This window comes from Kitasatospora sp. NPDC089913 (assembly GCF_044748625.1).
In the GTDB taxonomy this organism is placed as follows: domain Bacteria; phylum Actinomycetota; class Actinomycetes; order Streptomycetales; family Streptomycetaceae; genus Kitasatospora.
Genome location: NZ_JBIVGI010000001.1, coordinates 797954 through 909109, shown reverse-complemented (window position 1 = coordinate 909109; position 111156 = coordinate 797954). Strand labels below are relative to the sequence as shown.

Sequence of the window (111156 nt, the reverse complement as noted above, 5' to 3'; positions counted from 1 at the left end):
GGGATCTCGATCGGGCGCGGCGCGGCCCGCTCGGCGTCCAGTCCGTGCCGCCGACAGAACGCGTCGTCGTACACCGTGCCGAGGTAGCGGTGCGGGCCGTCGGGGAAGACGGTGGCGACGGCGGCGCCCGGATGGACCCGGGCGGCCCAGGCCGCGACCAGGGCGACCGCGCCGGTGGACCAGCCCCCGCTGACGAAGGCGCCCCGGGCCAGCCGCCGACAGGTGTCCACCGCTTCCGCCGGGCCGACCCAGTGCACCTCGTCGAAGGCCTGGTGGGCGACGTTCCGGGGGTGGATCGAACTGCCGAGGCCGCGCATCAGCCGGGGCCGGGCGGGCTGGCCGAAGATGGTGGAGCCGACCGAGTCGACCCCGATGATCCGCAGCCGGGGCCAGCGGCGGCGCAGGGCCTCCGCCAGCCCCGCACTGTGCCCGCCGGTGCCGACACTGCACACCAGCACGTCGAGGTGGTCGAGCTCGGCCGTGATCTCCTGGGCCATCGCCCGGTAACCGGCCGCGTTGTCGGGGTTGTTGTACTGGTCGGGCCAGTAGGCGTCGGGCACCCGGTCGAGCACCGCGCGCAGCCGGGCGAGCCGGGCCGCCTGCCAGCCTCCGTGCCGGGCCGGCTGCTCGACCAGCTCCAGCCGGGCACCGTACGCACGGAGCAACTGCCGCATGGACGGTTCGAGTTCGCTGTCGCCGACCAGGACGACCGGGTGGCCGAGGGCCTGCCCGGCGAACGCCAGGCCGACCCCCATGGTGCCCGAGGTGGACTCCACCACCGTGGCGCCGGGGCGGAGTTCACCGCGCGCGTGGGCGCCGCGCAGCATCGCGACGGCCGACCGGGCCTTCATGCCGCCCGCGCCCAGCCCCTCCAGCTTGGCCCAGAAACCGGGGTGCGGGTGCGGCAGCGGGGTGGTGATCCGGGCCAGCGGGGTGCCGCCGAGCAGCGGCAACAGGGCCGGATTGCCCAGCGCCGCACCGGAGTCGAGCAGGGCCGTCACCGCGCCGCACCCCCTCGGCCCGCCCGGCCGCCGTAGAGGTGGAGCACGGAGGGACCGCCGTCGAGCCAGAAGAAGGGGTAGGGCTCGGCACTGACGGCGCTCACCCCGTCCCCCAGCAGTCGGGGCAGCACCGCGCTGCCGGTCTGGGCGAACAGCACCAGCGGCTTGCCGGTGGCGCGGGCGTGTGCGAGCAGCGGATCGAGCGAGCCGTTACCCAGGGTCATGCCGGAGGCGAGCACGGCGTCGCAGTCGTCGAGGTGGGCGAGGGCGTCGGTGCGCACCGGCTCGTCCCACTCGGTGGTACCACCCTTGAGGTCGCACGGGACGTACTCGATCCCGCGCGAACGGAGCTGCTCCAGGAGCGAGTTGACGACACCGACGACCAGCACCCGACGGACGTCGGCGAGTGGCAGCAGCCCCGCCACGGCGGCGGCCCGGGCTCGGGACTTCGCCAGCGAGGAGCCCGCGGGCAACGGGACCGGGCGGGCACCCTCGGCCGGTCCGTGCGGGCGGCAGTGGCCGAGGTAGGCGTCCAGTGCAGCAACCCGGACGGCGGCGCGGGGGTGGTCGAGCAGTTCGTCGACGGTGGCGCCGACGCAGCCGGTGAGGGCGTCGGCGGGGAGTTCGCCAGGTTCGACGGCGCAGGAACCGACGGCGGCGCCGAGCCGCAGGCTGAGCACCTCGTTGCGGTAGCCGCGGGCGCGGCCGGCGTGCCGGACGGCCTGGGCGGTGGTGAAGGCGAGCGCGATCCGCAGGGAGGCCGGGTCGGGCCCGTACGCCCCCGTACGGGCCCGCCCGGTGATCAGGTCGAGCACGGGGGTGCCGGTGCTCGGGGGAAGACCGACACCGGTGGTGGCGGTGGTGGCAGTACTGGTACTGGCGGTGCCCGCAGGACAGGTGGTGGCGACGGGGGTACTCATGCGGGCACCCCGGCGGATGCGGGCGCGGAGGACACCGTCCCGGCGGATGCGGGCGCGGAGGACACCGTCCCGGCGGCGTCGCCGAAGGCGTGCTCGACGGCCGCCTCGGCACCGGCGGCCGCCGTGAGGCGCGGGGTGAGCCCGGCCAGCAGCCGCTCGGCGGCGCCGCGCGCGCCGGCGCCCACGCTGTCGGCGGTCATGACGTGCCCGAGGTACTCGTTGTTGCTGGTCGCCGGCCGGACCTCGCGGCCCGCCCCGGCGAGCGCGAGCTCCACCACCGCCGGATCGCGCCGCACCGCCTCCTCGCCGTCGAAGCCGTCCAGCAACCCGGCCTGCCCGCCCTCGGGGACGAGGAAGGCGATCGCCGCGCTGGTCACCCCGGTCGGGTGGACGGCGAGGTCCGGCCGGCGGCCGAGGGCCACGTCGACGGCGGCGGCCGCCAGGTCGACCCCGGTGACCCGCCGGACCAGCTCGGTGATCCGGTTCCCGGCCGGACGCGGATTGACCTCGACCACGCGGGGGCCGGTCGGGGTCAGCTTGATCTCGGTGTGCGCGACGACCTGGTCGAGCCCGAGCGCGGCCAGCGCGGCGAGCGCCGTGTCGGCGGCGGCCCCGGCCTCGGCCGGCTCGAGGGCGGCCGGGAACATGTGCCCGGTCTCGACGAACGCCGGCGCCCCGCCGACGCTCTTGTCGGTGATCCCGACGACGTGCGCGACACCGCCCGCCGAGACCGTCTCGACGCTGACCTCGGGCCCGGTGAGCAGCTCCTCCAGCAGCACGGCCGGCTCCCGGCGCTGGCCGCGCGCGTTGACCGGGAAGCCGTCCAGGGCCCGGATCGCGACCAGGAGCTCGGTCTCGTCGACGACCTCCCGGACGAACATCCCGGCACACAGGTCGACCGGCTTGACCACCAGCGGGTAGCCGATCGCCCGGGCGGCGGCCCGGGCCTGCTCGCGGTCGGCACAGAGCGCGTACGCGGGCCCGGGGACGCCCGCCTCGGCGAGCTTCCGGCGGGTGAGGTCCTTGCGGCAGGCGGCCGTGACCGCCTCGGGCGCGGCCCCGGGCAGCCCGAGCCGGTGGGCCACCCGGGCAACCTGGGGGAGGTAGTAGTCGCAGGAGGAGAGCACCCCGTCGAAGCCGAGCAGTCCGTGCAGCCGTTCCGCGAACGGGAGCAGCACCGCGGCGTCATTGGTGTCGACGGTGAGGATGTTCTCCGCCGCGAGCAGCGGGTGCGGGCCGTCGACGGGGGCGGCGCGCAGGTAGTGGTGCAGGTCGCGGGTAAGGAAGGTGAAGCGGTGGCCGCCCTCCCCCAGCGCCCTCGGCAGCAACCTGCTCATGGAGCCGACCCAGCTCTCGATCACCAGCAGATGCGCCACGGTTCTCCCCTTCGACGGACTCCACGATCGGCGGACAGGCAGGACGGTAACGGGATTCGTTTTCATTTTCAACACGCCGGACCGCACGGCCGTCAACGTGTCAGATGAAAGTGGTTTTCATGTACGCTGACCATCACCCTCCCGCCCAACCTCCGGTCGGAGAATCTGATGCAGCGTCAATTTCCTTATGCGATCCGCCATGCCCTGGCACAGGACGTCCCCGGGGCGCGCCGGCTGATCCTCGACACCTTCTACCGCGAGTTCGGCTACGGCTACGTGCCCGACTGGCACGCCGACGTGGTCGACCTCCAGGGGCACTACCTGGATCACCCCCGGCACGCCCTGCTCGTCGCCGTCCACGGCGAGGAGGTGGTCGCCACCACCGCACTGCACTCCACCGGGCCGGCCCATCCGCCGCACCCGCGCGTGGTCGCCGAGCGCTACCCGTCGGGGACCACCGCCCAGCTGGTCCGGGTGTACGTCCGGGCGGAGCACCGGCGGCACGGCCTGGCCCGCGAACTCGTCCGGCGCGCCGTCGCGTTCGCCGCCGCAGAGGGCGGCTACCGGCGGCTCTACCTGCACACCAACACGGCGATCCCGGGCGCCGAGGCGTTCTGGCGCAGCCTCGCCGAGGAGGTCCACGACGCCCGGCCGACCGGTGAGCACGGCCCCGGCGTGGCCACCGTCCACTTCGAGATCCCGCTGCACCGGCCCGCCCGCACCGAGCCGGGCGCCGGGTCGCGGGTCGCGGTGGGGTGACCCTGCGACCGTCGGGCCGTCGAGACGTCGAGACGTCGGGCCATTCAGCCACCGGGCCGTCGGTGCATCGGTGCGTCGGTACGTGGGGCGAGGATGCGGAAGGCGATCACCGTGACGGAATGAGTCGAGCACGGACCGTGATGTGACCCAGGTCACACGGAAGCGTGAAATTTCCGGGGAGCGATTCCCCGTTTAGCCCTTCGTAGGACTAAGCGGGGAGTTTCTCCCCGGAACTTGTATGCTTCGGGAGGAGCAGAGCCGTGAGCACCGCCGCCGTCCGGCCGACCCCGACCACGGAACCGGCCCGCACGCCCCGACTGCGTGCGGACGCCAGCCGCAACCGTGAGCGGATCGTGCTGGCGGCCCGGGACGCGTTCGTCCAGCACGGCGCCGAGGCGCCGCTGGACGAAATTGCGAAGCGGGCGGGCGTCGGAAACGCTACGCTCTACCGGAACTTCCCCACCAGGGCGGCACTGATCCGCGAGGTGGCACTGCTCGTCAAGAACCGCATTGTGGCGATCGCCGAGCGGGCCGCCGCCGAGGCCGCCGGCCCGTTCGACGCCCTGGAGCGGTTCGCCCACGAGACGGTCGACGAGAAGGTCGGCGCGCTCTGCCCGATGCTCACCAACCAGGTCGACCTGAACGATCCGGACCTGGCGGAGGCACGCGAGCGCCTGATGCTGGTCGTCGGCGATCTGCTGGACCGGGCGAAGGCGGCGGGCGAGATCCGTCCGGACGTCGCCCACGGTGACCTGTTCATCGCGCTCAGCCAGCTGACCCGCCCGCTGCCGGGCACGTCGTGCCACATCCTGGAGGGATTCGTCCACCGGCACCTGCAACTGTTCCTGGACGGCATGCGGGCTCCCGCCCGCTCGACACTGCCCGGCCGGGCCGCGACCTTCGAGGACTTCCACGGCGACCACTGACGCGACCACCGGTCCGGAACGTCCGCCGCTGTTCTCCTCCCCTTAACCCGTTGTCCCTTGCACCGCACCGCACGTCTTCCGCACACCTCGCACCGTGAAGTGAGTACCGCCATGTCAAAAACCGACGCCCTGCCCGCCCTTCAGCCTGATCCGAGGCGCTGGAAGGCCCTGATATTCATCGGCCTCGCGCAGCTGATGGTCGTCCTGGACGCCACCATCGTGAACATCGCGCTGCCGTCCGCCCAGAAGGACCTCGGCATCACCGACGGCAACCGCCAGTGGGTGATCACCGCGTACGCGCTGGCCTTCGGCGGGCTGCTGCTGTTCGGCGGCCGCGTGGCCGACCTGTGGGGGCGCAAGCGCACCTTCATCGTCGGTCTGACCGGCTTCGCGCTGGCCTCCGCGCTCGGTGGCGCCGCCGCCAACACCGCGATGCTGCTCGGCGCCCGCGCCCTCCAGGGTGTCTTCGGCGCCCTGCTCGCCCCGGCCGCGCTCTCGCTGCTGGCGGTCATGTTCACCGAGGCCAAGGAGCGCGCCAAGGCGTTCGGCATCTACGGCGCGATCGCCGGTGGCGGTGGCGCGATCGGTCTGATCCTCGGCGGCCTGCTCACCGAGTACATGAACTGGCGCTGGACCTTCTTCGTCAACATCCCGTTCGCCGTGGTCGCCGCCGTCGGCGCCGTCATGGTGATCCGCGAGCCCGCCGAGGGCCGCAACCGCAACAAGCTCGACGTGCCCGGCGTGCTGCTGGTCACCACCGGTCTGGTCGCGCTGGTCTACGGCTTCACCCGCGCCGAGTCGGACGGCTGGAGCTCGGGCGTGACGATCGGCCTGTTCGTCGGCGCCGCCGTGCTGCTGGCCGCGTTCGTCCTGGTCGAGAGCAAGGTCAAGGCGCCGCTGCTGCCGCTGCGCGTCGTGCTGGACCGCAACCGCGGCGGGGTCTACCTGTCGCTGGGCCTGGCCGTGATCGGCATGTTCGGTCTCTTCCTCTTCCTGACCTACTACCTGCAGATCGTGCTCGACTACAGCCCGGTGCTGACCGGCGTGGCCTTCCTGCCGATGGTGGCGGGCATGATCACCGGCTCCACCCAGATCGGCGCCCGCCTGATGACCCGCGTCCCGGCGCGGTACCTGATGGCGCCCGGCTTCCTGCTGGCCTCGGTCGGCATGCTGATCCTGACCCAGATCGACCTGGACACCTCCTACCCGGCGCTGATCCTGCCCGGTCTGGTCCTGATGGGCCTCGGCATGGGCACCGCGTTCATGCCGGCGATGAGCCTCGCCACGCACGGCGTCCAGCCGCGCGACGCGGGCGTGGCCTCCGCCATGGTCAACACCTCGCAGCAGGTCGGCGGCGCCATCGGCACCGCGCTGCTGAACACCATCGCGGCCAGCGCCACCACCACCTGGCTGGCGGCCCACGCGGGCGAGGCCACCAGCCCGGCCGCCGCGAAGGCGGTGCAGTTCGGGGGCATGGTGCACGGCTTCTCGACCGCGATCTGGTGGTCCTTCGGGATCCTGGCCCTCGCGGCCGTGCTGGCCTTCGTCCTGGTGAACGCCGGTCGCCCCGAGGCCGGCGGCGCCGGCCAGGGTTCGGGCGCGGGTGCGGCGGACGCCAACGAGGTGCCGGTGCTGGTGCACTGACCCTCGCGGAGTAACGCGACGGTGCGAAGCGGCCCGTCCGGTGTCTTCAGGACGCCGGGCGGGCCGCTCGCCGTTTCCGGGGGCGTGCCCTGTGCCCTGTGCCCTGTGCCCTGTGCCCTGTGCCCTGTGCCCTGCGTCTGTACGCGGGCCTGGGCCTGGGCCTGGGCCTGGGTCTGGGCCCAGGCCTGGGTCTGGGTCTGGGTCTGGGCCGTCCGGGTGGGATTCGTCGTCGTCAGCGAGCGGCACCGCTTCCGGTCCCCGGCTGCGGGAGCGGCCGCGGGACCGGCGGTTCCGTGGCGGCGCGCGCCCGGCGCGCGCCCGCGGCAGCGCACCCGTGCACCGCTTTCGGGCGACCCCGAGCCCTCGAAAGGGCGGCCGCCCTGGACGACAATGGAGTGGCCCGACCGGCCGGGGTCCTTGACCGGACCCGTGCCAGGCTGTCCCGTGGGTCGTACGCGGGCGGCCGGACCGCCGGGCCCACCGCGGAGCACCGCACCGCCTGCGAGCAGCACGCCCCCGTGGAGCGCCACGGGAGCACCGGTCGCCACGACCGCGACCGCCCGCCGGACCGGAGAGGGAGGACACCGTGCACGACCGTACCGACCAGCTCGCCGACAGCAGATACCTCCTGCTCACCTCCTACGGCGAGGACGGCCGCCAGGTCCACTCGCAGAGCTGGGTCGTGGCCGACGGCACGGCGCTCGGCATCTGGACCCCCGCCCACTCCGGCGAGGCCGAACGGATCCGCCGCCACCCCAAGGTGCTGGTCGGCCCCTGCGACTCGCACGGCCGCCCGACCGGCGCCCAGCTCCCGGCCCGCGCGGCGGTCTGCGACGAGGACGCCACCGCCCGCTACCGGGCGTCGCTGATCAACAAGTACGGCCTGTCGGCCTTCGTGGCCCTGGCCCGCAGCCGGATGCGGCTCGGGCTGTCCGGCACGATCGGGATCCGGATCACGCTCAACGAGCTGGAGCAGCGGTTGATCGGGCCCGAGTGGCAGGCGCCGACGACGTACTGCCCGAACTGACCTGCCCGCCCGGGCGGTGCCGTTCGCCGCTCGGGCCGTGCCGGTCGCCGCCCGGGCGGTGCCGTTCTCCGGGGTGCGCCGCTCTCCGTTCAGGCGGTGCCGTTCTCCGGGGCGCGGGCGAGGTCTCCCGGCTCGCACGCCTCCTGGCCGGTCCCGGCGTGCACCACCTTGACCGCGCGGCCCGGCCCGCCGGGCACCACCCGCTGCTCCTTCCCGCACCTCGGGCAGATCAGCGGGATGCGCGACCGGTGGGCGGCCGGGCCCGCGGCACCTTCCGACGGCGTCACGACAGCGGGTGGGTCGGGATCGGGCTGACCTGCTGGATCTCACCGTGGGCCTTGGTGAGCAACTGCGAGGCGAGGTCGTTGAGCGCCCGTGCGGCGGCGATCTCCTCGCCGACCCTGAGCTGTTCCGGGTCCGACGGGTGGCGGCTGGTGTAGCCGTGCGCGCGCAGCTCCGATCCGTCGCCCAGTCGCAGCAGGGCGGCGGCGGCCGTCCGCGGCCCCTGCTCGTGGAACTCCATCTCGATGTGCCAACCGACAAGAGTCTGCATGGCGGATCACCTCCGGCGGTCGCTCCTCGTCCGGTCCCCCGCCTACTCCTCCAGGGTGCTCCGTGCCCCTCGTGAACACCAGGGCAGGTGGCGGCGACTACCTGCGGGCTGAAACTTGAACGCGTTCAATCCCCCGCGTAGAGTCGGCGCGCAAGGGAAGTTTGAACGCGTTCAAGGAGGTCTGGGCCACCATGGGCAGAGGAACCGCCGAACTGGTCGACCTGCTGGTCCTGCTCGGCATGGGCGCGGTCGTCCCGCTCGGCCTCGCACTCGTCGACGAACCGGGACTCGTCCGGCTGCGCCGCCTCTGGCCGCTGGCCGCCGTCCCCGGTGCCCTGTCACTGTGGCTGCCACGGGGCCCGCTCGCCACCGGCACCGCCGCCTGCTACGCCCTCGGCACCCTCGCCGTCGCCGCCCACGCCCCGATCCGGCTGGCCCGTACCCGCTCCCTCGCCCCGCCCGAGATCGCCGTGCTCACCGCGCTGGCCATGCCCTCGGTCGCCGGACTGGCCCTGGTCGCGGAGCGCGCCGGGTACCGGCTGTTCGGCTTCGACCTCGACATCCTGGCCCTGACCGTCCCGCACTTCCACTACGCCGGGTTCACCGCCGCCCTCGTCGCCGGACTCGTCTGCCGCGCCGTCCCCGACCACCCCGCCGCCCGGTGGGCCGCGCTCAGCGTCCCGACCGGGACCCTGCTGGTGCTCGGCGGCTACTTCGTCGGGGACTGGGCCGAACTCGTCGGCGCCGCCGTCCTCACCGCGGGCATGTGGCTGGTCGGCCTGCTCACCTGGCGCGACCTGCGACCCCGGGCCGGGGACCGGGGCCGCGTCCCCCGGCGCACCGGCACGCCCGTCCTGCTCGGTGTCTCGGCGACCGTCCTCGCCGTCACCATGCTGCTCGCCCTCTGGTGGGCCCTCGGCGAGGCCTCCGGCATCCCCCATCCCACCCTCGGCTGGATGGCAGCCACCCACGGCGTCGGCAACGCCCTCGGCTTCGCCCTCTGCTCGCTGCTCGCCTGGCGGCGCCTCGCCCTCGCCCCGCTGCCGCCGGTCCGGCCGGTCCCGCCGATGCCGCTGGCGCCGCCGATGCCGCCAATGCCGCCGATCCCGCAGGAGACCCTTCGATGAACGCCCACGCACCGCTCAGCGACCTCAACTACCCCGAGGTCGGCGCCAGCACCCGCCTCGACACCCCGCTCCCGGCCGGCTACAACCACCTCCGCCACCGCGCCCTGATCGGCCACGGCCGCGCCGCCCTCGACGCCGCCGGGACGGCCGTGCTGGGCTGGCGGATGCACCGGGCCGCCGGTGTCCGGATCACCGCCGACGCCGGGCGGGCCGCGCGCGGGGTCGCGGTGCAGTGCGCCATCGGCATCGGCCCGCTGCGGGCCGGCGCCCCGTGCCGGGTCGTCTGGAGCACCGCCGAGGGCGAACCCGACCGCTACGGCTTCACGTACGGCACCCGCCGGGGGCACCTCGCGGTGGGCGAGGAGACCTTCGTGGTGGAACTGGCACCGGACGGGGCGGTCTGGTTCACCGTGAACGCCTTCAGCCGCCCCCAGCGCTGGTACGCCCGCCTCGCGGGCCCCCTCCTCCCCCTCGCCCAACACCTCTTCGCCCGCCGCTGCGCCCGCGCCCTCACCCACCTCGCCACCCGGGCAACCCGTTAGCCCGCGGAGTGGGAAGTCGGCCGGATCGACTTCCCACTCCGCTTCCCACTCCGCCCCGGACGGCGGAACCACGCCCGGTGGGAGTCGGCCGGGTCGACTTCCCGCGCGTCCCGCCAACCACCATCCCGAGCCGCGCCGGGCAGAGCAACGGGCGTAGGACGTCGACACGCTCGACTTCCCGCGCCGTACCAACCGCCACCTCGAGTCACGCCGAACGAAGCCGTATGCCACCGGCGAAAGCGGGCGTAGGAAGTCGTCATCGTCGACTTCCTACGCCGAAACAGGAGCCCTGGGTCAAGGGCCGGGATGCGCAGGAAGCCGGGAAGAATCGACTGCCCACAACGAGCAGGCCGAAGCGCCGAGCGGGAGCCGAGAGCAGCGCAGGAAGTCGGCCCCGTTGACTTCCTGCGCCACGTCAGCCACCACCTCGACTCACGCCAGCAGAGCGCGGAATCACGCGGGGCCGATCGGGAGGCCGAGCGGGAAGTCGGCCCAGTCGGCTTCCCACGACGAGCCGGCCAGAGCGCGCTCAGCGGGAACCGCGAGCAGCGCAAGAAGTCGGCCCCGTTGACTTCGCGCGCGCCGCCAACCATCACCCCGAGCCACGTCAGCAGAGCAGCGAAACACACCGTCGGCGGAGAACGAGCGCAGGAAGTCGGCCCGACCGACTTCCTGCGCCCACCGACCACGACCTCGGCGCACGCCGGACAAGGCGGCGAACTCAGGCGCCGCCGACGAAGAGTGGGCCGAGAAGGCAGCCTCGTCGACTTCTCACGGGCAGCGGGCCGAAGCGCTGAGGCCGACGGGAAGCATCGGGCGCGCGTAGGAAGTCGACACCGCCGACTTCCTGCGCGCCCTGCCAACGACCGCCCCGCCCGACGCCGAGCAGGGCGGCGGCAGCAGCTTCGGAGGATCGGTCGTCCGCCGTCGGACGACCGGGGCTGCTTGCAGGGGATCCTGTTCGTGCTGCACACGGGGATCCAGTGGGAGTGGTTGCCGCAGGAGCTCGGCTTCGGCTCGGGTATGACCTGCTGGCGCCGCCTGCGGGACCGGCACGAGGCCGGGGTGTGGGACCGGCTTCACCAGGTGCTGCTGACCGAGCTGCACCGTGCCGGCGGGCTGGACCGGTCGCGGGCGGTGATCGACGGCTCGCACCACCAGGCCCGTCTCGGTGGCCCAGAACGGGACCGAGCCCGGTCGACCGCGCGAGGCCGGGCTCGAAGCACCACGTGATCACGGATGGCCGGGGCACGCCACTGGCCATCACACTGACCGGCGGCAACCGTCATGACGTCACCCAGCTGCTGCCGCTCCTGGACGCGATCCCTCGCATCCGCGGGAAGACCGGTCGGCCGCGCCATCGGACGAAGCGGCTGTTCGCCGATCGCGGCTACGACTTCGACAAGTACCGCCGTCTGCTCTGGAAGCGGGGCATCAAACCGGTCATCGCCCGCCGCGGTGTGCCGCACGGCTCCGGGCTCGGAGCCCTGGGTCCACGGCTTTCGGCGCCTGCGGATCCGCTGGGACATCCGCGACGACATCCACGAGGCCTTCCTCAAGCCGGCCTGCTGCGTGATCACCTATCGGCGCGTTCGAGCCTTGTGTTGGCTCCTCCAAGTGGGGGCTGCGAGGGGCACAGGAAGTCGGCAGCGTCGACTTCCCACAACAGGCGGGCCGAGACACCCAGCGGGAGCCGTGAGCAGTGCGGGAAGTCGACTCGATCGACTTCCCGCGCGCCGCGCCAACCGTCGCACCGAGTCACGCCGGGCAGAGCGGCGGGTTTGGGAAGTCGGTCGGGCTCGTCGGTTCCCTGCGGGCAGCGGGCCGGAGGCCTGGGGCGGCCAGGAAGAGCCGGCCCGCGCAGGGAGTCGGCCTTGTCGACTTTCCGTGCCCCTGGTCACGTCGGGCGGGGGCGGTGCGGGCGGGGCTTCGGGTGGTGGTGGGGGTCAGGGGGTGTGGGTGGGGACGGTGAGGAGGAGGGTGTCGGTGTCGAGGGTGCGGATCTCGAAGTGGTCGATGGTGGTGGGCTGGAGGGCGGTGCCGCCGGTGGTGTGGAGGGCGGCGGTGGTGTAGCCGGTGGCGGGGACGCTCCAGGTGGTCACTGTCTGCCGGTCGCCCGCGTGGGAGACGGCGACCAGGTCGCAGGTGAGCGGGCCGGGGACGCCGGAGAGTTCGAGGGTGACCCGGCTGCCCCAGGGTGCGGCGTCGACGCCGACGACGGCCCGGGCCCCGGTCGCGGGGTCCGTCCCGGTGAAGCGGTGGGCCGCGGCCGTGGCGACCACCGCGGGCGGGGAGTCGGCGGTGATGACGGCGGCGGTCACGGCCGGTCCGGCCAGTGCCACGGCGGCGGCCGCGACGACCAGCGCCAGCCGCCGGACCCGGCCCCGGCGGCGGACCGCCCCGGCCTCGGCGACCAGCCGGTCGAGCAGCGCCGGGTCCGGACTCGGCAGGGGGTCGGCCGGGTCCCCGTCGGCCGCGTACTCGGCCAGCAGGGTTCCGACGGGGGTCAGTTCGGCCAGTTCCCGGGCGCACCGGGGGCAGCCGGCGGCCAGATGGGCGTCGAAGGCGGCACGTTCGGCCGGGTCCAGTACGCCGAGGACGTAGCCGGCGACGTCGAGGTGCACGGACGGGTCGGGGCCGGGCTCGTGCGGTGTCACGGTGTCACGCCCCGTTCCTCCAGGGCGAGCCTGAGCGCCCGCAGCGCGTAGTACAGCCGCGAGCGCACGGTGCCTGCGGGGATGCCGAGTTCGGCGGCGGCCTCGCCCGCGGTCAGGCCCTTGAAGTAGGTTTCCACGACGACCTCCCGGTGCGCGGGCGAGAGGTCGCCGAGGGCATCGGCCACCGTCATCATCCGTAGTGCGCGGTCGAGTTCGTCCGCGGCGGGCAGCAACTCCAGCGGTGCCGGGTCCACTTCGCGCGGCCGGGCGAGCGCGGCGCGGTGTCCGTCGATGACGATCCGGCGGGCGACGGTGGCCAGCCAGGGGCGCAGCGACGCGGCAGCCGGGTCGAGCCGGTGGAGGTTGCGCCAGGCCCTCAGCAGGGTCTCCTGCACGACGTCCTCGGCGCGTTGGCGGTCCCCGGCGACGAGGTGGAGCACGAAACCCAGCAGGGGCCCGGCGTGCTCGCGGTAGAGGGCGCGCATCAGCTCCTCGTCCGGTGCCGGCGCGCTCCGCGCGGCCGGGCGGCCGCCACCGGGAGGCTCCTCGGTCACCATCACATCCTTGCGCACCCGTGCCTCCGGGTCGAGTACGGGCGGCGGCCCGTCGGGCTCAGTAACCGGAGCCGCCCGAGGTGGCGGCGGCCCGGTCGCCGGCGGGGGTCACCGCGAACCAGACGCCCTGGACGCCCTGGCCCTTGGTGTCTCCGGGGTTCCGGTCGGGGGCGTAGCGGTAGAGCGGCCGGCCGGCGAGGGTGAGCTGCTTGCTGCCGTCGGCCCGGGTGACGGTGCCGACGAGTTTCGCGTCGATGCCGCCGGTGGTGACCGCGGTGCCGTCGGCGGGGGCCGCGGCCGGGGGCCAGAGGGTGGCGCAGTCGCCGTTGCAGGTCGCGGTCGGCGGTGTGGTGCTGTCCTTGTCGAAACGGTAGAGGGTGAAACCCGCGCTGTCGGTGACGACGGTGCCGAGCCGGGCGTCGGTGGTGGTCCGCAGGGTGGCGGCGGACGTGCCCGGCACGGAGGGTGCCGAGGAGGAGGCGGGCGGGTTGGTCGGCGGCGAGCCGCCGGAGGAGGCGGACGAGCCGCAGCCCGCGACGAGGGCGGCGGCGGCCAGCCCGGCGGCGGCGAGCACGGCGAGGCGCCCGGTCCCGCGAACGGAACCGGTCGGGCCTTCGGGACGGGTACGGCGGGTGCTGCGCATGGTGACCGCTCCCCGGTCGGTGGGTGGGCACGTCGGTGCCTGACACCCTCCGGTACGGACGGGGGCCGGATTCTGCTCGACGGATCGCGCGGTAGGGTCCGCGGAATAGCGCGCGAACAGCAGCCGTTGTGGGGGGGCAGATGGCCTTGACCGCCACCACCGGAAGGGCAGGAATCGCGAGATGAGCAGCACGGTCGAGCTGACCAAGGAGAACTTCGACGAGATCGTCCCTGGTGAGGGCGGCAAGGATTTCGTCCTGATCGACTTCTGGGCGGCCTGGTGCGGCCCGTGCCGGCAGTTCGCGCCGGTCTTCGAGAAGGCCGCCGAGCGTCACCAGGACCTCGTGTTCGCCAAGGTCGACACCGAGGCGCAGCAGGAACTCGCCGCTGCGTTCGGGATCCAGTCGATCCCCACGCTGGCGATCATCCGGGAGGGCGTGCTCGTCTTCTCCCAGGCCGGGGCGCTGCCCGAGCCGGTGTTCGAGGATCTGATCGGTCAGGCCAGGAAGCTGGACATGGACGAGGTCAAGCGGCAGGTGGCGTCGGAGCAGAACGGCGCGCCGAAGGCCTGACGGCCGGTCGCCCCTGCGGCGGGCTCCGGGGCGGCTGGTCCGCCCCGGAGCCCGCCGTCGCGTCTTTCGGCGGACCGGTACGCGGGCGGACCGGTACGCGGGCGGACCGATCCACGGGCGGACCGGTGCGCGTTCGGGGCCGCTCAGCCCTCGGCCGGTGCGCCTTCGGCCGGTCCCTGCTCCGCCCAGCCGGCGAGGCGGGCGGCCAGCGCGCGAACCTCGTCGCGCAGGGCGGCGGGGCGGCGGACGGTGAAGGGCCGACCGAGGCCGGCGAGCAGGACGGCCATGCCGTCGAGGCGCTCCGCCCGGGCGCGGAGCAGCACCCTGCCGTCCTCGGTCGCGGTGACCGTGCCGACGGTCGGCGGGACGCGGTGGCGGGCCTCGTCCAGGCCGATGGTCAGGACGACCTCGATCTCGTGCTGCCACGGCACCGAGGCGAGCGATTCCAGGACCCGCCGCACCGGGTCGACGTCCGCGGGCGGTTCGAAGCCGGCCGTGCCCGGCCGCACCGAGCGGATCCGGTCCAGCCGGAAGGTGCGCTGCTCGCCGCTGAGGTGGTCCAGCCCCGTGGTGTACCAGCGGCCGGAGTGGAAGACCAGCCCGTACGGATCGAACTCGCGCTCGCTCGGCGCACCGGTGCGGTCCCGGTAGTCGAGCCGGACCCGGCGGCTCCGACGCGCGGCCTCGGCGAGCGTGAACAACGCCGAGGCGGCCGGGCTGGGGCCGGAGGCGGGCGCGGCGGTCAGTCCGAGTGTCTGCTCTACGGCCGCGACCTGGTCCCGCAGCGCGGGCGGCAGCACCCGCTGGATCTTGGCGAGCGCCGACTCCCCGGCCTGCTCCCCCACCGACAGCCCGGACCGGCGGCCGGCCAGCAGCCCGAGCACCACCGAGGCGGCCTCGTCCCCGGTGAGCATCAGCGGTGGCAGCCGGTAGCCGGGCAGCAGCCGGTACCCGCCGTAGCGGCCGCGCTCGGCCCGGACGGGGATGCCGAGTTCGGCGAGCCGGGACGCGTAGCGGCGCACGGTGCGGGCGTCGACCTCCAGCCGCTCGGCGAGTTCGGCACCGGTGAGCCCGGGGCGGGCCTGGAGCAGTTCGAGGAGGGCGAGGATACGGCTGACCGGGTGTTCCACGGTGCTCCGCTCCTGTTCTGCCGACCGGCCGGGCCGACGGTCGGCCGGTGAGCGGCCGGGGGTCGACGGTGGTCGGGGGTCGGCCGGTCGGGGGTCGGCCGAGGGCCACGCGGCCGGCGGGGACACGGGCGGCCGGACAGCCGAACCGGTCGCAAATCCGGTCGAGTTCTGTCCGGTTGCCATTCTAGGGTCGGTGTGACGGCGGGCGGCCCGGCCGGCGGTCAGCACCGGGCCCGGGCCCACCACAGGCATTCCACGAGAGGACCGTCCCATCATGAGCACCTTCGTACTCGTCCCCGGTTTCTGGCTCGGCGGCTGGGCCTGGGACGCGGTGGCCGAACCCCTGCGCGCCGCCGGCCACACCGTGCACGCGGTGACCCTGCCCGGGCTCGCCGAACGGGCCGGCGAGGCAGGGCCGGACACCGGTACGGAGGCCCAGGTCGCCGACCTCACCGAGCTGTTGGTCCGCGAGGACCTCAGGGACGTGGTCCTGGTGGCGCACAGCGGCGGCACCGTCGCCGTGTCCGGCGCGGCCGACCGCGTGCCGGAGCGGATCCGCCGGGTGGTCTACGTCGACTCCGGCCCGATCGCGGACGGGGTCGCGCTCGCGGACCTCTGGGAACCGGACTACCGCGCCGCGCTGGAGGCCACACTGGTGGACGGCCGATGGCTGCCACTGCCGACCTGGGAGCTGCTGGCCTCCGACGGCGCCTCCGTGGAGGGGATCGACGAGGCCGGGCTGGCACGGTTCCGCGAGCGGGCGACGGCCCAGCCGGTCGGGACGCTGCACGAGCCGCTGCGGCTGACCGGCGGGGCGGACAAGCTGCCGAAGGGCCTGGTCTCCTGCTCGATGCCGCTGGCACAGGTCCGGGAGCTGATCGCCGCCGGGCACCCGTACTTCGCCGCGCTCGGCGGGCCCGAGTGGGAGCTGCGCGAGGTGCTGACCGGGCACTGGCCGATGTTCTCCCGGCCGGCCGAAACGGCGGCGGCGCTCGCCGAATTGGCGGAGCTCGGGTAGTCCGCGCACCGGCACCCGGTGGCCGCCGCTCCGCACCTCGGTGCGGCACGGCGGCCACCGGCATGTGCACGCGGCGGCCACCGGCGTGTGAAGGGGTTGTCCGGACCGGCGCCTCGCCCGCGTGTTCGGCTGCGCGGGGCGGCCGGGTCGGCGCAGGATGGGCACGGCACCACGGCACCACAGTGCAACAGCATCACCGCTCGACAGCACCGGTCCAGAACAGCGAGGAGCACGCATGACCTCCCCCCAGTCCCCCGCCCCCGAGGAGTTCGACGTCATCGTGATCGGCGCGGGCCCCACCGGCGAGAACGTCGCCGACCGGACGGCCGCCGCCGGGCTGCGCACGGTGATCGTGGAGAGCGAACTGGTCGGCGGCGAGTGCTCGTACTGGGCCTGCATGCCGAGCAAGGCACTGCTGCGCCCGGTGGCCGCGCTCGGCGACGCCCGCGCGGTGGCCGGTTCCCGGGAGGCGGTCGGCGACGGTGCGCTGGACGCGGCCGCGGTGCTCGCCCGGCGCGACTCGTTCGCCTCGCACTGGCAGGACGACGGCCAGGTGCGGTGGCTCCGCGACACCGGTATCGAGCTGGCCCGGGGCCACGGCCGGCTGGCCGGCGACCGGCAGGTGACGGTCGAGTCGGAGGACGGCGGCGAGCGGCTGCTGGTGGCCCGGCACGCCGTCGCGATCTGCACCGGGAGCCGCCCCGTGCTGCCGCGCGACGTGACCGGACTGGCCGACGCCCGGCCGTGGACCAACCGCGAGGCGACCGGCGCGCCCGCCGTCCCCGGGCGGCTGGCCGTGGTGGGCGGCGGGGTGGTCGGCGTGGAACTCGCCACCGCCTGGCGGGCGCTCGGCTCGGAGGTGGTACTGCTGGTCCGCGGCTCCGCGCTGCTGCCCCGGACCGAGCCGTTCGCCGGTGAGCTGGTCGCGGACGGTCTGCGGGACCTCGGGGTGGACCTCCGGTTCGGGACGGAGGTGACCGCGCTGGAGCGGCGGCCGGTGGACGGGGCGAGCGCCGCGGAGGGACCGTCCGAGGTCACGCTCACCCTGGGCGACGGCGGGCGGCTGACCGTGGACGAGGTGCTCTACGCCACCGGGCGGGCTCCGCGCACGGCGGACGTCGGTCTGGAGCAGGTCGGCCTGCACCCCGGCGACTGGCTCGACGTGGACGACAGCTGCACGGTGCTCGGCGTCGACGGCACCTGGCTGTACGCCGCCGGGGACGTCAACCACCGGGCACTGCTCACCCACCAGGGCAAGTACCAGGCTCGGATCACCGGCGCGGCGATCGTCGCCCGCGCCCAGGCGCGCCCGTTGGACACCAAGCGCTGGGGCGCGCACGCCGCGTCCGCGGACAGCGCCGGAGCGCCCCAGGTGGTCTTCACCCAGCCGGAGGTCGCCGCCGTCGGCCTGACCCTGGACGCCGCCGAACGGGCCGGGCTGCGGGTCAAGGCGATCGACCACGACCTCGGCGCGGTCGCCGGGGCCTCGCTCTACGGCGACGACTACCGGGGCCGGGCCCGGGTCGTGTTCGACCTGGACCGGGAGGTGCTGGTCGGCGCGACCTTCGTCGGCCCCGGCGTCTCCGAACTGCTGCACTCGGCGACGATCGCGGTGGTCGGCGAGGTGCCCATCGACCGGCTGTGGCACGCGGTGCCCGCCTATCCGACGATCAGCGAGGTCTGGCTGCGGCTGCTCGAGGGCTGCCGGGGCTGACGGCGCGGCCGACGAGGCCGACGGCGCGGTGCCCGGGCGCCGCGCCGTCGGGCCACCGTGCCGCCGTAGTGCGCCGGGGGACGGCATCGCGCGGGTCGACCGGGGGCGGGGCGGTGCCCGGGCCGCGGTCCGCCCCGGCGCGGCGAGATGTGGCGGGCCCCCGACGGCGGGACACTGGCCCGGGAGGGGTGTCCGCGGGGGCCGTTTCGCCGACCGGGTGGTGTGTCGCAATGACCGAGGTGCTGTTGGCCGTCGGGACCGAGAAGGGTCTCTTCCTCGGGCGCAGTCGTGACCGGGTGCACTGGGAGTTCAGCGGGCCGCATTTCCGGATGAACGCGATCTACTCCGTCGCCGTCGACCGCCGCGGGGACCGGACCAGGCTGCTGGTGGGCGCCGACAGCAGCCACTGGGGCCCGTCGGTGTGGCGCTCGGACGACCTCGGCGAGAGCTGGTTCGAGCCGTCCACGCCGGCCATCCGCTTCCCCGAGCACACGGGTGCCTCGCTGACCCGGGTCTGGCAGCTCCAGCCGGCCGGGCCCGAGGCCCCGGGCGTGGTCTACGCGGGCACCGAACCCGCCGCGCTGTTCCGCTCCACGGACGGCGGCGAGACCTTCACCCTGATCGAGTCGCTGTGGGACCACCCGCAGCGCACCGAGTGGGGAGCCGGCTACGGGGGCCAGGGACTGCACACCGTGCTCTGCGACCCGCGCGACCCGGAGCGGCTGCTGGTCGCCGTCTCCAGCGGCGGCGTCTACCGCAGCAAGGACGGCGGCGGCAGCTGGGAGCCCTCCAACACCGGTCTGCGGGCCGAGTTCCTGCCGGAGGAGAACCAGTACCCCGAGTTCGGCCAGTGCGTGCACAAGATCGCCCGGGACGCCGTGAACCCAGACCGGCTCTACCTCCAGAACCACGGCGGCGTCTACCGCAGCGACGACGGCGGCGCGAGCTGGCGTTCGATCGCCGACGGCCTGCCCGCCGACTTCGGCTTCGCGATCGCCGCCCACCCGCACCGTGCCGACACCGCGTACGTGTTCCCGCTCGGCGGCGCCGACGACCGGATTCCGCCGGGCCGCCGCTGCCGGGTGTTCCGCACCGACGACGCCGGCGACAGCTGGCAGGCGCTCGCCGAGGGTTTGCCCGGCGAGGACCACTACGGCGTCGTCCTGCGGGACGCGCTGCGCACCGACGACCTCGCACCGGCCGGCATCTACTTCGGCACCCGGACCGGCGAGGTCCACGCCAGCGCCGACGAGGGCGCCCACTGGTCACCGGTGCTCGCCCACCTGCCGGACGTGCTCTGCGTCCGCGCGGCGGTGATCGCGGACTGAGCCGGCCGGACCGGGCCGGGGCGGCGGGCTCAGGTGTCGTACTCGCCGTCCCAGGGGGCGTGGAAGCCGAGACGGTCGGGGTAGAACTCGGCCCAGTCGTCCTCTGTCGCGTCCTCGTGGTGCCGCTCGACGACCAGGCCGAAGCGGCAGCCGTCGACCAGCACCGTGAAGGGCGCGACGGCGATGTCCGCGAACTCCCGCTCCGGCAGCGCGTCCAGCCACTCCCGCAGCACGTCCTCGACCGCCTTCGGAGCCGCGCTCCCGGACTCCTCCGGTACGGTCTCGATCCGCGAGCCGAGGTGTCTCCCGCTCTCGTCGAACCGGTGCAGCACCGCGTACCACGCCCCGCCGTCGGGACCGGAGGACCCCTCGGGACTGGCGTAGCAGACGGAGGCGAAGAACTGGCCGCCCCGGCAGCGGCCGATGGTGTCGGTGCGGTAGCCGGGCTCGTGGAGGATCGGGACGACCTCGGGGACGCTCATGGCGGGAGACGATAGGCCCCACCACCGACAGCCCCGCCACCGACGGTCCCGCCACCGACGCTGCAGGCGACCGCGCAGCCGGGGGTCCGGTCCACCACCCCGATCGGCCCGATCCACCACCGGGTTCGGCCGGTTGACCCGAAGTCGGTTGATCCCGACGGATCGTTCACCGAGCATGGCGAACGACAGGGCGTACCGAGGGGTGGGCCGACGCGCGAGGATCGGACGGAACGGCGTGGCGCAGACGGGGAGCGACTGGCAGTACGGGTACGGGGCCGACGGGGTCGCCGTGGTGCGGTTCGAGCGGGGCGAACGGGAGGGCCGCCCCTGGGCGGACCGGCTGGAGGCGGTCGATCCGGGGGCCGATCCGGCCGCCCTGGTGGCCTTCGTGCAGACGGAACTGGCGGGCTGGGTGGTGTCCGGCCCGGTCCGGCTCGGGGAGGAGCTGGTGCGCCGGGGGGCCGCCGTGCTGCGCCACGGCCACACGATGCTCCGGAACCTCACCGACACTCCCCCGCCCGGAGGCTGGGCGGGCTGGGCGGACACCCCGCTCCGGAACGGGCTCCGCGCTGTTCCCTGCGACCGCGGGCCCGAGGCGCTCGTGTCCGCCTCCCGGGCGGCCTTCGGCCCCGGTCACCCCGACCACCGCACGGACGAGGGCCAGGACGAGCGGGTCGCGGTGCAGCGCCTCGCCGAGCTGCTCTCCGGGCAGGTCATAGGCCCCGTGCTGCCCTCCAGCTCCCTGGTCGTGGACGGCACCGACCGGGTGGTGGCGGGCGCCGTCCTCACCGATCGGGACGGCCTGCCCTGGATCGCCCATGTGTTCCGCGACCCGGCGCACGGCTACCCCGGGCTCGGCCGCGACCTGCTGCGCCGGGTCGTCGCCGCGGTCGCCGCCGCCGGCGGCGAGGAGATCGGACTGGCCGTGACCGAGGGCAACCGCGCCCGGCAGCTCTACACGGACCTGGGCTTCACGACGACGGACACCTCGCTGACCGTCATCGTCCCCTGAACCCCGGGGGCGCGCCCCCGACGTCCTGGAACCGGCCTCAGGGGCGGGCCAGTTCCAGGACGGCTATCCCGGCCAGCACGGCCGCGCTCGCCGCCATCCGCAGCCGCCCGAGACGCTCCCGGAAGACCACGGCGGCGATCAGCGCGGCGATCACGATGCTCGTTTCGCGCAGCGCCGCGACGGTGGCGAGGTCCCCCCGGGACTGCGCCCACACCACCAGCCCGTAGGCGGTCAGCGAGAGCACACCGCCGAGCAGCCCGAACGGCACCGCCGGGCCCGCCCCGGCCAGCAGCCGCGGCCCGCGCCTCGCCAGGGCGATCAGCGCCAGGACCGGCCCCTGGAGCAGGAACAGCCAGGCGACGTAGCCGCCGACCGTCCCCGCGTGCCGGACGCCGCCGCCGTCGGACACGGTGTAGGCAGCGATCATCACCCCGGTCCCGAGCGCCGCCGCGAGCGCGGGCAGCTGGGCCCGGCCCGGGATCCCCTTGGCGAAGGCCAGCCCGACCAGGCCGCAGGAGATGACGGCCACCCCGAGCAGTTCCCCGGCCCCGGGCGACTCGCCGAGGAGCGCCACCGACAGCACGGCCACCAGCAGGGGCGCCGAACCGCGCGCGATCGGGTACATCTGCCCGAAGTCCCCCAGCTGGTAGGCGCGCAGGAGCAGCAGCTGGGACACCACCTGCATCGCCACGGAGGCCAGCAGGTACGGCCAGGCGGCCGCAGCCGGGAACGGGTTCAGCAGCACCAGGACCACCGCGCACGCGGTGTACGCGAGGTTGATCAGGGTGAAGCCGACCAGCTTGTCCGGGATCCGGTGCGCCAGCCCGTTCCACACCGCGTGCAGGACGGCGGCGGTCAGAACGGCCGCGGGAACGGCGGCGGCTGCCATGGCGGAGCTCCCTTCCGGAGGACGGAACAGCAGAACGACGGAACAGCAGAACGAACAGCGGCACAGCGGAACGGCAGAACAGCGGAACGGCAGAACAGCAGAACAGCACAACGACGGATCGGCGGGCCGGTGGAGCACCGACCCCCGGAATTCTGTTCCACGTTACACTGGATCCATGGAAGAGCATTCCGAATTTTCTCCGCTGGAGTCCCAGCTGGCCGCCCACGTCCGGGCCCGGCTGGGCGAGCTGCGCGGCAGCGAGGAGCGGGTCGCCCGGGTGGTCCTCGCCCGGGGCGCCGATCTGGTCGGCCTCAGCGTGAGCGATGTCGCCGAACTCGCCGGGACGGCGCCGTCCTCGGTGGTCCGCGCCTGCCAGCGGCTCGGCTTCCGCGGCTACCAGGAGCTGAAGATCGCGGCCGTCCGCCAGGCCCCGGCCCCGGCCCCGGACGCGTCCGACACCCGGGACCCGGCCGCCCGCGCCCTCTCCGACACCGTCCGCGCCGCCCGGGAGGCGCTCGACGGGATCACCACCACGCTCGCCGTCGACGGACTGCGGGCGGCGGCCGGGGCGCTGGACGCCGCCGACCACGTCCTCCTCCTCGGCGAGGGGCTCTCCGGCGCGGTCGTGCTGGACGCCGCCTACCGGCTGCGCGCCCTGGGCCTGCGCACCGACGCCCCCGCCGACCCGAGCACGGCGCAACTGGCCGCCGCACAGCTGACGTCCGCCTCCGCCTGCCTGGCGGTCAGCCACACCGGGGCGACCCGCACCGTGGTCGACGCCGCCCGCCACGCCCGCGACAACGGCGCCGCGGTGGTGGCCGTCACCAGCTACGCCCGCTCCCCGCTCGGCGAGGCCGCCACCCACACCCTGGTCGCCGGCGGCCAGGACCTGGTCTTCGGGCTGGAGACCACCGCCAGCCGGATCGCCCATCTGACGGTGGTGGACGCGCTGACGCTCACCCTGCTCGCCCTGCGCGGCGAACCGGCCGAGCGGGCCCTGCGCCGCTCCGCGGACGTCACCGCCGACCAGATGTACTGACGGTGCCCCGCACGGTGTTCGACGCGGCGTCCGGCCGGTGGAACGACGGCCGGGCCCGTCGGTACCGGTGTGTAGGCTCGCGGGCATGGCAAGGGTGACGCGGGACGACGTGGCGAGGACGGCGGGGACGTCGACGGCGGTCGTGAGTTATGTGATCAACAACGGACCCCGGCCGGTGGCGGCCGCGACCCGGGCCCGGGTGCTCGCCGCCGTCGAGGAGCTGGGGTACCGGCCGAACCGCGTCGCGCAGGCCATGGCGCGGCGGCGGACCGACCTGATCGGCATGGTCGTCCCGGACGCCCGGCAGCCCTTCTTCGCCGAACTCGCGCACACCGTGGAGCGGGCCGCCGCCGAGCGCGGAAAGCTGGTGCTGATCGGCAACTCCGACTACGCCGACGAGCGCGAGGCCCACTACATCCGCGCCTTCCTGGGCATGCAGGTGGACGGCCTGATCCTGGTCACCCAGGACCCGTCCGCCCCCGGCGTCGCCCGGGCGGACGCCCCGGACGGAACGCCGGTCGTGCTGCTGCACCACCGCGCCGAGACCGAGCACGGGATCGCGGTCGTCGCGGACGACGAGGGCGGGGCGCGGGAGGTCGTCGGCCATCTGCTCGGACACGGCCACGCCACCGTGCACTGCTTCGGCGGCACCTTCTCGCTCAGCCCGAGCGACCCGGTCACCGTCCGCACCGCCGGCTGGGCCGCCGCGCTCACCGAGGCCGGACTCGCCACCGAGGGGCGACTGGTCGTCGCGCCCTTCGACCGCGTCCGCGCGCACCGGGAGGCGCTCGTCCTGCTGGCGCGCGCCGACCGGCCGACGGCCGTGTTCTGCGCGACCGACGACCAGGCGATCGGCCTGTTGCGGGCCGCCGACGACCTCGGCCTGCGGGTCCCGGAGGACCTCGCGGTGGCCGGATTCGACGACATCGCGGAGGCCGTGATCGCCGGCCCGCCGCTGACCAGCGTGGCCACCGCGCAGGAGGAGATGGCGCGCGCCGCCGTCGACCTGGTGCTCGGTGTGCGCGCCGACGGGGAGCCGACGCCCACCGCCGGGGCCCGGATGTTCCCGGCCCGGATGGTGGTCCGGCGGTCCTGCGGCTGCACCGGGCCCTGAGCCGGGGCGCGGGCAGGACCACGGGCAGGAAGCACGAGCCCGGGCGAGACCGCCCGGGCACCCGGCCCCGCCCGGCTCCGGCCCCGGGCTCTACGCCTCGGCCGGAGCACCACCCGGAGCGGCGTCACCACCCGGAGCACCGTCATCGTCCGGAGCACCGGGCGGCCCGGCCATGAGGTGCAGGTTCTCGTGGCCGTCCGGGGCAAGCACCCGGTCGTGGTTGAACGCGGAGATGCCGGCCCAGAACGCGCCCCGTTCGAACATCGCCTTCTCGTAGCCCTCGACGGCGGCTTCGAGGTCCGCCGCGGTCGAGGGCTCCCAGCAGGCCGGCGGCGCCAGCACGGGGGCCACCGCCAGCGCGAGTTCGGCGGCGTCCCACATCGCGAGGTTGACGCCCTGCCCGGCGAACGGGGACATCAGGTGCGCCGCGTCCCCGACCAGGGTGACGCCCGGCCGGCGCGACCAGCGCAGGCCGACCGGCAGCATCTCCAGCGGCTGGGTCCGCACGCTGTCGTCGCAGGCGGCCAGGGCGTCCCGGAACTCCGGCGCCCAGTCGGCGAAGTGGCGGGAGACGGCGGCCCGGGTGCCCGCCGGGTCGTGGGCGGAGAGGCCGGCCACCCGCAGCCAGTCCTCGGGGCTGCGGAAGAAGGCGTAGACACGGATCCGGCCGTCACCGTTGCGCTGGAGGACCAGGCCCTTGTTGTCGTGGAAGGCGAACAGGGTGCCGTTGCCCACCGCGGCGGCGGCCCCGGGTGCGGTCCGGTCCGCGTCGGGGATGCCCAGCTCCACCAGGCTGACGCCGGTGTAGTGCGGCTCCACCGGGGTGAGTTGCGGGCGGACCCGGGAGTGCGCGCCCTCGGCGCCGATCAGCAGGTCGCAGAGCTCGACGGCGCCGTTGTCGAAATGCAGGCGGTGCCGGCCGTCGCCGAGCGGCTCGGCCCGGTCGAGACGGTGACCCCAGCGGACGGTGCCGGGAGCGAGCGAGTCCAGCAGCAGTCCGCGCAGATCGCCCCGGTCGATCTCGGGGCTCGCCCCCGCGTCGGCCCCGCCGGGCGCACCGGACCCGTCCACGGCGCCGTGAGGGCCCGACGCGCCGGCGGCGTCGGGAGCGGGCCCGGCGCCGAACCCGCTCGGGGCGGCACCGTGCTTGTCGACGATGCGGAACTCCGCTCCCTCGGGCCTGGCCTTCGCCCAGAACTCCTCGGTCAGGCGCGCCTCCTGGACGGCGCGCCGGCCGGTGTCGCCGTGCAGGTCGAGCGTCCCGCCCTGGCCGCGGACGTCCCGGTCGGGCTCGCGCTCGTAGACGGTGGCGGTGATGCCGTGGACCTGGAGGATCCGGGCGAGGGTGAGGCCGGCGGGGCCGCCGCCGATGACGGCGATCCTCACGGTCGCACCGGCCGCACCGGTCGCACCGGCCGTTCCGGTCGCCTCGTCCGCACTGGTCACACCGGTCGCACCGGCTGCTTCGTCCGCCGCGTCCGCACCGGTGCCTGCTGTCGTTCCGCTCATGCTGCGCAGTTCTCCTTCTGGGACGGGGGAGACCGCAAGCGGCCGTGACGCCGTCCCAGTCTGCTGCGCCGGGCGCGCGGGCAGAAGACCGTAATCGGACGGCGCCGGGCCGGACCGTTCAGACCCCGGCACGGGTGAGCCGGCGGAGCACGACGGCCACCACCAGGGCGGTGAGCACCAGCAGCAGACCGGCTTCGACCAGCTGGATCGGCACGAAGTGGGAGACCGGGTGGTACTGGCCCCAGGAGGTCGGTGCCTCCTGGCAGACCTCGGCGGACTCGTAGCACTTCTCGTTCATCAGCCGGGTGCCGTCCGCCAGCACCACGCCGCGCTCCACCAGCCAGGAGCCGCCGGGCTGGACGAAGCCGCCCAACGTGTTGTTGTAGGGCTGCTCCTCCTCGACCAGCGGCCAGAAGAACGGCCGCCAGGCGACCGTCACGGCCTGCGCGAGCGCCACCACCACCCCACTGACCAGCACCGCGGCGACGGTGCGCCGCAGCAGTTGCCCCACCAGCACACCGAGGACCAGGCCGAACACCGACCAGGCGACCGGGGCGACCCCCAGCACCGGGTAGGTGAAGCCCTGGAAGGGAGGGTCGAAGGCCACCGGGCCGTGGTAGATGTCCGACCACCACACCCAGCTGGTCAGCGCGGCCAGCACGGCGGTCGCCACCAGGACGGTCGCACCGGGGACGGCGAGCCGGGTCAGCAGCCAGCGGCGCGGGCTGACCGACTGCGTCAGGGCCAGCCGGACGGTGCCGCGTTCGTACTCCTGGGCGAGCAGCGGCCCGCCCAGGAACATGCCGACCAGAACGGGTACGGCGGTGACGGCGGGCTGGAGGACGTCGGTGAACATCCGGGTCAGCAGCTCGACCCGGCCGAACTGGATCCGGCACTCGATCCGGTCCCAGGAGGACGGGGTGACGCAGGAGGTCTGCTGCATGACCCCGATCCGGTCCTGGATCAGGACGTGCATGGCGATCAGGACGGCGGAGACGAGGACGAGCAGGATCGCCACCGACCGGATCGCGGCCCGGTTCTGGTGCAGGACCAGCCACAGCACCCCGCTCGGTCCGCGCCTGCGGGCCGGGGCGGAGCCGCCGTTCGCGGCCGACGGGGCGGCGGCCGGGCGGGGAGGTGTCGCGTGCCCGGACAAAGTGCTGGTGCTCATGCGGCGGCCTCGCGATCGGCGTCGGCGGCGGGCGGGGGCAGTGGGGTGCGGAGGTAGGCCAGCAGCAGCTCCTCCAGACTCGGCCGGACCGACTCCCACGGTCCGTCGACCGGCTCGCCGCTGTGCAACAGGGCGGTGACCTGGCGGCCCCGGACCCGGCGCTCCACGGTGGTCCCGGCGGGCAGTTCCGCACCTTCGGCGATGCCGGTGAGCAGCCGGTGGCTGTCGAGGATCTCCTCCGGGTCGCCGGACAGCCGGATCCGCCCCGCCTGCACCAGCAGCAAGTGGTCCATGACGCCGTCGAGTTCGGGCAGGATGTGCGAGGAGACCAGGATCGTGGTGCCGCGTTCGGCGGCCTCGGCCATCAGGACGCCCATCAGCTCGTGGCGGGCGAGCGGGTCGAGGTCGGACATCGGCTCGTCGAGCAGGAGCAGGTCGGCGCGCTTGCCGAGGGCGAGCGCGAGCGCGACCCTGGTCCGCTGACCCCCGGAGAGCGAGCCGACGCGGGCGTCGAGCCTCAACTCCCCCATCCCGATGACCCGCTGGGCCACCTCCTCGTCCCAGCCCGGGTTGAGCTCGCGCCCCATGCGCAGCGTCCCGGCCACCGTGAAGGAGGGGTAGAGCGGCTTCTCCTGGGTGACGCAGGCGACCCTGGCCCGGGTCTCCCGGGTGCTCGACGCCTCGCCGAACACCCGCAACTCGCCCTCGGTGGGCTCGATCAGGCGCGCGGCCAGGGTGAGCAGGGTGCTCTTGCCCGCGCCGTTGGCGCCGACCACACCGCAGATCCGGCCGGCCGGGACGGTGAACCCGCAGTCCCGCAGCGCCCACCGGTCGCCCCGGTAGCGTTTGCCGAGTCCCACGGCCTCGATGGCCGGTGTGCCCTCGGACGGCGCTCCGCCGGACGGCGCTCCGCCGGACGGCGTTCCGCCCGGCCGCCCGTCCCGTGGCCCGGATATCGCCTGCGTCGCCGCTGTCGCGTCTGTCATGCGGCCCCCACCCTCTCTGTTCTACGCGGTCGGATCCGCCGGCCCGGTGCTTTCGGCACTGCCGGAACTCCCCTTGCCGGAACTCCCCTTGCCGCCACTGCCCCCGGCGATGCCGCTCCCGCCGGTGACGCCGGTCTCGAAGCGCTGGTCCAGTACCGACGCCATCAGCGCGGAGATGTCCTCGCGGTCGAGTCCGGCCGTACGGGCCTCGTCGACCCACCCCACCAGCCCCGCGCGCAGCGGTCCGTCGGCGGCCGCCTCCGGCCTGGCGAGCGAACGCCGGACGAAGGTGCCAAGACCCGGCCTGGGCTCGACCAGCCCCTCGCGTTCGAGTTCTCGATAGGCCTTCAGCACGGTGTTCGGGTTGATCGCGGTCTGTTCGACCACCTCCCGCGCGGTCGGCAGCTTGTCCCCGGGCTGCAGCACACCGAGTCGCAGCGCCTGCTTGGTCTGCTGCACGATCTGCTGGTAGGTGGACACTCCGCTGCGCCGCTCGATGCGGTACTCGATCACACCCGCATCACCCTTTCACTAGTTTATTGGTGGAATGGTGGCGGACCATTGCGCCGCGGTCAAGTCCGACCCCACCCGGGGAACGGTCGAAAGGCCCTACGGGCGGCCGAGCAGCCGCAGGTCACCGTCGTCCACGACCCGGCGGTAGCCGAGCCGCTCGTAGCGGTCGAGCATCCGGAGGGTGTCGGCGATCGCGCAGGGCGCCTGCACACTCGGGTCGGCCAGGTCGACGACCACCCAGTCCGGGCCACCCCGTACTGCACCGGCCGGCACCGCACCGACCGGCACCGCACCGACGGGCGGAGAACCGACCGGCAGCGACCCGTTCGACGGGGACCCGACCGCCGGAGACCCGTTCGGCGGGGACCCGGCCGCCGGAGACTCGACCGGCGGCGAAGGCTCGCGGCAGACCAGGCCGACCGTGGTCCGCCCGGCCAGTTGCGCGGCGAGGCGGTTGGAGGCGGCGACGGTCGCACCGTCGGGTATCCGGGCGAGCATCGCCCGGGCCCGCTCCAGTCGGGGCGAAGTCCCCCAGGCCCCGGGGGCGACGAGTTCGTGCAGCGGGTAGACCGGCAGCGTCACCAGGGCCACCAGTCCGGCCACCGCAAGGGCGCGGCGGGCCCGGCGGACGGCCACCAGGGCCGGTCCCGGTCCGGCCGCCCGGCTCCTCACGAGTACCCGACCCGGCCCGTCGAAGGCTCCGGTCCGCCGCACGGCGTCCACCAGGGCCGCCAGCAGCAGCGGCATCAGCACCGCACTGTAGTGGTAACTCACTCCCCAGTAGTGCGAGTTGTCGGCGGCCAGCCGCCAGCCGAGGGTGGGCACGCAGAGCAGGACCAGCGGCGACCGCAGCCCCAGGAAGCCGGCCGTGGCCGCGGCCAGTGCGAGCAGCAGCCATTTCAGCGGCGGCCAGACCAGCCGGCCCGCGAGCTCCCACGGCGCGCCCGCCGCCTCCCGCGTGCCCATCTGCCCCCAGTAGTCGAAGCCGCCGTCCGGGTTGAACGAGGGCAGCACGACCAACACGGTCAGCGCGGTCGCCGCGAGCCCGAAGACCGCCGCCCCGAAGCCCAGCGCCCTGGTCCCGCTGCCCTTCCCCGCCCGGACGAAGACCAGTGCGCCCACCACCGCCACGGTGAGCCCGAGATCCTCCTTGACCAGGACCAGTGGCAGGGCCCACAGCACCGCGGCGACCGGGCGGCCCCGGCCGAGCGCGGTGGCGGCGAAGGCGAGCAGCGGCACCGCGAACGCGATCTCATGGAAGTCGTCGGCCGCCGCCTCGACGATCCCCCAGGAGACCCCGGTCAGGCCGCCGACCAGGACGGCCGGCCTCGGGCCGCCCACCTCGAAGGCCCACCGGGCGAGCGGCACGACGGCCAGCGCCATCAGCACCGCCTGCGCCAGCAGCAGCGTGACCGCGCCCGGGAACAGCCGGTACAGCGGGGCGAGGACGGCGAGCAGCGGGTGGAAGTGGTCGCCGAGCAGCTGGTAGCCGGGGCCCTTGAGCAGTACCACCGGCGCCTCGCCGTGGGCGTAGGCACGCACCGCCTGCTCGAAGATGCCCAGGTCGTAGGCCTGGGTCAGCATCCGCCGGTGCCGGTTGACGGCGACGCAGGCGTAGAGCGCGGCGAACAGCCCGGCCAGCCCCCAGGACAGCGGCCGGGGCCGCCGGAGGGCATGGAGCATCCGCATGAGTAAACCACCCTTTCACTACTCAATTAGTGAAAGGGTGGTGGAACCCCGCGACGGCCGTCAACCCCGACCGCCGCCGGGCGGGGGCATTCCCGCCCCCGAACCGGGGGTCAACCCCCCTGTCGAGAAGGGGGCTTGTCCGGTTCTCCGCACCCGGGCCGGCCACCAGACTTCCTGCCATGAGCCCAGAGCCCACGACGCTTGCCCCACCCGCACCGGTCGCCACGGCCACCACCGCCACTCCGGCCGGGCGGGAGCGGGAGGGCAGCGACTTCGCCCAGCTGGCCCGCCGGATCACCGAGGAGGGCCTGCTCGACCGGCGCCCCGGCTACTACACCGCGCGCATCGGCCTCACCCTCGCGGCGTTCGCGGCCGGCTGGTACGCCCTCTTCGCCCTGGGCGACACCTGGCTGCAACTCGCCCTGGCCGCCGGCCTGTCCGTGGTCTTCACGCAACTCGGCCTGATAGCACATGACCTGGCGCACCGTCAGGTCTTCGGTGGACGGCGGGCGAGCGAGACCGGCGGGCGGATCGTCGCCAACCTGCTGATGGGTATGAGCTACGGCTGGTGGATGAGCAAGCACACCCGCCACCACGCCAACCCCAACCACGAGGGCCGGGATCCGGACGTCTCCCCCGACATCGTGGTGTGGTCCCAGCAGCAGGCCAGGGAGTCACGCGGGGTCGCCCGGTTCATCGGCCGCCGACTGGCCTACCTCTTCCTCCCGCTGCTGTGCCTGGAGGGCCTCAACCTCAGCTGGAACAGCTTCCGCGCACTGCGCAGCCCCGACATGAAGCGCCCCCGGCTGGAGGGCTCCCTCCTGGTCCTCCACTTCGCGGCCTACCTCGGGGCCGTCCTCGCCGCCCTCCCGGCCGGAAAGGCGATCGCCTTCCTGGTGGTCCACCAGGCGCTGCTGGGCATCCTCCTGGGCTGCGTCTTCGCGCCCAACCACAAGGGCATGCTGATGGTGACCCCGGAGATGCGGCTGGACTTCCTCCGCCGCCAGGTGCTGACCTCGCGCAACGTCCGCGGCAACCCGGTGCTCGACACTCTGATGGGCGGCCTCAACTACCAGATCGAGCACCACCTCTTCCCCAGCATGCCGACCCCCGCACTCCCCCGGGCCGCCCGGATCACCCGGCAGTTCTGCGCCGAGAAGGGCATCCCGTACTACGAGACCGGGCTGCTCCGCTCCTACCGGGAGATCTTCGCCCACCTCCACCGCACCGGCGAGCCGCTGCGCGCGGACCACTGACCCGGCCGGACCGCTCACCCGGTCGGAAAGCGGCCCCGGCGGACCACTCACCCGCCGGACCACGGCCCCACCGGAGCGCGAAGCCTCGGTTCAGACCAGTTCGGCGGCCAGCAGGTCCATCAGCAGGTTGTCGTGCCAGGTGCCGTCCGAGCCGCGCTCGTACTGCCGCATCACCCCCACGGGGCGGAAACCGACCTTCTCGTAACAGCGGATCGCCGCCGTGTTGTCCGCCGCCGGGTCGATGATCAGCCGGTGGTAGTGGTGCTCGTCGACGAGGTGGCGGGCCAGCGTGCGAACGGCGTCGGTGCCGTGGCCGCGCCCGTGGTGGGCCGGGTCGAGATAGATGTCCATCCCGGCGTGGCGGTACTCGTCGTCGTTCTCGGCGTACCACTGGACCGCGCCGACGACCCGGCCCCCGACCTCGATCACGAAGGTCTCGGTGCCGGGCTCGGCGAGGTCGGTGGTGACGGCGTCGGTGAGGTCGTCACCACCGCGCCAGCGGGCGTAGACCTCGGGGGTGCGGCGGATGGCGACCAGGGCCGGGATGTCCTCGGCGGAGGCCGGACGGAGTGTGACGTGCGCGCCGTGCAGATTCGTCCCCATAACAGCGGATGCTCCCACGGAACGCCGCATTCGGCGAGCCGATATCGCTCTGCACGCACACCGTCCCACCAGCCATGATTCGCCCCCGCGACACGTCCGCCGATCATCCTCCAGGACGACCCGGTGGCGGCGTTCGACCTGGCCCGCGCGCTCGCGGTGGGGCGGGCCGAGGCCGGACCGCCGGCGGCCGAGCCTCGCCCGGAGAAGGACGCGGACGTGCGGCCCGGCCGCCCGTGGGCGGCGCCGTCGGCCACCGCGCGCACCCCGTAACGGACGGAGGGGCCGCCGCCGGTCGGGGGCCCGCCACCGAATCCGACCGGACGGCGGTCCTCCCCAGCGCGCGGCGGGCTCCTCCGCGGCGAAGATCAACTCGACGGAACGCCGAGGTCCTCGGCGTTCCGTCGAGTTGAGAAGTGATCACAACGATGGCAGGCGACAAGCGGATCGGGCGGCGCGGACTGCTGGCGGCGACGGCGGTACTGGCCGCCGCGGCGGTACTGGTCCCGGTGGCGGCGGTGGCCGCGCCGATGGCCCCCACCTCGGCCGGGTCCGCGGCCGCGGACCCGGCGGCGGCGGAGCGCTCCGCCGTGGTGCGCGCGCTGGAGGGCGTCGCCCAGCCGCTGCGGACGACCGAACCGGGCAGCCGCACCGCCGACCTGCGGGCGCTGGGCGCGGTGATCGGCGATGCCCGGGTGGTCGGCCTCGGCGAGGCCACCCACGGTTCGCACGAGCTCTTCGCGATGAAGCAGCGGCTGTTCCGCTACCTGGTCGAGGAGAAGGGCTTCACCGCCTTCGCCCTGGAGACCGGTTGGAGCAGTGGCCTGCAGATCGACGAGTACGTCCAGGGCGGTCCGGGCGACGCGCGGCAGTTGGTGAAGGACGCCCTGGGCGGCAGCCCGTGGGACCGGGAGGAGTTCGCCGACCTGATCGCCTGGATGCGCTCCCACAACCGGAGCCACCCGGAGAACCCGGTCCACTTCGTGGGCGACGACATCGGTGCCCCGAGGCTCGGCGACCGGATCTTCGAACGGGTCGTCTCCTACCTGCGGGAGACCCGGCCGGAGGCGCTCCCGCGGCTCGACGGGCTCTACGCCGGGCTGCGACCGTTCGACGACGCCATGGCGTACCTGAAGAAGCCGCTCGCCGAGCGCCGGGAGAACGCCGCCAGGGCGCAGCAGGCCCTCGACCTGGTCACCGCGAGCGGCGCCGGCGACGGCGCCCACGCGTGGGCCGTGCAGCACGCCAGGAACATCGCCGACACCTTCGCCTTCATCGCCCTGGACCTCGCCGACCCGGCCTCCGTGTCGGCCGCCGAGCAGTTGCGCGACCGGGTGATGGCGGACAACACCGCCTGGTGGGAGCGCCGCACCGGCGGCAAGGTGCTGCTGTCGGCGCACAACGGGCACACCGGCTACCTGGCCACCGACACCTTCCTCTGTCCCGAGCCGCAGGGGTCCCACCTCCGGGAGGTCTACGGCCGCGACTACGTGGCCGTCGGCTTCACCTTCGACAGCGGATCCTTCCTCACCAACGACGGGATCCTGACCGACGCCTGGAAGGCCGTCACCGTTCCCCCGGCCACGCCGGAGATGAACGAGCACACCCTCGACCGGGTCCGGTTCAGGGACTACTACGTCGATCTGCGCACCGTGCCCCGGGCGGCCCGCGACTGGCTGGACGTCACCCGCCCCACCTACGAGGCCGGATCGGTCTACCGCACCGACCCCCGGCCGGAGTTGGCGATCGGCCGGGCCTACGACGTCCTGATCCACCTGAACCGGGTGACGCAGGCCCGGATGTTCTGACCGCCCGGGGCGCCGGCGTCGGCCCGACGACCGGGGGGACCGACCGTCGGGCCGACGCCGGCGCCCTCAGGACACCGCCTCCGCCGCCGCCCGGCCCGCCGCGCGGCCGGAGAACAGGCAGCCGCCGAGGAAGGTCCCCTCCAGGGCGTTGTAGCCGTGCACGCCCCCGCCGCCGAAGCCGGCGACCTCCCCCGCCGCGTACAGGCCGTCGAGCGGACGCCCGTCGAGCCCGAGCGCCCGGGAGTCGAGGTCGGTCTGGATGCCGCCGAGGGACTTCCGGGTCAGGACGTGCAGCTTGACCCCGATCAGCGGGCCCGCCGCCGGGTCGAGGACGCGGTGCGGGGCGGCGGTGCGGCTGAGCCGGTCGCCCAGGTAGCGGCGGGAGTTGCGGATGCCCTGGATCTGCGCGTCCTTGCTGAAGGGGTTGGCGATCTGGAGGTCCCGGGCCTCGATCTGGGCCCGCAGCACGACCGGGTCGAGCAGCGGCTCCTCGGTCAGGCCGTTCATCTTCGCCACCAGTTCCTCCAGGGTGGCGGCGACCACGAAGTCCGCGCCGTTCCGCTTGAACGCCTCCACCGGCCGGGGGGCGCCGCTGCCGAGGAGGCGCTCGCGCAGCACGGCCTTGCGGTCACCGCTGGTGAGGTCGGGGTTCTGCTCCGAACCCGACAGCGCGAACTCCTTCTCGATCATCCGCTGGGTGAGGACGAACCACGAGTGGTCGTACTGGGCGATGTCCTCGGTGGTGCGGAGGTGCCTGAGGGTGCCCAGGGTGTCGTAGCCGGGCAGGCAGGGCTCCGGCAGACGCCGTCCGAGGGCGTCGAACCACAGCGGCGACGGGCCGGGGAGGATGCGGATCGCATGTCCGGGCCAGACCGGGTCCCAGTTCCGGATCCCCTCGGTGTAGTGCCACATGCGGTCGCGGTTGACCAGCCGCACCCCCGCGGCCGCGCTGATGTCGAGCATCCGCCCGTCCACGTGGGCGGGGACACCCGTGATCATGTTCTTCGGGGGTGTGCCCATGCGCTCCGGCCAGTGGCGGCGCACGAGTTCGTGGTCGCCGCCGATGCCGCCGGTGGTGACGATCACGGCCTGGGCGGTGAGCTCGAACTCCCCGGCCGGCTCCCGGTTGGAGGCGGCGCCGCGCGGGGCGGGGTCCGGCGCCAGCAGGGTGCCCCGCACGCCCGTCACCGCCCCGTCCCGGACCACCAACTCGTCGACCCGGTGCCGGTGGTGGAAGGTGAGCAGGCCCGCATCGGCGGCCTGCCGGGCGTCCTGCACGAACGGGCCCACCACCCCGGTGCCGGTGCCCCAGGGGACGTGGAAGCGGGGCACGGAGTTGCCGTGGCCGTCCGCGCGCAGGTCGCCGCGCTCGGCCCAGCCCACCAGCGGTGTCAGCTTGATCCCGCGCTCGGTGATCCAGGCGCGCTTCTCGCCGGCGGCGAAGTCCACGTAGGCGCGGGCCCAGCGCACCGCCCAGGAGTCCTCGTCCTCGAGGCGGTCGAAGCGGGCGCTGCCGCTCCAGTCGTTCCACGCCAGCTCGACGGAGTCCTTGACGCCGAGCCGCCGCTGTTCGGGAGAGTCCACCAGGAAGAGCCCGCCGAAGGACCAGTGGGCCTGGCCGCCGAGGTTGGCGGCGCTCTCCTGGTCCAGCAGCGCGACCCGTCGGCCCCGAGCGGTGAGCTCGCGCGCCGCGACGAGGCCGGCGAGTCCGGCTCCGACCACGATGACATCGGCGTCCATGACAGCACTCCATCCTTCGGGCGACCGGCCGGGCCTGCTGGTCCGGCCGGGGACACAGGGAAGACAAGGGCGAGCGGGGGGCCGGGGACGCCCGTCAGCCGGGACCGTCGGCGGCCAGCAGGGCGAGCAGCAGCTGCCGGAGCCAGGCCCGGGCGTGCTCGACGTCGCGGTCCAGCAGGAGCTGGGTGGTGACACCGTCGTAGGCGGCGATCACCGCGTGGGCCGCGCCCTCGGCGCCCCCCAGCACCGCGGGCAGCGGGCGCTCGGCGGCCACCTCGGCCAGCCGTTCGGCGATCAGCTCCCGCAGCCGCCGGCGGTGCTCCAGCAGCGTCCGCGCGGTGCGGGGGTCCCTGGCGGCCGCGACGAGGAAGTCCGTCTTGATCAGCAGCCAGTCGCGCTCCAGCAGCAGCACCCCGGTCACCCGCTCGACCAGCGAGGCCACGTCGGTGTCCCCCGCCCGCGCCGCGAGCGCCCCGGTGACCTGGGCGGCGATCAGCTCGGCCCGCTCCTCGTACAGGACGAAGAACAGCTCCTCCAGGGTGTCGAAGTTCGAGTAGAACGCCCCCCGGCTGTACCCCGCGGCCTCGCAGACCTCCTCGATGGACACCCGGCCGAACCCCTTGGCCGCGAACACGCCGAACGCGGCCTCCAGCAGCCGTGCCCTCGTCCGCGCCCTGCGCGCCGTCACCCGGACGCCGCCGGGCCCCGGTGCCGTCTCCGTTCCGGCCACAGTGCCACCTCGATACATCGGCGTATCGGATACATCGGTGTATCCGCCGCCACCGTAGCGGAGACCCGGCCGGGTCCGACACCCCCGCGCGGCGTCTCTCCCGGCTGCGGCGCCGGGCGCTCCGGTGGCCGGGTCCGGAATCCGTCGGAAGAATTTCCCGACCGGCTGTCGAAACGGACGCCCTCCGTTCGACGCAGGGGTGAGCGGCGGGGAGAAGCCCCGCCCGCACCGACGAGGAGTGAGTACCGTGCCGCGCTTCATGAGCCTGATCCGCATCGACGAGCAGCAGTCCCAGAACTTCGACATGGACCCCGCGTTCGAGGAGCGCATGGGAGCACTCTTCGCGGAGATCACCAAGGCCGGGGTGATGCTGGACACCGCCGGACTGCTGCCCACCAAGGAGGGCACCCGGCTGCTCTGGGAGGGCGGCAAGGTGACCGCCACCGACGGACCGTTCACCGAGACCAAGGAGGTCGTGGGCGGCTACGCGATCCTCCAGTGCAAGGACATGGCCGAGGCCGTCGAGTGGACCCGGCGCTTCCTGGAGGTCCACCCCGGGAGCTGGACGGTCGGCGCCGAGCTGCGGCAGATCGACGAGGCCGCCACCCCGCCGGAGGCGTGACGGGCCGGGCGGGGCCGGGCGGGCGGGCGGGCGGAGGCGGACCGGCCGGGCGGGCGGTTTGCCCGCCCGGTCGGCGGCTGCTCTGATGGGTGATCGTGACGGAGCGCGACGCGGGTGCGACGGAAGCCGCCGGGACGGACACGGCCGGGGCGGACACGGCCGGGACCGACACGGCCGGGACCGACACGGCCAGGACGGTCGAAGCGGTGTTCAGGATCGAGTCCGCCCGGATCATCGCGGGGGTCACCCGGATCGTGCGCGATGTCGGCATCGCCGAGGAGCTGGCACAGGACGCGCTGGTCGCCGCCCTGGAGCAGTGGCCCGGCTCGGGCGTTCCGGACCGCCCGGGCGCCTGGCTCATGGCCACCGCCAAGCACCGCGCGGTCGACCTGGTCCGCCGCCGGGAGACGTACGCCCGCAAGCTCGCCGAGGTCGGGCGGGCGCTGGAGGACGTCCCGCCGCCGGAGCCGGCCGGGCCGGACGACATCGACGACGACCTGCTGCGGCTGATCTTCACCGTCTGCCATCCAGTGCTGTCCGCCGAGGCCCGGATCACGCTGACGCTGCGGCTGCTCGGCGGGCTCACCACGGCGGAGATCGCCCGGGCCGTGCTCTCCTCGGAGCCGACGGTCGCGCAGCGGATCGTCCGCGCGAAACGGACGCTGGCGCAGGCCCGGATACCGTTCGAGGTCCCGTACGGGGCGGAGCGGGCGGCCCGGCTCTCCTCCGTCCTGGAGGTCATCTATCTGATCTTCAACGAGGGCTACTCGGCCACCGCCGGGGACGACCTGCTGCGACCGGGGCTCTGCGAGGACGCGCTGCGCCTCGCCCGGGTGCTGGCCGCGCTGATGCCCGGGGAGCCCGAGGCGCACGGGCTGGCGGCGCTACTGGAACTCCAGGCCTCCCGGACGGCGGCCCGCACCGCCCCGGACGGCCGGCCCGTGCTGCTCGCCGACCAGAACCGGGCCCGCTGGGACCGGCTGCTGATCCGGCGCGGGCTCGCCGCCCTGTTGCGGGCGGGCACCGGTCCGTACTCGGTCCAGGCGGCGATCGCGGCCTGCCACGCGCGTGCGGTGCGCTACGAGGACACCGACTGGCGGACCATCGCCGCCCTCTACGAGCGGCTGATGGCGCTGACGCCGTCCCCGGTGGTCGAGCTCAACCGGGCCGTGGCGCTGTCGATGGCCGAGGGCCCGGCGGTCGCGCTCGACGTGGTGGACGCGCTCGCCGAGGAACCGGCGCTGCGCGGGTACCACCTGCTGCCCAGCGTCCGGGGGGATCTGCTGGCCCGGCTGGGGCGGGGCGCGGAGGCGCGGGCGGAGTTCGAACGGGCGGCGGGGCTCACCCGCAACGAGCGCGAGCGGGAGCTGCTGCTCGCCCGCGCGACGGAGGCGGCCCCGGCCGGGGACCGAGGACCGGACGGCGGTCGAGGGCCGGACGACGAGTGAGGGCCGGACGACGAGTGAGCCCCGGACGGCGGTCGAGCACCGGACGGGCGCGGGCAGGGGCGGAAGCCGGGTACCGAGGACGACGGGGGTGTCCTCGGGACCCGGCGGCTCGAAGGGCGGACCGCTCGCGGACGGTCCGGAGGGTGTCGCCCGACTCAGAGGGCGTCGTCGAGGCGGAGGCGGGCGCTGACCTGGCCGAGGCCGTCGGCGAGCACGGCGAGCTGCTCCCGGCTGAGCACGTCGATCAGCAGTTCGCGGACCAGCGCGACATGGCCGGGCGCGGCCTCCCGCAACATCTCCCGGCCCTGGTCGGTGAGTTCGGCGAAGACGCCGCGCACATCGCTCGGGCAGGAGCGCCGGCCGACCAGCCCCGCCTTCTCCAGCTGGGTGACCTGGTAGGTCAGGCCGCTCTTGGAGGTGACGAGCTTGTCCGCCAGTTCGGTCATGCGCAGCGAGCCGGCCGGGGCGGCGGAGAGATGGACGAGGATCTCGTACTGGGTGTGGGAGAGACCGGAATCCTCCTTGAGCTGGCGTTCCAGGCGGCGGTTGAGGAGGTTGCTCGCGGTGACGAAGCTCCGCCAGGCAGCCATCTCCTCCTCGTCGAGCCACCGGGGCTCGTACGGGGAGGCGGCGGAGGGGGGCGCCGAAGGTGCGGACGAGGTGGAGGGCATGAGGTGATCGTACTCCTATTGTTCAAATTCGAACGAAGGTGTACGGTCGAATCCTGGGAGAGTTCAAATTTGAACTACTTTCCCGGACCGCCCTTCCACGGACCACCCCGAGCACCCCGAGCACCCCGAGGGCCGGAGGAGAAGAACCGCCATGAGTACCGCCGCAACCGGCCGCATGCCCGCCCTCTACCTGTCGCACGGCGCACCGCCGCTCGCCGACGACCCGGTCTGGCCCGGTCAGCTGGCCGCCTGGTCCGCCGACCTGCCCCGGCCCAGGGCGATCCTGATGGTGTCCGCGCACTGGGAGGAGGCCCCGCTCGCACTCGGCGCCGTCACCACCGTTCCCCTCGTGTACGACTTCTGGGGCTTCCCCGAGCACTACTACCGCGTCCGGTACGCCGCCCCCGGCGCACCGGAGCTCGCCGAGCGCGTGCGCAAGCTGCTGCGCGCCCCCGGCACACCCGTGCAGGACATCCCCGACCGGGGCCTCGACCACGGCGCCTACGTCCCGCTGGTGGAGATGTTCCCGGAGGCGGACATCCCCGTCCTCCAGGTCTCGATGCCGACCCTCGACCCGCAGCGGCTGCTGGAGATCGGGCGCCGGCTCGCCCCGCTGCGCGACGAGGGCGTGCTGATCGTCGGCAGCGGCTTCTTCACCCACAACCTGCGGGCGCTCAGCAACGACGGCCGGATCACCTCGGTGATGGCCGAGTTCGACGACTGGGGCCGGCGGGCGCTCGAGGCCCAGGACCTCGACGCGCTGCTCGACTTCGAGGAGAAGGCACCGGCCGGCCGGCTCGCCCACCCCCGGACGGAGCACTTCGCCCCGCTGTTCGTCACCCTCGGTGCCGCCGAGGCCGAACTGGGCCGCCAGCGCACCGTGATCGACGGCTTCTGGATGGGCCTGGCGAAGCGCTCGATCCAGATCGGCTGACGCCCGGCGAGGCCCGAGCGCCCGGAGCGGGCGGCCGGGCGGTTCGGGCGGCCGGGTGGTTCGGGCGGCCGGGTGGTCCCGGCGGTCCGGGCAGCTCCGGCGCACGTCCGCCGGAGCGGGCATGAGACGGTGTGGCGATGACCGACCACCGGATGAACGGCGCCGACGTCCGGGCCGCGCTCGGCGAGGCGACGGCCGTACTGGGACCCGCCGCCGAAGCGGGCGGCCCGGACTGGGACGCGCCCGCCGGGCCCCTGGAGTGGAGCTGCCGGGACACCGCCGCCCACATCGCCCACGACCTGCTCGCCTACGCCGGACAGCTCGCCGCCAGGCCCGCCGACCGCTATCTGCCGCTCGACCTCACCGTGCACCCGGACGCCGGACCGGCCGAGGTGCTCACGGTGGTCACGGCCGCCGCGCACCTGCTGGCCACCGCCCTGGACGCGGCACCGCCGGAGCTACGGGCTTGGCACTACGGGCCGTGCGACCCGACCGGGTTCGCCGCGATGGGCGTCGCCGAGACCCTGCTGCACACCCACGACATCACCCTCGGGCTGGGCCTGGGCTGGCGGCCCCCGGAGCGGCTCGCGGCGGCGGTGCTCGCTCGGCTCTTCCCCGACGCGCCCGCCGGGCAGCCTGCGGACGTGCTGCTCTGGTGCACCGGCCGGGGCGAACTCGACGGCCGCCCGCACCGGACCTCGTGGACCTGGCGGGCGGCCGTCGGCTAGGGGTTGTGCGGCCGCTCAGGCGGTGGCGGCCCGCTCGGCGGCGCTGCGCACCACGCAGAACTCGTTGCCCTCGATGTCGGTGAGGGTCACCCAGCCCGCGCCGTCGGGCCGGCGGTGGTCCTCGAACTGCTTCGCGCCGAGGGCGATCAGGCGCTCGACCTCCTCGTCCCGGGTGCGGTCCTTGGGCGTCAGGTCGAGGTGGAGCCGGTTCTTGACCTCCTTGCCCTCCTCGACCCGGATGAAGAGCAGCGAGACGCCCTCCGAGTTGACCTCGATCTCCGGGTCGCCGGGGACGTCGCCCTCGCCCAGGGCGCCGTCCACCACCTCCGCCCAGAACAGGGCGAGGGCGTGGGGGTCTGCGCAGTCGAACGTGACGTGTTGCACGAGAGAAGCCATGCGCCCACTGTGGCCCGTCAGGCCTCGCTCGTCCAAACGGATTCCGCGGCCGCCGGAGGTGCCCGGCGGCCGTTCCGAGGGGCGTTCCGGGGCCTGCCCCCGGTGGCCCTACTTGAGGCCCTCCCAGCCCCAGCGCGGGGTGGGGCCCGGGTCCCCGAGGTCGGTGCCGGCCGGCGAGGCCGAGACGTCCTTGGCGATCCGGGTCCCCCAGTCGAAGTACTCCAGGACACGCCGGCGCAGCAGTTCACCCTCGGGGAGTTCCTTGTGCACGGCCTCCGCCATCAGCTCCATCCACCGGATGCGCTGCTCCTCGGTGATGGCGAGCCCGAGGTGGGCGCGGAGCAGGGACTGGTGGCCGCCGAGGTCCGTGGTGAAGCGCTCCGGACCGCCGAAGATCTCGGCCAGCCAGACAGCGACGTGCTCGATGTGAGTGGGCGTGAAGTCGGCGAAGACCGGCGCGAGCAGCGGGTCGGCGAGCACGCCCCGGTAGAAGGCCTCGCTCAGTCTCCGGAGGGCGTCGAGACCCCCGATCGCCTCGTAGAGGCCGTCGGAGCCGGTGGAGCTGTGGGAGCTGTGGGAGCTGTCGGAAAGGTGGTCGGTCATCGGTGTCTCTCCCCGTGCGGATGTCCTTGAGGTCCTTGCGGTCCTGCCGCCCTTCCTAACAGCGGAACGGGGGCCGCGCCTCCCCCGCGACCTCTGTTCGCCGCCTGTTCGCCGCCGGCTCAGCAAGAGGAAGCCCCGGCTCCGGCTCGCGCCCACCACCCGGCCCCCGCCGTTCACGGAACGGCGCTTGACCTTGACACCGGCGTCAGGGTCGCAGGCTTGCGGGCATGAACGGAACGACGGGAACGGACGGGGCTGTGGCGGAGCGGGTACGGGTGGTGGTGGTCACCGGCGCGGGGACCGGGATCGGGCGGGCGACGGCACTGGCCTTCGCCGAGCAGGACCCGCGGGCACGGGTGGTGGCGGTCGGACGGCGGGCCGAACCGCTGGCGGGAACGGCGGAGCGGGCACCGGGGCGGATCGTGCCGCTGGTCGCCGACATCACGGCGCCGGACGGCCCGGAGACCGTCGTCCGGGCCGCACTGGAGCGGTTCGGCCGACTGGACGTCCTGGTCAACAACGCGGGCATCGCCCCGCACGCGACACTCGGCGGCTACACCCCGGAGGGCATCGGCGCGCTGCTGGCCACCAATCTGACGGCGCCCGTCCTGCTGACCCAGGCCGCGCTGCCCGCGCTCACCGACAGCCGGGGCGTGGTCGTCAACGTCAGCACCGCCGTCGGCCTGCGCGGCTGGCCGAGCAACTCCGTCTACGCCGCGAGCAAGGCGGCCGTGGACACCCTGACCCGCAGCTGGGCCGTGGAACTCGCCCCGCGCGGCATCCGGGTCGTGGCGGTGGCGCCCGGCGCGATCGGGACGCCGATCGCCGACCACGCCGGGATCGGCCCCGAGCGGCAGGCGGCACTGCGCGCCTGGCAGATCGCGCACACCCCGCTGGGCCGGATCGGGGAGGCCGCCGAGGTGGCCTGGGCCGTCACACAACTCGCCGCGCCGCAGGCCTCCTTCGTCACCGGAGTAGTCTTGCCGGTGGACGGGGGCGCCGTGGTCGGATGAGCGCCCCGGTCGGACGAGCGGCCCCGGACGACCGGCGCAGCGGTCCGACCGGCCGGGAGAAGGACGGGGGCCGCGCGGGTGCGGATCGGCGAGCTGGCACGGGCCACGGGGACCACCGCCCGGGCACTGCGGCACTACGAGCAGGCCGGACTCATCGGCTCCGGGCGGGCCGCCAACGGCTACCGGGTCTACGAGGAGTCGGCGGTGACCAGGGTGCGCAACATCCGCTCCCTGCTGGAGGCCGGGTTCACCCTGGAGGACGTCCGGCCGTTCCTCGGCTGCCTGGACCAGGAGGCGTTCGGGCCGCCGTCGGCCGGCGCGCTGCGGATCGCCCGGGACCGCCTGGCGGTGCTGGAACGCCGGATCGCCGCCCAGGCCGAGACCCGGGACCGGCTCGCCGCGGCGATCGCCGGCGCCGAGGCGGCCGCCGGGACGGCCACCGGGGCGTTCCGGACCACTTCCGGGTGACACCCCCGATCGGGGGTGTGCAGGGGGCGGTGGGCGGAGGACAGTGGGCGCATGCAGATTCCACTCTCCGTGATGGACTTCCTCGACCGGGCCGAGCTGGTCTACGGCGACCGGGTCGGCATCGTCGACGAACCGGCGCAACCCGCCGAGTCCTGGGGCGACCTGACCTATCGACGGGTGGCCGAGCTGGCCCGGGCGCAGGCCGCCGGGCTGGACCGGCTCGGGGTCGGCCCCGGTGAGCGGGTGGCGGTCGTGTCGCACAACTCGGCGCGCCTGATGACCTCGATGTTCGGGGTCAGCGGGCACGGCCGGGTGCTGGTGCCGGTGAACTTCCGCCTCCGGGCGGAGGAGGTGTCGTACATCGTCGAGCAGAGCGGCGCCTCGGTGCTGCTGGTCGACCCGGAGCTGGCCGAACCGCTGGCCGGGGTGGTCGCCAAGCACAAGTTCGTGATCGGCGCGGACAGCGACCGGCTGCTGTACGACTTCGAGCACGCGCCCCGCCGGTACCCGATCGACGAGAACGACACCGCCACCGTCAACTACACCAGCGGAACCACCGCACGCCCCAAGGGTGTTCAGCTCACCCACCGCAACCTCTGGCTGAACGCGAACCTGATGGCCCTGCACTTCGGCGCGAGCGACCGGGACGTCTACCTGCACACCCTGCCGATGTTCCACGCCAACGGCTGGGGCTTCCCGTTCTCGCTCACCGGGCTCGGCGCGCGGCACGTGGTGCTGCGGAAGGTCGACGGTGCGGAGATCCTGCGCCGGGTCGAGCGGCACGGCGTGACCTTCCTGTGCGGCGCGCCGGCCGTGGTGCAGATGGTGCTCGACGCGGCGGCCGAGTGGGAGGGGCCGGTCCCCGGCCGGGACCGGGTGCGGATGGTGGTGGCCGGCGCACCGCCGCCCACCTCGGTGGTGCAGCGGATGGAGTCCGAACTCGGCTGGGAGTTCATGCAGATCTACGGCCTGACCGAGACCTCGCCGGTGGTGACGGTCAACCGCACCCGCGCCGAGTGGGACGAACTGCCCGCCGAGCGACGGGCCGAGAAGCTGGTGCAGGCCGGCGCCCCCGCCCTCGGCAACCAGGTGCGGGTGGACGAGCAGGGCGAGGTGCTGGTCCGCTCCAACGTCGTCCTGGAGGGCTACTGGCAGCAGCCGGAGGCCACCGCCGAGGCGGTCCGGGACGGCTGGTTCCACACCGGCGACGGCGGCACCCTGACCGACGGCTATCTGACCATCTCGGACCGGAAGAAGGACGTCATCATCAGCGGCGGGGAGAACGTCTCCTCGATCGAGGTGGAGGACTGCCTCTACGACCACCCGGCGGTGGCCGAGGCCGCGGTGATCGGTGTGCCGGACGCCAAGTGGGGCGAGACGGTCAAGGCCCTGGTGGTGCTGAAGCCGGGCAGCGAGGCCGGCGAGGCGGACCTCATCGCGCACTGCAAGCAGCGGCTGGCCGGGTACAAGTCCCCCACCTCGGTGGAGTTCCGGGAGTCGCTGCCGCGGACGACCACCGGGAAGCTGCAGAAGTTCCGGCTCCGCGAACCCTACTGGGCGGGGCGCGAGCGCCGCGTCAACTGAGCTTCTCAGGCCAGGTGTTCAGTCCAGCAGCCCGGACTCACGGGCGGTGAGCGCGAGTTCGGTGCGGTTGCGGACGCCGAGCTTGTGCATCGCGCTCTTCAGGTAGCCGGTCACCGTGTTGCAGGTGAGGCCGAGCTGGGCGGCGATCTCCGGGTTGGTCCGGCCGGTCGCCGCCCAGCGGAGCACCTCGTGCTCGCGCCGGGTGAGGGCCGCGGGCGCGGGCGGCGGCCCGGCCCTCCGCGGGGAAGGGTCCGCGCCCCCTTCCCCGCACCAGGCCGCGGCCCCGGCCAGGGCCAGGGTGGCGGCCTCGGCGAGCCTGGTCACCGCACCGATCCGGACGTCCCCGAACGGCACCACCGCGCGCAGCGAGGCGTACACGACGCCGTGCACCGCGCCCCGGTGGAGCAGCGGCACGGTGAGCATCGCGTAGAGGTCCTCGGCGGTCACGGCGGCGTCGTAGTGGTGCGAGATGGTGGTGGCGGCGCGGTAGTCGGGCACCCAGCTGGGCGCCCGCTCGGCCAGTGCCCGGCCGCCGAGGCCGGTCCCGGCCGGTACGGCGAGGTCGTGCAGCAGGTCCGCCCGGGTGCCGGCCCAGTGCCGCAGCACCATCCCCTCGGTGCCCGGTCCGGCCGGTTCCCGGTCCGGTACGCCGACGAGACCGACGTCGGCGCCGCAGTCGGCGACCACCCGGCGGGCGAGGTCGCCGAGCACGGCGTCCCGGACCAGTTCGGCAGCCCGGGCGGCGAGGTCCGGCCGCGCGGGCGCACCGCCCGTCGGCGGGCCCGGGGTGGTCGGGGCGGCAGTCACCGCGCGATTGTCACACGGGTTCCCGCCCGCGGGGAGGGGTGCGGAGCGCGGGTTCGGTGGAGTTCCGGGTGCGGGACCGCCGGGCGGCGTAGGGTGCGGGCGCGAGGTTACCGGCGGGTCACCAAGGGTGGCGCGCCGCGGTGTGTTCCAGGTTTCCGAGCTTGCGAGAGGGAGATCCATGACGGACCCGAACGTTCCCGGGAAGTCGTCCGTGCTGACCGGACTGCTGGCCGACCTGCGGGCCGAGAGCGAGGTGCTGGACGGGCTCGTCGCCGGCCTGGAGCCGGACGGCTGGGCGCTGGACACGCCCGCGGCGGGCTGGACGGTGGCCCATCAGATCGCCCACCTGGCCTGGACGGACGACTGGTCCGAGCTGGCCGCGCGCGACCCCGGGGCCTTCGTCGCGGACTCCGGCCGGATCTTCGGCGAGTTGCTCGCGGCCGGAGCGGACCCGGTCGAGGACGGCGCCGCGCGCGGGGCCGCCGAGGAGCCGGCCGCGCTGCTGACCCGCTGGCGGGCCGGCCGGGAGCGGCTCGCGACGGCCCTCGCGGCGGTGCCGGCCGGGACCGCGCTGCCATGGCTGGGGCCGCCGATGAAGGCCCCGTCGATGGCCACCGCCCGGCTGATGGAGACCTGGGCGCACGGACAGGACGTCGCGGACGCGCTCGGTGCCGTCCGCGAGCCGAGCGCCCGGCTGCGGCACGTCGCGCACCTGGGCGTACGAACCCTGGGATTCGCGTTCACGGTGCACGGACTGGCCGCTCCGGAGGCCCCGGTGCGGGTCGAACTGACGGCGCCGGACGGCGGGTTGTGGATCTGGGGGCCGGAGGGGGCGGCGGACCGGGTGGCCGGCCCGGCCCTGGACTTCTGCCTGCTGGTCACCCAGCGCCGGCACCGGGACGACCTCGCGCTGACCGCCGTCGGCGCGGTGGCGACGGCCTGGCTGCCGATCGCCCAGGCCTTCGCCGGACCGCCCGGAAAGGGGCGGCCGAGCGGATTCTCGCTTTAGCGGATCAATCGTCAAATAACCCCGCCTGACAGGTAAACCACACGTTCCGGCGATATACGGAGTTCGTCGGCGAATGATGGAATCCCGCCATGAAGCGAATGAACCCGAGCCGCACCACCCTGGCCGGCTGCGTCGCCCTGCTCGCCGTCGGCGGCCTCCTGGCCGCCTCCGCCCCGGCCGCGTTCGCGCTGCCCCCGGGGCCTGCCGCCGCGGTCGTGTCGGCCCAGGTCCGAGCGGGGACGCCGTCCGCGCACCAGGTGGTCGTCTTCTTCGAGGAGTACCGGCGGGCGGTGCTGGGCACCAGTGGCGAGCGGCCGGCCGAGGTGCGCAAGCGCTTCCTCACCCCGGCCCTCGACCGTCGGCTCGACACCTGGGCGCAGGAGAACGACGCCGATCCGGTGTTCCGCGCCCAGAACGTCCCGCTGGACTGGTCCGTCCAGCAGGTCAAGGAGGAGTACGGCTTCGCCTCCGTCCGGCTCACCGAGTTCTGGGTCGGGGGCGGCAGCCAGGAGGTCTGGTTCACCGTACGGGTGCGCGACCTGAGGATCGTCGAACTCGGCGACCGGCCCGCCTTCTGACCGGCCGGTCCTCCCGCCGGTCGGGTCCGGCCGACGGACCTCCGTGAACCCCGGCGCGGCGCAGGCACCCCCACGACTGCGCCGCGCCGGTCAACCGCGCGCGGTCACTTGCCGCCGTCGCGCAGGATCAGCAGCCCGCTCCCCCGCTCCCGGGCACCCGCCGTCCAGTCCGGCAGCAGTTCGCCGACCAGCCACTCGACCTCCTCGGCCGCGTCCTCGTCACCGCCCGGCAGGAGTTCCGGCTCCTCGTGGATCCGTTCGGTGTCGAATCCGGCCAGTTCGCCGTGGACGCGGTCGAGTTCGGGACCGGCCGCGAGACAGGGGAAGGGCCACGGATCCCCGTCGGACACCTCGGCGCGCGGCCACGGCCAGGGGCGCGCCCACAACGCGGCGAGGGCCGGCAGCCCCCAGGCCCGGAAGGTGCCGGTGAGTTCGTGCCAGCCCCGCCCCGGCAGGGTCGCCCCGCCGAGGCGGTCCCCGGCCCCGGGCAGCAGGAGTTCCAGCAGCCAGCCGTAGCCGCCGGGGCGTGCCGGGTGGAGCCGGCCGCCGACGATCTCCCGCAGGGCGGGCTCCACCTCGGCGGGATCGGTGGCCCGGAGCAGCCGCCCGGCCGCCGTCAGCGGGGCGATCCGGTCCAGCGCGGAGCGGACGAGGGCCTCGTCGCCGGAGCCGACCGTGCGCAGCAGGGCGTCGCCGTCGACCGCGAACGCCGAGAGGTACTGTTCGGACATGGGGTCATTGTCCCGGTGCCGTCGTCTCGCCCGTCGGGCGGGGGTGTTGGGGCCCGGCCGGACGGGCTGGGGCGTTGGGCGCTACCGCGCGGGCGCGGACCACGGGGCGACGCCGAGCCGGCCGGTGGTGCCGAGGTCGAGCTCGGCCGGGACGGTCAGCCGGGGGCGGCCGGGGAGCGGGGCGACCTCCAGGTAACGGCCGTTGTCGGGGGCCTTGTCGCCCATGGCCACGGTGTTGCGCCAGACCAGCTGGAACTCGGCGTACTCGCGCGGCTGCAGGGTCAGCGGCTTCGGAGCCGCGTCGAAGTCCGCCAGGGTGGCGATGCCGGCCGAGCCGCGCTTGACGGTGACGGCGAGCGGGGCGCGTTCGGCGTCCAGGACCCGGACGCCCGGGTGGCCGTTGAGGCTGTAGGGGCGGGTGCCGCAGTTGGTCAACCGGACCGGCAGCACCCGCAGGCCCATCGCGGCATCGGCCTCGCCGACGGTCAGGGCGACGCCTTCGGAGGAGCAGACGGGCGGCGGGGCCGGGGTGGCGGTCGGCGCGGAACCCGGCAGGGGCACCGCCCGGACGGACCCCGGGGTGGACCCGGCACTCGCGGCGGGTGCGGGAGTCGGCGCGGCCGTGAGGGGCTGCGTGACCACGGGGACCGGCGTGACCACGGGGGGCGCGTCGCCGATGCTGCGCGCCGGGCCCGGCGCTCCCCCGCCCGCCCCGGTCGCCGGGGTGCTGCCGCATCCGGCCGTCGCGAGCACGCCCACCAGGAGCAGCAGCCCCACCCGGACGGAGGCCCGGGGAACGACGGTGATCGGGGGTGGGGTCGGCGACGACGTCGATTCCATGGGGACGATCATGGCACGAACCGATCCGGCGCACTCACAGCCCGATCCGCAGCGGGGCGAGCCGGGTGGCGACCAGGTTGGTGGCGCCCCGGTCCCGTTCGACGTGCCCGTGGACCAGCAGTCCGGCCCGGTCGAGGGCGGTGCGGCGCTGGGACTCCCAGACCGGTCGGCTGCAGATCACATTGATCAGCCCGGTCTCGTCCTCCAGGCTGATGAAGAGCACCCCGCCCGCCGTCGGCGGCCGCTGCCGGTGGGTGACCAGGCCGCCGACCACCACCGCCGTCCCGTCCGGCACGTCCGGGAGCCGCTCCGCCGGTAGCGCGCCGCCGCGGTCCAGGTGGGCGCGCAGATGCTGGAGCGGATGGCTGCTCGCGGAGGTCCCGGTGGCCCAGAGGTCGGCGATGGTCTCCTCGATCGGGGTCATCGCGGGCAGGTCCGGCGCCTCGGTGCCGGGCGTCGTGCCCGGGATGAGGTCCGCCGAGACGCCCGCGAACGCGCCCGCCGCCCAGAGCGCCTGCCGCCGTCCGAGCCCGAAGCAGCCGAACGCGCCCGCCGCGGCCAGCGCCTCCAGTCCCGGCGCCGGCAGGCCGGTCCGGCGGGCGAAGTCCTCCAGGTCCGCGTACGGGCGCCCGGCCGCGATCGCCTCGGCCTGCGCGGTGCCGATGCCGCGCACGGTGTCCAGCCCGAGCCGGATCGCGGGCTGCGGCAGGCCCGCGGTCAGCGGCGGCGCGGGCGTCGGCCCCCGGTAGGGCTCCAGGGTGGGCGCGGGCCCGCTGGCGTTGACGTCCACCCCGCGCACCCGCACACCGTGCCGCCGGGCGTCCGAGATCAGGCTCAGCGGCGAGTAGAAACCCATCGGCTGGTTGGCCAGCAGGGCACAGGTGAAGGCCGCCGGATAGTGGTACTTGAGCCAGGCGCTGGCGTACACCAGGTAGGCGAAGCTGATCGCGTGGCTCTCCGGGAAGCCGTAGTTGGAGAAGGCCTCGATCTTCACATAGACGTCCTCCGCCACCTCCTGCGGGATGCCGCGCGCGGCCATGCCGTCCAGCAGCCGTTCGCGCAGCCGGGCGACCCGTTCGTGGGAGCGCTTGGCGCCCATCGCCTGGCGCAGCCGGTCCGCCTCGGCGGGGGTGAACCCGGCGCAGTCGATGGCGAGTTGCATCATCTGCTCCTGGAACAGCGGCACCCCGAGGGTCTTGCCGAGCGCGTTCTCCATCAGCGGGTGCGGACAGCCGGCCGGCTCCACCCCGGCGCGGCGGCGCAGGTACGGGTGGACGGAGCCGCCCTGGATCGGGCCGGGCCGGATCAGCGCCACCTCCACCACCAGGTCGTAGAAGTGGTCCGGCTTCAGGCGGGGCAGGGTGGCCATCTGGGCACGCGACTCGACCTGGAAGACCCCGACCGTGTCGGCCCGCCGCAGCATCGCGTACACGCCCGGGTCGTCGTCCGGGATGGTCGCCAGGTCGTAGTGCCGGCCGTGGTGGCGGGCGACCAGGTCGCAGGTGTCGTGCAGCGCGGCGAGCATGCCGAGGCCGAGCAGGTCGATCTTGACCAGGCCGGCCCCGGCCACCGACTCCTTGTCCCACTGCAGCACGGAGCGCCCCGGCATCCGGGCCCACTCGGTCGGGCAGATCTCGGCGATCGGCTCCCGGGTGAGCACCATGCCGCCCGAGTGGATGCCCAGGTGACGTGGCAGTCCGTGGAGTTGGCCGGCGAGCGAGAGCACGTCGGCGGGGACGACGGCGTCCTCGCCGGGCGGCGAGCGGAAGTCCGCCTGCCGGCTGAACGCATCGACCTGGCCCTGCGGGTAACCGAGCACCCGGGCGGCGTCGCGCAGCGCCAGCCGGGGCCGGTAGGTGATCACATTGGCCACCTGGGCGGCGTGCTCCCGCCCGTACCGGCGGTAGACGTACTGGATGACCTCCTCGCGGCGGCGGTTCTCGATGTCCAGGTCGATGTCCGGCGGCCCGTCCCGGGCGGTGGAGAGAAAGCGTTCGAAGAGCAGCTTGTAGTGCACCGGGTCGACGGCGGTGATCCCCAGCGCGAAGCAGACCGCCGAGTTCGCCGCAGAGCCGCGCCCCTGGCACCAGATGTCCTCGCGGCGGCAGAAGTCGACGATGTCGTGCACGATCAGGAAGTAGCCGGCCAGGTCGAGGTCCTCGATGACGTCCAGCTCGCGGGCGAGCTGGCGGCGGGCCGGACCGTTCGCCGGTCCGAACCGGGCCGGGCCGCCCTCGGCGACCAGCGCGCGGAGATGGCCGATCTCGGTGCGGCCGGGCGGCACGGGGTAGCCGGGCAGCTCCGGGTCCATGGTCGCGAAGTCGAAGGAACAGGCGCGGGCGAGGCCCACGGTCGCCTCCCGGACACCGGGGAAGCGGGCCAGCCGGGCCGCCATCTCGCGGCCGGAGCGCAGGTGGGCGGTGCCGGCGGCCCGCGTCCAGCCCGCCGCCCCGGCGAGGGTGCGGCGATCGTGCAGGGCGGCCAGGCCCTGGGCGAGGCGGCCCTGGGCGGGGCTCGCATGGTGGGCGTTGGTGGAGGCGACGGTCGCCAGGCCCAGCCGGGCGGCGAGCCCGGCGAGGGCGTCGTTGCGCAGGTCGTCGCCGGGCAGCCACTGGTCGATCAGTTCGACGTGGACGTTGTCGTGGCCGAACGCCTCGACGAGGGCGCGGAGTTCGAGTTCGGGGTCGGGGACGACGAGGGCTCCGGGGCCGGCCGTGCCGGTGGCGGCCAGGGCGGCCGGGACGCGGCCGAGGCGGCATCCGGTGAGCACCGCCCAGTGGCCGCCGTGCGCCTCGGCCAGGGCGGCGAAGTCGTAGACCGGTTTCCCCTTGGCCCCGCCCGCGAGTTGGGCCGCGCCGATGACGGCGGAGAGACGCCGGTAGCCCTCCGGGTCGCGGGCCAGCACGAGCAGGTGCTCGACGCCGTCACCCACTTCCTGACGGATCGTCAGTTCCGCGCCGAAGACGGTCGCCACGCCCGTGCCCCGGGCCGCCTCGGCGAACCTGACCACACCGTAGAGGCCGTCGTGGTCGGTGAGCGCGAGTGCCTCGACCTCCAGCCGGGCGGCCTCGGCGACCAGCGCCTCGGGGTCGCTGGCGCCGTCCAGGAAGCTGAAGGCGGAGTGGACGTGCAGCTCGGCCCAGGGAGGCCCGGCGGGGGCGGCCGGCCAGGCGGGGCGCGTGGGAGCCGCGGGGCCGGCGGCCTCCGCGGCCGGGCCCGGGCGCAGCGGCACCACATCGCCGCCGGCGCGGGCGGCCATGCGCCGGTGCAGCTCGCTCCAGGGGACGGAGGGATGGCTGGTGAATCCCATCGGGGTGGTGCCTTCGATCTCTCGTTCGTTCTCCGGTCCCCCGCTCGGACGGCCCGCGTCGTCCGCGTCGTCCATGTCCTCCGGGCCATCCGTGTCGTCCGGGCCGTCCGGGCCGTCCGGGCCGTCAGTCGTACCCGGCCTCCACGAACCAGGCACCCCCCTCCACCGTGAGCAGCAGCGCCCGCCCGTCCGCCACCGTCACCTGGAACCGGGCCCGGCGGCGGGCCCGGGCCTGGTCCCACCAGTACTCGACCGCCGGCCAGGGTCCGGTCCAGCCCTCCACCGGCAGTTCCCGCCCGCGCACCGCCACGACGGCCGGCCGGGCCGACACCCCCGCCCGGCCGTCCACCGTCACCGCCCGCCCGTCCGCGTCCAGGACCGTCGCCGGCACCGGGACCCGGTGCACGACGGAGGGCCAGACGTCCCGCAGCCCGCCGACCCGGCCCGGCCACGGCGCGTCGGCGGGCGCTGCCGGGTCGTACGGCTCGCCCCACGGCACCCGGACCACCTGGTCGTCCGGCCCCCGTCCGCCGGCCGGCTCGATCCGGCGCAGCCCGGCATGCCCGAGCACCGCCTGCACCCGGGCCACCGCGCGCTCCACCCGGTCATCGGCCACCGCCTGCCCCCAGAGGGCGAGTTGGCGGCCCTGGTCGGGGGTGAGGTCGTCGGGGACGAGGCGCAGCGCGGTGAAGCCGCCCACCTCGGGGCCCGTTCCGGGGCCGTCGTCACCGGGACGGCTCTCCCCGGCCCGGCTCCCACCGGCGCGGCTCTCCCCGATGCGGTCGAACGTGCCCGCGCTCTGCCAGGCCTGGAGCTGCCAGCGGACCCGTTCGGCGAGCGCCGTCGCCGAGAGCCGGCCCTCGTGCCGCCAGAGCCGGGCGACCGTCCGGCCGTCCGCACACACCACCTCGACGGCGACCCGCTGACAGGTCAGCCCCGCCCCGGCGAGCCGCTGGTGCAGCCGCTCGGCCAGGGTCCGGGCGACGAACACCAGCGGCTCGGCGAGCGGCTCCGGCGGATCGAAGCGCTGCTCGACGGAGAGGTCCGGCCCCTCGGCGCGCGGCACCAGCGGGCGCGGCTGCAGCCCCCGGGCCAGCCGGTGCGCCGTGGCACCGGTCGGGCCGAAGCGGTCGGCCACCGACTCGGCGGGCAGCGCGGCGAACGCCCCGACCGTGGGCAGGCCCAGCCGGTCCAGCAGTTCGGCCAGCCCGGCGTCACCGAGCGCGGCCACCGGGTAGGGCGCGAGGAACTCCGCCGTCCGCCCGGCGGGGACCAGCACCCCGGCCCGGGCGGCGAGCACGGCGGCGAACAGGCCGTCGGCCACCCCGACCAGGCCGAGCGGCTGCACCAGCGCGGGAGCCGCAGGCGTTCCGGCCCCCGGCCCGGGGACCGGTTCCGACGGGGGCGCCGACGGACAGGCGGGCGGGCGCGCGAAACCGCCCCGAGCGCCGTCCCGGGCGGGCGGCGCGGCGGAGAACAGCTCCTCCGTCCCGGCCGTCCGCCGCCGGGCGGCCCCGGCCCGCTCGGCATCGGCGGGGTGCCCGGGAGCGGCCGGACGCAGGGGGACGACCTCGGCCAGGCCGTCGCCGTCGCCGTGCCCGTCGCCGCGCTCCCTCTCCGTGCCCGCCTCCGCGTCCGCCGGCTGCCGCTGGGGCCCGGCCACCGCCGCCGCGACGGCCTCCGCGACCGCCACCACCTCCGCCGACACCGCCAGGGCAGCCGTGACCGCCGCCCGGACCTTCGCCGCCAGGGCCTCCTCCCCGCCGAAGTAGCGGGCCGGCCCCTTCACCGGGATCGCGCACAGCCCCGGGCGCAGCACCTCCACCCGGGGGGTGAACGCCTCCACCGCGGCGGCCACCGGTTCGAACCGCCGGGCCTCCGCCTCCGGGTCCCGGTCCCGCAGCTCCAGCGCCGGACAGAGCCGCTGGGCCAGCTTGAGCCGCTGCCCCTGCCGCACCCCGGCCGCCCGGGCCGTCGCCGAACAGGCCAGCACCCGGCCGCCCTCGACCACCGCCACCGGGGCGTCCCGGTCCTCCTCCGGACGTTCGACGGTCACCACCGGCCAGTCCGGACACCACACCACCAGCACCCGGGGGGTGACCGCGCCACTCGCCCCGGTGGAGCCGGCAACCTCTCCGCCGGTCAACTCGCACCACTCATCTCACACCACCGCCATGCGGTCGAGACCCGTACCGGGCCCCGCCACCGCGTCCTCCCCCACCACGTCCGCCGTCCCGGTGCCGACCGTCTCCTCCACGGTCCGCACCGCGCCGTGCGCGTCCGGCAGCCAGAGCCTGGCCGCCCGCCCGCGCACCGCCGAGCCGCGTCCCTCGGCCACCACCTCCACCTGGCGTCCGGTGAGCTGCCCGTGCCCGTCCCCCAGCCCGAACCAGCGCCCGGACCGCACCCCCAGCCGCAGTCCGGCCCCCGGCCACGGACCGGCCACCAGCAGCACGCAGCCGCTGCGCCGCAGGACGGCGGCCAGTCGGGCGGCCAGGTTCGGCGGGACCGGGCCGTCCGGGCGCAGCATGATCAGCTCGACGGCCCCGGCCAGCACCGACACCACCTCGGCCCAGTGCGGGCCCGGATCGTCGGCCACCAGCAGTCGCCGCAGATCCAGCCCGTACCCGGCGGCCGCGGCCAGTCCGAGGTCGGGCAGCCCGACCGCCGCCGCCCATCCGCCGTCGGTCTCCCGCACCCCGGCGGCCAGCGCCAGCAGCAGCCCGGCGTCCCCGCCGGCCACCGACACCGCGGTCCCCCGCCTCAGCCCGCCCTCCGGCAGCACCCCGCGCAGGGCGGGGACCACCGGCAGCAGCCCCCGGCCGGGGGCGGCGGGCGACGCCACCGGCCGGAGCGCGGGCTGTCGCTCGACGGTGGATTCGAAAACGGATTCGATAACGGGCACACCCCCAGGATCGAACATCTGTTCGCAAAGATTCAAGTCCGAATCCCCCACCCCACCCGTCACCCTCCGTCACCGCCTTCCCTGCGCGGCCCCCGGGAGCGGTGCCGGCGCCGTCCGCCGACCGGGCACGGAAGGCCCCGACCGTTCCTCGGACCGGGGGCGGCCGGGGCCCGCTTCCGCTCCCGATCGACTTCGAGCGCACTCGAACACCTGGCGTCCGGGACAGACGGTTCCGAGCTCAGGAGGCAGCAGCACGACCGAGATCCCCGCCCGGCACCTGGGCAGCCTGACGGTCTCCGCGCAGGGCCTGGGATGCATGGGCATGAGCCACGGCTACGGCGCCTCGGACGACGCGCAGTCGATCGCGACGCTGCACCGCGCCCTCGACCTCGGGGTGACCCTGCTGGACACCGCCGACTTCTACGGATCCGGGCACAACGAGCAGCTGATCGGCCGGGCCTTCGCGGGGCGCCGCGACGAGGTGGTGATCGCCACGAAGTTCGGCTTCGCCAACCGCCTGGGCGAGCCCACCCTGATCCGCGGCGACGCCGCCTACGTGCGGCAGGCCTGCGAGGCCTCGCTGCGCCGGCTCGGGGTCGACCACATCGACCTCTACTACCAGCACCGGGTCGATCCGCGGGTGCCGATCGAGGAGACCGTCGGCGCCATGGCCGAGCTGGTGCGGGCCGGGAAGGTGCGCCACCTCGGGCTCTCGGAGGCGGCCGCGGCCACCGTCCGGCGGGCGCACGCGGTGCACCCGGTCGCCGCGCTGCAGAGCGAGTGGTCGTTGTGGACCCGCGACCCGGAGGCGGAGGTCGCCCCGCTCTGCCGCGAGCTCGGCATCGGCCTGGTCCCGTTCTCCCCGCTCGGGCGCGGCTTCCTGACCGGCCGGTACAACTCGGTGGAGGGGCTGGCCGAGACGGACGTCCGTCGCAGTCAGCCGCGCTTCGCCGACGGCAACCTCGAACGGAACCTGGCGATCGTCGCGAAGCTGGACGAGCCGGCCGCGGCGAAGGGCGTCACCACCGGTCAGCTCGCGCTGGCCCGGGTGCAGCACCGGGGCGCGGACGTGGCGCCGATCCCCGGCACCCGGCGGCAGCGCCACCTGGAGGAGAACCTCGCGGCCCTGGACATCGAACTCTCCCCCGCGGACCTCGCCGCCGTCGAGGCCGCCGCACCGGCCGGGCAGGTCGCGGACACCCGCTACGACGCGGCCGGCCTCACCTTCGTCGACAACTGAGACACCCGGCCAGCCGGCCCCGGCCAGCGGGCGGCGGTCAGTGGGCGTCCGTCAGCGGGTGGCGGCGGCGAAGTGGGCGAGCGTCTCCGCGAGTTGGGAGTGCCGGGGCTCGGGCAGCCCGTCCGGGGCGAACCAGCCGAGAGCGTCGAACTTGTGCGGCTCGCCGATGACGACCCGCGCGGGGTCCACCTCGACGGCGAACAGCACCGCCACCCAGTGCGAGACCGGGTCGCCGCGCAGGATGTTGCGCACCCCCAGGGTCTCGACCGCCAGGGCCTCGGTGCCGTACTCCTCCAGGACCTCGCGCCGTACGGCCGATTCGAAGGACTCGCCGTGCTCCAGGGCCCCCGCCCCGGTGTCCCAGGTGCCCGGCTCGTCCCTGGCCCCGGCACTGCGCCGGGCCAGCAGGATGCGGCCGTCGCCGTCGTGGCAGACGAAGACGCAGGACACCGTGGGTGCGGTGAGCGCCCGTTCGGCGGGGCGTCCGGTCGGGGCGGGGGTGGGGTTCATCGGGTGCTTCCTCCGGTGTCGGACTCGGTCAGGGTGTCGGACTCGGTCGGGAACGGTCCCGGGAACTCAGAAGTGGTCGAGCAGCTCGCGGAAGGCGCGCAGGTGCAGCACCGCCTCGTCGGCCGGGTCCAGCTCGCTGTGTTCGAGCACCCAGGTGTGGTCGTTGGGGATGAAGACGGCGTTCATGCCCGCGGCCCGCGCCGGCAGGATGTCCGACTTCGGCGAGTTGCCGATCATCCAGCTGTCGGCGGGGGTGAGGCCGTGCGCCGCCACGAAGCCGCGGTAGGTCGCGGTGTCCTTCTCCTGGACGATCTCGATCGCCCGGAAGTGGTGCGCCAGCCGGGAGGCGTCGATCTTGCGCCGCTGCTCCTCCGGGTCGCCCTTGGTCAGCATGAGCAGGGTGTGCCGGCCGCCCAGGACGGCGAGGGTCTCGGCGACGTCCGGGACGAGCTCCACCCGGTGGTCGGCCAGGACGGCGGCCAGTTCCTCGATCTCGGCCAGCTCCTGGCCGGTGGCGGGCCTGCCGCGCAGCTTCTCCACGCAGTCGCCGAGACTGCGCAACAGCATCCGGCTGCCGTACCCGTGGGTGACGGCGTTGGCGCGCTGGACGTCGTCGAGCACCGCCCGCAGCCGGGCCCGGTCGAGCGTGGGGTGCCGGAGCCAGTCCAGGTAGTCGTGGATGACGCGCTCGAACAGCACGTTGTTCTCCCACAGCGTGTCGTCCGCGTCGAAGACGAGTACCTGTCCGTTGCGCCGCACCGAAACCCCCCGAGGTCCACCTGACCGGTCGTCCGTGACCCTAATCGGAACCGCACCCGCCCGCCTCGGATTTTCCGCCCACCGGTGGCCCTCGAGCCCGCCCCGGACCTCATCCTGACGACATGTCGACAGAAGCTCGCGCGCAGGGTGACCACCGTTCGCCCCCGAGATGCCGACGGACCGCCGGGGTACCCGAAAGGGCAGTTTCAGTGCGCACGCCAAGTCCGCGTTTATTCCCGCCTGACAGGGTCGGTCGGCGCGACCGAGGCCCGACCCGGGCCCCCTGGCGGCGGACGCGACGACGGAACGAGGTCGAGGAGAATCATGCGTGGCACCACACTCGGTGACCGCTACCGACTGGGCGAATGGCTCGGCGGCGGCTCGATGGGCGATGTCTGGCTCGCCGAGGACCAGGTGCTCGACCGCCGGGTGGCTGTCAAGATCCTGAAGCCCGCGCTGCTGGACGAACCGGGCTTCGCGGAGCGGTTCCACGACGAGGCCCGGGTGATGGCCCGGCTGCGGCACCCCGGCATCGTCGGCGTGTACGACTTCGGCCCCGGCCGGACGGCCGAGGACGTGCCGTCCTGGGGTGCGCCGACGCCTCCCCCGACCCGCCCGGTCGCCTACCTGGTCATGGAACTGATCACCGGCGAGCCGCTGAGCACGGTGCTGGAGCGGCGCGGCCCGCTGACCGTCCTGGAGACCCTGGGCCTGGCACTGGAGGTGCTGGCCGCGCTGCAGGCCGCGCACGAGGCCGGCATCGTCCACCGGGACGTCAAACCGGCCAACCTGATGGTCCGGGACGGCCATGTGGTCATCACCGACTTCGGTATCGCCCGCCCCGGCTGCGACGCCCGGCTCACCGTGCCCGGGATGGTGCTCGGCACCGCCGCCTACCAGGCCCCGGAACAGGCCTCCACCGGCACGGTCACCGCCTCGGCGGACCTGTACGCGCTCGGGGTCGTGCTCTACGAGTGCCTCACCGGGCGGCTGCCGTTCGAGGGCGGGACCGCTCTCGAACTGATCCTCAAGCATCTGACCGACCCGGTGCCGCCGTTGCCGGCGGGGATCCCGGCCCCGGTCCGGGCCGTGGTCGAGGGGGCGATGGCGAAGGATCCCGCCCTGCGCTGGCCGGACGCCGCCGCGATGGCCTCGGCCGTCCGGGCGGCACTGGCCGGGGAACCGGTCGCGGGTCCGCCGCCCACCGGAACGCTGGGCGGCGCGGCGGCCGGAGCGGCCTCGGTCCGGTCGACCGGAGCGGCGGCGGTACTCCGGTCCACGGGCACCGGCACCGGCACCGGCACGGGTACGGGTACGGGGACGGGCACCGCAACGGGCCCGGGGACAGGAACGGGGACGGGAAGAAGGACCGGAGCGGGCACCGGCCGGGGGACCGGGACGACGACCCTCGGCCGGGTGGTGTTCGATCCGGCCGGGTCGATCGGCACCGGATCGCTCCTGGCCGGAACCGGGTCCCGTCCGCTCGGGACCGCGGCGCGCGAGCTGCTCCTGGTCGAGACCGTCGCCCCGCCCGAGCGCGCGACCGGGTGGCGGTCGGCGCTCTTCGGCAGCCGCCGCCGGACCCTGCTCGTGGCGGGCGCGGCCGTACTGTGCTGCGCCGTCACCGCCGGCACGGCCGTCCTTCTGCACCAGGACGGGAGGCGGGCCGACGTCGTGGCGGGGGCGGCCGCCGCGGGACCGACGGGCGACCCCGTCCGGGTGGACCCGCTGTCGGCCTCGGCCCCGACGTCGGCCGACCCGGGCACGGCCTCGCCCTCCCCCGCCGCCCCCTCGCCCGCCGCCTCCCTCCCGCCCGGCGCACCGGGTGCACCGCTGCCCGAGGCCGGTGTCGGCGCCGGAGCGGTCGGCGGCGCCGGGGGCCCGGTCACCGGGCCGACGGGCGGTGCCGCGAACCGGGACGCCGCGCCGAACGCCTCCGGCGCGACGGCTCCCGGAGCACCCGGCGGCCCCGTCGGGCCCGGGGCCCCGGGCCCGACGGGCGGACCGGGCACATCCGGCGGCGGCGCCACGAACCCGCCCGAGCGGCCGTCGACACCGTCCGACCCCGTCTACACGGCCGCCCCGCCACCGGGCGACCCGGCCTACACCGCCGTGCCGCGCCGGACCGTCCCCCCGGTGTACGCGACGTCCTCGTTGACGCCCGCCCCGGTGTACACGCCGTCACCGGCGTACACGCCCCCGCCGTACACCGCGGGCCCGCCCCCGCCGCCGCCGGGGACCGTCCGGACCGATCCGCCGATCAAGCCGCCGACCCAGCAGCCCGGCCCGCTGCCCGCACGCGCCCGGGTGTCCAACGCCGGGGCCGTGCTCTACGACCAGGCGTCCCTGGACCAGGACGGCAACCCGGTGGTGGTGGCTCCGGACGACGGCGGTCCCGGCGGCGTGTGGCAGTTGGCCGCCCGGGCCGGGGGCGGGTACTCCCTCTTCAACGGCGCCAGCCGGTTCACCAAGGTCCTCGACCTGGAGGAGAGCCGCTCCCGGACCAGGCTGTCGCAGTCGGTGCCCGACCGGACGGACCAGGCCTGGACGTTCGTCCCGGTGGCCGGCGGCTATCTGCTGGGTGTCCGGGGGGACGCGCTGCGCTGCCTGTCCGCAGCCGGCCCGAACATGCCCGCCACGCTCCGTACCTGCGCGGGTTCCACCGACCAGGTCTGGACGGTCACCGCGGCCTGACCGCCCCCGACGGCGCCGGGCGCCCCGGCCCTCCCGGGGCGCCCGGCTCGCCTGCCCGCCTGCCCGCCTGCCGTGGAGCCCTCGCCCTCCCGGCTCCCTGTCCTCCCGGTTCCCTGCCCCGGCCCGACGGCTCAGGCCGGGAGCCAGGACGGCCAGCGCCGCCGGGGCGGCCCGGTCGGGTGGTCCTGGCCGAGCAGGGGCACCAGGCGTTCGGCCTCCGGCGCGCCGATCGGGGCCAGGATGTCGTGCGCCTCGGCCCAGCACGCCCGCGCCCGGACGTCGGCCGGCACCGGACCGCCGGCCCCCGGCGACGCGTCGGCCCCCGGACCACCGGCCGCCCCCGGAGCGTCGGTCAGCGCGTCGCCCAGTGCGGCCAGGGCCAGGCCCCGGCCCCGGTGGTCGCCGTCGAGGGTCAGCGCCTCGACCGCGCGTTCCGCCGCCCCGACCGCCTCCGGGCCGCGCCCGGCCGCGCGCAGCGACTCGACCAGCCGCAACAGGATCCGGCCGGTGCGCCGGTGGTCGGCCGGGTCGGTCAGCGCGAGCGCGGCCCGCCGGTGGGAGACCGCCCCGTCGTAGCGGCCGAGGTCGTGCTCGATCGATCCGAGTGCCTCCCGGGCCCGGGCCTCCAACACGTGGTCGGCCAGTTCATGACTGACCAGCAACGACTGGTCGATCACCCGGCCCGCCGCGTCGTGGCGCCCCTGCCCGGCGAACGCCCCGGCCAGGTCGAGCAGTTCGGCGGCCAGCGCCCGCCGGTCCCCGGACCGCTCCCGGACCGCGACCGCCGCCGAGAAGCCGGCCACCGCTTCTTCCGCGCGGCCGAGGTGGACGAAGCAGGCCGCGAGCGAGCCGTGCGCGAGGGCGAGCAACGGCTCCGGCAGCCCGTGCACGATGCACAGGTCGCGGGCCCGGAGCAGTTCGGACAGCGCCGAGGAGGCGGAGCCGACCTCGGTCAGCAGCCGGCCGAGCACCAGCCTGGCCCGGGCCTCGGCGGTACGGTCGGCCTGCTCCAGGGCCGCGCTCAGCAGCGCGTTGGCGGCGTGGCCGAGCGGCCGGGTGGCGCGGCCGGAATCCGCCGACAGGCAGACGCCCAGGAGGAGTTCGGCGAGGCGGTCGAGCGGGGGCGCGGCGCAGCCGGCCGGGTGCGGCAGCTTCGCGCACTGGCTCACCAGCGCGCCGACGGCCGCGTAGTCCCCGCCGACGGCGGACTCCCCGACGGCCGCGTAGTTCCCGCCGACGGCCGGACGGCCTCCGCCGCGGGACGGGGCCGGTGCGGCGCCGGGACCGGCCGTCACCCTCGCGTGGTGGTGGTCCACCAACCGGGTCAGCACACCCACCCGCTCCGCCTCCGCCGCCGCCTGCGCCGGCCCCCGCTCTCCGGTGACGTCCCCGTGACCGAGCCGCTGGGCGAACGCCCGCAGCAGATCGTGGTAGCGGTAGCGGTCCGGGTTCGCCGCGGCCTCCAGCATCGAACAGTCCACCAGGGACTCGGCGAGCTCCTCGGCGACGGCCGCCGGCCGGTCCAGCACCGCGGCCACCTCCCCGGCCGACAGGTCCGGCACCTCCGGAACCGCCAACAGCCGGAATGCGCGGGCCTGTTCGGCGTCCAGCTGGTCGAAGCCGAACCGGAACGAGGACTCCACGGCGAGGTCCCCGGCCCGCAGCGCGTCCAAGCGGTAGCGGTCGCCGCCGAGTTGCTCCACCAGCCGGGCGACGCTCCAGCCCGGACGGCAGGCCAGGCGGGCCGCGAGGATCCGCACCGCCAGTGGCAACTGCCCGCAGAGCCGGACGAGTTCGCGGGACGCCCCGGGTTCGGCCGCGACCCGCTCCTCGCCGACCGTCCGGGCCAGCAGGGTGACGGCCTCGTCGGCGGACAGGACCGCCAGTTCGGTGAAGCGGGCGTTGGGCAGCGCCCCGATCCGGGTCCGGCCGGTGACCAGGACGGCGCAGCCGGGGCTGCCGGGCAGCAGCGGCCGGACCTGCTCCGCGTCGCGCGCGTTGTCGAGCAGCACCAGGACCCGCCGCCCGGACATCAACGAGCGGTAGCGGGCGGCGCGTTCGGCCAGGCCCGTCGGAATCGCCCCGCCGACCGCACCGAACGAGCGCAGGAAGACCGCCAACGCCTCCTCGGGCCGGGTCGGCCGGCCGTCGGCGCCGTGCAGGTCGAGGTGGAGCCGGCCGTCCGGGAACTCCCCGGCGAGGTCGTGCGCGACCTGGACGGCGAGCGCGGTCTTGCCGACCCCGCCCATGCCCGCGACCACCGCCACGGGCACCCGGCCCGGCTCCCGCAGGGCGGTCCGCAGTGCTTCGGCCTCCGCTGCCCGGCCGGTGAAATCAGCCACAGCGGCGGGGAGTTGATCCGGAACGAGCAGGGCGGCCGGGTCCGCCCCGGACGGCCCGGCGGCCTCCCCCGAGGGCGTCGGCGCGGCACCCCGGACGGCGGCCTCCCCGGCGGCCTCCCCGGCGGCCCCCGTGGCGGCGACCTCCCGGGCGGCGCGCACCGTGAGCGTCCGGTCCGCCGCGAGGATCCGCCCGTGCAGCTCGCGCAGGCCCGGGCCGGGCCCGACGCCCAGCTCGGTGCGCAGCCGGCGGTCCGCCGCGCGGTAGGCCTCCAGCGCGTCCGCCTGCCGTCCGGAGCGGTACAGCGCGAGCATCAGCAGCTCGGAGAGGCGCTCGCGCAGCGGGTGTTCCTCGACCAGGGCCGTCAGTTCGGCGACCGCCCCGGTCCACCGGCCACCCACCGTCCCGCTCGCGGCCCCGGCCTCCGCCTCGGCCTCCAGGCGTGCTTCCAGGACGGCGAGCCGCCGCTCCTCCCATTCCCGGCGCCGGCGCTGCACATAGGGCCCGGGCACCCCCGACATCGGTTCGCCCCGCCAGAGCGCCAGCGCCGCCCGCAGCGCGGTGGCGGCCTCGGCGGGCCGCCCGTCGGCGCGCAGCATCCGGGCCCGGGCCACCAGCGCCTCGCACCGGGCGGTGTCGAGACCGCCGTGGTCGGCCACGAGCAGGTAGCCGCCGCCGAGCGAGGTCAGCACGTCCGGCCCGAGCACCCGGCGCAGCCGGTGCACATACGTCCGGACGACGCCGTGGGCGCTGGCCGGCGGCCCGTCGCCCCACAGGTCGTCGATCAACTGGCCGCCCGACACCTGCCGGCCCGACCGGAACAGCAGGGACAGCAGCAGACCCTGCTGCTGCGGCGAACCGAGCGGCAGTTCCGCGCCGTCCCGCAGCGCGCGCACCGGCCCGAGCACCTCGAACCCCAGCGCGCCGGACCACCCGTCCTGGCCCACGTACCGACTCCCCCCACACCGGAACGACTCCCCCGTCCGCATGATAACCATCGGCATTCGCCCTGCTCGGATCGGCGGAACCGGCCGGCCCGCCGCGGTGGCGCCGATGGTTGACCTTGAGTGCACTCCAAGTCGTACGGTCGGCAGCACCGCACACCGAGGACCACCAGGGAACGGAGACCCCATGAGCACCGACAGCACCGGCAGCAGCGACAACGGCAGCACCGACAGCGCAGGCACCACCCGGGAGGAGCGGTTCGACCGGGGACTCGCCGTTCTCACCGCCGTCGACGGCGAGGCCGGGCAGCGGGTGGTCGACTCGCTCGCCGACGTGCACCCCGAACTCGCCCACCAGATCGTCGCCTGGGGCTTCGGCGAGATCTACAGCCGCCCCGGGCTGCAGCCCCGGGACCGGCAGTTGGTGACCCTGGGCATGCTCACCGCACTGGGCGGCTGCGAACCGCAGCTGGAGGTCCACCTCAACGCCGCCCTCAACGTCGGCCTCACGGCCGCCGAGATCACCGAGGTCCTGCTGCACTCCGCCGCCTACTGCGGCTTCCCGAAGGCGCTGAACGCCACGTTCGTCGCCAAGAAGGTCTTCGGCGAGCGCGGCCTGCTGCCCGTCGGAGCGCAGTGAGGGCGGCCCGGGCCCGCCGCCGGAAAATCCGGTGACCGGTCCGGGCGGCGGCGGAAGACTGGCCGCCATGACCGAGAGCGACGCCGAGATCGAGACCGACACCGACACCGACACCGACAGCAGGACCGAGACCGACACCAGGACCGGCACCGGCCGTCCCGGGACCGGCTCCGGACCGGAGGCGTTCAAGCAGGACCTGCGGACCTACCTCCAGGACGCCAGGGACGCCCTGCTGTGGAAGCTCGAAGGGCTGTCCGAGTACGACGTCCGCCGACCGCTGACACCGACCGGGACCAATCTGCTGGGGCTGGTCAAGCACGCGACGGCGGCGGAGGCCCTCTACTTCGGGGAGACCTTCGGGCGGCCCTTCGAGGCGCCCCGGCCGTGGATCACCGGGGACGCCGAACCGAACGCCGACCTCTGGGCGACCCCCGAGGAGAGCCGGGAGCTGATCGTCGACCGGTACCGTGCGGCCTGCACGCGCGCGGACGCGACCATCGCCGCGCTGCCGCTGGACGCCGTCGGCCGGGTGCCGTGGGGCGACCGCAACGCGGTGACGCTGCACCACGGCCTCGTCCACATGACCGCCGAGACCCAGCGGCACGCCGGCCACGCCGACATCGTGCGGGAGCTCGTCGACGGCGCGACCGGGCAGCGCCGGGACGGCGAGAACACGGCCCCGGGCGACGAGGGCTGGTGGGCCGCCCACCGGGCCCGGGTCGAGCGGGCCGCCCGGACGGCGGCGGACGGGGCAGCGGGACGGCCCTGAGAGCCGGGGCGGCGTGGGCCGGACGGCGCCGCGCGGTCCGGCCGGGCCCGCCCACGGGGGTGGCGGGCCCGGCCGGACCGGCGCTCACGCGTCGGCGCTGACATGTCGGCGCTCACGCGTCGGCGCTCACACCTCCACCGGCGGCTCCGACATGATCCGGCGCACCTCGACCGGCATGCCGAGCGGCTTCCCCTCCGGCCCCGGGGCGGCCGAGACCTTGGCCGCGACCTCGACCGCCCGCTCCCGGCTGCCGCAGTCCACGATCCACCAGCCGGCCACCCACTCCTTGCTCTCCGCGAACGGCCCGTCGGTCACCACCGGCAGGCCGCCGCCCTGCGCGCGGACGATCCGGGCGGTCTCCGGCACGTCCAGACCCTGCGCGTCGACGAGTTCGCCGGTGCCGGCCAGCTCGGCGTTCAGGTCCCGCATGTACTGGACGTGCACCCGGACGTCCTCCAGCGGCCAGTCCTCGACCTTCGGGAAGTCGACGTCCTTCTTGCTGAACTGCATCAGCAGCATGTACTTCACGGTCGTACTCCTCGTTCGTGGTGGGCCTGCACCGGGAGGTCGGAGCCGGCCGCGCGGTCTCGACACCGCCGACCGGAAATCCTGGAAGATCTTTTCGGGCTCCCCGCGGACCGGCCCCGGCGGACCGGCCCCGGAACGCCCGGCGGGGTGCCGTTGACCCGGCCCTGACCAGGACTCTAGGGTCGGGGCCCGTGCAGCGATACGACTGGCTGAAGAAGATTCAGCGCATGGACCCGGAGACCGAGTTCGCCGAGATCTACCGGATCAGCAGCTGGTACGAGTTCCCGTGGGACTACAACCAGTCGCTCAGCTTCGCGCTGTACCGCACCTACGCGGTGCCCAGCATCGGCGGACTGCTGGCCACCACCGGCGAGTTCACCCGGCGCACGCAGAAGCGCTACGACGACACGGTGCTGATCCTGGAGGCGGTGCTCGAGCACGGATTCGACTCCTCGCAGGGCCGCGAGGCGATCCGCCGGATGAACGGGATGCACCGCCGGTACGACATCTCCGACGCCGACTACCACTACGTGCTGTCCACGTTCGTGGTGACGCCCAAGCGCTGGATGGACGACTACGGCTGGCGGCGGCTCTCCCCGCACGAGATCCGGGCGAGCGTCAACTACTACCGGGAGCTGGGCCGCCACATGGGCCTGACCGGCCTCCCGGCGACCTTCGAGGAGTTCGAGCGGCTGCTCGACGACTACGAGCGCGAGCACTTCGCCTTCGACGAGGGCGGCCGGGCCGTCTCCGACTCGACGCTCGGCCTGATGGCCTCCTGGTACCCGGCACCGCTGCGGTCCTCGATGCGGCTCTCCTCGCTCTGCCTGCTCGACGACCCGCTGCGCGAGGCCTTCGGCTACCCGGCCCCCTCGGCGCCGCTGCGGCGCGCCGTGCGCACGGGGATGCGGCTGCGGGGCCGCTTCGTCCGCCTCCTCCCGCCGCGCCGCCGACCGCACCTGGGCCGGGACGGGTGGCAGGTGCGGAGCTATCCCGGCTACCCGTACGGCTACCGGATCAGCGAGCTGGGCACCTTCGAGGACGCCGCCCCCTCCGGTGGCGGCTGCCCCTTCCCGCACGCGGCGGCGGCGGACGGGAAGGGGACGACCGGAGCGGGCGGCACGCGCTGACGGGTCGACGAGGCGGGGCCGTCAGGCGGCGGCCTTCACCGGGAGGTCGCCGTCGACGACCGACCCGGCGGACAGGGAGGGCAGGACGACCGGCACGTCGTAGTCGGTGAAGTCGAGGGTCATCCGCTTCCCCGCGGACTCGCCCCACCCGTCCTCCAGGCGCAGCGGCACCATGGCGCCCTCCGCCGCGAGGTGGGCGGTCCAGGGGCCCTCCTCCTTGGAGCTCAGCATGACACCCATGCTCGCCCGGTCGCCGACCGTACCGGGGTCGCCGGCCAGACCGCTCCACTCACTGTTCGGGTCGCCGAAGGCCGTCAGCCCGGTCAGGTCGCAGAGCTCGGCCATGGAGGAGTACTCCGACCCCGGGGGGACCTTGAACCAGCGGTCCCGGTAGCGCTCGGCGACCTCCGCGCCCCGCATCGCGGTGAGCGTCGCGGCAGCCGGCCGCACCAGCAGCGTCCGCTCGGCGGTGCGCACGAGTTCGAACTGGCCCTTGCCGTCGACGTCGACCTTGGCCGCGCACTGGCCCTTCCGGTCGGCGGACAGCTGGATGCCGGTCCTCCGGCCGCTGTCCTCGTCGACGGCGAATCCCGCCATCCGCACCGAGGACACGTGTCCGTACGCCTCGCGCCCCTTGTCCAGCAGGCGCTTCCCGGTCATCGACGCGACGCGTTCGGTCGGGCTCGGCGAGGACTGGCTCGCCGGGGCGCCGGCCGCGGCGGGGCCCTCGGCGCCGTCGCAGGCCGTCGCGGTGAGGGCCAGGCCCAGAGCGGCGAGGGCCACGACGACGGAACGGTTGGCAGGCATGAACGATTCTCCCGGGGAGCGGAACGCTGATTCGACCCCGCACGATGCAGTCCGGGCTGCCGGTTCGTCAAACGCGATTCCCCCGCGCCCGCCCCTCGCCCACGGCAGGGCGGGCCCCGGTCAGGCCCCGGTCAGGCCCCGGTCAGGCCCCGGTGAGGTGGCGCAGCAGCGGGCCCGGGTCGGGGGTGCCGCAGGCGGTGCGGACGGCGGCGTCGTGGGCGGCGGCGAGGGCGTCCAGGCGTTCGAGCCGGATCAGGCCGCGCCGGGAGAGATGGGCGGTGATCCGGCGGCGGTCCTGCTCGTCCTGGCGGCGGTAGGCGAGGCCGGCCTCGGTGAGGGCGTCGACGATGCGGCTGAGGCTGGCCTGCGGGATGAGCAGCGCCTGGGCGAGGTCGCCCATCGAGCGGCCGGCGTCGTCGGTGAGGCACCGCATGACCCGCCACTGGTCCAGGGTGCAGTCCTCGGCCTCCAGGCGGGCGGCCAGGTCGCGGGCCAGCCGGCGCTGGGCGAGGGTGAGGAGTTCGATCAGCAGCGGCTCGTCGGCGGCGGAGGCCGAGGCAGCGGGGGCCGCGGTGCCGACGGCCGAAGTACCGACGGCCGAAGTACCGACGGCCGAAGTACCGACGGCCGCGGTGCCGACGGCCGAAGTACCGACGGCCGAAGTACCGACGGCCGCGGTGCCGACGGCCGAAGTACCGACGGCCGCGGTGCCGACGGCCGAAGTACCGACGGCCGGGGTGTCGACGGCCGGAGTGTCGGAGGTGGCTGGTGGTGTCATGGCCGTCTCGCTCTCCCCGTCGTTCGTCCCGCGGCCGGTCCCGTCGTCCCGCCCGGCCTTCCCGCGCCCGCTTGGCCGGACCGGCTGCCAAGACGATACTCGCAAGCCATGGGCGCCGATGTGAAGCTGCTGGAGCCACTCGACGCGCTGTACCTCCCCCGCGAGGCACCGGCGCTGAGGGTGGGCCTGGTCGTGCCGCAGTCCGGCCCGCTCGGCCTGACCGGTCCCTCGGCGCTGGACGGCGCGCTGCTGGCCGCGCACGAGGTGAACACCGGCGGTGGCGTGCGCGGCCGGCCGCTGGAACTGGTACTGGTGGACGGCGGCGGCCCGCCGGACGCGGTGGCCCGGGAGGTGGCGCTGCTGCTGGACGCCGGGGCGGTGGACACCGTGGCGGGCTGCCACTCCAGCGATGTGCACCGGGCCGTCGAGGCGGTGACCACCGGGCGGTCGGCGTACGTGTTCACCCCGCCGCACGAGGGCGGGACGCGGCTGCCGGGCGTCGTCTGCACCGGGGCGGAGCCGGCCCGCCAACTCGCCGGGGTGGTCGAACGGCTCACCGGGCTGCACCGGCTGCGCCGCTGGGCGCTGGTCGGCAACGACTACATCTGGCCCCGCGCCGTGCACCGGGCGGCCGGGTCGGCGGTGGTCCGGGCCGGGGGGCGGGTGGTGCTCGACCGGCATCTGCCGTTCGGGACCACCGACCGGGGGCTGGAACCGCTGCTCGACGCGCTGCGGACACGGCGGGCCGACGCGCTGCTGCTGAGCCTGATCGGCGCCGACCTGGTCCGGTTCAACCGGGCGCTGCGCCGCACCGGCCTGGACCGGCGGCTGGTGCGGCTGTCCGGCGCGCTGGAGGAGAACAGCCTGCTCGCGTCCGGCGGGGACACCACCGGCACGCTGTACGCCGCGATGCCGTCGTTCGCGAGCCTCGGGGAGGACCGCCGGGTGCGGCTGGCCGAACGGCACCGGGCGGTGTTCGGCCCGTACGCGCCGGTGCTGGACGCGTACGCGGTGGGCCTCTACGACGGGCTGCACCTGGTGGCGGCACTGGCGGCGCGCGGGGAGCTGGTCGCGGACGGGGGGCTCGCGCGGGCGGCGGCGCGCCTGTTGCGCGGCGAGGGCCCGGCGGCGCGGCGGGCGTGGGCACGGGCCCCGCTGGGACCGGCCAGGGAGGGGGTGCACTTGGCACGGGCGGAGGGCCTGGGGTTCACCGTCCTGCCGTGAGCGGCGGGACCGCCAGGCGCCCTCCCGCTAAAACCCTTCCATTTGGAAATAACTGGCTCTAGTGTCTCCCACCACCACCCCGGGTCGTCACGGAAGCGAGCCCCCCATGTCCGAAGCACCCGCCCCGCCCTCCGGCCCCGGCGGCCCCTCCGCACCGGCCGACCCCGCCGGCGCCGCCGCTTCCCCCGTTCCCTCCGAGCCCGCCGGCATCGAGGGCTACGGCTACCGCCAGGAGCTGCGCCGCTCCCTGCGCTTCACCGACCTGCTGGTCTACGGCCTGGTCTTCATGGTGCCGATCGCCCCGTTCGGCATCTTCGGCAGCGTCTTCCAGGGCTCGGGCGGCATGGTCGCCCTGGCGTACGGGCTCGGGATGGTGGCGATGATGTTCACCGCCCTCTCCTACGCCCAGATGTCGCGGGCCTTCCCGATGGCCGGCTCGGTGTACACCTACGCCGGGCGCGGCATCGCGGCGCCGGTCGGCTTCCTGGCCGGCTGGATGATCCTGCTGGACTACGTGCTCGTGCCCGGCCTGCTGTACCTGATCGCCGGTGTGGCGATGAACTCCCTGGTACCGGCCGTACCGGTCTGGCTGTGGCTGGTCGGCTTCGTGCTGCTCAACACCGCCGTCAACTACCTGGGCGTCGAGATGACCTCGAAGGTCAACAAGGTCATGCTGGTGGGCGAGCTGCTGGTACTGCTGGTCTTCGTCGGCTTCGGCCTGGCGGCACTGGCCGCCGGCAAGGGGCGCGGTTTCGACTTCACGCCCGTCTACAACTCCCAGACGTTCTCCTGGAGTCTGGTGTTCGGAGCGGTCTCGGTGGCGGTGCTGAGCTTCCTCGGCTTCGACGGGATCTCCACCCTCTCCGAGGAGAACCGGGACTCCGCCCGGGCCGTCGGCCGCTCGATGATCGCCGCCCTGCTGCTCGCCGGCTCGCTGTTCATCGCCCAGACCTGGATCGCCTCCCTGCTCGTCCCGGACCCGAACGCGCTGATCACCGAGGGCGATCCGGACGGCACCGCCTTCTACGACGCCGCCCGGGTCGCCGCCGGCGGCTGGCTCGCCACCGTGACGGCCGCCGCCACCGCCGTCGCCTGGGGCTTCGCCAACTCCCTGGTGGCCCAGGCCGCCACCTCCCGACTGCTGTACGCGATGGCCCGGGACCGGCAGTTGCCCGCCTTCCTGGCCAGGATCCACCCGGACCGCCGCGTCCCGGTGAACGCCACCCTGCTGACGGCGGGCGTCTCGCTCGTGCTCGGCCTCTGGACGGCCTCCCGCGAGGACGGCATCACCCTGCTGTCCACCCTGGTGAACTTCGGCGCGCTGACCACCTTTCTGGTCCTGCATGTGTCCGTGGTGGTGCACTACCTGGTGCGGCGGCGCAGCCGGGACTGGTGGCGCCATCTGGTCGCCCCGGCCGCCGGATTCGCTGTCCTGGCGTACGTGGTGGTGAACGCGGACATCGCCGCGCAGCGGCTCGGCTTCGTCTGGCTGGCGATCGGCGGGCTGGTCCTGGCCGGGCTGATGCTCTCCGGCCGCCGGCCGAGCCTGGCGGCGGTCGGCACCGACCGGCCGTCGGCCGCCGACCCGTCCTCCCCCGCCCCGTCCTCCCCCGACTCCCCCTCCACGGCCCCGTCCTCCCCCGCCCCGCCCCTCAGCAAGGAGAACCAGTGAGCCTGCCCGACCTCGTCACGCTCTCCCCGACCCCCGACGAGTACGCCTACACCTTCGGCGGACGCGCCCCGCTGGTGACGGTCCGGCCGGGCACGATCGTCGAACTGACCACGGAGGACTGCTTCGGCGGCCGGGTCCGCGGCACCGGCGACCTGCCCAGCGAGGTGTGCGAGTTCCCCTACCTCAACCCGGTGACCGGACCGATCGCGGTGGCCGGCGCCGAACCCGGCGACACCCTCGCGGTGCACTTCGTGGAGATCGCCCCGGCCCGGGACTGGGGGATCTCCAGCACCTTCCCGCACTTCGGCGCGCTCACCGCGACCCACAGCACCGCGATGCTGCACGCCCCGCTGGAGGAGCGGGTGTGGGTGTACGAGCTGGACCGGGCGGCCGGGACCTGCCGGTTCCGGGCCCGGGTCGGCGACTTCGCCGTCGATCTGCCGCTCGACCCGATGCACGGCACGGTCGGCGTCGCCCCGGCCGGCGGCGAGACCCTGATGTCGATCACGCCCGGCGCGCACGGCGGCAACCTCGACACCCCCGAGATGCGGACCGGCGCCACCGCCTACTTCCGGGTCAACGTGCCCGGCGGCCTGCTCGCCGTCGGTGACGGCCACGCCCGCCAGGGCGAGGGCGAGGTGTGCGGCACGGCGGTCGAGACGGCGATGCGCACCACGGTCGTGGTCGACCTCGTCAAGGGCGGCGGGCCCGCCTGGCCGCGGCTGGAGGACGACCGGCACCTGATCTCCACCGGTTCGGCCCGGCCGCTGGAGGACGCCTTCCGGATCAGCCAGCACGATCTGGTCGGCTGGACCGCGGAGCTGCTCGGCCTGGACACCCTGGACGCCTACCAGCTGGTCAGCCAGGCCGGCCTGGCCCCGGCGGCCAATGTGTGCGACACCAACTACACCATGGCCGCCAAGCTGCCCAAGTCGCTGCTGGGCCGCACCCGGGCGTACGGCGGTCTGCACGACCGGCTCCGCGCGACCGCCGCGGCCTACCTCCGCCACCGCTAGCCGGTGCGGCTCATTCACCGACCACCGGGGTGTTCTGATTGGCCGTCAGCAGCCAGCGGCCGTCCTCCTTGGCCATCACGTACAGCGGGCTGCCCTCGTCGCCGACCTGCTCACCGGCGGCGTCGAGGTACCGCTGGCGGACCTTGACGGCGGCGACGTCGGGGCGGACGAAGAACACGTGCGACACCTCGTAGGTGGCGGTGTTGCCGGTGCCGGAGAAGCTGCCGGGGAGCACCGCGCGGGTGAACTCGGCGATCGCGTCCCGTCCGAGGAGGACCTTGCCGTGCCCGGTGGTCCAGATCGCGTCCTCCCGGAAGAGGTCGATGAACACCTCCGGGAGTTCGTTGACCTGCGCGTGCTGGACGGTGGCGACAACCTGCTGGATGGCGGCGAGCTCGGCCTCGACGGAACCGGCGTTCATGAGTGCGTTGTTCATGTGGACAATCATGGAAGTTGAAGCTCGCTTGAGGTCAAGCGCCGCAAGGAATCCCGCCGCCCGGCCCCTTGCCGGAACGGCACGACGGGAGCACTATCTCGGCATGCCCATGCCATGAGCCCGGCCCCGGCGCCCATCACCCGAACGGTTGATCTAGGCTGGTGACGTGCTCATACTCGTTCGCCGTCGCCACGTGGACCTGCTCCGCGTGACCAGCATGTCCTGTCGACGCTCCAGCTGAACCTCGCACCCCACCCTCAGCGCGGCCCCGACCGGCCGCGTCCCCCTCCCCGGCCCCGGGCACACCCGCCGCACCAGGCGCGTCCCCGGCGTTCCCGGTCACCACCGGAGCCGGCCGGGACGAGACCCAGCGGATGTCATCCATGTCGCAGCAGCACCCCACCACCACCCCCTCGGCCACCCTCCCGACCACCGAGGACGCCCTCCCGGTGATCGAGGACGCCCTCCCGGTGATCGACCTCTCGCTCGCCCACGGCAGCCCGGCGGACCGCACCCGGCTGCACGACGCGCTCCGGGCCGCCGCCACCGGCGTCGGCTTCTTCCAGCTCGTCGGCCACGGGGTCACCCCGGCCGAGACGGACGCCCTCACCGACGCCATGCGGGCCTTCTTCACCCTCCCCGAGGCCGACCGCCTCGCCGTCGCCAACCTCAACTCGCCGCACTACCGCGGCTACACCCGCACCGGCGACGAGCGCACCGGCGGCAGCCAGGACTGGCGCGACCAGCTGGACATCGGTGCCGAACTGCCCCCGCACGTCCCCGCCCCGGGCGAACCCGCCTACTGGTGGCTGGAGGGCCCCAACCAGTGGCCCACCGCCCTGCCGGAACTCCGCGACGCCGCCCTGACCTGGATCGACCGGCTCGGCACCGTCGCCCGCACGCTGCTGCACGAACTCCTCACCGCGATCGGCGCCCGGCCGGACTTCTACGACTACGCCTTCGCCGGCCACCCGCACCTGCGGCTCAAGCTGGTCCGCTACCCGGGAACCGCCCCGGACGGCGCCGGCCAGGGCGTCGGCGCCCACAAGGACTACGGCTTCATCACCCTGCTCCTCCAGGACACCGTGGCCGGCCTCCAGGTGCAGCGCGCCGACGGCTCCTTCCTGGACGTCCCGCCGATGCCGGGCGCGTTCGTGGTCAACCTCGGCGAACTGCTGGAGGTCGCCACCGACGGCTACCTGAAGGCCACCAGCCACCGCGTGGTCAGCCCGCCCGGCGCCCGCGAGCGCTACTCCGTCCCGTTCTTCTACAACCCGCGTCTTGACGCCCACATCGAGCCGCTGGACTTCCCGCTCGCCCACCACGCCCCCGGCGCCACCCAGGACCCGGCCAACCCCCTCTACGCCGACTTCGGCTTCAACGAGTGGAAGGGCTACACCCGCGCCCACCCCGAAGTCACCCGCCGCCACCACCCCGACCTCGCCGCCTGAGGCCGGGCAGCCCCGTCCCCGGTGCAGGACGCCCCCCGGGCCCGCGCTCCGCCGTCGGAGCGCGGGCCCGGTCGCGTCCGTGGGCGTGGACCGGGTGGGACAGTGGTGTCACACTCGTGGTGTCACAGTGATGGTGCTACGAGACGGGAGGCGGGGGTGGAGGTGCGGCTGACGGTGGACGAGTTGGCGGCGCGGGCCGGGGTCACGGTGCGGACGGTGCGGTTCTACGGGACGAAGGGGCTGCTGCCGCCGCCGGTGCTCGGGGCCCGGCGGGTGGGGTGGTACGGGGCCGAGCACCTGGACCGGCTGGGGCTGATCGAGGAGCTGCAGCGGCAGGGGCTGACCCTGGCCGCGATCGAGCGGTACCTGGCCCGGCTGCCGCAGGACCCCACCCCGCTGGACCTGGCGATCCACCGGGCGCTGGTGGCCTCCTGGACGCCGGAGACGCCGGAGGAGGTGGGGCGCGAGGAGGTCGAGCGGCGGGCCGGGCGGCGGCTCTCGGAGGAGCAGGTGGACCGGCTGGCCGCGATGGGCGCGCTGGAGCGCACCGCGGACCCGGAGGTGTTCCGGGTGGACCAGGGACTGCTGCCGCTCGGGGTGCGGATCCTGGACGTGCCGATCCCGCTGGAGACGCTGCTCGCGGCACGCGCCGTCGTGGTGGAGCACAGCCGGGCCACCGCGCGGGAGCTGCACCGGCTGTTCCGGGAGACGGTCTGGCGGCCGTACCGGGAGAGCGAACCGGAGCCCGACGACGTGGAGCGGATGAAGGCGCTCACCGACCACATCCAGCCGATGGTGGCGCAGGCGCTGGTGACGGCGTTCCAGAAGTCGCTGCGGGAGGAACTGGGCGAGGCGGCCGCCGAGGAGCGGCGGGCCGCCCCGCCCGGGTGACGACGGGCCGGGTCAGTCGGTGAAGGTACGCCCCTCGGCGGCGATCCGCTCCAGCAGCGCGGGCGGCGCGAACCGCTCCCCGTACGCGGCGGCGAGTTCGCGGGCGCGCTCCGCGAAACCGGCCGGGCCGCCCGGGTAGCCGTTGATGTACTGGAGCACACCGCCGGTCCAGGCCGGGAAGCCGATGCCGAGAATGGAACCGACGTTGGCGTCCGCCACGGAGGTGAGCACGCCCTCCTCCAGGCAGCGGACGGAGTCCAGGGCCTCGCTGAAGAGCATCCGCTCCTTGAGGTCCTCGAACGGGATGTCCACGTCCGTGCGGGTGAAGTGCTCGCGCAGGCCGGGCCAGAGCCGGCCCCGGGCGCCGCTCTCGTCGTAGTCGTAGAAACCGGCGCCGCCGCTGCGGCCGGGGCGGCCGAACTCGTCGACCATCCGGTCCACCACCGCGTCCGCCGGGTGGGCGGTCCACTCGCCGCCGGCCGTCTCGACGGCGCGCCGGTACTCGTCGCGGATCCGGCGCGGCAGGGTGAGGGTCAGCTCGTCGAGCAGCGAGAGCACCTTGGCCGGGTAGCCGGCCTGGGCGGCGGCCTGCTCCACGCTGGCCGGCTCGACCCCCTCGCCGATCATGGCCACGCCCTCGTTGATGAACTGGCCGATCACCCGCGAGGTGAAGAAGCCGCGCGAGTCGTTCACCACGATCGGGGTCCGGCCGATCTGCCGGACCAGGTCGAAGGCGCGGGCCAGCGCCTCGTCCCCGGTCTGCGGGCCGCGGACGATCTCCACCAGCCGCATCCTGTCGACCGGCGAGAAGAAGTGCAGCCCGATGAAGTCGGCGGTGCGCTGCACACCCTCGGCGAGCAGGCCGATCGGCAGGGTGGAGGTGTTGGAGCAGAGCAGCGCGTCGGGTGCGACGACGCCCTCGACCTCCTGGAACACCTTGTGCTTGAGCTCCGGGTTCTCGAAGACCGCCTCGATCACCGCGTCGCAGCCGGCCAGATCGGCGGCGTCGGCGGTGGGGGTGATCCGCGCGAGCACCTCGTCGCGCTGAGCCCCGGTGCGCCGGCCCCGGGCCACCGCCTTAGCCAGCAGGCCCTCGGAGTAGGCCTTCCCGCGCTCGGCGGCCTCGACCGTGACGTCCTTGAGCAGCACCTCGATGCCGGCCTCGGCACAGGTGTACGCGATACCGGCGCCCATCATCCCGGCACCGAGCACGGCGACCCGGCGGACCGTCCGCTTCTCCACCGAAGCCGGACGCCCGGCACCGGAGTTGACCGCCTGGAGGTCGAAGAAGAGCGCCTGGATCATGTTCTTGCTGGTCTGCCCGCAGGCCAGCTCGGTGAAGTAGCGGGCCTCGATCGCCATCGCCGTGTCGACGTCCACCTGGGCGCTCTCCACGGCCGCCGCGAGCACGTTGCGCGGCGCCGGGTAGGGGGCGCCGGCCAGCTGCTTGCGCAGGTTGGCGGGGAAGGCGGGCAGGTTGGCGGCGAAGGCCGGGGTGCTCGGGGTGCCGCCGGGGATCTTGTAGCCCTTGACGTCCCAGGGTTGGACGGGAGCCGGGTTCGCCTCGATCCAGGCCCGCGCCCGCTCGGCCAGCTCCTCCGGGGCGGAGACGAGTTCGTGCACCAGACCGTGCTGGAGGGCCTGCGCCGGCCGGTACTGGCGGCCCTGCAGCAGGAACTTGAGCAGGGCGTCGGTGATGCCGAACAGCCGCACCGTGCGGACGATGCCGCCGCCGCCGGGCAGCAGGCCGAGGGTGACCTCGGGCAGGCCGATCCGGCTGGCCGGGGTGTCGAGCGCGATCCGGTGGTGGCAGGCGAGGGCGAGTTCCAGGCCGCCGCCGAGCGCACTGCCGTTGATCGCGGCGACGACCGGCAGGCCGAGCGTCTCCAGGGTGCGCAGGGCGCGCTTGATCCGCATCGACTTCTCGAAGACGGCGGCGGCGTCCTCCGGGCGCGCGGCGGAGAGCATCCTCAGGTCGCCGCCGGCGAAGAAGGTCTTCTTGGCGGAGGTGATCACCACGCCGCGCAGCCCGCCGGCGGCGCCGAGGCCGGCCAGCCGGGCGACGACGGTCTCGAAGTCGGCGGTGAACGCCTCGTTCATGGTGTTGACGGACTGGTCGGGGTCGTCGAGGACGAGGGTGACCACGCCGTCCTCGGCCTGCTCCCAGCGGATGGTGGTGGTGTCGCCGGTGTCGCTCATGGGGTTCTGGTCTCCTGATGGGGCCGGAAGGGGAGGAGGTCTCGGGGGCGCGGGTCAGACGCGCTCGACGACGGTGGCGATGCCCATGCCGCCGCCCACGCAGAGGGTGGCCAGGCCGTAGCGGAGGTCGCGCCGCTCCAGTTCGTCGATCAGGGTCCCGATGAGCATCGCCCCGGTGGCGCCCAGCGGGTGGCCGAGGGCGATCGCGCCGCCGTTGACGTTCACCTGGTCCGGGGAGAAGCCCATCTCCCGGACGAAGCGCAGCGCGACGGCGGCGAACGCCTCGTTGATCTCGACCAGGTCGATGTCGGCGGCGGTCAGTCCGGCCTTGGCGAGCGCCTTGCGGGTGGCGGGGGCGGGGCCGGTGAGCATGATGGTCGGCTCGGAGCCGGAGACGGCGGCGGAGACGATCCGGGCGCGCGGCCGCAGTCCGTAGCGCTCGCCGATCTCGCGGCTGCCGATGGCGACCAGGGCGGCGCCGTCCACGATGCCGGAGGAGTTGCCGGCGTGGTGGACGTGGTCGATGGCCTCCACCCAGTGGTACTTCTGCAGGGCGACGGCGTCGAACCCGCCGGCCTCGCCGATCGCGGCGAACGAGGGCTTGAGCCCGGCCAGGGTCTCGACGGTGGTGCCGGGGCGGATGAACTCGTCCCGTTCCAGGACGACCAGGCCGTTGCGGTCGCGGACCGGGACCACCGAGCGGTCGAACAGCCCGTCGGCCTGGGCCTTGGCCGCGCGGGCCTGGGACTCGGCGGCGAAGGCGTCGACGTCGGTGCGGGAGAAGCCCTCGATGGTGGCGATCAGGTCGGCGCCGATGCCCTGGGGGGCGAAGTTGGTCTCGTAGGCCGTCATCGGGTCGGCGAACCAGGCGCCGCCGTCGGAGGCCATCTTCACCCGGGACATCGACTCGACGCCGCCGGCCAGGATCAGGTCCTCCCAGCCGGAACGGACCTTGGCGGCGGCCATGTTGACGGCTTCCAGACCGGAGGCGCAGAAGCGGTTCTCCTGGACGCCGGCCACCGTGTCGGGCAGTCCGGCCGCGACGGCGGCGATCCGGGCGATGTCGGAGCCCTGGTCGCCGACGGGGCTGACCACCCCGAGCACGATGTCGTCGATCGCCGCCGGGTCCAGCCCGGGGAAGCGGCGGCGGATCTCGTGGATCAGGCCGACGACCAGGTCGATCGGCTTGGTGCCGTGCAGCGAGCCGGTGGCCTTGCCCCGGCCGCGCGGGGTGCGGATCGCGTCGTAGACGTACGCTTCGGTGGTCACGGTGGGCAGCCTTTCGGGGCGGGGTGCGGGGTGCGGGGTGCTCGGGGTACGGGTTGCCGGGTGCTGGGTGCGTCGGCGTGGCGGCCGGGGCCGAGGCCGGGGCCGGGGCCGGGCCGTGCGGGGTTCAGCCGAGGAGGGAGCGGCCCACGATCTCCTTCATGATCTCGGTGGTGCCGCCGTAGATGGTCTGGATGCGACCGTCGGTGAACGCCCTGGCCACCGGGTACTCGGTCATGTAACCGTAGCCGCCGTGGAGTTGGAGGCAGCGGTCGGCGGTGCGCTTCTGCAGTTCGGTGGCCCACCACTTGGCCATCGAGGCGTCCGCCGGGGTGAGCGCGTAACGGTTGTGCTCGGTGATGCAGCGGTCCACGAAGGCGCGGGTGACGGCGCACTCGGTGGCGAGTTCGGCGATCTCGAAGCGGACGTGCTGGAGCTTCGCCAGCGGCCGGCCGAACGCCTCGCGCCCCTTGACGTACTCGGTGGTGATCTCGACCAGGTACTCCGCCCCGGCGATCGCGGCGGCGGCGATGGTGAGCCGTTCCTGCGCGAGGTTGCGCATCAGGTACAGGAAGCCCTGGTCGAGCTCGCCGAGCAGGTTCTCCTTCGGTACGCGGACGTCCTCGAAGAACAACTCGGCGGTGTCCTGGGCCTTCTGGCCGATCTTGTCGAGGTTGCGGCCGCGTTCGAAGCCGGGCATGCCCCGCTCGACGACCAGCAGGCTGAGGCCGTGGGCGCCGCCCTCGGGGGTGGTGCGGGCGACCACGATCACCAGGTCCGCGAGGATCCCGTTGGAGATGAAGGTCTTGGCGCCGTTGAGGAGGAAGTGGTCCCCCCGGTCCTCGGCCCGGGTGCGGATGCCCTGGAGGTCGGAGCCGGTCCCGGGCTCGGTCATCGCGATGGCCGTGACGAGTTCGCCGGAGCAGAATCCCGGCAGCCAGCGGCGCTGCTGCTCCTCGGTGGCGAGCGAGGTGAGGTACGGGCCGATGATGTCGTTGTGCAGCCCGATCGCCAGTCCGGACGCCCCGGCCCGGGCGAACTCCTCGGCCAGTACGGCGGCGTAGCGGAAGTCGGCGTTCCCGCCGCCGCCGTGCTCCTCGGCGACGGCGAGGCCGAGCAGCCCCTGCCGACCGGCCGCCAGCCAGGCTTCGCGGTCCACGATGCCGGCCTTCTCCCAGCGGTCGTAGTGCGGCAGCACCTCCTTGGCGAGGAACGCCCGGACGGTGCCGCGGAAGTCCTCGTGCTCGTCGGTGAAGAGGTCGCGTTGCACGGCAAACTCCTTGGGAGGGTGTCGGGTTCAGGCGGTCGGCGGCGCGGGGGTGCGGGCGGGGGCGGCGGGGCCGGCGGAGGCGGCGGATTCGGCCGGACCGACCGGCTCGACGGGCTCGACGGGCCCGGCCGCCCCGGCCGCGAGCGAGGGCGCACCCCAGTCGCGGGCGACCTCGGCGGTGTCGGCTCCCGGCCGGGCCGGCGGACGGCGCAGCGCGCCGGGGGTGGCGGAGAACCTCGGTGCGGGGGCCGGCTGGACGACGCCGGCCACCTCGACGTACGTCCCCCGGCTCGCCAGGTGCTCGTGCGCATGGGATTGACGCATCGTCAGCACGGCCTCCACGCAGGCGTCCGACCCGGCGAAGACGAGCTCCCATTCGGCGCGGGTACGGCCGGCGAAGCGCGTCGCGATCCGGGCCCGCAGCTCGGGCCAGCGGGCGGTGTCCCACTGTCCGGGCGCGTCCGGGCCGAGCTCCAGCAGCCGGGCGAACTCGGCGTAGAACTGCGGCTCCAGCGCGCCGACCGCGAGGTGGCCGCCGTCGGCGGCCGGGTAGACGGTGTAGAACGGCGCGCCGCCGTCGAGGAGGTTGACGCCGCGCCGGTCCTGCCAGCTGCCGCCGGCCAGCAGTCCCTGGAGGACGGCGGTGAGGTGGGCGGCGCCGTCGACGATCGCCGCGTCCACCACCTGGCCGGCACCGGTGGCGCGGGCGTGGTGGAGGGCCGCGAGCAGACCGACGACCAGGTAGAGCGAACCGCCGGCGTAGTCGCCGAGCAGGTTGGCGGGGAGGGCGGGCGGCCCGTCGGGGTCGACCGCGGAGCCGTCCACGGGGACGGCCGCAGAGCCGTCCGCGGGGACGGCCGCCGTCGGGGCGACCAGACCGAGCACGCCGGCCACCGCCGTGTACCCGATGTCGTGCCCGGCCCTGGCGGCCAGCGGCCCGTGCTGCCCCCAGCCGGTCATCCGCCCGTAGACCAGCGCCGGGTTGCGGGCCAGGCAGGCTTCCGGCCCGACCCCGAGGCGCTCGGCGACCCCCGGCCGGTACCCCTCGATCAGCAGATCGGCCCGGGCCACCAGGTCGAGCACCTGCCCCGGCCCCTCGGGGGCCTTGAGGTCGACGACCACCGAACGCTTGTTGCGATTGGCGATGTCGTACGCCGGCTCGATGCCGAGCGGCGACGGCTCGGGGCGGTCCACCCGGACCACGTCCGCGCCGAGGTCGCCCAGCAGCATCGCGGCGAACGGTCCGGGGCCGATCCCGGCGAGTTCGACCACCCGGACCCCGGCCAGCGGCCCGCCCGCGCCGCCGCCGTGCACACCGCTGCCACCCACGGGCGCCACGGCCCCTCCGAGGATCGACGAAGTCTGACAGTAAAGCTGTAACACTCGCGATGATAGGCAAGCGACCCGCCGGTAACAAGACCTCCGGCCCTCCCCCGCCGGGACGGTGGCGGTCCACCCGGATCCCCCCGGCGGGGGAGGCGGATCCCGTCTCCGGAGGACGCGCGGGCCGCCCGACCCGCGCGACCGTGGGACACATGACCTCGATGCTCCCGCCCCGCGCACCGGCCCCGACCCCGACACCCGACGTGCCACCCGCTCCGGCCCCGGACGGCGTACCGGCCCCGGCACACCGCCCCGACGCACCGGTCGGCCGGGCCAGGGCCGTGGCGTCCGCGGTAGCCGTCGCGGCGACCGTGCCCTATCTGGGCCTCAAGCTGCTCTGGCTCACCGGCCACCCGGTCGGGGCCGGCGACGGCGACGCCATGGACGACCTGTGGCTCGTCAACCTGCTGACCTTCGGCATGGACACCGTCGCCGTCCTGCTCGCCCTCTCCTTCGTCCGGCCCTGGGGGCGCCGGGCTCCCGCCGGGTTGGTGGCCTTCCCGATGTGGGTCGCGACCGGACTGCTCGGGACCCTCCTGGTCGCCCTGCCGCTGTTCCTGCTCGCCACCCTGCTGCTCGGCCCGGACCAGGCGCCGCCCGGCACCGACGACGGGCCGAGCGGCTGGGTGTTCCCGGTGGTGTACGGCGGGTTCGCCGTCCAGGGGCTGGCGCTGATCACCGGCTTCCTGCTGTACGCGCGGGAACGCTGGGCCGGACTGCTGCGCCACGACAGGATCGGCGACCTCCCCCGCTCCCCCACCCTCACCACCCAACGGGCCTTCGCCTGCGTCGCCGCCCCGCTCGCCGCCGGGGTCGCGGCGGCCCGGGTGTACTGGGCCTGCGGGGGGACGACCGGGCTGCCGCTGGAGTGGCAGGAGTACCGCGGCCGGGGCGTGGCGGTGATGGACGGGGTGACGGCCCTGATGGCGGTGGCCGCCGGCGCGGCACTGCTGCTGCTGGTGTTCCGGGGCCGTCCGGGGTGGCGGCTGCGCGGACCGCTGGCCGTGCTGTGGACGGCGGCCGGGTCGCTGTTCGGCTGGGGATCCTGGCAGTTGGTGGCGTTCGGGACGTTCACGGCGGCGCCCGATCCCCGGCGGGCGGTGCCGGGCCTGCTGACCCTGGTGGAGTCCGCCCAGGTGGTGACCGGGCTGCTGGTCCTGGCGGTGGGCGCGATCGCCCTGGCCGAGCGGTCCGCGGCCGCCGCCGCCCCGACCATCGCGCGGGCCGTCCCGGGCACCGCTGGGGCCGTCCCGGACAACGCTCGGGCTACATCGGTCCCGCGCCGGATCCGGACGGCTGACGTAGAGTCTGCGCAATGATCACGGGGGCGGGGGCCGACCGGCAGGCGGACGCGAGCACGGGCACGGAGCACAGCACCGGCACCGACACCGGCACCGGCACCGGCACCGGCAGCACGGACACGGACACGGACACCGACCGGGCCGCGGGCCCCGTCCGCCGCACGCTGCGCGCCCTGTTCGGCCGGCAGGCCCGGCTGCGGTGGGTGCACCTGGTGCTCGGCGGTGCGCTGCTGATGCCGTACTGGCTGCTGTCCACCGTCCTGCTGGGCTCGCTCGACCCGCGCAAGGGGCCGCTGCTCCAGGTCCTGCTCTACTTCGCCGCCCTCGCCACCTCGCTCCCGATGGCCGCCGCCACCGCGCTGGTGCCGACCGTACGGGCCCTGGAGGGGGCGGCCGCACTCGCGCTCTGCGCGCCCGCCCGGGCGGGCGAGGTGGTGACCGGTCCGGCCCGGTCCTGGGCGGCCCGGCGGCGGTCGGCCGGCTGGTTCGTGCTGCACCTCGCGTTCGGCGGCATCGTCAGCGGGATGACGCTGACCGGCACGCCGTTCGCGCTGATGCTGATCCTCCGCCCGGTCGGCTTCGAGGAGTTGACGCGGTTCTGGGAGGACAGCGGCGTACCGGGACCGCTGCCCGGCCCGGTGCTGGGCCTGGCCCTGCTCGCGCTGATCGTCGGCACCAGCGCCGGCCTCGGCGGCCTGCTGGCCCGCTGGGCGCCCGTACTGCTCGGCCCGACCCCGGACGAGCGCCTGGCCGCCGCCGAGCGGCGCGCCACCGTGCTCGCCCAGCGCAACCGGCTGGCCCGCGAACTGCACGACTCGGTCGGCCACGCGCTGAGTGCCGTCGGCATCCAGGCCTCCGCCGCCGCCCGGGTGCTGCGCACCGACCCGGAGTTCGCGGCGGAGGCGCTGGCCGCCATCGAGGAGACCGCACGCGGGGCCGTCGCCGAACTGGACGCGGTACTGGGGCTGCTCCGCGAGGAGGAGCGGGCCGAGGCCGGCACGGCCGGACCGACCCTGGCCGGGTTGGACGACCTGTTGCGGCAACTCGCCAGGACGGGAGTGCAGGTGGACGCCGAGCTGGCGCCGGGCCTGGACCGGCTGCCGCCCGGGTTCTCCCGCGAGGCGTACCGGATCGTCCAGGAGGGCCTCACCAACGTGCTGCGGCACGCCGGGCCCGCACCCGCCCGGCTGCGGGTCTCGCTGGCCGAGGAATGGGTGGGGATCGAGCTGACCAATCCGCTCGACCGGCTCCGGCCCGGCCGGCCCGGCGGCGGACGCGGGCTGCGCGGGATCGGCGAACGCGCGGCGGCCCTGAACGGCGACTGCGCGGCCGGGCCGACGGACGACGGAACGATGTGGCGGCTGGCCGTCCGGCTGCCGGTGGGTACGGGAGGAGAGCAAGGGTGAACGGTCCGAGGAGCACGGCAGGGGTCGACCGCGGGGCGGCGGGGGCCGCCGGCCCGGTGCGGGTGGTGATCGCCGACGACGAGCGGCTGGTGCGGACGGGCCTGCGGGTGGTCATCGACGCCGAACCGGACCTCACCGTGGTCGGCGAGGCCGCCGACGGCGCCGAGGTGGTGCCGCTGGTGCGCGAACAGCGCCCGGACGTGGTGCTGATGGACGTCCGGATGCCCGGGATCGACGGCATCCGGGCCACCGAGCAGCTGATCGGCGGGATGGCCGAGCCGCCCCGGATCCTGGTGGTCACCACCTTCGAGCACGACGACCACGTGTACGACGCGCTGCGGGCGGGGGCGGCCGGCTTCCTGCTGAAGCGGGCCCGGGCGGAGGAGATGGTGCAGGCGGTGCGGCTGATCGCGCGCGGCGACTCGCTGCTGTTCCCGGCCGCCGTCCGCGATCTCGCCCTCCGGTACGGGGCGCCGTCCGCGCGGGACGCCCGTCCGGCGCCCGGCCGGGCTGCGGCCCCGGGCCGGGGTCGCACGCCGATCGAGCGGCGAACGCCGATCGAGCGGCTGACCGAGCGTGAGGGCCAGGTGCTGCGACTGATGGCGGCGGGCCTGAGCAACGGGGAGATCGCCGCGAAGCTCGTGCTCAGCCAGGAGACGATCAAGACGCACGTGGCCGGCGTACTCGCCAAGCTCGGCGCGCGGGACCGCACCCAGGCGGTCATCGCGGCCTACGAGTCGGGCTTCGTCCTGCCGGGCTGAGCCCGGCGTCCGGAGCCGCCGCCGAGGTGTCGGCCGAATGTCCCAGGGGCATCCACAGGGAATCCGGTCGGTGGAGGAACGTTTTTCCGCTCCCCCGGACCCACAGGTAGAGTGCGATCTTCCCCTTCGACGTCCGATACCTCCTGTATCGCCCGAAAAGAACTGGTGGCCGCATGTCAGTCCGGACCAGCCCGGCGCTCTGGTGGCGCGCCGGCATCGTGCTCTCGACGGCCCTCGGTCTGAGCCTCCAGACCGCGCCGCTGGTGTACTTCACCGTCCAGAGCAACGTGATCGTGCTCGGCTACTTCATCGGCGCCGTGTACTGGATGCTGAAGCGCGGGACCACCGACGCGCCCGCGCCCCGGCTGCGCGGCGCCGCCACCCTGTACATCCTGATCACCGGACTGGTCTCGCACATCCTGCTCGAGCACGGCGCCAACCCGTTGCCCGGCCTGTTCGACGGGCCGGACAAGCTCCAGCACTGGTCGTCGTTCTTCGTGCACTACGTCACCCCGGTACTGGTGATCGTCGACTGGCTGGTGTTCCGGCCCCGCAACGCCTCCTCCTGGCGGGACATCCCGCTCTGGCTGACCTTCCCGCTCGGCTACGCGGCGCTCGTGCTCGTCCGCAACGCGCTGTTCTCCAACTACCCGCTGCCGTACCCGTACTTCTTCTTCGACCCCACCACGAAGGGGTACGGCTACGTCTGGGGGCAGATCGCCCTGCTGACGGTCGAGTTCGTGGCGCTGGCCGCCGTCGTGGTCGGCCTGGACCGGCTGGGCACCCTGGTCCGCACCAGGCTGGGGCGCGACGGCACCACCCCGACCGGGGCCTGACGGGGCGTCGGCCCTGGGGCGGGTGTCGACTCCGGGGCGGACGTCGACTCCGGAGCCGGTGTCGACCCCGGTCCTGCGCCGGACCCGGCATCGGGCCTCAGATCCGCCAGGACCGGATCCGGTCGGCCGCCGCGAACACGTCCGCCCGTCCCTCCACGATGTCCCGGGCCAGCTCGACCAGCGCCCCGTACGGCGGATCGACGCCCTCGCCCGCCGCGTGCATGTACGCGGCCGTCGCCATGCAGGCGAAGAGGTTGTTGCGCAGCGGCAGCGGGCGCAGCAGCACGATGGTGTGCATCAGGGTGGCGGCGCACCAGGCCGGATCGGCCTCGTGGCCGAGCTGAGCGGTGTTCACCCGGTGCCGTGCGACCGCCGCCTGGAGTGCCGAGTAGTCGCGCACGCTGAGGTCCTCGGGCGAGGCCAGCTCCTGGATGTCGAGCAGCCAGCGCAGATCGACGCGCGGAAGCAACATCGCGCCCCCCTCCCGTGACGGCACCGCTCAGGCCGCGGGCGCGTCCTCCGGGAAGGCCCGGTCGAACTCCTCGCGGTGCTCGTTCCAGAACGCCACCGCGTGGGAGACGAACACCCGGCGCTGCTGCTCCCGCACGCTCAAGTCGTGCACGTACGCCTTGACACTCTTCCCGTCGGCGGCGGCGGCCTCGCGGATGGCGGCGAGTTCGTGCTCCGTGTACTCGATGCTGAGTGCTGGCATGGCGCCGATGGTACTGGAGCCCACAGGAGTTGGACACTGAGCCGACAACCCCGAGAGCACTCGGGGAGCGTCTGGTCCGCAGGTCGGAGCCGGGTGCGCCGAGGCGTACCCCCGGGGTACAGGTGGGGACGGATCCGCAGGTTGACGTGCCGGGACCGGTCGGGCCCGTACCGTCGGCCCTGGACGGCGGAGAGGCTCCGCGGGGGACGCCCGGACCGGAGAACGGCAGGGGACGACATGGGTATCGGACGGCGGAGGCCTGCGGGCCGGACGACCAGGGCGACAGGGGCGGCGGGGGCGGTCAGGGCGGCGGGGGTCGCCGCGGTCGCGCTCGCGGTCACGGCGGGGACCGTCGGCGCGGCGGGTGCCGTCGGCGCCGCGCCGGACGGGGGCGGCGACGCGAGGCGGCCGGGGGTCGACCGGCTGGAGGGCGTCTGGCGGACGGACGGCTACGGCATGATCGTCGAGATCCGCGGAACGACCTTCACCACCTACGACGTGACCCGGATCAGCTGCACCCCGGGCTTCTACTCCGGCACGCAGATCGGCGCGCCCGGACGTGACGGCACCGTCCGGTACGGCCAGTCCGGCAAGGCGTACGCGTCGTCCTCGCTCACGCCCCGGGGACGCGACCGGGCCGTGTACTCGGAGGACGGCGCCGCCTCCACCAAGGACTTCACCCGGCTGCCCGGGCTCCCGGCCCAGTGCCGGCAGCCCGCCCCGCAGGACGCGCTCGCGACCTTCGACCGGTTCTGGGCGACCTTCGAGGAGAACTACCCCTTCTTCGCCGCCAAGGGCGTCGACTGGCGCGCGCAGGGCGCGCGGGCACGGGCCGGCATCACCTCGCGGACCAGCACCGACGACCTGCAGAAGATCATCGTGGGCCTGCTGGAACCGCTCGGCGACGCGCACACCGCGCTGGGCCGCAAGCGCCCCGACGGCGGGTACGACGGTGTCTTCGGCGGGCTGCGCCCGGGCACCGCGGAGCCCACCGACGACGTCCGGGAGCAGGCGGCCCGGGCGGTGGCCGCCCAGCTCCTCGCCCCCGAGCAGACCTTCGGCCGGGGCCTGCTCGGGGTCGGCGAACTCCCGGGCGGCATCGGCTACCTGCGGGTCAGCGCCTTCGACGGCTACGTCGACGACGGCCCGTACCAGGACCACGCCGCCGAGCTGGACAAGGCGCTGGACCTCCTGCTGGCGCACCCCGAGCGACTGAACGGCGTGGTGGTCGACCTCCGGCTGAACGGCGGCGGTTCGGACCAGCTGGGTCTGCGGATCGCCTCCCGGCTCACCGACCGGCCGTTCCTGGCCTACCGCAAGGTGGCCCGCAACGACCCGGCCGACCCGAGCAGGTTCACCCGGCCCCAGCCGAGCGTGGTCCGCCCCGCCGCCGGCTCCACCCGGTACACCGGACCGGTCGCCCTGCTGACCGCCGGCTCGACCGTCAGCGCGGGCGAGACCTTCACCCAGGCGATGGCGGAGCGACGGCCGGCACCCGTCCGGATCGGCGAGAACACCCAGGGCGTCTTCTCCGACGTCATGTTCAAGCCGCTCTCGGCCGACCTCGTGGCCGTCCTGCCGAACGAGAAGTTCCTCACCCGCTCCGGCAGCACCTTCGACGGACCGGGTGTCCCGCCGAACGTCCGCACCCCGGTGTTCACCCCGGAGGAGCTGAGCCAGGGCCGCGACTCGGCACTGACCGAGGCCCGCAGGCTCCTCTCCGCCGGGCGCACCGGAGCGACGGACGCCACAGACACCGCTGACACCACGGACACCACGGACACCGCTGACGCCACGGACGCCACGGACGCCACGGACGCCACGGACGCCACGGACGCCACGGACGCCACCGGAGCCTCGGCAACCGCCGGGGCCGGAGCCGCAGCCGCCCCCCGCTGACCGTCACATCGGATCCACCGTCCTCAGCTCGCCGTCCAGCTCCAGCCAGCGGGTGATGCCGAGGCCGCGCAGGAACGGCAGGTCGTGGCTGGCGACGATCAGCGCACCCCGGTAGGCGGCGAGCGCCTGGGTGAGCTGGCGCACACTGGCCAGGTCGAGGTTGTTGGTCGGCTCGTCGAGCAGCAGCAGCTGCGGCGGCGGGTCGGCCAGCAGCAGCGCGGCCAGGGTGGCCCGGAACCGCTCGCCGCCGGAGAGCGTGCCGGCCGGCTGGTCCGCCCGCCCGCCGCGGAACAGGAACCGGGCCAGCCGGGCCCGGATCGCGTTGTCCCCCGCGTTCGGAGCGAACAGCTTGACGTTGCCCACCACGGTCAGCTTCTCGTCCAGCAGGTCCAGCCGCTGCGGCAGGTGCCGGAGCGACACCGGGGCGGTGATCGTGCCGGAGAGCGGGGCGAGCTCGCCCGCGACGGTGCGCAGCAGCGTGGTCTTGCCCGCGCCGTTGCGGCCGACCAGGGCGATCCGCTCGGGCCCGCGGAGGTCCAGCTCCGCGGTGATGCCGTTCGGCAGCCGCACCCGCTCCAGGGTGAGCACGGTGCGCCCGGCCGGAACGGCGGTACGGGGCAGGTCGATCCGGATCTCGGCATCGTCCCGCACGGCCTCCTCGGCCGCGGAGAGCTTGCGCCTGGCCTCCTCCAGCCGCTCGGCGTGCATGCCCTGGAGGCGGCCGGCGGTCTCCTGGCCCTGGCGTTTGAGCTTGCCGGCGAAGATGTGCGGATCGTTGCGGGTGACCGAGCGCTTCTTCCCGTAACTGGCGCTGCGCTCCAGCCTCGTCCTGGCGTCGACCAAGTCCCTTTTCTGGCGCTGGACATCGGCCTCGGCGTGGCGCAGCAGCCGCTCGGCGGTCTCCTGCTGGGCGGCGACGGTGCGCTCGTACTCGGCGAAGTTGCCCCCGTACCAGGTGACCTGACCGTCCCTCAGTTCGGCGATCTGGTCGACGTGCTGGAGCAGCTCACGGTCGTGGCTGACGATCACCATCACCCCGCCCCAGCCGGCCACCGTGTCGTAGAGCCGCTCACGGGCCGCCCGGTCGAGGTTGTTGGTCGGCTCGTCGAGCAGCAGCACGTCGGGGCGGCGCAGCAGCAGGGCGGCCAGCCGCAGCAGCACGGCCTCGCCGCCGGAGAGTTCGCCGGTGGTGCGGTCGAGGCCGAGCCGGCGCAGGCCGAGCCGGTCGAGCAGGGCGCGGGCGCGCTCCTCGACGTCCCAGTCGTCGCCGATCGCGTCGAAGTGGCGCTGGTCGGTGGATCCGGCCTCGACGGCGTGCAGGGCCTCGCGCGCGGCCCGGACGCCGAGCGCCTCGTCGACCCGCAGGCCGGTGTCCAGGGTGAGCCCCTGCGGGAGGTAGCCGATCTCGCCGCCCACCTTCACGGTGCCGGAGGTGGGCGTGAGTTCGCCCGCGAGCAGCCGGAGCAGGGTGGACTTGCCCGCGCCGTTGAGACCGATCAGTCCGGTGCGGCCGGGGCCGACGGCGAGGTGGAAGCCGTCGAGGACGGGCCTGCCGTCCGGCCAGTCGAAGGAGAGGTCGGTGCAGAGGAGCGAGGTGGTGGGTTGTGCCATGGAGGCCTCCCGAGGGTCTGCCGGACGCGGCCGGTCACCGGACGTGGTCGTGGGACGACACGGGGAGACACCGCGGGTGCGCGCGGGACCGGGGTGGGGCCGGGACGGGGCTCGGGTCGTCAGAGCGACGGGGGACGCCGGGCCGGCTCACCACTGAGGTCGGGCACTCGCACACTCACGGACCGCGCGGGCAGCACTGGGGCTGCGGAAGGGCAGCGAAGTCGCTGCGGCGCGGCGGGGGCGGTGTCTCGGGACCCTCAGTAGAGCAACGGCCTTCTCCTGTTCTGGCGGGTGGCAGGGATCACGCTACGGAGGCCTCCGGTGGTGTGCAACCGGTTATTCCGGTGCCGATCGCGTGCCGATCCGGTGACGGCGCCGCTCCGGAACGGCCGACGGCCGGATGCCGTCCGCCGCGCATGGCAGACTCCTCCCCTGCCACACCCGCCACACCCGCGGCCCGTCCGCCGCTGGATCCGTGGCGGGTACTCACATCCGTGGTGTGCATTCACAGGGGGAACCGAACATCATGTCATCGATATCCCGGGCGACGCGTGCCGCGCTGGGCGCCTCCGTCGTCGCTCTGACGATGGTCGTCGCGACCGCGTGCGGTCCGGACAACAGCGACCCGGCCGGCGGCCAGACCGCCGCCGCTCCCGGTGGGACGACCGCCGCGGCCACCGCGGGCGCCACCGACAAGCCGGGCGGTCTGCCGCCGATCAAGCTGCCGACGGCCGACGAGCTGAAGAAGTGGAACTTCGACGACTGGGACAAGTGGGCCCAGCAGAACGTCGTCTCCCCGGCCGTGAAGGGCTTCTGGGACCTGCAGAAGATCCTCAAGGCCAAGCCCTACAAGCCGGGCCCGGGGAGCCAGCCGACCGCGCAGCCCACGGCCCAGCCGACCGGTGCGGCGCCGGCCCAGCCGACCACCCAGCCGCCGGCGCAGCCCACCGCGCAGCCGACGGCGGCCCAGCCCACCAGCGCCGCCCCCGCCCAGCCGGGCGGCAGCGGCGGCACCGGTGGCGGCACCGGTGGCAACGGCGGCGGCAGCCAGAACGACCCGCAGCCGAAGCTGGTCGAGATGAAGCCCCTCCCGCACCCGTTCGCCAAGCCGGCCCACGTCAACGGCAAGCTGTTCTTCCAGGACGGCAAGCAGGACTACGTCTGCTCCGGCACGGTCGTCTCCGACCCCGCCAACCCGGGGAAGAGCAACCTCGTCTGGACCGCCAGCCACTGCCTGCACGGCGGCAAGGGCGGCAAGTACCACACCAACATCACCTTCGCCCCGGCCTTCAACAGCAGCGGCGCGGTGAGCGCCGGCAAGCAGGGCACCCTCGCCGACGCCGAGCCGTACGGCGAGTGGGGCGCCGTCGCGGGCATGGTCGCCCCGCAGTGGACGGCCGAGGCCGACCCGGAGAACGGCGGCCCGTGGAGCCAGTACGACTTCGGCATCCTCAGGGTCGCCAACCCGGACGGCAGCGCCAAGTCCCTGGAGGAGGTCGTCGGCGGCTCGGTACCGGTCTGGTTCAACGCCCCGCGTGAGCAGATCGCCTCGGTCAGCACCTACGGCTACCCGGCCGCCAAGCCGTTCGACGGCATGGAGCTGGAGCACTGCGAGGCCGGCAGGCCGGCCCGCCGCTCGATGGACCCGTCCCGCCCGACCATGCTGATGACCGGCTGCAACGGCAGCGGCGGCGACAGCGGCGGCGGCTGGTTCACCACCAAGGACGGCAAGCAGGTGCTGGTGTCGGACACCTCCATCGGCGGCTCCGACAACACCTGGGAGGCCGGCCCGTACCTGGACGACGTCGCCCAGCACGCGCTGGAGTACTTCTCCAAGAAGAGCAAGTGACCCCGGTCACCCGCTGAACTCCCCCGCCGGGGGCGGTGGCACCCCGCGTGCCGCCGCCCCCGGCGGCGTTCCCGCCCGCACCCGCCCGGGCGGCCGCCGCTTCCGCGCCCCGGCCGGCTGCCCGGCCGCGTCCGGGTCGGTCCTCCCCCGCGCGCCGGCCCGCTTCCCGCCCGCGCCCCGGCGCACGCCCCGGCCCGCCTAGAATCGACGACATCATGAGCGCCACACTCGTCGTCAAGGACCTCGCCGCCGGCCACGGCGAGCGCACCCTCTTCTCCGGCCTGGACCTGGTCGTCGCCCCCGGCGACGTGATCGGCCTGGTCGGCGTGAACGGGGCCGGCAAGTCGACCCTGCTGCGCCTGCTGGCCGGCCTGGACACCCCGGAGGGCGGTACCCGGCGGCTCAGCCCCGCCTCCGCCAACGTCGGCCACCTCCCGCAGGAGCCGGAGCGCCGCGCCGACGAGTCGGTCCGCGACTTCCTGGCCCGCCGCACCGGTGTGTCCGCCGCGCAGGCCGCCCTGGACGAGGCCACCCAGGGCCTGGTCGACGGCGCGCCCGGTGCCGACGACGCCTACGCGGAGAACCTGGACCGCTGGCTGGAGCTGGGCGGCGCCGACCTGGAGGACCGCGCGGAGGAGGTCGCCGACTCGCTCGGCCTCAAGATCTCGCTGGACCTGCCGATGACCGCCCTCTCGGGCGGCCAGGCGGCCCGGGCCGGCCTGGCCTCGCTGCTGCTCTCCCGCTACGACGTGTTCCTGCTCGACGAGCCCACCAACGACCTCGACCTGGACGGTCTGGAGCGGCTGGAGTCGTTCGTCAAGGGTCTGCGCGCGGGCACCGTGGTGATCAGCCACGACCGCGAGTTCCTGGCCCGCACGGTGACCAAGGTGCTGGAGCTGGACCTCCACCAGCAGCAGGTCAACCTCTACGGCGGCGGCTACGAGGCGTACCTGGAGGAGCGCGCCACGGCCCGCCGGCACGCCCGCGAGGAGTACGAGGAGTACGCCGACACCAAGGCGGGCCTGGAGGCCCGGGCCCGGATGCAGCGCGGCTGGATGGAGAACGGCGTCCGCAACGCCCGCCGCAAGTCCAGCGACAACGACAAGATCGGGCGCGCGATGCGCACCGAGTCCACCGAGAAGCAGGCCGCCAAGGCCCGGCAGACCCAGCGGATGATCGAGCGGCTGGACGTGGTCGACGAGCCCCGTAAGGAGTGGGAGCTGCGGATGGAGATCGCCGCCGCGCCGCGCTCCGGCTCGGTCGTCGCCACCCTGCGCGGGGCCACCGCCCGGCGCGGCGACTTCGTGCTGGGCCCGGTGGACCTGCAGATCGACTGGGCGGACCGGGTCGCCATCACCGGTGCCAACGGCGCGGGCAAGTCCACGCTGCTGGCCGCCCTGCTGGGCCGGCTCGAACTCGACTCCGGCAGCGCGGCGCTGGGCTCCGGCGTGGTCGTCGGCGAGGTGGACCAGGCACGCGGGCTGTTCCTCGGCGGCGAACCGCTGCTGGAGGCGTTCGCGGCCGCCGTCCCCGAGCTCGCACCGGACGAGGTCCGCACCCTGCTGGCGAAGTTCGGGCTGAAGGCGGTGCACGTGCTGCGCCCCGCGGACACGCTCTCCCCCGGCGAGCGGACCCGGGCGGCGCTCGCGCTGCTCCAGGCGCGCGGGGTGAACCTGCTGGTGCTGGACGAGCCCACCAACCACCTGGACCTGGCGGCCATCGAGCAGCTGGAGTCGGCACTCGCCTCGTACACCGGCACGCTGCTGCTGGTCACGCACGACCGGCGGATGTTGGACACCGTCGCGGTGAACCGGCGGATCGAGGTCGGCGGCGGGCGGGTCGCCGAGCTGTAGCACCGGGCGCCCTGCGCACCGCGGGCCGGGGAGGAGGTCCAGACCTCTTCCCCGGCCCGCCGTCATGTGCTGTGCTGTCGACCATGGTTGACAGCACAGCGCTCGACAGCGCGGTGGCAGGCGCGTCCTACCCGACCGTCCCGCTCACCCCCATGACCGTGCCCGCCCACGAGGCCGAGGCCCGCAGCAAGTCCTTCCACGACGTGATGGACCAGCGCCGAACCGTCCGCGACTACTCGACCCGGCCGCTCCCGGACGGCGTGCTGGAGTGGGCGATCCGCACCGCCAACACCGCGCCGAGCGGCGCGCACGTCCAGCCCTGGCGGTTCGTGGTGATCACCGATCCGGACCGCAAGCGCCGGCTGCGGGAGGCCGCCGAGGCCGAGGAGCGCGAGTTCTACGCGCACCGGGCCTCCGAGGAGTGGCTGGCCGCGCTCGCGCCGATCGGCACCGACTGGGAGAAGCCCTTCCTGGAGGACGCCCCGGCCGTGATCGTGGTCTTCGAGGTGCACAAGGGCCCGCACTCGCCGCGCCCGTACTACACCAAGGAGTCGGTGGGCATCGCGGTCGGCCTGCTGCTGGCCACGCTGCACCAGGCGGGGCTGGCCACGCTCACACACACGCCGAGCCCGATGAAGTTCCTCAACGAGGTGTGCGAACGGCCGCAGGAGGAACGGGCCGCGTACGTCATCCCGGTGGGGTACCCCGCCGAGGGGGCGCGCGTACCGGACCTGCGGCGCAAGGAGCTCGACGAGGTGCTGATCCGCCTCTGACGCGCCCCCGGACCGCCCGGGTAAGCGGCGACGGGCGGTGGTGACGGATACAGGACGTCGACATAATCGCTGTCATGAATCACGTCATGCCACCGCCGTGCGGTGCCGCGTCCGATCCCCCTCCGTCGTCCGCTCCCTCCTCCGTGCCCGCACCCGGCGCGCCCGCGCCCACCCCCGGCCGGCCGCCCGAACTGCTGCGGCCGGCCGGGGGAATCACGCTGCGCCGCCGCTCCCCCGCCCAGAGCCTCGCCCTCAACGCCGCCGTCCGGGCCGACCTGGACCACCTGCGCCCCTGGCTGGAGTGGGCCGCCGAGCCCCCCACCGCCGCCCGCACCGCCGAGCTGACCGAGGCCGGCATGGCCGCCTGGGAGGCCGGCACCGACTTCATCTACCTGGTCGGCCTGGACGCCGAACCCGGCCGGGTGATCGGCTCGTTCGGCCTGCACCGCCGGATCGGACCGGGCGCGCTGGAAATCGGCTACTGGGTCGGCACCGACCACGTCGGCCGGGGCATCGCCACCGCCGCCGCCCGGGCGCTCACCGCCGCGGCGTTCGCCCTGCCCGGAATCCACCGGGTCGAGATCCACTGCGACCCGGCGAACACCGCCAGCGCCGCGGTCGCCCGACGGCTCGGCTTCCGCCTCGACCGGACGGTCGACGCGCCGGTGCGGGCACCGGGCGAGACCGGACGCAAGCAGATCTGGGTCCAGGAGTGCCGTCCCGCCCGGTAGCGCTCCGTCCGGCGGCGCCCCGCTCAGTACCGGTCGCCCGACGGCGCCGGCAGCGCGTCCAGCTCGGCGAGGTCCGCCGGCGACAGCACCAGCTCGGCCGCCGCCGCGTTCTGCACCAGGTACTCGGGCGTCTTGGTGCCCGGGATCGGCAGCACGTACCGCCCCTGCGCGACCACCCAGGCGAGCGCCACCTGCGCGGGCGTCGCGCCGACCCTCGCCGCGACCTCCCGCACCCGCTCCACCAGTGCCAGGTTCGCCTTCAGCGCGTCCTGCTGGAAGCGCGGCAGGCCGCGGCGGAAGTCGTCGGCCGGCAGTTCGTCGAAGGAGGCGATGCCGCCGGTCAGGAAGCCCCGGCCGAGCGGTGAGAACGGCAGGAACGCGATCCCGTGCTCCTCGGTGTACGGCAGCACCTCGGCCAGCGAGTCCCTGGTCCACAGCGACAGTTCGTTCTGCACCGAGGCCACCGGGTGGACGGCCCGGGCGCGCTCGATCTCCTCGACGCCCACCTCGGACAGCCCGATCCGGCGCGCCTTGCCGGCCGCCACCACCTCGGCGAGCGCGCCCCAGGACTCCTCGATCGGCACCTCCGGGTCGACCCGGTGCAGCTGGTACAGGTCGACGTGGTCGGTGCCGAGGCGGTGCAGGCTGTCGTCGATCGCCCGGCGGATGTGCTCGGGCCGGCCGTTGCGCAGCACCCGCTCCGCACCGGTGCCCGGCACCAGGCCGACCTTGGTGGCGAGCACCGCCCGCTCCCGGTACGGACCGGCCAGCGCGGCGCCGACCACCTCCTCGTTGCTGTACGGGCCGTAGATGTCGGAGGTGTCGATCAGCGTGACCCCGAGGTCGAGCGCCTGCCGGATCACCCGGACCGAGGTCTCGTCGTCCCGGTTGTGGACGTCGTAGGCCCAGGTCATCCCCATGCAGCCGAGGCCGACGACCCCGACCTCGGGGCCCTCGCTGCCGAGCGTGGCGTTGCGCATGACGTACTCCTCACTGGTGCCGGCCCCGTGGCGCCGACGTGCGGTCGGATCAACGGGCCCCAGCCTGCCCCTTGGAGTGCGCTCGAGGTCAAGCCCGGCCCGGGAGACCCGGGCCGCGCCCGCGCTCCGCCGACCACTCCCGGAACCCGCCGCCCAGCACCAGGTCCGCGAGCCGCCGGTAGCCGCCCGCCCCCGGGTGCGCGCCGTCCGCGGCCAGGGCCTCCGCGACCCACGTCCGGTCCGCCGCCAGGGCGGCCGTCACATCGACGAACGGCACCCCTCGCGCGGCGCAGACCCCGGCGATGCCCTCCGCCAGCGACAGCAGCCGCCCCAGGTGCGGCGCCCCCGCGTCGACCACCGGCGGCGGACCCACCACGAACGGCACGAGCCCCCGGCCCCGGGCGCCGTCCAGCAGCGCGGCCACGTTCGCCAGGCACGCGTCCGGCTCGACCCGCGGCCGACCGGCCTCCTCCACCGCGTCGTTGCTGCCCACCGACAGCACCAGCCGGTTGTCCGCGCCCGGCAGCACCCGGACGTCCGTCTCGCCCCAGCAACGCGCCCGCACGTCGGCCGACGTGTTCCGCCGGACCCCCAGGTTGAACACCGTCACCTCGGCCGCTACGGCCCGGGGGCCCGTCCAGCAGTCCGCCGCCACGCGGCCCACCCAGCCCCGGAACTCCGGGTCGCCGACACCCTGGGTGAAGGAGTCGCCGAGGAAGAGGCACCGCAGGTTCCGCCCCGCCATGTCTTCGATCATGGCGGCACCCTAGGGGTTGGGCGGGCCCGCTCGCCCGGCCGTCCACCACCCGGCGCGGCGCCTGCCCGCATCCTCCCGCCGGAACCTTAACGTCCGCGTAAGGCCGACTGGGAGCCTCCTTTGATGCCCCGAAGGTTCTTGACGTGCGCAGGTGGTCTAGTCCAGCTTGGTCCTCAGCACCGCGCACCTCCCCCACCCGGACCACCCTCCGCCGTCACCCGCCCCCGCGCCCTCCTCCCCACCGCGCGAGGCCGGTGGCAGACCTCGTTCCCGAGAGGCACCCCCATGCCACGCGCGCCCCACGACACCCCTGCCCGGCACCGCCGCCCGGCCGTCCGCACCAAGCTCCTCGGCCTCGCCACCGCCGTCGTCCTCGCCGGCGCCGGCCTGGCCGCGGTCGCCGGGAACGCCGGCGCCGCCGACGGCAACCTGCTCGCCAACCCCGGCTTCGAGAGCGGCTCGCTCGGCCCGTGGAGCTGCTCCGGCACCACCGGCAGCGTGGTCAACTCCGGCGCGCACGGCGGCTCGTACGCCCTGAGCGGCGCGGTCGGCAGCTCCGACACCGCCCAGTGCGGCCAGAGCGTCGCCGTGAAGCCCAACACCACCTACACGCTGAGCGCCTGGGTCAAGGGCCAGTACGTCTACCTCGGCGCGACCGGCAGCGGGGTCACCGACCCGGCCGTCTGGACGCCCGGCGGCAGCGGCTGGCAGCAGCTGAGCGCCACCTTCACCACCGGCGCGGCCACCACCAGCGTCAACGTCTACCTGCACGGCTGGTACGGCCAGGGCGCCTACCTCGCCGACGACGTCACGCTGTCCGGCCCCGGTGGCAACCCGACCACCCCGCCGCCCACCACCCCGCCGACCACGACGCCCCCGACCACCACCCCGCCCACGACCACGCCGCCCACCACCCCCGCGCCCGACGTGGCCCTCCCGGTCGCCCCGTACATCGACATGGGCGCCTGGCCGACCCCCTCGCTGCCCGCGATGGCCAAGTCCGGCAACCTCAAGGCCTTCACCATGGGCTTCGTCACCGCCGTCGGCTGCAAGGCCAGCTGGTTCAACGCCTACGACCCGCGCACCGGCTGGGCCAAGGACCAGATCGACGCGCTGCGCGCGGCCGGCGGCGACGTCAAGCTCTCCTTCGGCGGCGCCAGCGGCACCGAACTCGCCGCCGCCTGCACCACCGTCGACTCGCTGTTCGCCGAGTACGACGCGGTGGTGAAGGCCTACAACCTGCGCTACGTGGACTTCGACATCGAGGGCGCCGCGATCGCCGACACCGCCGCCAACGACCGCCGCTCTGCCGCGCTCGCCAAGCTGCAGAAGGCCAACCCGGGGCTGAAGGTCTCCTTCACCCTGCCCGTGCTCCCGGAGGGCCTCACCACCGAGGGCGTCGCCATCGTCCGCTCGGCCCGCGACGCGGGGGTGAACGTCGACCTCGTCAACATCATGGCGATGGACTACTACCGCTCCGGCGCGGACTACGGCGACGCCGCCGTCCAGGCGGCGCAGTCCCTGTACGGTCAGCTCAAGGCCCTGTACCCGGCCAAGAGCGACGCCCAGCTGTGGTCGGCCGTCGGCGTCACCCCGATGATCGGCGAGAACGACGACCACCAGATCTACAACCAGGCCGACGCCCAGCAGCTGGTCGCCTTCGCCCGCCAGCACCACCTGGGCGAACTGGCCTTCTGGGACGCCACCCGGGACGCCAACGCCTGCACCGGCGGCCTCTTCAAGTGCACCAACATCCCGCAGCAGCCGTACGAGTTCGCGAAGATCTTCGCCCAGTACACGGGCTGACCGGCCCCGCCCGACCGCCCCACCCGCCCCGCGCCGGCGGCCCCACCCCCACGGGCCGCCGGCGCGGCGTTATTCGAGCGCGCGTTCGCGGGCCGTCCACTACAGTCCCCCCATCACCGGAGCCGCCCGCCGGCCGCTCCGACGCAGGTGAACAGGCGCACGAGGGGGCGGACATGACGGTCCGGGACGACACGGGCAGCACGACCGGGGAGGTCACCCCCGAGGAACTGGCCGCGTTCGGCCGCACCCTCGCCCGCCTGCGCGCACTGCCCACCGGCGACGTCACCCGGCTGCACGCCGAGCGGCAGCTCAGCTCCTTCCACCGCGCGAGCCGCAAGCAGCGCCGCCAGGAGGAGCGCGCCCAGGTCCTGGCCGCCGACGCCGCGCTGCTCGCCGCCACCGCCACCGGCGCCCGCGACCGCCGGGAGGACGCCCCGCTGCCCGCCCGGGCGGACTCGGCCCCCGTCGGCGAACTCCGCGGCAGCCGCCGCTGCTACGTCTGCAAGCGGCGGTACCGCGAGGTGGACGCGTTCTACCACATGCTCTGCCGCCCCTGCGCGGCCGACAACACCTCCCGCCGCGCCCTCTCCACCGACCTCCGGGGCCGCCGCGCGCTGCTCACCGGCGGCCGGGTGAAGATCGGCTTCCAGCTGGCCCTGATGATGCTGCGCGACGGCGCCGAGCTGCTCGTCACCAGCCGTTTCCCGCACGACACCGTGCGCCGCTTCCGGGCCGCCGAGGGCAGCGCCGCCTGGTGGGACCGCCTCACCGTCATCGGCATCGACCTGCGCGACCCGCGCCAGGTGCTCGGCCTCACCGAGCAACTGCGCACCGACGGGCGGTCGTTGGACATCCTGGTCAACAACGCCGCGCAGACCTTGCGCCGCCCGCCCGAGTCCTACGCCCTGCTGGCCGCCGGCGAGCGGTCCGCCCTGCCCGCGGGCGACGCCGCGAACGTCACGCATGCGCCCGGCTTCCGGGCGACGGCCGCCCCGGCGCCGTCGCCGCTCCCGTCACTGCTCCCGTCACTGCTCCCGTCACCGCTTGCGTCACCGCTACCGGTCCCGCTCGGGACCGACGAGGCCGGCCTGCTGCCGGACCTCGCCGACACCAACTCCTGGTCCGCCCGCCTCGGTTCGCTCGACCCCACCGAGGTCCTGGAGGTCCAGCTCGTCAACGCGCTCGCCCCGGCCCTGCTCTGCGACCGGCTGCTGCCGCTGCTGCTCGCCTCCCCGCACCCGCGCCGCTACATCGTCAACGTGACGGCCGTGGAGGGCCGGTTCGCCGTCCGCAACAAGACCCCCGGCCACCCGCACACCAACATGGCCAAGGCCGCGCTCAACATGCTCACCCGCACCAGCGCGGAGGAACTCGCCACCCGGGGCGTGCACATGTGCGCCGTCGACACCGGCTGGATCACCGACGAGAATCCGGCCCCCCGGAAGGCCCGGATCGCCGCCAACGGCTTCCGCACCCCGCTCGACATCGTCGACGGCGCCGCCCGCGTCTACGACCCCGTGGTCCGCGGCGAGGCGGGCTCCCCGGTCTCCGGGGTCTTCCTCAAGGACTACCGCGAGGCGGCCTGGTGACCACCCGGGGCTACCGGCCGGGGAGCCTGAAACGGGGCGGGGCGAGCAGTTCCTCAACCGGTCGCGGCCGGCACCACTCGCACGGATCACCGGGCCGCGCCGAGCTCGCCGGGGCCGGCTTCCGACGCCGCGGCCTCCGTGGTCGCGAGCCGGGCTTCCTGAGGACGAACGGTCGCTCCGGCGGCAGAACCGGGATTTCGTGCTGCCACTCCGGGCCCACTCGATCCGCCAGCTCGGTGCACCAGCGCTCGGCCCACGCCGGATCGAGGGCGTACAACGCGGCAGCCTGCCGCTCCCACAGCCATTCGTGCGCGGGAAGCCCGTCACGGACGACCCAGTACAACAGCTCCGAGGCATCGTCGGTGAACCGCTCGGAAAGCTTCTCCCCCCTCTCGAAGGAGAAGTAGCCCATCGTCCCGTCGGCCCGGATCCCGATGGTGTTGCCGGACGCGAAGTCGAAAGACGGCTTGTGTTCCCCCGGGAGGCCCAGAAGGCGCCACAGCCGGTCGATCTCGTTCTCCAGATCCCGCTGCCGTCGGCGGCGCCGATGCTCGTTCATGTCGCTCCGATCGTTCCTGCCCGCCGACCCCGAACACCCCGTCCCGGCGCTACCGGTCGAGCAGCCTGAAACGTGGGAACCCCTTCGGCGTGCGCCGCTGCTTCCGGCACAGGTCGCACGAATCGGCCGACCGAGGCGGGCTCACGAACGCGGCCGACAGCGGGGCCGGGCGGGGGCCGGCGCCGGCAGGCCGCCTGGTGGCCGGCCGGACGGCCGCCGGAGCCGGTCTCCTCGGGCGCGGCGATCGGAACCGGGGCGACCGGAGCACGAAAGGCTCCTCCGGCGGAAGCGTCGGGACCTCGTGCCGCCGCTCCGGGCCGATCGTTCCGGCCAGCTCCGCGCACCAGCGCTCGGCCCATGCCGGGTCGAGGGCGTGCAGCGCGGAGGCCCGCTGCGCCCACGTACCGCCGGACCGGCAGAGCGCGTCGGAGATCACCCAGTACATCAGCTCCGAGACTTCACGGGTGCTCCGCTCGACGGTGACGCCCCGCTCGGAGAAGGAGAGGCACCTCAGCCTGCCGTTGTAACGGAAATCGATGAACCGCGCACCGTCGTCGCGGAATTCGCAGCGCGGCCTGAGGTCCTCCGGGATTCCCACGAGGTCGCTCAGCCGGTCGATCTCGCTCTCCAGGCGCCAGCGCTCCACGTCGTACCAATCCATGCCCGTGCCCCCGTTCGCTTGCAGGCGGCGCACGGGACACGACACGTTCGGCCGTCCGGCGCCGAGCCGAGCATACGCTATTAGTGTCAGAGTGACGATAACGAGAGGGTGCCGCCGGCCGTCCTCAGGACGGGCTCTCGCGGCCCTCCGGCTCCCGCCGCTTGCGGATCACCATCGCGGTGCCCGCGTCCAGGTCGATGCCGTGGCCGGGCGGGGCGGTCGCGTGGTCGTCGTCGCGCAGGACGAGCCGCGCCTGGCGCTGCTCGATCTGGACGCGCTTGCCCGCGTGGAACAGGGCGTGCAGCTCCTCGAACACCGACATGCCGAAGCCGCCGGATCCCGATCCGGCCTCCGGTCCGCCGTCGCGGCGGTTGCTCACCACCGCCGCCAGGGCGACCAGCCCGGCCACCAGGGCCGCCGCTGCCATGACCACCACCGACACCACCGTCATGCCCGTATCAACGGCCGGGCAGCGCACCATCGTTCCGAGGCCCGCCGCGCAGGAAGTCGGCGCGGTCGACTTCCTGCGCGGCGGCCGGTCGCGGTCACTGCCCCGCGGCCACCGCCTCCTCGTCCGTGACCTCCAGGCCGTACGCCACGACCGCCTGCCGCAGGCCGCCCGGGTAGCCCGCGAGGGCGGGGGTGAAGTCCCAGTCTCCCGCCTCGTCTCGGTCGAAGCGGCCCAGGCGCATCGCGATGTTGGTCTCCGCCCCGTCCGCGAGGTGGACGACGGCCGCGTCCTGGTCGGCGCCCGCCTCCAGGATCAGCGCCGGTCCGGCGAACCCGGCCATGGTGGCCTCCGGGTGGTTCTCGGTGTCGGCCGCGGCGATGACGACGAGCCGGTCCGCCTCGGTGGGCAGCGCGTCGAAGTCGACCATCAGGCACGCGTTGGCGTCGTCGTAGCCGGTCACGAGCCGGACCGAACCGTCCGGCGTGGATGCGTTGTTGTAGAAGACGAGGTGGTCGTCGGAGAGCGCGCGGTTGCCCTGGCAGACCAGGGCGGCGATGTCGTACTCCTCCTCCCCCGTCCAGTGCAGCAGCAGCCGTGCGGGCTCGGCGGCCACCTCGATCGCGGGCGCGCTGTCGTCCGACCCGCCGGCCGGCTCGTCCACCGCGCTCGCGCAGGCGGGCGCGAACATCTCGTGGAAGCCGTGGTGCTTGAGCAGACCGACCAGCTCGGAGCCGTTGATCAGCGTGATCGGCTTGCCGGAGACGAACTGGTGCGAGCTCGGCCCGAACTTGCTGGTGGTGACGAGCACGGCCTTGGTGGCCGCCCGGTCGTGCTGGAGCGTGCCGAAGAGGTCCCGCACGACCGACGGGGTCACCGTGTCCCGGTAGCGCTTGACCTGCACGATCACGTTCCCACCCCGGAACGGGTCGCTGTCGATGCCGCGCACGTCCACCCCGCCGTCCTTCGACCGGGCGGTCAGCTCGACCTTCATGCCCATCGACTCCATCAGCCGGGCTATCAGCTTCTCGAACTCGATCGGGTCCATCTCCAGCAGGAGCTGGAGCTCGCGCACCCGCCGCGCCATCCGGCCGCGGTTCGCGTTGGTGTCGTCGCGGAGGTGCCGGAACAGCATCCGCTGGGCGCGGCGCTCGTTGGCATCGGGGTTGCTGAGACGGTGGAGCTTGCGGCTCCGGGACATAGGTACTCCCTCGAACGCACGTGACTGATATTTCGTCAGGTGCGTGTCAGAAATGGCGACTTCAGGACGGCTCGGGCACATCCCCCGCTGGGTAAGTGAGTAGGTTACCGCCGTACGCGGACCCTGTCGTTCGGATCGGCGGGAGCGGACCGACCCGATCGCCTGCACCCGATCGCCTCCGCGATCGCGACCCGTGAGCTGCGGAGGTTCCCCGAAGCGCGCCGCCCGAGGTGAACCCGGCGCCCGGTCCTACCGGTGTCCGGGCTCCAGGACGAAGACGGGGATCAGGCGGTCGGTCTTCTCCTGGTACTCGGCGTACGTCGGGAAGGCGGCGACCGCGCGCTCCCACCACTCGGCGCGTTCGGACCCGGTCACCTCGCGGGCCGTCATCTCCTGTCGCACGGGACCGTCCTGGAGCTCCACGTGCGGGTCGGTCGTCAGGTTGAGGTACCAGACCGGGTGCTCCGGGAAGCCGCCCTTCGAGGCCACGGCCGCGTACCGTCCCTCGTGCTCCACCCGCATCACCGGGACCTTGCGCACCTTGCCGCTCTTCGCGCCGCGCATCGTGATGACGACGACCGGCAGACCGGTGTCCCTCAGCGTCGTTCCCTCGGTGCCACCCGAACTCTCGTACAGCTCGACCTGCTCGCGGATCCACTGTGCCGGACTCGGCCCGTACTCGCCCTCAAGAGGCATCGCGTTCACTCCGTCGTCGCGTCGTGAAGAAGGGATGTACCGGGCGACGAGCCTATCGGGCGCGGGTCGCGTGTGCGGGGATTCGCGGCGTTCCGCCCGTGGTTAGGCTCTCCGGTCATGGCGACGAACAGCGGTGGGTTTCTCGTGGTGACCACGACCCACGACGACGAGGAGAAGGCCCGCGCCCTGGCGGCGGAGGTCGTGCGGGCGCGGCTGGCCGCCTGCGCGCAGGTGTACCGGATCCGGTCCGTGTACTGGTGGGACGGCGAGGTCCAGGACGCGGCGGAGTGGCGGACCGACTTCAAGACCCGCGCCGAACTGCTCGACGAGCTGACGGAGTTCATCGGTGCGCGGCACGACTACGACACCCCGGAGGTGGTGGCCGTGCCGGTGGTGGCGGGCAGCGCCGCGTACCTGGAGTGGGTGCGGGCCGAGACGGATCGACCGTGACCCGGCCCGCCGCCCAGGGGCGGCGGGCCGTCGGCGATCCCCGGTTCCCCGGTCAGAACCAGTGCAGGCAGTGCGGCGGCCGCTCCGTGCCGAAGAGGCGGTCGGCCTCGGCGGCCGCGCCCGGCCGGTGGGCCTCGATCCGGCCCGCACGCACCAGCGTGCTCGGGGTGGTGCCGCCGAGGTAGACCGAGCCCAGGTCGGACACGTCCAGGCTCAGGTCCGGCTCCCGGTCGGTCTCCGCGCACTCCGCCTTGCCGTCCCGGACGGTGAGCAGCCAGCGGTGGTGCTCACCGAGGAACGCGTCCTCGACGTCGAGCACCAGCTCCCCGTCCGCGAACCACCCGCGCGCGGCCAGGGCGCGCGGCACGTCCAGCAGCCGCACCCAGAGCCAGTCCTCCTCGGCGCTGGTCTCGCCGCTGCGAATGTCCTCCAGCTGCCAGCGCAGCGGGTGCCAGGACGGGACGTGCTTGAACACGACCTGACCGATCAGGTCGTGGCCGAGCACGGTGCGGGCCAACGCCGTGAACACGGTGTCGTCGAGGGCGATGACCTCGTCCACGGTCAGGACGCTCGTCTTGTTCACGCGGTCGAAGTCGCCGAGCGCGTAACTCGCGTAGCCGTCCGGGACGCCGGCGGCGTCGCGGTGCAGCACGACGTAGCGGGGCGCCGGGGAGATCGGGGGCTGACCGGCCCGCAGGGCCCACCAGCGGTGCGGGCGCGAGAGCGCCCCGGGCTGGGCCCGGCGGTAGCGGTCGTAGACGTCCTCCAGGATCTCCTGGCAGTCGTCGCTGCGCAGCAGCTCGACGGAACCGGTGTCCTCGCCGCCCGCCCTCGGGGTGATCAGCTCGGCCCGCTTGCGCGGCACGGTCAGCCGGTTGGTCCAGGTCGCCGGTCCGTAACCGAAACGGCGGTAGATCACGGCCTCCGAGGCCAGCAGCACCGAGAGGAACTCGCCGCGCTCGCGGATGTCGGCGAGCTGACGCCGCATCATCGCGGTGAGCGCGCCCTGCCGCCGGTGCGTGGGCGCGACGCCGACGGCGGTGACTCCGGAGACCGGGACGATGCCGCCGCCGGGCAGGGTGAGTTCGAAGGAGTACGCGGCAGCGGTACCCACGGGCCGCCCGTTGTCCGCCACCGCGAACAGCCCCCGGTCCAGCTCGAAGGCCGACCACCAGGCCCCGCCGCCGTCCTCGGTGGTGGTTCCGGGGAACAGCCCGAAGGCCGAGTGCATGGTGGCGACGAACCTCTCGCGGTCCTGTTCGCTCGTGGCACGGATCTCCATCAGTACTGCTGCCTCCCCGGATCGTTCGCACCACCACACGTGGCGCCCCGGCCACAGTGCATCCGCCCCGACGATCGCGGTCAAGCGAATTACCCCCGTGTCGCCGCCCGCACCGCCCGACCCTCAGGAGAACCGTTCATCGCTCCAGCGGTCGGCACCGAGTAGGCTCACCCTGGAGGAGAGGAGGGCCGCCATGAGCCGGCCCGTGCACGACGGAGTCGAACTGATCCCTCGGCCCGAGCAGAACCCGGCAGCGCTCAGAGCCGCCCTGGCCGTGGTCGCCGCCGACCGCCTCCCCGAAATGCTCGACGGACAGACCAAGGCGATGGCCGAGGCCATCGAGGCCGCGAGCGTTCAGCCGCTCCGCTCGTTCGTGGCGCACTGGTCGGCGGTGGTGGAGATCGAACGGCACCCTGTCACCGCTCGGGCCTACCACCGGGCGAGCTATCTGGCGAACCATGCCGCGACCCTCGCCGAGTGCCGCGAACACGCCACCACGGTCTCCGGGTTCTACCGCGCCGCCCACGCGGCCGTGAACGAGTGACCTGGAGCCGGGAGTACCTCCCCAGCAAGTGACGGCCGGAGCCCCGGCGGGGCTCCGGTTCCTGATTCCTCGCGGTCGCGCCGCAGGTCTCCTGTCCCGGCCACGGAACACGAGCGGTCCCTGTGTCCCGTTCAGGCCACCCGCTCGCCGCTCGGCTCGCGGGCGCCCGCCTCGCCGCCCGTCCCGCCGCCCGCCAGCGCGTCGCGGACGCCGCGCGAGAGGCGTTCGGCCAGCGCGGCGACCAGGGTGCGCGGGCGGCGCGGGGTGAGGTGGGCGCTGAGCTGGTTGGCGAGGCCCGGCACCACGTAGGCGCGGTCGGCGTCGAGGGCCCGCAGCGCCGCCCGGACGACCGGGCCGACCGTCGCGAAGCTGCCCGTGACAGCGGCCTTCCGGGTGCCGATGACGTTGAAGAACTCGGTCTCCACCGGCCCGGGGCAGAAGGCCAGGACGCGGATGCCGCGCTTCCGGTACTCCTGCCGCAGCGCGAGGCTGAAGTTGAGCACGAAGGTCTTCGAGGCGCCGTAGACGGCGAGGTACGGGGTGGGCTGGAAGCTCGCCGTGGAGGACACGTTGATCACCGAACCCCCGCCGCGCGCGAGCATGCCGGGGAGGAGTTCGTGGGTGAGGTCGACGAGGGCGACCACGTTGACCATCAGCTGGTCGTGGTCGCGCTGCCCGTCGACGGTCTCGAACGGGCCGCAGGTGCCGAAGCCGGCGTTGTTGACCAGGATGTCCACGGCGATGCCCCGGTCCGCGAGTTCGGCGCCGACGCGGCGGGCGGCGTCGGGGGCGGCGAGGTCCTGGACCAGGACGTGGGCGGTGATGCCGTGGGCCTTGCCCAGGCGCTCGGCGAGGTCGTGCAGGCGGTCGGCGGAGCGGGCGACCAGGACGAGGTCGTGACCGCGCGCGGCGAGCTGGGCGGCGAACTCGGCACCGAGGCCGGAGGACGCGCCGGTGATCAGAGCAGTGGTGGCAGTGCGCACGGTGGTGCTCCCTTGTCCTTCGATCTGTGACTCGACCTATGACTCGATCTGCAACACGAGAGTATCTGATAATCCTAGAGCTGCGACACTTCTGTTTCAGTTAGTGGGCGAGCCGATCCCCCGCTGTACCGTTCCCGGGTACGGCAGAGCTGGAGGCACACAGATGAACCGCACGCCCGGGCGCCCGCTGCGCGCCGACGCCGAACGCAGCGTCCGCGCGATCCTCGCGGCGGCCGAACGCGTCCTGGCCGAGCACCCGGGCGCGACCATGGAGCAGATCGCGGAGGCGGCCGGGGTCACCCGCACCACCGTGCACCGCCGCTTCGCCAACCGGCAGGCGCTGCTCGACGCGCTCGCCACCGAGGCCGCGGCCAAGCTCGCCGAGGCGATCGAGGACGGGCACCCGGAGACCGCGCCGCCGCTGGTCGCGCTGCACCGGGCGACGGCCAACGTGCTGCGGGTGAAGGCGTCCTGGGGCTTCGCCCTGGGGCCGGCGGCCGCGGGGAGCGAGCCGGCCGCCCGGATCCACGAGGCGATCGCGCGCCGCTGCGTCGAACTGCTCGGCCGGATCCGGGAACAGGGAGTGATCGCCGCCGACGCCGACCTGGAGTGGGTGCGCCGGGTCTACTACGCCCTCATCGGCGAGGCGCTGCACGGCGAGGGCGGCGCCGGGCCCGTCGACGCCGACCCGGACACCCTGGCCGCCCTGATCGTCGACACCGTGCTGCACGGCGTGGGCCCCCGCCGGGCGGGCTGACTCCGGCACCTGCCCGCTCCGCACTTCCTCCGCCCGCGGAGCCCAACTCGCCCATATCGCATGACAATCCTCTATCTCCCTCGATCGAGGGAAAGATCGCCCCTGACGCCATTTTCGCCGCCGGATGGGGGAACATCAGCACGTCCGCGCCCGAACGATCCCGGTCGGGCGGCAGAAACCGGCCCCTGGATCAGCCCGTGACTCCCTCCTCCGCATCCGTGTGGGACTGCCCCTTCAACCACACCGACGGCCTGGAGTTCGACCCGCTCCTGAAGCGGCTGCTCACCGAGGAGCCGATCGCCAGAATCCGCCTGCCGCACGGCGAGGGCGAGGCCTGGCTGGCCACCCGTTACGAGGACGTCCGGGTGGTCACCACCGACCGCCGGTTCAGCCGCGCCGCGGGCATCGGCCGGGACCTGCCGCGGATGACTCCCGCCCCGATCGCCCAGGTCGAGTCGATCAACCTGATGGACCCGCCGGCCCACAACCGGCTGCGCCGCCTCGTCGCCCAGGGGTTCACCAACCGCCAGGTGGAGCGGATGCGCGCGCACACCCAGCGCGTCGTCGACGGCTACCTCGACGAGATGACCGAGCACGGCGCGCCCGCCGACCTCGTCGCCCATCTCTCCGCCCGGCTCCCGCTCACCACCATCTGCGAGCTGCTCGACATCCCCGCCGAGGACCGCACCGAACTCCGCGGCCACGCCGTGGCGATGATGGCGATGGGGCCGAACAGCGGCGCCGGCCAGGTCAACGCCAAGACCGCGCTGCGCGCCTACTTCGCCGAGCTCACCGCCGCCCGCCGGCGCGATCCCGGCGAGGACCTCATCAGCGCCCTCGCCACCGCCCGCGACGGCGCCGAGCTGCTGGACGACGACGAACTCGCCGTGATGGCCATGGTCCTGCTGGTGACCGGCCACGACACCAGTACCTACGAGCTGTCCAACATCACCTACACCCTGCTCACCCACCCCGAGCAGCTCGCCAAGCTGCGCGCCCAGCCCGAGATGCTGCCGCGCGCGCTGGAGGAGCTGCTCCGCTTCATCCCGTTCCGCCAGGGCGTGGGCATCGCCCGGGTCGCCACCGAGGACGTCGAGCTCGGCGGCGTGCTGATCCGGGCCGGTGAGCCGGTGCACGTCTCCTACCTGGCCGCCAACCGCGACCCGGCGGTGTACGAGCGCCCCGACGAGCTCGATCTCGACCGGGGCGCCCCCACCCACATGACCTTCGGCTACGGCACCCACCACTGCCTCGGCTCCCATCTGGCCCGGATGGAGCTCCAGGTGGCCATCGGCACCCTGCTGAACCGCTTCCCGGGGCTCCGGCTCGCCGTACCGCCGGAGGCACTGGACTGGCGGACCGGCTCGATCTGGCGCTACCCGCGGACCCTGCCCGTCGCCTGGTGACGACCGCCCCAGCCGCGGGCCCCCTGCGTGCGGGCGATCTGCCCGCAGGGGCCCGCCCACAGGCCACCTGCCCATCGGAGACCCCGCCATGCCTACGCTCTGCCGCCCCGCCGTCGCCGTCCCCGAGCACGTCATCACGCTCGACGAGACCCTCGACCTGGCGCGCACCCTGCACGCCGACCACCCGCAGCTCGGGCTCGCCCTGCGGCTGATCGAGAACACCGGGGTGCGGACCAGGTACTTGGTCCAGCCCATCGAGGAGACCCTCCGGCACCCCGGTTTCACCGCGCGCAACGCCGTCTACGAGCGGGAGGCCAAACGCCGCGTCCCGGAGGTGGTCGAGCGCGCCCTCGGCCACGCCGACCTCACGGCCCAGGACATCGACCTCATCGTCTACGTGTCCTGCACCGGCTTCATGATGCCCTCGCTGACCGCCTGGCTGATCAACAGCATGGGGTTCCGCTCCGACACCCGCCAGCTGCCGATCGCCCAGCTCGGCTGCGCGGCCGGCGGCGCCGCCGTCAACCGGGCGCACGACTTCTGCCGCGCCTACCCCGGCGCCAATGTGCTCGTCGTCGCCTGCGAGTTCTGCTCGCTCTGCTACCAGCCCACCGACCTCGGCGTCGGCTCGCTGCTCTCCAACGGGCTGTTCGGCGACGCGATCGCCGCCGTCGTGCTGCGCGGCCACGGCGGCACCGGCGTCCATCTGGAGCGCAACGGCTCGCACCTCGTCCCGGAGACCGAGCACTGGATCTCCTACGGGGTCAAGGACACCGGATTCCACTTCCAGCTCGACAAGCGCGTGCCCGGCACCATGGAGATGCTCGCGCCCGCCCTGCGCGCCCTGGCCACCGACCACGCCTGGGACGTCTCCGGTCTCGGCTTCTACATCGTGCACGCGGGCGGTCCGCGGATCCTCGACGACCTCTGCCGCTTCCTCAACCTGGAGCCCGCCGCGTTCCGGTTCTCCCGGGCCACGCTCACCGAGCGCGGCAACATCGCCAGCGCCGTGGTCTTCGACGCACTGGCCCGGATGTTCGAGGAGGGCGGGGTCGAGGACGGCACCCAGGGGCTGATCGCCGGCTTCGGTCCGGGCATCACCGCCGAGATCTCGCTCGGCAGTTGGGTGCGGCAGCCGCTGGAGGCGAAAGTCCCGCGCCGGCCCCGGGCGATCGACGCCGCGGAGCTGACCCTGGCTCACCAGACCACCCCCCTGCTGCGTCCGGCCGGGACTACGATCACCGAATGACCGATACCACCGATGCCAGCCATGCCACCGATGCCGGCCGTGCCACTGGTGCCGGCCCCGCCACCGACGCGGCCGGGGCGGGCGGGACGGCCCGGACGAGCGATCCGGCCGGGGCGCCCTCGATCCCCAGACCGCCCCGGCCCGGTGACGCGTCCCGGGCCACCGAGCTGGCCGCGCTCTTCCCGGCCCTGCACGCGCCGCAGTACTGGGCCTGGGGCCGTTACGACGCGCAGTTCTCCACCGTCCTGCCGCCGGACGAGCTGGTCACCAACATCCACCTGGTGGGCTTCACCGACGACGACCGGGTGGTGCTCTGCCGTGACGACCGGAACCACTGGTTCCTGCCCGGCGGCACCCGCGAGCACAACGAGTCCGTGGACTCCTGCCTGGTCCGCGAGCTGCGCGAGGAGGCCGGCGCCCGGTTGCTCGGCGCCCCGGTCTGGCTGGGGGCGCACCGCTGCGTGACCGACGACCCGGTGCCCTACCGGCCGTGGCAGCCGCACCCGGAGAAGGCGTGGCTCTGGGGCTGGGCCGACGTGGCGGTGGACTCGGTGCCGACCAACCCGGACGACGGCGAGCAGGTCGTCGAGGTCCGGGCGGTGGAGCCGGACGAGGCCCGACGGCTGCTGCTGGGCGGCCACGAGGCCTGGTGGGGCGAGCTGATCGCGCTGGCGGTCGAGCTGCGGTCGCGACCGCGCTGAGCCCGCCCGGAGGCCGTCGGGCCGTGCCCGGGCCCCAAAGCCTCGGGCCCAGGGCCCCGCCTCCGCCTCCGCCTCCGCCTCCGCCTCCGCCTCCGCAGGATCACCGGAATGGCTCAGCACCGCAGCATGGCACCCGATCGGCGGTGATAAGACTCGAAGGGACTCGGGTCCCCCTCGGGCCCGCACCGACGGGAGCCGTCATGGACAACTACCCGCTGCTCAACATCTTCTGGACGATGCTGGAGCTGTTCCTCTGGATCCTCTGGTTCTTCCTGCTGTTCAAGATCATCACGGACATCTTCCGCAGCCACGACATGGGCGGCTGGGCCAAGGCGGGCTGGATGATCCTGGTGATCCTGCTGCCGCTGATCGGCGTGCTGGTGTACGTGATCGTGCGCGGCAAGAGCATGGGCGAACGAGACGTCGCCCAGGCCCAGAAGGCCGACGCGGCGTTCAAGGCCTACATCCGGGACGCGGCCGGCACCCCCGGCGAGGGCGGCACCGGGGACGCGGGCACGGGCCGCAGCCACGTCGACGACCTGGCGAAGCTCGCCGCGCTCAAGGCCGACGGGTCCATCTCCGAGGAGGAGTACCAGAAGGCCAAGGACAAGCTGCTGGTCTGAGCCCGGTACGGCCGCGGGGGGCGGGGGGCGCGGGGGCGCCCGCCCCCCCCGCGGGGGGGGGCGCCCCCCCGGCGCCCCCCGGGGGGGGGGGCCCCCGGCGCGCGCCCCCC

Annotated in this window: 101 protein-coding genes and 3 pseudogenes (1 of these 104 running past the window's edge); 54 read left to right on the top strand and 50 right to left on the bottom strand. The window is 74.4% G+C overall.

Annotated elements, in window-relative coordinates; all coding sequences use genetic code 11:
* The 3 genes in view from ACIPYS_RS04095 to ACIPYS_RS04085 are tightly spaced (at most 5 nt apart) and all read right to left on the bottom strand, a layout consistent with a single transcriptional unit that may run on beyond the window.
* Window positions 1-992: the 5' portion of a pyridoxal-phosphate dependent enzyme gene (locus tag ACIPYS_RS04095; protein ID WP_400742867.1), read on the bottom strand. It extends 184 nt beyond the left edge of the window; the window shows 992 of its 1176 coding nt (coding positions 1-992); its start codon is at window positions 990-992; its stop codon lies off the left edge, out of view.
* Window positions 993-997: 5 nt separating this feature from the next.
* A complete protein-coding gene (locus tag ACIPYS_RS04090) occupies window positions 998-1921 on the bottom strand; it encodes a Rossmann-like domain-containing protein (RefSeq protein WP_400742739.1) in 924 nt (307 codons plus the stop codon).
* Window positions 1918-3297 (bottom strand): ATP-grasp domain-containing protein, encoded by a 1380-nt coding sequence (locus ACIPYS_RS04085; protein ID WP_400742736.1) that lies wholly within the window; start codon window positions 3295-3297, stop codon window positions 1918-1920. Before ACIPYS_RS04085 ends, ACIPYS_RS04090 begins: the two co-directional genes overlap by 4 nt.
* Window positions 3298-3465: 168 nt before the next feature.
* Here ACIPYS_RS04085 and ACIPYS_RS04080 point away from each other — a divergent pair, with 168 nt between their 5' ends.
* The 4 genes from ACIPYS_RS04080 to ACIPYS_RS04065 all read left to right on the top strand — a co-directional run bounded on the left by ACIPYS_RS04080 (window position 3466) and on the right by ACIPYS_RS04065 (window position 7653).
* Window positions 3466-4056, top strand: coding sequence for a GNAT family N-acetyltransferase (locus ACIPYS_RS04080; protein ID WP_400742733.1), 591 nt, complete (start codon window positions 3466-3468; stop codon window positions 4054-4056).
* 260 nt (window positions 4057-4316) lie between these two features.
* On the top strand, window positions 4317-4982 hold the full coding sequence (locus tag ACIPYS_RS04075; RefSeq protein WP_093862677.1) for a TetR/AcrR family transcriptional regulator: 666 nt from the start codon (window positions 4317-4319) through the stop codon (window positions 4980-4982).
* A 111-nt stretch (window positions 4983-5093) separates the two neighbouring features.
* On the top strand, window positions 5094-6626 hold the full coding sequence (locus tag ACIPYS_RS04070) for an MFS transporter (protein WP_400742730.1): 1533 nt from the start codon (window positions 5094-5096) through the stop codon (window positions 6624-6626).
* A 586-nt stretch (window positions 6627-7212) separates the two neighbouring features.
* Window positions 7213-7653, top strand: a complete 441-nt coding sequence (locus ACIPYS_RS04065; protein ID WP_093862675.1) for a PPOX class F420-dependent oxidoreductase — start codon at window positions 7213-7215, stop codon at window positions 7651-7653.
* Window positions 7654-7936: 283 nt separating this feature from the next.
* On the opposite strand, the gene ACIPYS_RS04060 is transcribed toward ACIPYS_RS04065, so the two are convergent.
* Complete coding sequence (locus tag ACIPYS_RS04060; RefSeq protein ID WP_093862674.1) at window positions 7937-8206, bottom strand: DUF1876 domain-containing protein; 270 nt, start codon at window positions 8204-8206, stop codon at window positions 7937-7939.
* Between the two features lie 191 nt (window positions 8207-8397).
* Between ACIPYS_RS04060 and ACIPYS_RS04055 the strand changes: the two genes are divergently transcribed.
* The 3 genes and pseudogenes from ACIPYS_RS04055 to ACIPYS_RS04045 all read left to right on the top strand — a co-directional run.
* Window positions 8398-9333 carry a YndJ family protein gene (locus ACIPYS_RS04055; protein ID WP_400742725.1) on the top strand — a complete coding sequence of 312 codons (936 nt, stop codon included), beginning with the start codon at window positions 8398-8400 and terminating at the stop codon, window positions 9331-9333.
* The gene (locus tag ACIPYS_RS04050; RefSeq protein WP_400742722.1) at window positions 9330-9875 is read left to right on the top strand and encodes a DUF1990 family protein; all 546 of its coding nucleotides are present in this window, start codon (window positions 9330-9332) and stop codon (window positions 9873-9875) included. Before ACIPYS_RS04055 ends, ACIPYS_RS04050 begins: the two co-directional genes overlap by 4 nt.
* Window positions 9876-10790: 915 nt before the next feature.
* Window positions 10791-11471 (top strand): annotated as a pseudogene (locus tag ACIPYS_RS04045) (IS5 family transposase); the annotation flags it as partial.
* Between the two features lie 350 nt (window positions 11472-11821).
* Here the strand turns inward: ACIPYS_RS04045 and ACIPYS_RS04040 are convergent.
* The 3 genes from ACIPYS_RS04040 to ACIPYS_RS04030 are packed head-to-tail and all read right to left on the bottom strand — an operon-like array spanning window position 11822 to window position 13729.
* On the bottom strand, window positions 11822-12532 hold the full coding sequence (locus ACIPYS_RS04040) for an anti-sigma factor family protein (RefSeq protein WP_400742719.1): 711 nt from the start codon (window positions 12530-12532) through the stop codon (window positions 11822-11824).
* Window positions 12529-13089 carry a sigma-70 family RNA polymerase sigma factor gene (locus ACIPYS_RS04035; RefSeq protein ID WP_093865221.1) on the bottom strand — a complete coding sequence of 187 codons (561 nt, stop codon included), beginning with the start codon at window positions 13087-13089 and terminating at the stop codon, window positions 12529-12531. Before ACIPYS_RS04035 ends, ACIPYS_RS04040 begins: the two co-directional genes overlap by 4 nt.
* A gap of 55 nt (window positions 13090-13144) precedes the next feature.
* Window positions 13145-13729, bottom strand: coding sequence for a hypothetical protein (locus tag ACIPYS_RS04030; RefSeq protein ID WP_400742716.1), 585 nt, complete (start codon window positions 13727-13729; stop codon window positions 13145-13147).
* 175 nt (window positions 13730-13904) lie between these two features.
* Here ACIPYS_RS04030 and trxA point away from each other — a divergent pair.
* Window positions 13905-14300, top strand: a pseudogene (gene trxA, locus ACIPYS_RS04025) (thioredoxin); the annotation flags it as partial.
* A gap of 143 nt (window positions 14301-14443) precedes the next feature.
* Here the strand turns inward: trxA and ACIPYS_RS04020 are convergent.
* Window positions 14444-15430, bottom strand: a complete 987-nt coding sequence (locus tag ACIPYS_RS04020; protein WP_400742713.1) for a helix-turn-helix transcriptional regulator — start codon at window positions 15428-15430, stop codon at window positions 14444-14446.
* Between the two features lie 274 nt (window positions 15431-15704).
* On the opposite strand from ACIPYS_RS04020, the gene ACIPYS_RS04015 reads away from it, so the two are divergent.
* The 3 genes from ACIPYS_RS04015 to ACIPYS_RS04005 all read left to right on the top strand — a co-directional run bounded on the left by ACIPYS_RS04015 (window position 15705) and on the right by ACIPYS_RS04005 (window position 19490).
* Window positions 15705-16448 carry an alpha/beta fold hydrolase gene (locus tag ACIPYS_RS04015; protein WP_093862667.1) on the top strand — a complete coding sequence of 248 codons (744 nt, stop codon included), beginning with the start codon at window positions 15705-15707 and terminating at the stop codon, window positions 16446-16448.
* Between the two features lie 235 nt (window positions 16449-16683).
* The gene (locus ACIPYS_RS04010; protein WP_400742709.1) at window positions 16684-18162 is read left to right on the top strand and encodes a dihydrolipoyl dehydrogenase family protein; all 1479 of its coding nucleotides are present in this window, start codon (window positions 16684-16686) and stop codon (window positions 18160-18162) included.
* A 230-nt stretch (window positions 18163-18392) separates the two neighbouring features.
* Complete coding sequence (locus ACIPYS_RS04005) at window positions 18393-19490, top strand: WD40/YVTN/BNR-like repeat-containing protein (RefSeq protein WP_400742707.1); 1098 nt, start codon at window positions 18393-18395, stop codon at window positions 19488-19490.
* Between the two features lie 29 nt (window positions 19491-19519).
* Here ACIPYS_RS04005 and ACIPYS_RS04000 read toward each other — a convergent pair whose 3' ends face one another.
* Window positions 19520-19972, bottom strand: coding sequence for a hypothetical protein (locus ACIPYS_RS04000; protein WP_400742704.1), 453 nt, complete (start codon window positions 19970-19972; stop codon window positions 19520-19522).
* Window positions 19973-20207: 235 nt separating this feature from the next.
* Between ACIPYS_RS04000 and ACIPYS_RS03995 the strand changes: the two genes are divergently transcribed.
* A complete protein-coding gene (locus ACIPYS_RS03995) occupies window positions 20208-20984 on the top strand; it encodes a GNAT family N-acetyltransferase (RefSeq protein ID WP_400742702.1) in 777 nt (258 codons plus the stop codon).
* 37 nt (window positions 20985-21021) lie between these two features.
* On the opposite strand, the gene ACIPYS_RS03990 is transcribed toward ACIPYS_RS03995, so the two are convergent.
* Window positions 21022-21873, bottom strand: coding sequence for an EamA family transporter (locus tag ACIPYS_RS03990; protein ID WP_400742699.1), 852 nt, complete (start codon window positions 21871-21873; stop codon window positions 21022-21024).
* A 175-nt stretch (window positions 21874-22048) separates the two neighbouring features.
* On the opposite strand from ACIPYS_RS03990, the gene ACIPYS_RS03985 reads away from it, so the two are divergent.
* A complete protein-coding gene (locus ACIPYS_RS03985) occupies window positions 22049-22912 on the top strand; it encodes a MurR/RpiR family transcriptional regulator (protein ID WP_093862662.1) in 864 nt (287 codons plus the stop codon).
* A gap of 85 nt (window positions 22913-22997) precedes the next feature.
* Entirely contained in the window at window positions 22998-24026 is a 1029-nt protein-coding gene (locus tag ACIPYS_RS03980; protein WP_400742695.1) for a LacI family DNA-binding transcriptional regulator, read from the top strand.
* 90 nt (window positions 24027-24116) lie between these two features.
* Here the strand turns inward: ACIPYS_RS03980 and ACIPYS_RS03975 are convergent, their stop codons facing one another.
* The 5 genes from ACIPYS_RS03975 to ACIPYS_RS03955 all read right to left on the bottom strand — a co-directional run bounded on the left by ACIPYS_RS03975 (window position 24117) and on the right by ACIPYS_RS03955 (window position 29888).
* Entirely contained in the window at window positions 24117-25535 is a 1419-nt protein-coding gene (locus ACIPYS_RS03975) for an FAD-dependent oxidoreductase (RefSeq protein WP_400742692.1), read from the bottom strand.
* A 118-nt stretch (window positions 25536-25653) separates the two neighbouring features.
* On the bottom strand, window positions 25654-26706 hold the full coding sequence (locus tag ACIPYS_RS03970) for an ABC transporter permease (protein WP_400742689.1): 1053 nt from the start codon (window positions 26704-26706) through the stop codon (window positions 25654-25656).
* Window positions 26703-27566: an ABC transporter ATP-binding protein gene (locus tag ACIPYS_RS03965; protein ID WP_400742686.1), complete on the bottom strand. Its 864-nt coding sequence runs from the start codon at window positions 27564-27566 to the stop codon at window positions 26703-26705. Before ACIPYS_RS03965 ends, ACIPYS_RS03970 begins: the two co-directional genes overlap by 4 nt.
* A gap of 147 nt (window positions 27567-27713) precedes the next feature.
* Complete coding sequence (locus tag ACIPYS_RS03960) at window positions 27714-28205, bottom strand: GntR family transcriptional regulator (protein ID WP_400742683.1); 492 nt, start codon at window positions 28203-28205, stop codon at window positions 27714-27716.
* A gap of 96 nt (window positions 28206-28301) precedes the next feature.
* The gene (locus ACIPYS_RS03955) at window positions 28302-29888 is read right to left on the bottom strand and encodes a DUF2079 domain-containing protein (RefSeq protein WP_400742680.1); all 1587 of its coding nucleotides are present in this window, start codon (window positions 29886-29888) and stop codon (window positions 28302-28304) included.
* 185 nt (window positions 29889-30073) lie between these two features.
* Here ACIPYS_RS03955 and ACIPYS_RS03950 point away from each other — a divergent pair, with 185 nt between their 5' ends.
* Window positions 30074-31150, top strand: coding sequence for a fatty acid desaturase family protein (locus ACIPYS_RS03950; RefSeq protein WP_400742677.1), 1077 nt, complete (start codon window positions 30074-30076; stop codon window positions 31148-31150).
* Window positions 31151-31240: 90 nt separating this feature from the next.
* Here the strand turns inward: ACIPYS_RS03950 and ACIPYS_RS03945 are convergent, their stop codons facing one another.
* A complete protein-coding gene (locus ACIPYS_RS03945) occupies window positions 31241-31753 on the bottom strand; it encodes a GNAT family N-acetyltransferase (RefSeq protein ID WP_093862654.1) in 513 nt (170 codons plus the stop codon).
* Between the two features lie 123 nt (window positions 31754-31876).
* Between ACIPYS_RS03945 and ACIPYS_RS03940 the strand changes: the two genes are divergently transcribed.
* On the top strand, window positions 31877-32023 hold the full coding sequence (locus tag ACIPYS_RS03940) for a hypothetical protein (protein WP_400742673.1): 147 nt from the start codon (window positions 31877-31879) through the stop codon (window positions 32021-32023).
* A 155-nt stretch (window positions 32024-32178) separates the two neighbouring features.
* Window positions 32179-33558, top strand: coding sequence for an erythromycin esterase family protein (locus ACIPYS_RS03935; protein WP_400742670.1), 1380 nt, complete (start codon window positions 32179-32181; stop codon window positions 33556-33558).
* Between the two features lie 66 nt (window positions 33559-33624).
* Here the strand turns inward: ACIPYS_RS03935 and ACIPYS_RS03930 are convergent.
* Both ACIPYS_RS03930 and ACIPYS_RS03925 read right to left on the bottom strand, forming a co-directional pair.
* A pseudogene (locus ACIPYS_RS03930) lies at window positions 33625-35412 on the bottom strand (FAD-binding dehydrogenase); the annotation flags it as partial.
* Complete coding sequence (locus ACIPYS_RS03925) at window positions 35393-36028, bottom strand: TetR/AcrR family transcriptional regulator (RefSeq protein ID WP_400742667.1); 636 nt, start codon at window positions 36026-36028, stop codon at window positions 35393-35395. The pseudogene ACIPYS_RS03930 and the gene ACIPYS_RS03925, both read right to left, overlap by 20 nt.
* Before the next feature lie 247 nt (window positions 36029-36275).
* Between ACIPYS_RS03925 and ACIPYS_RS03920 the strand changes: the two genes are divergently transcribed.
* Together ACIPYS_RS03920 and ACIPYS_RS03915 are read left to right on the top strand one after the other, a co-directional pair.
* Window positions 36276-36650, top strand: coding sequence for a YciI family protein (locus ACIPYS_RS03920; RefSeq protein ID WP_093862650.1), 375 nt, complete (start codon window positions 36276-36278; stop codon window positions 36648-36650).
* Window positions 36651-36856: 206 nt separating this feature from the next.
* A complete protein-coding gene (locus tag ACIPYS_RS03915) occupies window positions 36857-38098 on the top strand; it encodes an RNA polymerase sigma factor (protein ID WP_400742863.1) in 1242 nt (413 codons plus the stop codon).
* A gap of 155 nt (window positions 38099-38253) precedes the next feature.
* Here ACIPYS_RS03915 and ACIPYS_RS03910 read toward each other — a convergent pair whose 3' ends face one another.
* On the bottom strand, window positions 38254-38769 hold the full coding sequence (locus ACIPYS_RS03910) for a MarR family winged helix-turn-helix transcriptional regulator (RefSeq protein WP_093862649.1): 516 nt from the start codon (window positions 38767-38769) through the stop codon (window positions 38254-38256).
* A gap of 151 nt (window positions 38770-38920) precedes the next feature.
* On the opposite strand from ACIPYS_RS03910, the gene ACIPYS_RS03905 reads away from it, so the two are divergent.
* The gene (locus ACIPYS_RS03905) at window positions 38921-39703 is read left to right on the top strand and encodes a dioxygenase (protein ID WP_093862648.1); all 783 of its coding nucleotides are present in this window, start codon (window positions 38921-38923) and stop codon (window positions 39701-39703) included.
* A gap of 137 nt (window positions 39704-39840) precedes the next feature.
* Entirely contained in the window at window positions 39841-40431 is a 591-nt protein-coding gene (locus tag ACIPYS_RS03900) for a maleylpyruvate isomerase N-terminal domain-containing protein (RefSeq protein WP_400742660.1), read from the top strand.
* A gap of 15 nt (window positions 40432-40446) precedes the next feature.
* Here the strand turns inward: ACIPYS_RS03900 and ACIPYS_RS03895 are convergent, their stop codons facing one another.
* Together ACIPYS_RS03895 and ACIPYS_RS03890 are read right to left on the bottom strand one after the other, a co-directional pair.
* Window positions 40447-40827, bottom strand: a complete 381-nt coding sequence (locus ACIPYS_RS03895) for a VOC family protein (protein WP_093862647.1) — start codon at window positions 40825-40827, stop codon at window positions 40447-40449.
* Window positions 40828-40935: 108 nt separating this feature from the next.
* Window positions 40936-41430, bottom strand: coding sequence for a group II truncated hemoglobin (locus ACIPYS_RS03890; RefSeq protein WP_093862646.1), 495 nt, complete (start codon window positions 41428-41430; stop codon window positions 40936-40938).
* 227 nt (window positions 41431-41657) lie between these two features.
* Here ACIPYS_RS03890 and ACIPYS_RS03885 point away from each other — a divergent pair, with 227 nt between their 5' ends.
* The 3 genes from ACIPYS_RS03885 to ACIPYS_RS03875 all read left to right on the top strand — a co-directional run bounded on the left by ACIPYS_RS03885 (window position 41658) and on the right by ACIPYS_RS03875 (window position 44495).
* On the top strand, window positions 41658-42443 hold the full coding sequence (locus ACIPYS_RS03885; protein ID WP_400742654.1) for an SDR family NAD(P)-dependent oxidoreductase: 786 nt from the start codon (window positions 41658-41660) through the stop codon (window positions 42441-42443).
* Between the two features lie 78 nt (window positions 42444-42521).
* Window positions 42522-42911 (top strand): MerR family transcriptional regulator, encoded by a 390-nt coding sequence (locus ACIPYS_RS03880; RefSeq protein ID WP_093862644.1) that lies wholly within the window; start codon window positions 42522-42524, stop codon window positions 42909-42911.
* 51 nt (window positions 42912-42962) lie between these two features.
* The gene (locus tag ACIPYS_RS03875; RefSeq protein WP_093862643.1) at window positions 42963-44495 is read left to right on the top strand and encodes an AMP-binding protein; all 1533 of its coding nucleotides are present in this window, start codon (window positions 42963-42965) and stop codon (window positions 44493-44495) included.
* A gap of 18 nt (window positions 44496-44513) precedes the next feature.
* Here the strand turns inward: ACIPYS_RS03875 and ACIPYS_RS03870 are convergent, their stop codons facing one another.
* Entirely contained in the window at window positions 44514-45302 is a 789-nt protein-coding gene (locus ACIPYS_RS03870; RefSeq protein WP_159425037.1) for a LuxR C-terminal-related transcriptional regulator, read from the bottom strand.
* 178 nt (window positions 45303-45480) lie between these two features.
* On the opposite strand from ACIPYS_RS03870, the gene ACIPYS_RS03865 reads away from it, so the two are divergent.
* Together ACIPYS_RS03865 and ACIPYS_RS03860 are read left to right on the top strand one after the other, a co-directional pair.
* Complete coding sequence (locus ACIPYS_RS03865) at window positions 45481-46311, top strand: TIGR03084 family metal-binding protein (RefSeq protein WP_400742648.1); 831 nt, start codon at window positions 45481-45483, stop codon at window positions 46309-46311.
* Between the two features lie 89 nt (window positions 46312-46400).
* Entirely contained in the window at window positions 46401-46889 is a 489-nt protein-coding gene (locus tag ACIPYS_RS03860; protein ID WP_159425036.1) for a hypothetical protein, read from the top strand.
* A gap of 104 nt (window positions 46890-46993) precedes the next feature.
* Here ACIPYS_RS03860 and ACIPYS_RS03855 read toward each other — a convergent pair whose 3' ends face one another.
* From ACIPYS_RS03855 to ACIPYS_RS03835, 5 genes are all read right to left on the bottom strand, one after another.
* Entirely contained in the window at window positions 46994-47620 is a 627-nt protein-coding gene (locus tag ACIPYS_RS03855) for a hypothetical protein (RefSeq protein WP_400742644.1), read from the bottom strand.
* Between the two features lie 81 nt (window positions 47621-47701).
* A complete protein-coding gene (locus ACIPYS_RS03850; RefSeq protein ID WP_400742641.1) occupies window positions 47702-48460 on the bottom strand; it encodes a DUF4232 domain-containing protein in 759 nt (252 codons plus the stop codon).
* Between the two features lie 34 nt (window positions 48461-48494).
* Window positions 48495-51845, bottom strand: a complete 3351-nt coding sequence (locus tag ACIPYS_RS03845) for an error-prone DNA polymerase (RefSeq protein WP_400742638.1) — start codon at window positions 51843-51845, stop codon at window positions 48495-48497.
* 49 nt (window positions 51846-51894) lie between these two features.
* Window positions 51895-53916, bottom strand: coding sequence for a hypothetical protein (locus ACIPYS_RS03840; protein ID WP_400742635.1), 2022 nt, complete (start codon window positions 53914-53916; stop codon window positions 51895-51897).
* A gap of 15 nt (window positions 53917-53931) precedes the next feature.
* Window positions 53932-54675 (bottom strand): hypothetical protein, encoded by a 744-nt coding sequence (locus tag ACIPYS_RS03835; protein WP_159425035.1) that lies wholly within the window; start codon window positions 54673-54675, stop codon window positions 53932-53934.
* A gap of 316 nt (window positions 54676-54991) precedes the next feature.
* Between ACIPYS_RS03835 and ACIPYS_RS03830 the strand changes: the two genes are divergently transcribed.
* Window positions 54992-55915, top strand: a complete 924-nt coding sequence (locus ACIPYS_RS03830; protein WP_400742631.1) for an aldo/keto reductase — start codon at window positions 54992-54994, stop codon at window positions 55913-55915.
* A gap of 51 nt (window positions 55916-55966) precedes the next feature.
* Here the strand turns inward: ACIPYS_RS03830 and ACIPYS_RS03825 are convergent, their stop codons facing one another.
* Together ACIPYS_RS03825 and ACIPYS_RS03820 are read right to left on the bottom strand one after the other, a co-directional pair.
* Window positions 55967-56425 (bottom strand): NUDIX domain-containing protein, encoded by a 459-nt coding sequence (locus tag ACIPYS_RS03825; protein WP_400742628.1) that lies wholly within the window; start codon window positions 56423-56425, stop codon window positions 55967-55969.
* A 66-nt stretch (window positions 56426-56491) separates the two neighbouring features.
* On the bottom strand, window positions 56492-57184 hold the full coding sequence (locus ACIPYS_RS03820; RefSeq protein ID WP_400742625.1) for an HAD family hydrolase: 693 nt from the start codon (window positions 57182-57184) through the stop codon (window positions 56492-56494).
* 324 nt (window positions 57185-57508) lie between these two features.
* On the opposite strand from ACIPYS_RS03820, the gene ACIPYS_RS03815 reads away from it, so the two are divergent.
* Entirely contained in the window at window positions 57509-59878 is a 2370-nt protein-coding gene (locus ACIPYS_RS03815; protein ID WP_400742622.1) for a serine/threonine protein kinase, read from the top strand.
* 131 nt (window positions 59879-60009) lie between these two features.
* On the opposite strand, the gene ACIPYS_RS03810 is transcribed toward ACIPYS_RS03815, so the two are convergent.
* Window positions 60010-63165: an AfsR/SARP family transcriptional regulator gene (locus tag ACIPYS_RS03810; RefSeq protein WP_400742619.1), complete on the bottom strand. Its 3156-nt coding sequence runs from the start codon at window positions 63163-63165 to the stop codon at window positions 60010-60012.
* Window positions 63166-63349: 184 nt separating this feature from the next.
* Here ACIPYS_RS03810 and ACIPYS_RS03805 point away from each other — a divergent pair, with 184 nt between their 5' ends.
* Together ACIPYS_RS03805 and ACIPYS_RS03800 are read left to right on the top strand one after the other, a co-directional pair.
* On the top strand, window positions 63350-63802 hold the full coding sequence (locus tag ACIPYS_RS03805; RefSeq protein WP_400742616.1) for a carboxymuconolactone decarboxylase family protein: 453 nt from the start codon (window positions 63350-63352) through the stop codon (window positions 63800-63802).
* Between the two features lie 67 nt (window positions 63803-63869).
* Window positions 63870-64571, top strand: a complete 702-nt coding sequence (locus ACIPYS_RS03800; protein ID WP_400742613.1) for a DinB family protein — start codon at window positions 63870-63872, stop codon at window positions 64569-64571.
* A gap of 126 nt (window positions 64572-64697) precedes the next feature.
* On the opposite strand, the gene ACIPYS_RS03795 is transcribed toward ACIPYS_RS03800, so the two are convergent.
* The gene (locus ACIPYS_RS03795; RefSeq protein WP_093865215.1) at window positions 64698-65090 is read right to left on the bottom strand and encodes a YciI family protein; all 393 of its coding nucleotides are present in this window, start codon (window positions 65088-65090) and stop codon (window positions 64698-64700) included.
* 200 nt (window positions 65091-65290) lie between these two features.
* On the opposite strand from ACIPYS_RS03795, the gene ACIPYS_RS03790 reads away from it, so the two are divergent.
* Window positions 65291-66229 carry an oxygenase MpaB family protein gene (locus ACIPYS_RS03790; RefSeq protein WP_400742610.1) on the top strand — a complete coding sequence of 313 codons (939 nt, stop codon included), beginning with the start codon at window positions 65291-65293 and terminating at the stop codon, window positions 66227-66229.
* 21 nt (window positions 66230-66250) lie between these two features.
* Here ACIPYS_RS03790 and ACIPYS_RS03785 read toward each other — a convergent pair whose 3' ends face one another.
* Together ACIPYS_RS03785 and ACIPYS_RS03780 are read right to left on the bottom strand one after the other, a co-directional pair.
* Window positions 66251-67036, bottom strand: coding sequence for a hypothetical protein (locus ACIPYS_RS03785; RefSeq protein WP_400742607.1), 786 nt, complete (start codon window positions 67034-67036; stop codon window positions 66251-66253).
* A 142-nt stretch (window positions 67037-67178) separates the two neighbouring features.
* Window positions 67179-67814, bottom strand: a complete 636-nt coding sequence (locus ACIPYS_RS03780; protein WP_400742604.1) for a MarR family winged helix-turn-helix transcriptional regulator — start codon at window positions 67812-67814, stop codon at window positions 67179-67181.
* A gap of 108 nt (window positions 67815-67922) precedes the next feature.
* Here ACIPYS_RS03780 and ACIPYS_RS03775 point away from each other — a divergent pair, with 108 nt between their 5' ends.
* From ACIPYS_RS03775 to ACIPYS_RS03765, 3 genes are all read left to right on the top strand, one after another.
* Window positions 67923-69038: a substrate-binding domain-containing protein gene (locus tag ACIPYS_RS03775; RefSeq protein WP_400742601.1), complete on the top strand. Its 1116-nt coding sequence runs from the start codon at window positions 67923-67925 to the stop codon at window positions 69036-69038.
* A gap of 106 nt (window positions 69039-69144) precedes the next feature.
* Window positions 69145-70710: an APC family permease gene (locus tag ACIPYS_RS03770; protein ID WP_400742598.1), complete on the top strand. Its 1566-nt coding sequence runs from the start codon at window positions 69145-69147 to the stop codon at window positions 70708-70710.
* A complete protein-coding gene (locus ACIPYS_RS03765; RefSeq protein WP_400742595.1) occupies window positions 70707-71726 on the top strand; it encodes an acetamidase/formamidase family protein in 1020 nt (339 codons plus the stop codon). Before ACIPYS_RS03770 ends, ACIPYS_RS03765 begins: the two co-directional genes overlap by 4 nt.
* Window positions 71727-71736: 10 nt before the next feature.
* Here the strand turns inward: ACIPYS_RS03765 and ACIPYS_RS03760 are convergent, their stop codons facing one another.
* Complete coding sequence (locus ACIPYS_RS03760; protein ID WP_231977844.1) at window positions 71737-72162, bottom strand: SgcJ/EcaC family oxidoreductase; 426 nt, start codon at window positions 72160-72162, stop codon at window positions 71737-71739.
* Window positions 72163-72545: 383 nt separating this feature from the next.
* Between ACIPYS_RS03760 and ACIPYS_RS03755 the strand changes: the two genes are divergently transcribed.
* Both ACIPYS_RS03755 and ACIPYS_RS03750 read left to right on the top strand, forming a co-directional pair.
* Window positions 72546-73613, top strand: a complete 1068-nt coding sequence (locus ACIPYS_RS03755) for an isopenicillin N synthase family dioxygenase (protein WP_400742590.1) — start codon at window positions 72546-72548, stop codon at window positions 73611-73613.
* 156 nt (window positions 73614-73769) lie between these two features.
* Window positions 73770-74504, top strand: coding sequence for a MerR family transcriptional regulator (locus tag ACIPYS_RS03750; RefSeq protein WP_400742587.1), 735 nt, complete (start codon window positions 73770-73772; stop codon window positions 74502-74504).
* 12 nt (window positions 74505-74516) lie between these two features.
* On the opposite strand, the gene ACIPYS_RS03745 is transcribed toward ACIPYS_RS03750, so the two are convergent.
* The 4 genes from ACIPYS_RS03745 to ACIPYS_RS03730 all read right to left on the bottom strand — a co-directional run bounded on the left by ACIPYS_RS03745 (window position 74517) and on the right by ACIPYS_RS03730 (window position 80577).
* Complete coding sequence (locus tag ACIPYS_RS03745; RefSeq protein WP_400742584.1) at window positions 74517-76703, bottom strand: 3-hydroxyacyl-CoA dehydrogenase NAD-binding domain-containing protein; 2187 nt, start codon at window positions 76701-76703, stop codon at window positions 74517-74519.
* 54 nt (window positions 76704-76757) lie between these two features.
* Window positions 76758-77972, bottom strand: a complete 1215-nt coding sequence (locus ACIPYS_RS03740; protein ID WP_093862622.1) for an acetyl-CoA C-acetyltransferase — start codon at window positions 77970-77972, stop codon at window positions 76758-76760.
* A gap of 124 nt (window positions 77973-78096) precedes the next feature.
* Window positions 78097-79239: an acyl-CoA dehydrogenase family protein gene (locus tag ACIPYS_RS03735; RefSeq protein ID WP_093862621.1), complete on the bottom strand. Its 1143-nt coding sequence runs from the start codon at window positions 79237-79239 to the stop codon at window positions 78097-78099.
* 27 nt (window positions 79240-79266) lie between these two features.
* Window positions 79267-80577: a CaiB/BaiF CoA transferase family protein gene (locus ACIPYS_RS03730; RefSeq protein WP_400742579.1), complete on the bottom strand. Its 1311-nt coding sequence runs from the start codon at window positions 80575-80577 to the stop codon at window positions 79267-79269.
* Between the two features lie 197 nt (window positions 80578-80774).
* Between ACIPYS_RS03730 and ACIPYS_RS03725 the strand changes: the two genes are divergently transcribed.
* From ACIPYS_RS03725 to ACIPYS_RS03710, 4 genes are all read left to right on the top strand, one after another.
* Window positions 80775-81941: a hypothetical protein gene (locus ACIPYS_RS03725; RefSeq protein WP_400742576.1), complete on the top strand. Its 1167-nt coding sequence runs from the start codon at window positions 80775-80777 to the stop codon at window positions 81939-81941.
* Complete coding sequence (locus ACIPYS_RS03720; RefSeq protein ID WP_400742572.1) at window positions 81938-83329, top strand: sensor histidine kinase; 1392 nt, start codon at window positions 81938-81940, stop codon at window positions 83327-83329. The genes ACIPYS_RS03725 and ACIPYS_RS03720 overlap by 4 nt, the downstream gene beginning before the upstream one ends.
* Entirely contained in the window at window positions 83326-84090 is a 765-nt protein-coding gene (locus ACIPYS_RS03715; protein ID WP_093862618.1) for a response regulator transcription factor, read from the top strand. The genes ACIPYS_RS03720 and ACIPYS_RS03715 overlap by 4 nt, the downstream gene beginning before the upstream one ends.
* Window positions 84091-84263: 173 nt before the next feature.
* Window positions 84264-84926 (top strand): Pr6Pr family membrane protein, encoded by a 663-nt coding sequence (locus ACIPYS_RS03710; protein ID WP_093862617.1) that lies wholly within the window; start codon window positions 84264-84266, stop codon window positions 84924-84926.
* A gap of 97 nt (window positions 84927-85023) precedes the next feature.
* On the opposite strand, the gene ACIPYS_RS03705 is transcribed toward ACIPYS_RS03710, so the two are convergent.
* Both ACIPYS_RS03705 and ACIPYS_RS03700 read right to left on the bottom strand, forming a co-directional pair.
* A complete protein-coding gene (locus ACIPYS_RS03705) occupies window positions 85024-85398 on the bottom strand; it encodes a toxin Doc (protein ID WP_093862616.1) in 375 nt (124 codons plus the stop codon).
* 27 nt (window positions 85399-85425) lie between these two features.
* Complete coding sequence (locus ACIPYS_RS03700; RefSeq protein ID WP_093865213.1) at window positions 85426-85638, bottom strand: hypothetical protein; 213 nt, start codon at window positions 85636-85638, stop codon at window positions 85426-85428.
* A gap of 237 nt (window positions 85639-85875) precedes the next feature.
* On the opposite strand from ACIPYS_RS03700, the gene ACIPYS_RS03695 reads away from it, so the two are divergent.
* Window positions 85876-87537, top strand: a complete 1662-nt coding sequence (locus ACIPYS_RS03695; RefSeq protein ID WP_400742566.1) for a S41 family peptidase — start codon at window positions 85876-85878, stop codon at window positions 87535-87537.
* A gap of 3 nt (window positions 87538-87540) precedes the next feature.
* On the opposite strand, the gene ACIPYS_RS03690 is transcribed toward ACIPYS_RS03695, so the two are convergent.
* Window positions 87541-89148, bottom strand: a complete 1608-nt coding sequence (locus ACIPYS_RS03690; RefSeq protein WP_400742564.1) for an ABC-F family ATP-binding cassette domain-containing protein — start codon at window positions 89146-89148, stop codon at window positions 87541-87543.
* A 526-nt stretch (window positions 89149-89674) separates the two neighbouring features.
* Between ACIPYS_RS03690 and ACIPYS_RS03685 the strand changes: the two genes are divergently transcribed.
* From ACIPYS_RS03685 to ACIPYS_RS03670, 4 genes are all read left to right on the top strand, one after another.
* The gene (locus ACIPYS_RS03685) at window positions 89675-90997 is read left to right on the top strand and encodes a hypothetical protein (protein WP_093862613.1); all 1323 of its coding nucleotides are present in this window, start codon (window positions 89675-89677) and stop codon (window positions 90995-90997) included.
* A gap of 215 nt (window positions 90998-91212) precedes the next feature.
* Entirely contained in the window at window positions 91213-92850 is a 1638-nt protein-coding gene (locus ACIPYS_RS03680; protein WP_093862612.1) for an ABC-F family ATP-binding cassette domain-containing protein, read from the top strand.
* Window positions 92851-92933: 83 nt separating this feature from the next.
* A complete protein-coding gene (locus tag ACIPYS_RS03675; RefSeq protein ID WP_093862611.1) occupies window positions 92934-93623 on the top strand; it encodes a nitroreductase family protein in 690 nt (229 codons plus the stop codon).
* A gap of 74 nt (window positions 93624-93697) precedes the next feature.
* The gene (locus tag ACIPYS_RS03670; protein ID WP_400742559.1) at window positions 93698-94354 is read left to right on the top strand and encodes a GNAT family N-acetyltransferase; all 657 of its coding nucleotides are present in this window, start codon (window positions 93698-93700) and stop codon (window positions 94352-94354) included.
* A 23-nt stretch (window positions 94355-94377) separates the two neighbouring features.
* Here the strand turns inward: ACIPYS_RS03670 and ACIPYS_RS03665 are convergent, their stop codons facing one another.
* Complete coding sequence (locus ACIPYS_RS03665; RefSeq protein ID WP_400742556.1) at window positions 94378-95334, bottom strand: aldo/keto reductase; 957 nt, start codon at window positions 95332-95334, stop codon at window positions 94378-94380.
* 88 nt (window positions 95335-95422) lie between these two features.
* Complete coding sequence (locus tag ACIPYS_RS03660; protein ID WP_400742554.1) at window positions 95423-96091, bottom strand: GDSL-type esterase/lipase family protein; 669 nt, start codon at window positions 96089-96091, stop codon at window positions 95423-95425.
* 285 nt (window positions 96092-96376) lie between these two features.
* Here ACIPYS_RS03660 and ACIPYS_RS03655 point away from each other — a divergent pair, with 285 nt between their 5' ends.
* Window positions 96377-97897 (top strand): carbohydrate binding domain-containing protein, encoded by a 1521-nt coding sequence (locus ACIPYS_RS03655; RefSeq protein ID WP_400742551.1) that lies wholly within the window; start codon window positions 96377-96379, stop codon window positions 97895-97897.
* Window positions 97898-98070: 173 nt separating this feature from the next.
* Entirely contained in the window at window positions 98071-99486 is a 1416-nt protein-coding gene (locus tag ACIPYS_RS03650) for an SDR family NAD(P)-dependent oxidoreductase (RefSeq protein ID WP_400742548.1), read from the top strand.
* 10 nt (window positions 99487-99496) lie between these two features.
* Here ACIPYS_RS03650 and ACIPYS_RS03645 read toward each other — a convergent pair whose 3' ends face one another.
* The 5 genes from ACIPYS_RS03645 to ACIPYS_RS03625 form a co-directional block, all read right to left on the bottom strand.
* Window positions 99497-100045, bottom strand: coding sequence for a hypothetical protein (locus ACIPYS_RS03645; protein ID WP_400742545.1), 549 nt, complete (start codon window positions 100043-100045; stop codon window positions 99497-99499).
* Window positions 100046-100094: 49 nt separating this feature from the next.
* Window positions 100095-100706 carry a hypothetical protein gene (locus ACIPYS_RS03640; protein ID WP_400742542.1) on the bottom strand — a complete coding sequence of 204 codons (612 nt, stop codon included), beginning with the start codon at window positions 100704-100706 and terminating at the stop codon, window positions 100095-100097.
* Between the two features lie 124 nt (window positions 100707-100830).
* Window positions 100831-101157 (bottom strand): DUF6191 domain-containing protein, encoded by a 327-nt coding sequence (locus ACIPYS_RS03635; protein WP_093862603.1) that lies wholly within the window; start codon window positions 101155-101157, stop codon window positions 100831-100833.
* Window positions 101158-101251: 94 nt separating this feature from the next.
* Window positions 101252-102355: a restriction endonuclease gene (locus ACIPYS_RS03630; RefSeq protein ID WP_159425031.1), complete on the bottom strand. Its 1104-nt coding sequence runs from the start codon at window positions 102353-102355 to the stop codon at window positions 101252-101254.
* 249 nt (window positions 102356-102604) lie between these two features.
* Window positions 102605-103051, bottom strand: a complete 447-nt coding sequence (locus ACIPYS_RS03625; protein WP_400742538.1) for a nitroreductase family deazaflavin-dependent oxidoreductase — start codon at window positions 103049-103051, stop codon at window positions 102605-102607.
* Window positions 103052-103168: 117 nt separating this feature from the next.
* Here ACIPYS_RS03625 and cutA point away from each other — a divergent pair, with 117 nt between their 5' ends.
* Window positions 103169-103501, top strand: coding sequence for a divalent-cation tolerance protein CutA (cutA, locus tag ACIPYS_RS03620; protein ID WP_400742536.1), 333 nt, complete (start codon window positions 103169-103171; stop codon window positions 103499-103501).
* Between the two features lie 52 nt (window positions 103502-103553).
* Here cutA and ACIPYS_RS03615 read toward each other — a convergent pair whose 3' ends face one another.
* Window positions 103554-104783: a GNAT family N-acetyltransferase gene (locus ACIPYS_RS03615; RefSeq protein WP_400742534.1), complete on the bottom strand. Its 1230-nt coding sequence runs from the start codon at window positions 104781-104783 to the stop codon at window positions 103554-103556.
* Between the two features lie 193 nt (window positions 104784-104976).
* On the opposite strand from ACIPYS_RS03615, the gene ACIPYS_RS03610 reads away from it, so the two are divergent.
* A complete protein-coding gene (locus ACIPYS_RS03610; RefSeq protein ID WP_400742532.1) occupies window positions 104977-105327 on the top strand; it encodes a hypothetical protein in 351 nt (116 codons plus the stop codon).
* A 131-nt stretch (window positions 105328-105458) separates the two neighbouring features.
* Here the strand turns inward: ACIPYS_RS03610 and ACIPYS_RS03605 are convergent, their stop codons facing one another.
* A complete protein-coding gene (locus ACIPYS_RS03605) occupies window positions 105459-106310 on the bottom strand; it encodes an SDR family NAD(P)-dependent oxidoreductase (protein ID WP_400742530.1) in 852 nt (283 codons plus the stop codon).
* Between the two features lie 163 nt (window positions 106311-106473).
* On the opposite strand from ACIPYS_RS03605, the gene ACIPYS_RS03600 reads away from it, so the two are divergent.
* From ACIPYS_RS03600 to ACIPYS_RS03580, 5 genes are all read left to right on the top strand, one after another.
* On the top strand, window positions 106474-107067 hold the full coding sequence (locus ACIPYS_RS03600) for a TetR/AcrR family transcriptional regulator (protein ID WP_093862597.1): 594 nt from the start codon (window positions 106474-106476) through the stop codon (window positions 107065-107067).
* A 185-nt stretch (window positions 107068-107252) separates the two neighbouring features.
* The gene (locus tag ACIPYS_RS03595; RefSeq protein WP_369826259.1) at window positions 107253-108473 is read left to right on the top strand and encodes a cytochrome P450; all 1221 of its coding nucleotides are present in this window, start codon (window positions 107253-107255) and stop codon (window positions 108471-108473) included.
* Between the two features lie 88 nt (window positions 108474-108561).
* A complete protein-coding gene (locus ACIPYS_RS03590) occupies window positions 108562-109722 on the top strand; it encodes a type III polyketide synthase (protein ID WP_400742528.1) in 1161 nt (386 codons plus the stop codon).
* Window positions 109719-110423 (top strand): NUDIX hydrolase, encoded by a 705-nt coding sequence (locus tag ACIPYS_RS03585; RefSeq protein ID WP_093862594.1) that lies wholly within the window; start codon window positions 109719-109721, stop codon window positions 110421-110423. The genes ACIPYS_RS03590 and ACIPYS_RS03585 overlap by 4 nt, the downstream gene beginning before the upstream one ends.
* A 200-nt stretch (window positions 110424-110623) precedes the next feature.
* On the top strand, window positions 110624-111046 hold the full coding sequence (locus tag ACIPYS_RS03580; protein ID WP_093862593.1) for an SHOCT domain-containing protein: 423 nt from the start codon (window positions 110624-110626) through the stop codon (window positions 111044-111046).
* The last annotated feature ends 110 nt before the right edge of the window (window positions 111047-111156 follow it).

What these genes read in the sequence shown, in the direction of transcription:
- ACIPYS_RS03635 (WP_093862603.1), bottom strand. Translation starts at nt 101,157, where the DNA reads ATGACGGTGGTGTCGGTGGTGGTCATGGCAGCGGCGGCCCTGGTGGCC.
- ACIPYS_RS03710 (WP_093862617.1), top strand. Translation starts at nt 84,264, where the DNA reads ATGTCAGTCCGGACCAGCCCGGCGCTCTGGTGGCGCGCCGGCATCGTG.
- ACIPYS_RS04055 (WP_400742725.1), top strand. Translation starts at nt 8,398, where the DNA reads ATGGGCAGAGGAACCGCCGAACTGGTCGACCTGCTGGTCCTGCTCGGC.
- ACIPYS_RS03850 (WP_400742641.1), bottom strand. Translation starts at nt 48,460, where the DNA reads ATGGAATCGACGTCGTCGCCGACCCCACCCCCGATCACCGTCGTTCCC.
- ACIPYS_RS03625 (WP_400742538.1), bottom strand. Translation starts at nt 103,051, where the DNA reads ATGCCTCTTGAGGGCGAGTACGGGCCGAGTCCGGCACAGTGGATCCGC.
- ACIPYS_RS03755 (WP_400742590.1), top strand. Translation starts at nt 72,546, where the DNA reads ATGTCGCAGCAGCACCCCACCACCACCCCCTCGGCCACCCTCCCGACC.
- ACIPYS_RS03815 (WP_400742622.1), top strand. Translation starts at nt 57,509, where the DNA reads ATGCGTGGCACCACACTCGGTGACCGCTACCGACTGGGCGAATGGCTC.
- ACIPYS_RS03690 (WP_400742564.1), bottom strand. Translation starts at nt 89,148, where the DNA reads ATGGCACAACCCACCACCTCGCTCCTCTGCACCGACCTCTCCTTCGAC.
- ACIPYS_RS03865 (WP_400742648.1), top strand. Translation starts at nt 45,481, where the DNA reads ATGACGGACCCGAACGTTCCCGGGAAGTCGTCCGTGCTGACCGGACTG.
- ACIPYS_RS03990 (WP_400742699.1), bottom strand. Translation starts at nt 21,873, where the DNA reads ATGGCAGCCGCCGCCGTTCCCGCGGCCGTTCTGACCGCCGCCGTCCTG.
- ACIPYS_RS04005 (WP_400742707.1), top strand. Translation starts at nt 18,393, where the DNA reads ATGACCGAGGTGCTGTTGGCCGTCGGGACCGAGAAGGGTCTCTTCCTC.
- ACIPYS_RS04030 (WP_400742716.1), bottom strand. Translation starts at nt 13,729, where the DNA reads ATGCGCAGCACCCGCCGTACCCGTCCCGAAGGCCCGACCGGTTCCGTT.
- ACIPYS_RS03950 (WP_400742677.1), top strand. Translation starts at nt 30,074, where the DNA reads ATGAGCCCAGAGCCCACGACGCTTGCCCCACCCGCACCGGTCGCCACG.
- ACIPYS_RS03590 (WP_400742528.1), top strand. Translation starts at nt 108,562, where the DNA reads ATGCCTACGCTCTGCCGCCCCGCCGTCGCCGTCCCCGAGCACGTCATC.
- ACIPYS_RS04060 (WP_093862674.1), bottom strand. Translation starts at nt 8,206, where the DNA reads ATGCAGACTCTTGTCGGTTGGCACATCGAGATGGAGTTCCACGAGCAG.
- ACIPYS_RS04080 (WP_400742733.1), top strand. Translation starts at nt 3,466, where the DNA reads ATGCAGCGTCAATTTCCTTATGCGATCCGCCATGCCCTGGCACAGGAC.
- ACIPYS_RS03660 (WP_400742554.1), bottom strand. Translation starts at nt 96,091, where the DNA reads ATGATCGAAGACATGGCGGGGCGGAACCTGCGGTGCCTCTTCCTCGGC.
- ACIPYS_RS03770 (WP_400742598.1), top strand. Translation starts at nt 69,145, where the DNA reads ATGTCCGAAGCACCCGCCCCGCCCTCCGGCCCCGGCGGCCCCTCCGCA.
- ACIPYS_RS03775 (WP_400742601.1), top strand. Translation starts at nt 67,923, where the DNA reads ATGGGCGCCGATGTGAAGCTGCTGGAGCCACTCGACGCGCTGTACCTC.
- ACIPYS_RS03650 (WP_400742548.1), top strand. Translation starts at nt 98,071, where the DNA reads ATGACGGTCCGGGACGACACGGGCAGCACGACCGGGGAGGTCACCCCC.
- ACIPYS_RS03985 (WP_093862662.1), top strand. Translation starts at nt 22,049, where the DNA reads ATGGAAGAGCATTCCGAATTTTCTCCGCTGGAGTCCCAGCTGGCCGCC.
- ACIPYS_RS03745 (WP_400742584.1), bottom strand. Translation starts at nt 76,703, where the DNA reads ATGAGCGACACCGGCGACACCACCACCATCCGCTGGGAGCAGGCCGAG.
- ACIPYS_RS03910 (WP_093862649.1), bottom strand. Translation starts at nt 38,769, where the DNA reads ATGCCCTCCACCTCGTCCGCACCTTCGGCGCCCCCCTCCGCCGCCTCC.
- ACIPYS_RS03885 (WP_400742654.1), top strand. Translation starts at nt 41,658, where the DNA reads ATGAACGGAACGACGGGAACGGACGGGGCTGTGGCGGAGCGGGTACGG.
- ACIPYS_RS03655 (WP_400742551.1), top strand. Translation starts at nt 96,377, where the DNA reads ATGCCACGCGCGCCCCACGACACCCCTGCCCGGCACCGCCGCCCGGCC.
- ACIPYS_RS04010 (WP_400742709.1), top strand. Translation starts at nt 16,684, where the DNA reads ATGACCTCCCCCCAGTCCCCCGCCCCCGAGGAGTTCGACGTCATCGTG.
- ACIPYS_RS03760 (WP_231977844.1), bottom strand. Translation starts at nt 72,162, where the DNA reads ATGAACAACGCACTCATGAACGCCGGTTCCGTCGAGGCCGAGCTCGCC.
- ACIPYS_RS03725 (WP_400742576.1), top strand. Translation starts at nt 80,775, where the DNA reads ATGACCTCGATGCTCCCGCCCCGCGCACCGGCCCCGACCCCGACACCC.
- ACIPYS_RS03845 (WP_400742638.1), bottom strand. Translation starts at nt 51,845, where the DNA reads ATGGACGACGCGGACGACGCGGGCCGTCCGAGCGGGGGACCGGAGAAC.
- ACIPYS_RS03780 (WP_400742604.1), bottom strand. Translation starts at nt 67,814, where the DNA reads ATGACACCACCAGCCACCTCCGACACTCCGGCCGTCGACACCCCGGCC.
- ACIPYS_RS03705 (WP_093862616.1), bottom strand. Translation starts at nt 85,398, where the DNA reads ATGTTGCTTCCGCGCGTCGATCTGCGCTGGCTGCTCGACATCCAGGAG.
- ACIPYS_RS03970 (WP_400742689.1), bottom strand. Translation starts at nt 26,706, where the DNA reads ATGAGCACCAGCACTTTGTCCGGGCACGCGACACCTCCCCGCCCGGCC.
- ACIPYS_RS03680 (WP_093862612.1), top strand. Translation starts at nt 91,213, where the DNA reads ATGAGCGCCACACTCGTCGTCAAGGACCTCGCCGCCGGCCACGGCGAG.
- ACIPYS_RS03670 (WP_400742559.1), top strand. Translation starts at nt 93,698, where the DNA reads ATGAATCACGTCATGCCACCGCCGTGCGGTGCCGCGTCCGATCCCCCT.
- ACIPYS_RS03685 (WP_093862613.1), top strand. Translation starts at nt 89,675, where the DNA reads ATGTCATCGATATCCCGGGCGACGCGTGCCGCGCTGGGCGCCTCCGTC.
- ACIPYS_RS03785 (WP_400742607.1), bottom strand. Translation starts at nt 67,036, where the DNA reads ATGCCTGCCAACCGTTCCGTCGTCGTGGCCCTCGCCGCTCTGGGCCTG.
- ACIPYS_RS03585 (WP_093862594.1), top strand. Translation starts at nt 109,719, where the DNA reads ATGACCGATACCACCGATGCCAGCCATGCCACCGATGCCGGCCGTGCC.
- ACIPYS_RS03800 (WP_400742613.1), top strand. Translation starts at nt 63,870, where the DNA reads ATGACCGAGAGCGACGCCGAGATCGAGACCGACACCGACACCGACACC.
- ACIPYS_RS03695 (WP_400742566.1), top strand. Translation starts at nt 85,876, where the DNA reads ATGGGTATCGGACGGCGGAGGCCTGCGGGCCGGACGACCAGGGCGACA.
- ACIPYS_RS04000 (WP_400742704.1), bottom strand. Translation starts at nt 19,972, where the DNA reads ATGAGCGTCCCCGAGGTCGTCCCGATCCTCCACGAGCCCGGCTACCGC.
- ACIPYS_RS03900 (WP_400742660.1), top strand. Translation starts at nt 39,841, where the DNA reads ATGACCGACCACCGGATGAACGGCGCCGACGTCCGGGCCGCGCTCGGC.
- ACIPYS_RS03805 (WP_400742616.1), top strand. Translation starts at nt 63,350, where the DNA reads ATGAGCACCGACAGCACCGGCAGCAGCGACAACGGCAGCACCGACAGC.
- ACIPYS_RS03945 (WP_093862654.1), bottom strand. Translation starts at nt 31,753, where the DNA reads ATGGGGACGAATCTGCACGGCGCGCACGTCACACTCCGTCCGGCCTCC.
- ACIPYS_RS03875 (WP_093862643.1), top strand. Translation starts at nt 42,963, where the DNA reads ATGCAGATTCCACTCTCCGTGATGGACTTCCTCGACCGGGCCGAGCTG.
- cutA (WP_400742536.1), top strand. Translation starts at nt 103,169, where the DNA reads ATGGCGACGAACAGCGGTGGGTTTCTCGTGGTGACCACGACCCACGAC.
- ACIPYS_RS04090 (WP_400742739.1), bottom strand. Translation starts at nt 1,921, where the DNA reads ATGAGTACCCCCGTCGCCACCACCTGTCCTGCGGGCACCGCCAGTACC.
- ACIPYS_RS03980 (WP_400742695.1), top strand. Translation starts at nt 22,998, where the DNA reads ATGGCAAGGGTGACGCGGGACGACGTGGCGAGGACGGCGGGGACGTCG.
- ACIPYS_RS03935 (WP_400742670.1), top strand. Translation starts at nt 32,179, where the DNA reads ATGGCAGGCGACAAGCGGATCGGGCGGCGCGGACTGCTGGCGGCGACG.
- ACIPYS_RS03860 (WP_159425036.1), top strand. Translation starts at nt 46,401, where the DNA reads ATGAAGCGAATGAACCCGAGCCGCACCACCCTGGCCGGCTGCGTCGCC.
- ACIPYS_RS03955 (WP_400742680.1), bottom strand. Translation starts at nt 29,888, where the DNA reads ATGCTCCATGCCCTCCGGCGGCCCCGGCCGCTGTCCTGGGGGCTGGCC.
- ACIPYS_RS03720 (WP_400742572.1), top strand. Translation starts at nt 81,938, where the DNA reads ATGATCACGGGGGCGGGGGCCGACCGGCAGGCGGACGCGAGCACGGGC.
- ACIPYS_RS04035 (WP_093865221.1), bottom strand. Translation starts at nt 13,089, where the DNA reads ATGGTGACCGAGGAGCCTCCCGGTGGCGGCCGCCCGGCCGCGCGGAGC.
- ACIPYS_RS03975 (WP_400742692.1), bottom strand. Translation starts at nt 25,535, where the DNA reads ATGAGCGGAACGACAGCAGGCACCGGTGCGGACGCGGCGGACGAAGCA.
- ACIPYS_RS04070 (WP_400742730.1), top strand. Translation starts at nt 5,094, where the DNA reads ATGTCAAAAACCGACGCCCTGCCCGCCCTTCAGCCTGATCCGAGGCGC.
- ACIPYS_RS04015 (WP_093862667.1), top strand. Translation starts at nt 15,705, where the DNA reads ATGAGCACCTTCGTACTCGTCCCCGGTTTCTGGCTCGGCGGCTGGGCC.
- ACIPYS_RS03905 (WP_093862648.1), top strand. Translation starts at nt 38,921, where the DNA reads ATGAGTACCGCCGCAACCGGCCGCATGCCCGCCCTCTACCTGTCGCAC.
- ACIPYS_RS04050 (WP_400742722.1), top strand. Translation starts at nt 9,330, where the DNA reads ATGAACGCCCACGCACCGCTCAGCGACCTCAACTACCCCGAGGTCGGC.
- ACIPYS_RS03895 (WP_093862647.1), bottom strand. Translation starts at nt 40,827, where the DNA reads ATGGCTTCTCTCGTGCAACACGTCACGTTCGACTGCGCAGACCCCCAC.
- ACIPYS_RS03665 (WP_400742556.1), bottom strand. Translation starts at nt 95,334, where the DNA reads ATGCGCAACGCCACGCTCGGCAGCGAGGGCCCCGAGGTCGGGGTCGTC.
- ACIPYS_RS03830 (WP_400742631.1), top strand. Translation starts at nt 54,992, where the DNA reads ATGGGCATGAGCCACGGCTACGGCGCCTCGGACGACGCGCAGTCGATC.
- ACIPYS_RS03855 (WP_400742644.1), bottom strand. Translation starts at nt 47,620, where the DNA reads ATGTCCGAACAGTACCTCTCGGCGTTCGCGGTCGACGGCGACGCCCTG.
- ACIPYS_RS03825 (WP_400742628.1), bottom strand. Translation starts at nt 56,425, where the DNA reads ATGAACCCCACCCCCGCCCCGACCGGACGCCCCGCCGAACGGGCGCTC.
- ACIPYS_RS03890 (WP_093862646.1), bottom strand. Translation starts at nt 41,430, where the DNA reads ATGACCGACCACCTTTCCGACAGCTCCCACAGCTCCCACAGCTCCACC.
- ACIPYS_RS03610 (WP_400742532.1), top strand. Translation starts at nt 104,977, where the DNA reads ATGAGCCGGCCCGTGCACGACGGAGTCGAACTGATCCCTCGGCCCGAG.
- ACIPYS_RS03645 (WP_400742545.1), bottom strand. Translation starts at nt 100,045, where the DNA reads ATGAACGAGCATCGGCGCCGCCGACGGCAGCGGGATCTGGAGAACGAG.
- ACIPYS_RS03675 (WP_093862611.1), top strand. Translation starts at nt 92,934, where the DNA reads ATGGTTGACAGCACAGCGCTCGACAGCGCGGTGGCAGGCGCGTCCTAC.
- ACIPYS_RS03795 (WP_093865215.1), bottom strand. Translation starts at nt 65,090, where the DNA reads ATGCTGCTGATGCAGTTCAGCAAGAAGGACGTCGACTTCCCGAAGGTC.
- ACIPYS_RS03630 (WP_159425031.1), bottom strand. Translation starts at nt 102,355, where the DNA reads ATGTCCCGGAGCCGCAAGCTCCACCGTCTCAGCAACCCCGATGCCAAC.
- ACIPYS_RS03700 (WP_093865213.1), bottom strand. Translation starts at nt 85,638, where the DNA reads ATGCCAGCACTCAGCATCGAGTACACGGAGCACGAACTCGCCGCCATC.
- ACIPYS_RS03580 (WP_093862593.1), top strand. Translation starts at nt 110,624, where the DNA reads ATGGACAACTACCCGCTGCTCAACATCTTCTGGACGATGCTGGAGCTG.
- ACIPYS_RS03640 (WP_400742542.1), bottom strand. Translation starts at nt 100,706, where the DNA reads ATGGATTGGTACGACGTGGAGCGCTGGCGCCTGGAGAGCGAGATCGAC.
- ACIPYS_RS03615 (WP_400742534.1), bottom strand. Translation starts at nt 104,783, where the DNA reads ATGGAGATCCGTGCCACGAGCGAACAGGACCGCGAGAGGTTCGTCGCC.
- ACIPYS_RS03600 (WP_093862597.1), top strand. Translation starts at nt 106,474, where the DNA reads ATGAACCGCACGCCCGGGCGCCCGCTGCGCGCCGACGCCGAACGCAGC.